Source organism: Kocuria sp. HSID16901 (assembly GCF_003989425.1).
GTDB classification, from domain to species: domain Bacteria; phylum Actinomycetota; class Actinomycetes; order Actinomycetales; family Micrococcaceae; genus Rothia; species Rothia massiliensis.
In genome coordinates this window covers 57,672-172,510 of the sequence record NZ_RBLM01000001.1, presented here as the reverse complement: position 1 = coordinate 172,510, position 114,839 = coordinate 57,672, and the positions used below count along the sequence as shown (strand labels likewise).

Sequence of the window (114,839 nt, the reverse complement as noted above, 5' to 3'; positions counted from 1 at the left end):
CCTTCGGCATTCGCAGAACGCGAGCGCAACGACACCACGTGAGGATGACGAGGCGCCAGCTCGGAGGTGTCTTCGAGGAGTAAGAGCCGTTCTGTCAAGGGACACAATTCGAGCATCGCGTTGAGAAGCGTGGTCTTTCCGCTCCCGGTGGCACCGCTGATCAGGAACGAGGCTTTGGACGCCACGATGTGCCTCAGGATCGTCTCGACGAAGGACGGGAACATGCCCTGATCAGCAAGCAGGTAGAGCGGAGGACGTTCTTCGGGCTGAATCCGGATGGACAGATGAGTGGTCGCCGCCGTAACTGGCGGGATGGCCGCGTGCAGTCGGTAGCCCATGGATGTTTGGGCACTCGCGCAAGGGTGACTTGCATCGAGCCGTCTCCCCTCGGCCGAGAGAATCCTAACGGCGAGGTTACGGACCTCTTCATCTGCGGAGAATCGGATGGAGGACCGTTCCAATCCACGAGGCCCGTCGGTCCACACTTCATCCGGGGCGTTGACGTATATATCAGTCAGGTCGGGGACCCACAATAAGGGTTCGAGGACTCCGAGACCTTGATATTGGGCCCGCTCCGACTCCCAGGACGCGAGTTTGGCGCCGGCGTGTTGAGTCATGACGACTCCCTGGAAAAGCGGCTTCCTCCTGGGGCAGCGATGCCCGTCAACCGTGGAGCGCCCGTAGACATACGACGTCCTGACGATAGTGGTTCCGCCACGGCGCTCCGGATGGCATCCACAAGGTCCGCTATAGGCCGCCTCAAGGGCCGCCGATAAGCCAATTCGAGGACCTGACCGGCCTCATATGCCTCGGCCGCCGAGGAAAGATGCGGGATGACCGCTGCCAGCGATTCGACACCCATAAATTGGGCCGCTTCTCGACCGGAGACATCACACCAGCGGGGACCGCTCGCCACCACCAGCACCGGTATTCTCTGCCGCCACCGACAAATCAGAACTTGGGCATTCGCCATGCCACGCAGTGTGAAAGGGGTGACGACGACGAGGCAGGAGCATTCTGTCATCACGAGATCTTCGTCGCGTGATGCAGGCAGACCGCTACCGGTTCCACAATCGATCACCAGCGGCGCTTGCGAAGCCAAGCTGTTCACTACCCTGTAGCGATGCCAGTCCTGCTGTTCAGAATGCGATGTCGTCTCGAGGCCTTCGGCCAGGACAGGTATTCCGTGAGGGCTGGGCAATGACGCGAGAATGCGCGCGCCGTCCGGCACGGAAGGAAGACGCTGAAGTTCGCCCCATCTCACACCGCTAACGGGATCGGCCGACATGCAAGCGTCGAGGGCGACGCTTCCCGGCGCGGCGTCAATCACGATGGGGGCCAGGCCGTCGTCCTTCATCCTGAGGGCCGTCCATATCGCTATGGAGGTGGTCCCGACGCCGCCGCAAGCCCCCACAAAGCCGATACGAGCGAAGGACGTCGCGTGGGAGGTTGCCGCGAAGATCCTGTCCGCCAGCCACGTTCTTCCCTGTGGCAACAGGACCACATCAGGGGTCCCCCAATCACCCGGAATGTCCTTCATCACGGACCACGGGTCCACGCCGCCAGGAACTCCCGCGATCACACATTGACGGGGACGTGGCATTTTCCGAGAAGTCTTGTCTACAAAACGCGCCAGTGAGGAAGCCGCTCCGGCCTCGATCACCACGACATCGCTACCGCACCACCGCGGTTCTTGCCCGGCGGGTATATGGCGAAATGGTCGGTCCGTGGCCTGAGCCGCGTCTTCGACGGCTCGGAGAAAACTCCGGCGTTCCCCGAAAGCGACGACGCTCCATCCGCTTTCTCCGGGGCTTGTCTGGAGGGCTTCTCGGCGAGAGATCTCGGCCAAGAAAGACTCCGGTCCGGACAACGATGAGGGTGAGGAATTGGTGTGCGCGACGGATTTCATGTCGGCAGAATGCTTCAATCACGCCCGAGTTCACCTGCTGGTCATCGTGTAATTCCACATCTTGGGGACGGATCCGTAGATTGGTTCCTCATTCGCCGGCTGTGGATGGCTAGTTGTCGCCAACCTCGAAATACAGGTCGTAATGCAGCGCGCATCGTTCATTGAATTCGGACAGGCAATCGGGGCATCGGGAACTCGCCATGTAGATGGCTATGGTGAGTTCACGCTTGCAGACACCGCAGAGAATTGCGGTCTCATCGCGTTGATGGAGCGACCATTGCCGCGCGGGATGGTCCGAGACTTCTTCATGACATCGGTAGCACGGGAAATACCTGCCGCAGCACACAAACTTGAGGGCGACGATGTCTTTCGAGGTTCGATAGTGGACGCAACGTGTTTGATCGTCGATGACAGGGCCGTAGACGTGGGGTCCGCGGGCTGAGTCGCTGAGGGCATCAAAGTTATCCACAGGCGTCATCGTATCGAGTGATCAAACGGCAATAATGGAGCCATGCTCATCGTGATCGGTCCCGATTCGCCGGACCACCCTTCGGACCCAGAAACCGCCACGTGGTCCGCTGTGTCCTTCAGCCAAGGACGCGAGGGAAATCGCAAGAGTTTTCCGTTCCATCGACTCGCCGCATTCGTCGCCTCGGTGGCCGAACATGCACCCGAGCCTCATCGGATCCGCTGGGTTTGGTCCTCAGCCCACGCCGCTTACCCGCGCATCTTGAAGGATGGCGCCACGATTGCTCGCTGCTGGGATCTGTCCCTCTGCCAGGCCATACTTGCCGACGCCGCCACCCTGCCCAGTAATGAGCTGACCTATTCTCCCACCATTAAGCTCACAAATTCCCAGGATTCCGCACCCCCAGGGTCTCTGCCTCCGCCTCGAATAAATCCAGATCAGACCTCTCTCTTCGAGGTGCCGACAAGTTCGTCGGCCCCACCTAGGCCCACTGTGGACGACCTTGTTACCGAGTGGAAAGCCCAACAATCAAGCCTTGACTCTTCGCCGAATCGGCGGCGTCTTCAATTGCTCCTTGCGGCCGAGTCTCAAGGTGGGCTCATCGCCGCGGAGATGCACCACGAGGGGTTACCGTGGGACACCAACCGGCACCGAGAGATCCTCATCGAGCGACTCGGCGTCGAGCCCCAAGAAGGTCATCGGCCCCCTCTGATGCAGGATTTGGCCGAATCCATCTCGGCAACCCTGGGCGCAGAGCACCTCAATCCGGATTCACCGCAAGATTTGCTCCGTGCGCTGAGGGCAGCTGGAGTCGGAGTCTCCTCGACGCGCAAATGGAGCCTCCTGGAATGGGCCGACCACGGGGGCCAACTCAGCCAAGCCCGGAGGGAATTGATCGCACCGATTCTCGAATATAAGCAGCTCTATCGTCTGTGGACCGCCAATGGTTGGCATTGGCTACGCGAATGGGTTTCCGACGGTCGGTTTCACCCCGCCTATGTTGTGGGCGGGGTCGTCACCGGCCGTTGGGCCGCGCACGGCGGAGGGGCAATGCAAATCCCTCAAATCGTCCGAGACGCCGTGCGTGCCGACAACGGCTACCGCCTGACCGTGGCCGATGCGTCGCAAGTCGAGCCACGAATTTTGGCGGCCATGTCGGGCGACCAAGCCCTTGCCGTCGCGGGACGCGGAAAAGATCTCTACCGGGGCATCGCAGAATTGGGGCAGCAAACCGGATCCGCGCTCAAAGACCGACCCGCCGCCAAAATTGCCCTCCTCGGAGCCATGTATGGTGCAACATCCGGCGAAGCTGGGGCCTTGGCACCCCATCTGAAACGCTTGTTCCCCGAAGCCATCAGCTTGGTCGAACGCGCTGCTGTTACAGGCCAACGCGGCGGCCAAGTCACCACGTGGCTAGGGAGAACCTCACCGGCCCCAGACGAATCGTGGCTCACTTCGGTTCGTGATGTGAGCACGTCCGCAGCGGAGTCACGATCCCACTCCATGTCCCGCTCTCAGGGGCGGTTTACCCGCAATTTCGTGGTCCAAGGAACCGCCGCCGAATGGGCGCTCTGCTGGATGGGCGAGATTCGACGTCGTCTTCGCCGCGATGGCGTGGAAGGCACCCCCTTAAAGACTTCACTGGTCTTTTTCGTCCACGATGAGGTCGTGCTCCACGGCCCCGAGTCGGAAGCCGCCGACGTTGCCCGCATCGTCAACGAATCCGCCGCGGCTGCCGGACGACTCCTCTTCGGCGACGCTCCCGTTGATTTCCCGCTCACGATCGCGACCGTCGAATCCTATGCTGACGCCAAATGACGACGCCGGCACACCTTCGAGGTGCTAGCAGCGGCAAGGCCTCAGATTGGCGCGGGTTTCCGACGCTTCCTATCCCATGGTTCGTCCCAGCCCAATTCGTGAAACACCCGGTCCAGCACGACCCCTGTAAAACCCCAAATGGTCACCGTTCCGTCCACCGAGGGCACCTCAAAAGCGGGCGATTTATAGGTGGAGCGGCCACGCGTCACGGTTGCGTAGTACCGGTGCTGCGGATTCGTCAGATCACGAACGGGCACCCTGAAGACCTGCGCAGACTCGGCCGTATCGACCACGTCAACCTCCGACGGTGAAGTCCACCACCCGAGTACCGGAGTCACCATAAAGTTGCTGACAGGAAGGGGGCACGGGCGCTAGTGTCCCCAGGACGGTCACTCCGGAGCGATCCAAACCGGTTTCTTCCACAGCCTCTCGGAGCGCCGCCTCCACCATGGGGTTTTCCGCTTCATGATCCACGGGATCGACCTTCCCACCGGGGAATGCCGGTTGTCCCGCGTGTTGTCGCAGCGTATCGGCCCGGACCACGATCAACACGTCGAGGTCTTCACCGACCTGCTGAGCGCCGCTATCACGGGATCGTGCGGGAACGTCGTCGAGCACCCCAAATAGAATTAGGACGGCCGCATCCCTGACGGAATCTGGGTCGATGCCACCGATCCGCCATGGTTCTCGGTCGTCCATGACGACGTCGGCTCCCCGTGCTGCTAAAGCGTGCAAGCCCGCTAGTGCCGCCTCATTTTTCTTCTCAGGCGCCAAGGCTGTACCCCTCCTGACGAAGTTCCCGGCGGGTCGCGCCTTCCAAAAACCTGCGGTGCAGCTCTTCCCGTCCAGGGGCAAATTCGTAGCGGAGTAATCGTGCCGCGGCCTCTTCATCGGTGACGCCGGCACCGTAGGAGGGGCAGAGATCGGCGATCGGGCAGACGCCGCAGGCCGGCGTTTTGGCATGACAGATGCGGCGGCCGTGGTAGATCAATCGGTGGGACAGCTGGGTCCAGTCGGAACGCTCGAAGAGGCCCTCGATGTCACGTTCCACTTTGACGGGATCTTCCTGGCGTGTAAATCCAAGCCGTCGGGAGAGTCGGCCGAAGTGCGTGTCGACCGTCAGCCCCGGTTGGCCAAACGCATTGCCGAGAACGACAAACGCCGTCTTGCGCCCCACACCGGCCAGGCTCGTGAGCTCCGTGAGGTTTTCAGGCACTTTTCCATCGAATTCGTCCACGAGCTGAGTAGACAGCTTGATAATCGACCGCGTCTTGGCCCGATAAAACCCGAGGGAGCGAACGATCTCTTCGACGACATCCGGGGAAGCCGCCGACAAATCCTCGGCGGTCGGATACGCCCCGAAAAGTTTCGGAGTCACGGAATTGACCTTGATGTCTGTGGTCTGGGCCGAAAGAACCGTTGCGACGAGCAGTTCAAACGGGTTATCAAAATCGAGTTCCGCGACCGCGTACGGATATGTTTCACCCAAAATTCGGTTGATCTTGCGTGCGCGCCTCACCAGTCCACGGTGGGTCTCTTCGGCTCCGGTACGACGACGCTTCGCGGCCCCGGCCCGAGCTTTGGCCTCCGGAACCTGACGAATCTCAAGGCTAGGGCGCTGGCTGTGCTCTTCGACGGTCATACCGCCCCACACTACTCACAGGACATGGCACGGACGATGTGGTCACGGTGTGTGAGCGGGTGACTCGGTGTTCCCTCCGTGCGAAACCTCTTGTCTCAGTGATTCGGATCACGAGATGTCTATTACAGTGGAGGCCAGACGTCCACGCGGATGAAAAAGGCCGCCGTCCATCACACGAAAGGAAGAACCGTGAGCGAGAATTCCCAGACTTTCCCTCCGTCCAAAGACTTCGCGGCTCAGGCCAACGCCACCGCCGATCTTTACGAGCAGGCAGAGAACCAAGGTACGGACTTTTGGGCGACTCAAGCCAAGAAGTTTCTCACCTGGGACAAGGAATTCACCCAGACCCTTGATTGGAGCAATCCGCCTTTCGCCAAGTGGTTCGAGGACGGTGAACTGAACGCCGCGTACAACGCCGTCGATCGCCACGTCGAATCTGGTCACGGTGACCGCGTCGCTATCCACTTCGAGGGAGAGCCCGGAGACTCCCGCACCTATACCTATCGGGACCTCAAGGATGAGGTCTCCCGAGCGGCTAACGCTTTCTCCGAATTGGGAGTCGGCAAAGGCGATCGCGTCGCCGTTTACCTCCCGATGATTCCCGAGGCCGTCATCACCATGTTGGCCTGCGCGCGTCTTGGAGCGATTCACTCGGTCATTTTCGGCGGATTCTCTGCCGATGCCATCCGCTCCCGCATCGAAGATGGCGAGGCCAAGCTCGTCGTCACGGCCGACGGTTCGTACCGGCGCGGACAGCCCACCACGCTCAAGCCCGCCGTGGATAACGCTCTCGCGAAGGGCGGAGACACGGTCGAGCACGTCGTCGTGGTCAAGCGCAATGGCGAAGATGTGGATTGGACCGAGGGACGCGACATCTGGTGGCACGACTCGGTGGAGTCGGCCTCGACCGAGCACACCCCGGTCCCGCACAACGCCGAAGATCCGCTTTTCATCCTGTACACCTCCGGCACTACGGGAAAACCGAAAGGCATCTTGCACACGACGGGTGGGTACCTGACGCACGCCGCCTACACCCACTACAACGTCTTCGACATCAAGCCCGAGACGGACGTCTTCTGGTGCACCGCAGACATCGGCTGGGTCACCGGCCACACATACGTGGCGTACGGTCCGCTCTTGAACGGAGCCACACAGGTTATCTATGAGGGCACCCCCAATCACCCGCACCAGGGCCGTTTCTGGGAGATCGTCGATAAGTACGGCGTGACCATCATGTACTCCTCCCCGACCGCCATTCGCACCATGATGAAGTGGGGCGAGGAGATTCCCAACCAGTATTCGCTCGAGTCCTTGCGGTTGCTGGGCACCGTGGGCGAAGCGATTAACCCTGAAGCCTGGCAGTGGTTCTATCGGGTGATCGGCAAGGAGAAATGCCCGATCGTCGACACTTGGTGGCAGACCGAGACGGGCGGCATCATGATCTCCCAGCTTCCGGGGATCACCTCGGCCAAGCCGGGGTCGGCTCAGCGTCCGTTGCCAGGCATCGGCGTCGACGTCGTGGACGACCTGGGCGAAAAGCTCGGCAATGGGGAATCCGGCCTGTTGGTTCTGACGAAACCGTGGCCTTCGATGCTGCGCACGATTTGGGGCGACGATCAGCGGTTCGTGGACACCTATTGGTCCCGTTTCAACGAGACGACGTACTTCGCCGGCGACGGCGCTAAACGCGACGACGACGGCGACATCTGGGTTCTCGGGCGCGTGGACGACGTCATGAACGTTTCCGGGCATCGCCTGTCGACGCCGGAGATTGAGTCCGCCCTCGTTTCGCACCATTCCGTGGCGGAAGCCGCCGTCGTTGGTGCATCCGATGAGACGACCGGCCAGGCTGTGATCGCGTTCGTGATTCTCTCGGATGAGGCTACGGCCGAGCATCGCGATCCGACGGAGCTCGCCGCGGAGATCCGTAACCACGTGGGCGAGGAAATCTCGCCGATCGCCAAACCGAAGAAGGTCCTGATCGTTCCCGAGCTGCCGAAGACCCGCTCAGGAAAGATCATGCGTCGGTTGCTCAAGGACGTCGCGGAAGACCGCCCGGTCGGCGACGTCTCGACCCTCGCGGATCAGACCGTGATGGATCAGATCACGGAGTCGCTCGGCAAATAGCCGGCCGATCCGCAGATGACGGGCGCCCCGGAGTTTTCTGGGGCGCCCGTCGCTTTACCCGCACGAAGCGTGCCAGAATGTGGCCATGACTAAACCGATCTTCGTTCTCAACGGCCCCAATCTGAATATGCTCGGTCGACGCAAACCGGAGATCTACGGAACGACGACTCTCGCCGACATCGAAGCGACGGTCCGCGAGCACGCAAGAGCATTGGGCCGAGGGATCGAGTTCATGCAGTCCAATCACGAGGGCGTTCTCATCGATGAAATTCAGCGTGCCCGGGACGAAGCCAGCGCGATCATCATTAACCCCGCTGCGTTCACTCACACATCCATTGCGATTCACGATGCTTTAGAAGCGGCCGAATTGCCGGTGATCGAGGTTCACCTCTCGAATGTGCATCGGCGCGAAGAATTTCGCCACCGGTCTTATGTCTCTTTGCAAGCCGAGACGGTCATTGCCGGGGCCGGAGCCTATGGGTACATCATGGCCCTCGATTACCTCGCGCAACGCTAACCGACGGTGCACTGCCCCGTTCCTACGGGATTCGTGAGCGACGTGGCTGCGTCGAGTGTTGAGTGCAGTTCCGTCATGGACAGCGCATAGCCGGTCTCGCCTTGGGTGGCCTTGGCGAAGATCACTCCGATCACCTGACCTTGCTCATTGAGCAATGGACCACCGGAATTGCCTTCTTGAACGTTGGCCGCCAATTGATACATTTCCCGCGGCTCGTTCGTGGTGCCATTTTGCGTTTTTGTCGTCGTATATTGCAGGCCCTGAATGGAAGCGGGGCGGGACATAAAGGGGCCGCCGAGGTCGTACCCCATGATGGTCGCCTTTTCTCCGGCCGTTCCGTTCTGTCCCAAGTCCAGCGGCTGGGCCTCAAGATCCGGTGCATACAGAACTGCGAGGTCCTTCTCCGGGTTATAGGCAACAACCGTGGCCTGTATCGTCTGTCCGTTCCGACTCTGAATCACGGGATGCACGACTCCGGCCACGACGTGCGCGTTCGTCACCACGTGGTCGCCAGAGGCGACAAAGCCAGATCCGGACTGATTTTGGGAGCAGGCATCGGCCGATCCGTTGATCTTGACGACCGAGGCCGACGCCGTTTTCAGCCCGTCGCTCTGTGGCCCGGTTTCGGTGGGCGCGGCTTGTTCGGGGAAGATTTGCTGCTCCAGCCGCGGGATGCCGGATTGTTGCAGCACCGCCGCCCTCGCCTGAGCAATCCCGCGCTGCACCGGTTGCGGTGTCAGACGTTGCAACGTCGAAATGATGGTGGAATCACCGACCGTGGTCGAGATCGATGGCACGCCGAATTGAGAGGCTGAAAAGCTGAGGGCGACGATGACGAACGCACACGTGACGAGGTTCAAGATGGCCCCGCCGATGCGGTCGAGAGGCCCCAGGCCGGTCCGTTCGGTCAATCGGCGCAAAGGCCGCCCAAACGCAATGCCGAGTGCCTGGCCGATACAAATCAGCACGAGGATGCTCGCGACGGCGACGGCGATCTTCCAGCCGCCACTCACCCTCTCGACCAGGAACGGCGTCACATAGAAGGCCGCGACGGCGCCGGCGGCGAATCCCACAACCGCCCCGAGGGTCATGAAAAATCCGCGGGCCAGTCCGCCCAGGAAGTATCCCAGGAGAACGAGAAGGAGAATCCAGTCGAGAACTGTGAAGTCAATCATGTCGAAGCACCAATCATCGCGAACGCATCGCAGTAAAGCCGTGGTCGGTGGAGACCTCGACGTTACCCTTCCCACCTGGCAAGAGCCTCATACTCCACTCGCTCCCAAGCTGTGCGCGAAGAGTGGCTCCGGTCTGTGGCGAATTCGATACGCAACTTATAGAGTGGCATCAAGGTACGTTGAATTTGTCACAGGTCGCCGCAATCTTGCCCAGGCTGCAGGATTGTTGTGATGCAGAGATCGCATTGGGCACCGAAAATGACGCTGATCACTGAGGAGAAAGATGGATATCGAGGTTCTGCGCAGGGCACCGCTTTTCGCAACTCTTGACGACGAGGCTTTTGCCGCACTAACCGACGATGTAACCGAGGTAGATCTGTCCCGCGGGGCGACCTTGTTCTACGAGGGCGACCCCGGAGATCAGCTGTACTTCGTCGTCTCCGGCAAGATCAAGCTGGGCCGCACGGCCTCCGACGGACGCGAAAACCTGGTGGCCATCATGGGTCCCGGGGAGATTTTCGGCGAAATGGCCCTGTTCGATCCGGGCCCCCGCTCGACGTCGGCGACCGCCGTTTCGGAAACCCGTCTCGCTGGCGTCAAGCACGCAAGCCTCAAGAAGGCCATGGACAAGAGCCCCTCGATTTCGGGCCAGGTGCTCCAGGCACTGGCACGTCGCCTGCGGCGCACCAATGAGAATCTTGCCGACTTGGTCTTCTCCGACGTTCCGGGCCGCGTCTCCAAGGCTCTGCTCGATCTCGCAGATCGCTTCGGTCGCCCGGCGACGGATGGCATCCTCGTGGCTCACGAGCTCACTCAGGAAGAGTTGGCCCAGCTCGTCGGAGCTTCTCGCGAGACCGTGAATAAGGCTCTCGCCGAATTCGTCCAGCGCGGATGGATTCGACTCGAGGCTCGCGCCGTCGTGATTCTCGACCTCCAGCGCCTCCGTCAGCGGAGCCGCTAACGCTTGATGGTTCGCCGTCACGGCGGATAGGCAAAGGGCCGGATGCTTCAAGCATCCGGCCCTTTGCCGTTGTCTTCAGTTAAGTCCTGGGTATCGGTTCAGGCTCCCTTGTCGCGTGTCCTCACGGCGTCGCGAGGCGGATCGAAGGCGAGCATCAGCTGCCCATCCTTTTCCACGAGTTCGGGCTTCTTCACGTGAACGCGGCGCTTTTTCGTGAGGAATGCGATGGTCGTGGGGCAGGCCGAAATGGCTTCCAGGAGGAAGAGGGTTCCCGGCGTTACCAGCTGGGAAATGGTCTTACCTACAGTATCTTCCAAACCGATTTCGTCTCCGAGAGCCGTCGAGTCCCGGTTCCCCACAAGACTTCCGGCGGATACCCAACGCCCCCACTGACCTTTCGAGGTCAAGAGTTTAGGCCGCTGCCCCACCGGAACGACGGATGCGAAGAAGTGCGTATCGAAACGACGGTGTGAGAAATCTGGCGTTTGCCACCGACCAATAGGCTTCAAGAGGTCAGTCCGCACTTTGAGCCCGGCCCTCTTGAGATAGTCGATGAAACCGAGCTCGTGTCCGGCGATGGCCTCCCGAGAATTCATCGTCTCGCTGGCCTCGGTGTATTCGACCGTGTCCTGGTCCGTGGGACCCGCGAACAACACACCGACCTCTTCAAAGCTCTCCCGAATCGCCGCGATCACAGCGCTTCGGGCGGCCACCACGTCGTCGTGGCCAAGTTTGACGGCCCACTGCGACGGCGTCGGCCCGTACCAACCGATCGGCTCGTGATCACCCGGTTCGGAGACCCCGCCGGGAAAGGAGACACGACCCAAGGGCGAACCAGGGGTGGTCCTATAGGTAAGGAAAGTCTCCAGCCCGTCGTGGCCTTCTCGGATAAAGATCACCGAGGCCGCCGTCTTCATCTGACAGCACGCGGACTGGTCATTCTCGTCGAGCCAGGCCCGCGCCGCCGTCTCTTGACGCTCGGAGAGCGGAAAATAGTACGGCGACGACGCAACGGTGCAGGTCGGGCGCCCAGATTGCGCGGCGACCCGGTGGCCCGGGAAGGCCAGAGGTTTAGGAATATTCAACGATGAGTTCCACTTCAACGGGGACGTCGAGGGGAAGCACGGCAACGCCGACGGCGGAGCGGGCGTGGATCCCGGCTTCCCCGAACGCTTTACCATACAACTCCGACGCACCGTTGAGAACCTGCGCCTGACCAGTAAATTCAGGATCCGAACTGACGAATCCCGTGACCTTAACCACGCGCTTGACGCGGTCGAGGTCTCCAATCACGGATTTAACCGCGGCCAATGTATTCAAGGCACACACACGAGCCTGATCGATGGCGTCATTCAAACTCACGGTGCCATCGGCTCCGGTTTCTGAAACCTTGCCCTTGAAAGCGAATTCACCGTTCTGCACGGGAATCTGCCCTGAGGTATAGACATACTGTCCCGAAATTACGGCCGGCACATACGAGGCCACGGGCGTCGCCACCTCGGGAACCGTGAGTCCCATGTCTTTCAACCGCGCTTCGACCTGTGAAGTCGTCATCGCTTAGGCCTCCTTAGGGCGCTTGAAATAGGCGATCGGGTTAGTCTGCGTCGGCGCGACCATATTGCCGGAGGGCGCATCGCCGGCCGGAGCGTTACCCGGCAGCACGGTGACGAGCTCCCATCCGTCGTGTCCCCAATTGTCGAGGATCTGCTTGGTCGCGTGGATCATCAGCGGCACGGTGGCGTATTCCCATTGAGTCATGGAACAAGACTATCCACGTCGGACACATGGCGCTATTCCAAGCGGCGGAGAGCGAACCTGAGAGAAAGGCCAGAGGCTCGCATCAACAGGCGGGATTTTCAGGGGTTTTCCAGCCGATTTCCGGACACGGTGTGATTTATCCACAGAGGGCTCGTTCGCCACACGTTTTCCCTGATCGACTTGTATGCTGTTGGAATGGCTTCACCCAAGAAATCAGCTCGGCGGCGCGAACGGCGCAATCCGAGCGACTTCATTCAGTTCATTGCCCTGAGTATCGTCGCGGGATTCGTGACGGCCGGATTGTTGATCCCGCCGGCCGCGACCGCCGGTCTCACGGCCAGCGCCTCGATCAACTGGTTCAAGGGCCTCCCTAGCGACCTCTCCGACGGCCCACTCTCAGGTCCGTCGACCTTTCTGACCAGTGACGGCAAGACCCTCGCGACGTTCTATTCCGAGAACCGTGAAGAAGTGTCGCTGGACCAGATCTCGCCGAACATGGTTAACGCTCAGTTGGCGATCGAGGACGACAGCTTCTATGAACACGGCGGTGTTGACGCGTTCGGCATCGGCCGCGCGGTGCTGAATAACCTCGTGCACCCCGGAACCCGACAGGGCGCCTCCACCATCACCCAGCAGTACGTCAATAACCTGCTGATTGATCAAGCGACCCAGAAGGGCGCGGACGCCACCTCCACCATGGGCGCCAACAAGGGCATGCTGGACAAGATCAAAGAGATGAAGCTCGCCATCTCGATGGAGCAGAACAAGTCGAAGGACGAGATCCTCAACGGCTACCTCAACATCGTGAACTACGGCGGCAGCAACTACGGCGTTCAGGCGGCCTCGCAGTATTACTGGGGCAAGGACGCCAAGGATCTCAATATCCAGCAGTCCGCACTCCTCGCGGGCATGGTTCAGTCGCCGACCTACTACGATCCCGAAGCCAATCCCAAGGCAGCGACGAACCGACGGAACACCGTTCTCCACTCGATGTTGATCCATAACAAGATCACCGAGGCCCAGTACGAGGAAGCCAAGGCAGCCCCGCTCGACCTCGACATCCACCACACAAATTCAGGCTGTACCGCAGCAACAGACGCTCCGTACTTCTGTGACTACGTTCGTAACGAATTCACTCAGGACGAGCGATTCGGTGCCAATTCCAAGGAGCGACTGGCCAAACTCACCCGCGGCGGCTTGACCATCAAGACGACGCTCAAGAGCAAGGACCAGCAGACCGCTCAAGACCAGGTCAACCAGACCCAGCCCACCGACAACAATCCCGATTCGGTGAGTACGTCCTTGGTCTCGGTCGAACCCGGTACTGGCAACATTCTTTCGATGGCCCAGAATTCGAATTACAACAATGGCAAGGGCGTCGGTAACACCGTTTACAACTACAATGTCGACTCCCAGATGGGAGGTACCCCAGGCTTCCAGCCAGGTTCGACCTTCAAGGCCTTCTCCTTGACCCAGTGGATCAAGGAAGGCAACGGGGTGGACGCCACGATCGATGCGTCACCGTTGAGCTACCCAGCTGGCACTAAATGGCGCGCGAGTTGTAAGCCTGGCGGTTCCGTCGTGAACCCCGGTGCCAACGGGGCATGGTCCTTCCAAAACGCGGAGACCGGCTATAACCATCCGATGACGGTCAACGAGGGAATTTACAACTCCATCAACTCGGCCTTGTACGCGATGGATAATTATCTCGATCTCTGCGGCGTCGGCCAGACTGCTGCCGACCTCGGCGTGGTCAAGGGCGATGAGTCCAGGGGTCGCATCAACACCGAGGATTCCTTGGCCTCGTTGATCGGTACGGAGAACGTAGCGCCGATGGCCATGGCCAATGCCTTCGCCACCTACGCTGCGGAAGGCAAGTACTGCGCTCCGCGTTCTATCACGGAAGTGACCGACCGCAGTGGCAAGAAGTTGGACGTTGCTCCGAGCAGCTGTCATCAGGCCGTTGATCCCGACGTCGCACGCGGTGTGAACTATGTGCTCAAGAACGTCCTGACCAAGGGTTCCGCTTACAACCGCGGCATTGGCCTGGAGAATGCATCTGCCGCCAAGACTGGTACGACGGATAATTCCACCCAGACCTGGACGGTCGGCTACACGCGTGGCGTTTCGACCGCCTCGTGGGTGGGCAACGTCGATCTCGGTTCGCGCTCCTTGAATGGCCTGCGCATCAACGGCCAAACCAAGGATTATGTGGATGGTTCCACGTACGCCGGTAAACAGTGGCAGAACTACATGCAGGCTGTGGCCCGGGACTACAACACGGACGCGTTCACCAATCCCTCTGACAAGGTCGTGAACGATCAGATCAAGTCCAAGAAGGCTGACTAGCCTGCGATGAGCGGACGCCTTCACACCACGGCCCCCGCCTCGATCACCTCCCTCCCTGCCCTCGTCGGTGGGATCGGGATGGCGACCGCGGCGGGGGCCGCGTCCGTCCTTGCTTACGGACATTTCATCGAGCTCAACCGCTTTCAGGTCCGCGAGGAACGTCTCGCGGTGCTCCCTCCGGGCTCGCCCGACATCGTCATTCTGCATATTTCCGATATGCATATGATCCCGGGCCAACGCCGCAAGACGGCCTTCATGCACGGGCTGGCCGAACTCCAACCGGATTTGGTCATCAACACCGGCGACAACCTCAGCCACATCGATGGCCTGGACCCGCTCCTCACCGCGCTGGATCCCCTCATGGACTTCCCTGGAGTCTTCGTCCCGGGGTCGAACTGTTATTTCGCTCCCCGATTGAAGAATCCAGCGCGTTACCTGTGGCGTCATACCGGCAACGAAGCCCGCGATCCTGACCATCAGCGGCTTCCCTTCGAAAAAATGCACGCCGCTTTCGAAAAACGCGGGTGGAAAGGGCTCATCAACCGGACCGATGCCCTGACCATCCGTGGGGTTCGTCTGGATTTCTCGGGTGTCGATGACCCGCATCTCGGTTACGACCGCCACCCGGGTTTCAACCCCGAATCGAATGACCCGCAGGATTCTTCCGTGCGCATCGGCGTCATGCACGCCCCGTATCTGCGCACCATCCGTCAGTTCGCCGAGGACGGAGCCGAAGTAATGTTCGCCGGGCACACCCACGGCGGGCAAATCTGCCTTCCCGGTGGACGGGCCGTCGTCTCCAATTGTGACCTCGCCCCGTCCCGAGCGAAGGGTGTGAGCTACGAAGGATCGGCGCCACTACAGGTTTCTGCAGGCCTTGGAACCTCTCGCTTCGCACCGGTTCGGCTCTTCTGCCCGCCGGAAGCCGTCGTCGTCCGGCTCACCGCGAGGTCCGGTTCCTGACACCGAGGAGTCATGAAAGAGGAGCCCTGCACGGTGGCTCCTCCCCGACTGCACGTGACTTGTGAGGTATGCCTGACCTGCCTAGGAGGACGCACGACAAATACCTAGGATGGGCCCATGAGCCAGACCACATCCTCCCCCGCTTCTCACCGCTTCACCGAAACCACCCCAGAATTTTCCGCCGTCGAGACGGAGTTGGCCGCCCACCAGATTCCTACGAGCCACCGAAATATTGACCGGCTCGCGATGGCACACGATGCCTCCCATTACCTGATGGTTCCGCAGGGCATCGTGAGGCCCTCATCGGCAGGTGAGGTGGCTCAGGTGATGGCCGCCGCTCACCGAGCGGGCCTGCCGATGTCCTTCCGGTCGGGCGGAACGAGCCTCTCAGGCCAAGCAGTTTCCGACGGCGTGATGGTCGATACCCGCCGCTCGTTCCGGGGCATCGAGATACTGGATGAGGGAGCGCGCGTTCGGGTGCAGCCCGGAGCCACAGTCGGCGCCGTCAACGGTGCGCTCAAACGGTACGGCCGGAAATTGGGACCTGACCCCGCCTCATCGTCGGCGTGCACGGTGGGCGGCGTCGTCGCCAATAACTCGTCCGGGATGTCCTGCGGAACCGACTTCAACACTTATAGAACCCTCGAGTCTATGGTGTTCATCCTCCCGTCCGGGACCATGATTGATACCTCTGATTCCGACGCCGACCAGCAGCTGAAGGAGCAAGAACCCGCCATCCATGAAGGGCTCCTGCGGCTTCGTCGGCGCGTGATGGACAATGCCGAGTCGCGGCGCATCATCGCGCACCAATTCTCCATGAAAAATACGATGGGATATGGGGTTAACTCTCTGGTGGACTTCGAGTCGCCCGTGAAAATCCTGGAGCACCTCCTCATCGGTTCGGAAGGCACGCTCGGCTTCGTTGCATCAGCAACCTTTCGCACGCTGAAAATCCTGGACGCCACCTCCACAGGACTTCTGGTCTTTCCGGATCTGCTTTCCGCTGCCTCCTCCGTTCCGGACCTGGTGGAGGCGGGCATGTCGACCGTCGAATTGCTGGACGCTACCTCGATTTCCGTGGCCCAACGATCCGGTCAAGTGGCCGATGCACTGGCGGAAATCGATGTTGATCAGCACGCCGCGTTGCTCGTTGAATTGAACGGTGAATCATCGAAAGAGATTACCGACCTCAAACAGCAGGCGTGGCCGGCTCTGAAGAATCTCAACCTGGCATCTCCGCTGTCTATGACGGAGGACGCCTCGCAACGAGAGCTTCTGTGGGCCGCCCGCAACAACCTGTACGCTGCGGTCGCTGGCAATCGACCTCAGGGAACCAATGCACTCTTGGAAGACGTCGTCGTTCCCGTGGAAACGCTGGGTGAGACCTGCCGCAGCTTGGGGGCCATGTTCACGGACCATGAGTACAAGGATTCGGTGATCTTTGGACACGCGAAAGACGGCAATATCCACTTCATGCTCAATGAAGAATTCGCCGTGGATTCCAAGGTGCAGCGGTACCAACGGTTTACGGAAGACATGGTCGATCTCATTTTGGGTCACAACGGATCCCTGAAGGCCGAACACGGCACGGGTCGCATCATGGCCCCCTACGTCCGGCGTCAATTCGGTGATGAGCTGTACGAGGTCATGCACGACATCAAACGGCTCGTCGACCCAGGTTCCATGTTGAATCCGGGGGTCATCATCAACGACGACCCGGATTCCTACGTCAAGAACCTCAAGGTCGAAGAGCCGGTCGAGGAAGAGGTCGATCGGTGCGTGGAATGCGGCTATTGCGAACCGGTATGTCCTTCTCGGGATCTCACCCTTACGCCGAGACAACGCATCGTGATGCGGCGCGAGATCAAGGCGGCCCATACCCGGGGAGATCATGAGTTAGCTCAGAGCCTCGAAGGAGACTGGGACTACGAAGGCGTCCAAACCTGCGCCGTGGACGGCATGTGCCAGACGCGCTGCCCGGTCGGCATCGACACAGGTGACCTGGTCCGTCGACTCCGATCGGAAAACCAGAATCCTCTCGAGGCCGCCGGATGGAAGGCAGCCGCTCGCGGGTGGGGCGCGGTGAATACCGCTGCGGGGTACGGCTTGCGGACCGCGAAGGCCCTCCCCTGGCCCGTTCCCACGACCGCAACCGACGTCGCGCGCAAACTCGTCGGCGACGACGTCGTTCCGCGTTACAACGCCCAGCTTCCCTCAGGTGGTCAACGCCGGGCACCCCGTCACGACGACGCCGCATCGTTCGTGTTCTTCCCGGCCTGCGTCAACGCCATGTTCGGCGCGGTCGACGAGCAAGGTTCCGCGACAGAGCAAGGGGCCACAGGCTCTCTCATGGCCGTTGCTCAGCGGGCCGGCCTCCGATGGTCGACCCCCGATGGCATCGGCTCGATGTGTTGTGGAACCCCATGGAAATCCAAGGGATTCAGTGGAGGCTATGACGTCATCTCGGAACGGGTGCTTCCGGCCCTCTGGGATGCGACTCAGGGCGGCGAATTACCGATTGTCTGCGATGCGTCGTCGTGCACCGAGGGCCTCCGGACGATGAAGGCCAAGGCCCTTGAAACGGCGGAACACGGTCCCACGGTCGGCCACGACGGAACCGTGCGCGACTACTCTGCCCTTCGGTTCGTGGATTCCGTGGAGTTTGTCGCCACCGAGGTGTTGCCGCGCCTCACGATTCGTCGAAAACTCGACGCTTTGGTCGTTCATCCCACCTGTTCCGTGACCCATCTGGGGCTTAAGGACCATCTCGTCGAGCTCGGTCAGGCCGTGGCCGAAACGTGTGATGTTCCGACACGTTGGGGGTGCTGCGGATACGCGGGCGACCGCGGGATGTTGCATCCCGAACTCACCGAGGCCGCCACTCGAGCCGAGGCCGCAGAGGTCAATCAACGAAGCTATGACGCGTATGCGTCGACCAACCGCACCTGCGAACAGGGCATGACCGAAGCCACCGGCCATGCCTATCAGAACATCGTCCAGCTCGTGGAGTGGGCCAGCCGCTAACCCGTGCCCACGGAATGGCTGAGAGCACATCCCGCTGGTTTGCCGCCTTTTCACCGATCGGCTATTCTAGAGAAGTTGCGTGACGCAATAGCGAGTATTCGCGCGGACACGTCAACATCGGGATGTGGCGCAGCTTGGTAGCGCGCGTCGTTCGGGACGACGAGGTCGCAGGTTCAAATCCTGTCATCCCGACATAATGAGCCCCGGAGCGTTTTCACGCTCCGGGGCTTCGTCGTTTCTCGTCCCTCTGACTCTGACGATCAGGCGTTGGGGGCGGCTCGTCGTCCTTGCATCATGTCCCGAACTCCCACACATCCCGCCAGAACCACCACGGCGGCGATCACGAGCAAGCCGGTCATCATGGCCGTAGGCCAATCTGACGAGGCGACCGTTGCAAAGACCACCCCGGTGATGGCGGCGATACCAATCGAGGTGCCGACGCGTTGCCCGGTTTGAAGCACGCCGCCGGCCGAACCCGCGTATCTCATCGGCACGTCCGCGAGCGTCAAAGTCTGGTTGGGGCTCACGACGAGCCCTTGTCCGCCACCCACAAAGGTCAAGCTGAGCAGCATCCACCATTCGCTGAGGCCGATGGTCCCGTGCAAATACACCAGAAAGGCTGTGCTGAGCAGGCCGAAGAGCACGGACATCATCCCTATCAAGACCAGGGGCCGACCGATGCGCACAATGTGGCGGCCCGCGATGGGGGCGCTGATCGCACTGGCCGCCGCCGCGGGGAGACCCATCATGCCCGAGGCCAACGCCGTGTGATGAAGACCCGACTGCATGTACAAAGCTACGAGCACCCAGACGCTCGTTACACCCACGAAGTACAGCCCGATCAGCATGGTCCCGTTAGCGAACGAGCGGGTCTTGAACAGGGCCATGTCGACCATGGGCTCACCACCGCGGCGTCGGTAGCGCGATTCCCACAACACCCACAGTCCGAGGAGTCCACAGCCGACTACCAACGAACTCCAGATCCAGGTGCCCGCTGCCGACTCAACAAACGGCAACATGATCAGCAATATCGCCAAACCGAACATGACCAGCCCCACGGGGTCAAGATCGACCTTGCGTTTGCGCATCGGCCGATCAGGATCGACCACCGGAAGGGACGACGTCGTGTGCTCAGCCGGAACGGGCTTCCAAGCCGAGTCCGGCAACCAGGCCTTGGCCAGCAGGAGCGCGACCACACAGATCGGCACATTGACGAGGAAAGACGCGCGCCAGCCGAGGGTCTCCCCGAAAACAGCCACGAGCACGCCACCGAGAACGGGTCCCACCGCTACCGATACTCCGACGACGCCGCCAAAGAGCCCGAATGCTTTACCGCGGGCGGTGCCCTTGAAGTATTGCTGCATGAGCCCAATCGTCTGCGGATTCAATAATCCCGACCCGAGCCCCATCGCAACGCGCGCGATATTCAGCACCAGGGCCGACGGCGCAAGTCCCGAGGCCAAAGCCCCGGCCCCAAAAAGCCCGACCCCGGCAAGGAAGAGAGGCCCGCGTCCGTAGACGTCCCCGGCACGCCCAGCCGCAACCAGGAGCACACCAAAGGCCAGCGCATAGCCGGATAGAACCCATTGCAATTCGGAACTACTCGCCCCGATGGAATCCTGGACCGAGGGGAGCACGACATTGACGATGGAAACGCTCAACAACGACATGAACAACGGGACCAGCGTCAGCGCCAGGATCTTCTTTTGCTCAGTGTCGAAGGAGTCAGATTGCGGTGGGGCCATGATGTCCAGTCCTACCCCTCACTTGGGCATCCGTCCACCTCACCCGAACTGAACCCCCGGCTGCGGGCGTGCCGATATGTCCTCACGAGCTGATGAGTTGAGTCAGGTAGTTGCGCCGTTCCGCACTTTCGCCAACCTGCCTTTACACAGAGGGCCACTCCCTGCACACCCCTACAAGGCTTGACCTTCAACACAGTATGCAGTAATTTACTACTCCAAATTTGAATGACTGTGTTTTTCTGACTTTGGAGTTGCAGTGAAAAAACTTATCTCATCCACCCTAACCACTTTACTCGCAATCTCTTTTTCACTGACAGGCGCCTCCCCAGCGCAGGCCCAGCGAGGCCCCCAAAATGGGTTGTCAACACAGAAAGTAAAAGATGCTTTGTCGACAATTCCACCCGACAAACTTCTAGAACCTAAAGAAAGTCAACCCAACCCGACCTTCTCCTTAATGCAAGATGAAATACCTAAACAAATAGAAATTAATGGCCCGTCCATTTCTATTGGGACGTTTGACATATCACTACCAAATTCGTCAGAGATGCAAATGGGTTCAACTGATAACAACCATCGCAAACTCTAGAGCTGATGAAGTTTATGAGTACGATAAACAAACAATGATAATTACTATCTTCTGACGCCCTGAGGTTCCATGGATAGCAAGCATGGAACTTCAGGATTGTCATTTTCATCGACCCGTTGCAACCGGATGTGAGAGGTTCCGAAGAAACATGGACAACAGACGAGACCATTAGCCTGCGTCAACGCCGACAAGGCACGGATAACGTGAGCTTTCTTAACACCTGCGGCATCTAACCGTCCCGACCTGCTGAGCTGCATGGTCAGACTCCCAGCGACCTGCTCTTCATGCGGAGGGCGAACGGCCCACGACATCAAGGAAACATAGTCGTACATTGATATGTGGATCCCATGACGACTATTTCAGGAGGCATCCTCATGCCCATCTCCGTAAAAGCACTTCAGAAGACCGGGCCCGACCAGCCGTACCGGGTCGCTCGCATCGAATTGCGCGATCCCCGCCCCGATGACGTCCTCATCGACATCAAGGCCGCCGGCATTTGCCACAGCGACATCCACACCATTCGCAACGAGTGGGGAGAAGCTCATTTCCCGTTGACCGTCGGTCACGAGATTGCGGGCGTCGTCGAAGCCGTGGGCTCGGACGTCACCGAATACAAAGTCGGTGACCGCGTCGGCGTTGGTTGTTTGGTCAATTCCTGCGGCGAATGCGAGGAATGCCAGGCCGGGCAACAGCAGAACTGCACCAATGGCTCCGTCGGCACGTACAACTCGAAAGACGTGGACGGAACCATCACTCAGGGCGGCTATGCCGAAAAGGTCGTCGTGAATAAGAACTTCGTGTTGAGCATCCCCGATGCCCTGGATTTCGACGTCGCAGCCCCGTTGCTGTGCGCGGGAATCACCACCTACTCGCCCCTGGCTACCTGGGATGTCCAGGAGGGTCAGAAGGTTGCCGTTCTCGGTCTAGGCGGACTGGGCCACATGGGCGTGCAGATCGCCGCGGCCAAGGGTGCAGAGGTCACCGTGCTGTCCAGGACCCTCAAGAAGGAAGCCGAGGCTCGTGAGCTCGGAGCCGCTCGTACGCTGGCGACCACCGATGAGAACTTCTTCTCGGAGCACCGTGGAGAGTTCGACATGATCCTCAACACCATTTCCGCGTCGATCCCGGTGGACCAGTACATGAGCCTGCTCAAGCCTCGTGGTGTCATGGCCGTTGTCGGTCTCCCGCCGGAGAAGCAGGAACTGAGCTTCGCTTCCGTGATCATGGGCCGCAAGGCCCTCGCTGGCTCGAATATCGGCGGTATTCCGGAGACTCAGGAAATGCTCGATTTCTGCGCGGAGCATGGGTTCGGCGCCAAGATCGAGAAGGTTTCCGTTCACGAGGTGGACGACGCCTACGACCGCGTCGTGGCCGGTGACGTCAAGTTCCGTTGCGTGATCGACACGGCGACCTTTGCAGACGCCGAGGTGACCGCCGAATAGCGCATTGCCTGTATTCGCGCCCTTGTGGCAGCGAATCAAGGTTGGCCCCGGTTTCCTTCGACTCCGCCGCCGGGCGATTCGGAAGGAAGCCGGGGCTTTTCGTTGCCCGCCCATCGGAAAGGTGGGTGGCCACACAACGGTCGGCCGCCACGAGATCGTGCGGCAGAATAGAGAAGCACGTCGTCGTCGTAGAGAGCATCCTGAGCTATGAAACCACTGGTTATCGGCATTGCCGGAGGCACCGGTTCCGGTAAGACCACGCTGACCCACGAGTTGATTTCGCGTTTCAACGAGCACGTGGCCGTGGTGTATCACGACAACTACTACAAGAGGCACGACGACCTCACCTACGACGAGCGGTGCCGACTCAACTACGACGCCCCCGAAGCCTTCGACAATGAACTGCTCGTCAAGCACTTGGATCAGCTGATCGCCGGTGGCAGCATCGAATGCCCCATCTACGACTACGCGGATCACAACAGATCCGAAGAAACCATGATCATCGATTCCCAACCCATCGTGATCATGGAGGGAATCCTGATCTTCGCCGAGGACGACATCTGCCAACGCTGCGACATCAAACTGTTCGTCGACACGGATGCCGACGTGCGCATTCTGCGGCGCATCAAGCGCGATGTGTTGGAGCGCGGACGGTCCGTCGAGTCCGTAGAAGAGCAGTATCTCTCCAGCGTTAAGCCGATGCACGAGCTGTACGTCGAGCCATCCAAGCGACGCGCAGATCTGATCGTGCCCGAAGGCGGAACGAACCTCGTGGCGTTGGACATGTTGGTTCACCGTATCAACCGCCAACTCAATCCCGGAGTCTGAGCCGGACGGTTCAAGCCGGCGAACGGCACGTCGCGAGCACGTTAAGCATCGCCGTGCGCTCCGGCGCGGTCACGGTCAAGTTATAGCGCGCCTTGACTCGGATCTGACGCACGACGTACGCACATCGATATTCTTCACGAGGCGGCAACCACGCGGATGCGTCGTTAGCCCCCTTGGCTTCGTTCGTGGGCCCGTCCACCGCAAGAAGATTCTCCGGATCATTGGCAAAAGCCCGACGGCGTCCGGACGTCCACCGGGACGCGCCTGAGGCCCATGCATCCGCTAGTGCCACCACATGGTCGATCTGAACCCTCCTCGATTCCTTCCCCGCCGAGAAATCGATGTCACGTCCCGTATAGGGATCGTGCAATGTCCCGCTTGCCACCAAACACCCTTCCCCTTTCATCGAAGATTCGACGAGGTCACGACGGAGAATGTCGTTGCGGGTGTCGCACCCATTGCGGTCTTCGTCGAACCACGCGGGACCGAACAGCTCACGCCGATATCCTGGCGGATTCTCTTTGACACCCACGCGAAGCCCAGCCATCTGGGTCGCGATCTCTTCCGGCACCACGGCACTCCGAGACGTCGAGGACCGCTGAGGCCTCATCCACGGGATGTGGGGCTCCCACACGACCACCAAGGTGCCCACCATGATCGCGGCGACCAAAGCTCCGACGACCCTGCGTAATACCGAAGGCCGAGAGCGCCTGAGTCTCCATGTCACTGTCATGGCGACATCATCCCCTCACGCCATCGACGCCCGGGCCGGGCGCGCCCCTAAAGGCTCCTTGCTGTGGATCCCGCCGAAAAAACGCGGTGGTATTTCGCGGTGTGGACGAGGCAAGACAAAGCCCCGCGTTGACGGCTTCGAGGAAACCGTCACCGCGGGGCTCGCGGAGGCCGCAGTTAGCGGTCGAGAATGATGACGTCCAAGGTCCGAGGACCGTGAACCCCTTCGACGCGCTGCAATTCGATGTCCGAGGTTGCCGACGGGCCCGAAATCATCGTGATCGGACGCTCCGGATCCACCCGCCTCATGGCTTCGGGGACCAACTCCACAATGGATTCGGCCGGAACGATGCAAATATGATGATCCGGAACCAACGTGATGGCGCGGCGGCCTTCCTCATTCGTTCCGTTGAGGAAAATGGTGCCTGTCTCCGCGCACGAGACGGTCGACGAGGTGACCACCGCGTTGACCGAATCCAATTCCCGATGGGTCAAGGAGCCGGCCTTCGGGGCATTCCCCGAATCGACGATATGACGACGCGCCGCGCTGTCTTCGGGAATCCACTCGAGATTCAGACCGTTGGGGATCACGTACATCGACGAACGCCCCAACAGCTCCTTGATCTTCTCCGCTACGGTCGACGTCGTCTCTTCGTAGACGTTCGCCTTGTAATCGATGAGACGATCCTTGAGCATATCCCGCACGGCTTCGGCCGATTTGGTCGACTCGGTGCGGTATTCCCGCGTGGGCGTCGGGGGCACGGGATGATCCGCGAGAGCGTCGCGGATCCGGCCCAGAATGTCAGCCTTGGCATCAGACATCGCTAGTCACGCCCTTCCTGGGTGGTGGTATCTCCCGACTCCTCGGACCGGCCTTGCTCAGCGGCCCTGTCCTTCGCGGCCTTCGCCTTGAGTGCTTGCTCCTCGTGCAATTTCTGCGCGAGCCCCTCGTTCTTGGCGAGCAGGGCCTGCACGTCTACCGGCGCTTGTCCCGTCCGCTTCTGCGAGGCGTTCTTACGATTCTTCTTCCACCAATGGCGGAAGGCCTGGCTCGGCGGTTCCGGGATGTCACGGTACTTCGTCCAGCCTCCGACCAATCCGGGAAGCCAGCTAATCTTGTGGCTTCGGCCAGCGGCGATGCGCCCCACCGGGAGCCCACGCACCGCGGTCGAGAGCAAGAACGGCCGGGAGAACATCTCCTTGGCACCGGCCATCATCGCGTCCATCTGGTCGGGCAGGTGGCGCTTTTCGCCGTCGTCGCCCTTGCCGTGTTTGGCGTCAATGTCCTTGCCGCGCAGGTGAACCAGCACGTCCGGGATGTTGATCTTAACCGGGCAAGCCTCGTAGCAGGCACCGCACAGCGAGGAAGCGTACGGCAATGAATTATTCGATTGTTCCTCGACGCCGGTCATCAGCGGCGAAAGAATCGCCCCGATGGGTCCTGGGTACACCGAACCGTACGCGTGCCCGCCTGCGCGCTCATACACCGGGCACACATTCATGCAGGCGGAGCACCGGATACAGTGCAGAGCCTGACGTCCGACCTCGTCGGCAAGGGCCGCCGTCCGGCCGTTATCCATCAGAATCACGTGAAGATTCTGCGGGCCATCGCCCGGGGTCACGCCGGACCACATCGAGGTATACGGGTTCATCCGCTCACCGGTCGAGGAGCGGGGCAGCAACTGAAGAAAGACTTCCAGATCCTGGAAGGTGGGAACGAGCTTTTCGATGCCCATGAACGAGATCAGAGTGTCCGGCAAGGTCAGGCACATACGCCCATTACCCTCGGACTCAACGATCGTCAGCGTTCCGGAGTCGGCGACGCCGAAATTCGCTCCCGAAATCGCCACCGTGTTCCGGAAGAACTTTTCGCGTAGGTGGTGACGGGAAGCCTCGGCGAGTTCCGACGGCTGATCCGTGATGTTGGGATCAATTCCGGGCATCTTCTTGAGGAAGATGTCACGAATCTCGGACCGATTGCGGTGAATCGCGGGAACGAGGATGTGTGACGGCTTATCGTCACCCATCTGAACGATTTCTTCGGCGAGGTCGGTTTCGATGGCCGAAACGCCTTGTTCCTCGAGAAATTCGTTGAGGCCCGTCTCTTGCGTGGCCATGGACTTGATCTTGATGACCTCTTCCACGCCCTGCTCGCGGATGATGTCCAAGGCGATCTGGTTCGCCTCGTTGGCATCACGCGCCCAGTGAACGTGGCCTCCCCGCTCGGTGAAGTTCTTTTCGAACTCCTCCAAGAGCTCCGGGAGACGAGCCATGACATCTTGCTTGATTTCGGATCCGGCCGTACGCAGGAGCTCCCAGTCCGGCAGCTCGCTGACAACCTTGAGGCGCTTATCGCGAATCGTGTGCGTCGCGAAGCCCAGGTTCTCCCGGAGCTGCTCGTTCTTCAGCTCGCGGCTCGCGAACTGCGTGAACGACTCCTTGGCCACGATATTGCCAGTTCCGTGATGAACCTTGGGCATGCCCAATGAGGTAACAGTCATGACTACTTGCCTCCTGAAGTAGTGGAGATCGCTACGGGCCCGGAAACCTCAAGGGGATTTTCCCGAGTGCTCGCGAGGATTTCGGCAAAGTGGACGGTCGAAACGTTGGAGCCCTTGCGGGACAGCGCGCCGTCGATGTTCATCAAGCAGGACACGTCACCGCCGGTACACAGTTCGGCGCCGGTGGATTCAATGTTCTTTACTTTGTCCGCGACCATGGCGCCGGAGGTATCCGCGTTTTTGAAGGAGAAGGTTCCGCCGAAGCCGCAGCACTGGTCAAGATCGGGAAGGTCCTCGAATTCGAGTCCTTCAACGGTCCGGACCAGGTCGGACTGGCGCGTGCCGAGCTTCATGAGCCGCATTCCGTGGCAGCTAGAGTGGAACGTGACCTTGTGCGGGAAGTACGAGCCCAGCTGTTCGGCCGCGTTGGTGATGCCCAGTACGTCGATCAGCAATTTCGACAGTTCAAAGGTTCGTCCGGCCACTTCCTCGGCCGCCAGAGCCGTCTTTTCGTCGCCGGCGTGCCGCGCGATCATAGGCTGTTGATGATCCAATGACACCACGCACGAGGCCGACGGCGCCACGGCGACGTCGTAGTCCCATTCGGAGAAGGCTTTGACGTGGTTCTTGACCACGGGATAGGCATCGTCGAAATAGCCGCTATTGACGTGCATCTGGGAACAACACGTCTGCCCGGGAGGGAAGATGACTTCGTGGCCCAAGCGTTCCAAGATATCCACGGTTGCCCGTGCGACCCTCGGGTACATCGCGTCCACGATGCACGTTGAAAAGAGTGCAATCCTCATGGCGTCTCCAAATTCTGTGGATGCAGGCGGAGCTTCTCCCGTGAAGGCATGAAAGGACCGCCGGAGTTGACTTCACCTTAGTGACATTTTGTTAACTGCCTCCAATAAGGCCGGCCTAACTCACTGCATCCGCCCTCTCCCACGCGCAAGTCACCACGTCATGTCGGGCAACACTTCGATCCGGAGTGTCGTTCAGAAAACGTCATCCGCCACCCGGACGCTTCCCCACCCCCGTGACGCACTGGATGTTTTGGATTCGGACCATGATCTGGGTATGGTCTGGTCTGACCACAGTGTAATGGGCGACACAATGACGTGCAGGCCGCATACACCGTGCATCGTCACAGATCGCATCAGAGGTGAAGCGGCCTTCGCGGCTTCCCCTCCATGACACAAGGAGACCGCGTGGACTCGTTCACAGCCACCACCACGGCCGTCGCAGGCTCGGTCGGCCTCACGGCCCTCGTCGCAGCACTGCCGCTGTTGACCTTTTTCATCATGCTTCTGGGCGTCAAAGCCCGAGCGCACGTCTCAGCGCTGACGGCACTTCTGGTTTCTCTATTGGTTGCCTGGATTGGCTTCCATATGCCTCTTGGTTTGGCTCTGCTCTCTGGAACCCAAGGTCTGGCCTACGGCGCCTTCCCCATCGTGTGGATCATCGTCACGGCCCTGTGGTTCTACCAAGTCACCGTGGAGTCCGGGCGATTCGAAGACCTGCGCTTGATCTTCGACCGCATCGGCGGCGGTGATCTGCGCGTCCAGGCCATCCTCATCGCCTTCTGCTTCGGCGGCCTCCTGGAAGCCCTTGCCGGATTCGGCGCTCCCGTGGCCATCACGGCCACGATGATCCTCGCCCTCGGGGTTGCCCCGTTGCGCACCGCCGTCGTGGTTTTGGTGGCCAACACCGCTCCCGTCGCCTTCGGCGCACTGGCTATCCCGATCACGACTGCTGGAACCCTGACGAATGAGGACCCGGCGCTGATCGGAGCCATCGTGGGCCACCAGGCACCGTTCGTCGCCGTGATTGTTCCGCTGATCCTGCTGTGGCTCCTCGATGGCTTCCGGGGCGTTAAGGACGCTTGGCCGGCCGCCATCGTCATCGGTCTGTCCTTCGGTGTAGCCCAGTGGTGGTCCTCCACGTACTTCTCCTACGAACTCACCGACATCGTCGCGTGCCTCGTTTCCATGGGTGTGGCCGTGCTCTTCCTCAAGGTTTGGAAGCCCCGAGGAGCGGAGGACTTCCGCACACGCAACAACATCGCGGCACCCCCTCAGGCGGAACAGTTGAAGCCCGGCCGAGTCTGGATGGCACTGGTTCCCTACGTCGTCGTCGTTGCCGTCTTCGCGATGGGCAAGTTGTGGAAGGCCGGCGTGAATTTGCCGGAATTGCTGGCCAAGACGGATGTCAAGATTCCCTGGCCCATCATTTCGGAGCACATCGTCAACGCCAGCGGCAAGCCGATTTCCGGAGCCGTTTACAAGTTCCAGTGGCTGTCTAACCCTGGAACCATGTTGTTGATCGCGGGCCTCATCGTCACCGTGGTGTACGCCGTTTTCAACGAGAAAGGCCGCTACCGCCTGGGCATCGGGCACGCCGTCGCCCAGCTGTGGACGTGCTTCTATCGCATGCGGTGGTCCGCACTGACCATCGTGTCGGTTCTCGCGTTGGCCTACGTCATGAATTTCTCGGGGCAGACGGTCGCGATCGGTACGTTCCTCGCCTCTCTCGGTGGAATTTTCGCGTTCCTCTCCCCGACCCTCGGCTGGTTGGGCACGGCAGTGACGGGATCGGACACCTCCGCGAACGCTCTGTTCTCGAACCTCCAGCACACCGCGGCCCAAAATGCCGGATTGGATCCCAACCTGATGCTCGCCGCCAACTCGAGCGGCGGCGTCGTGGGCAAGATGGTTTCGCCGCAGTCCCTCGCCATTGCCGCCACCTCGGTCGGTATGGAAGGTCGGGAATCGGACATCTTCAAGAAGGTTGTTCCCTGGTCCATCGCGATGCTCTTGATCATCTGCCTGTTGGTCTTCTTGCAGTCCAACGTGCTCGCATGGATGCTGCCCTAGTCAGAGCCGGGAATCTTACGTCTAGGCTATGCATGTGGAAAATAAGGCCTACAGCATCATCGTCCAGTCCCTCGAACGCAAATTGCGCAGCGGCGAGCTTACCGTCGGCGATCGGTTGCCGTCGGAACGCGCGCTGGCAGAGAGCTTCGGGATCTCGCGGGCATCAGTCCGCGAGGCCATCCGGGTTCTCGAGGCGATGGGTCTGGTTCGATCCGGCGTAGGTTCCGGCCCCAGCGCGGGTGCGGCCGTGGTATCCGAGCCATCGGCCGCCCTGGGCTGGGGCCTGCGCATGCATTTGGCATCGAAGTTTCTGCCGGTGAGCGACGTCGTTGCCACGCGCGAGCAACTCGAGTCGCGAGCCGCATCCGACGCCGCGAATCTCTGGCAAGGCACGTCCGACAAGGTCACGATGACCCGTGCCGCGCGTTGCCTCGATGAGCTGGACGACCCGAACCTACCTGACGCCCGCTTCCACGAGCTCGACGCCCAATTCCACTTGCTGATCTCCAGTCTCGGCGGGAACGTGGTGGTGACCACGATCCTCGATTCCCTCCGCCAGGCCACGGTCGGATACGTCCAAGAAGGCGTGCCGAGGATTACCGATTGGCCCGAGGTCAAACGTCACTTGCAAGAACAACACCGCGGGATACTCGCGGCGGTCAAAGATCGTGACGCGGAGCTGGCCGCCGAGCGAGTCAGCGCACACATCCGATGGTTCTTTGGGGTGGCCTACGCGGAGAATTCCAGCCCGGTGAGCTTCTCATAAGCTTCCACGTACCGTGCCCTCGTCTTCTCGACGACCTCCTGCGGAAGCTCCGGCGGAGTCGTCTTGCCGTCCCAGCCGGAAGCGTCCGACGTCAACCAGTCACGCACGAATTGCTTGTCAAAGCTCGATTGAGGGCGGCCGGGTTCCCACTGATCGCGATCCCAGAATCGTGAGGAATCCGGGGTGAGCACCTCATCGCCCAAGGTCACCTCGCCGAAATAGGAGTCAAGGCCGAATTCCACCTTGGTGTCCGCCAAAATGATGCCTCGTTCTCGGGCGATCTCCTCCGCGGTGGAATAGATGTATAACGTCAGCTCGCGAACCCGCTCCGCCATCGATGCGCCCACGGCATCAGAGACTTCCTCATAGGTGATCGCTTCATCGTGCTCCCCGACCTCGGCCTTGCCTGTCGGGGTAAAGATGGGCTCCTCCAAGCGCGAGCCGTCCACCAACCCGCCTGGCAACGGCACGCCACAGACCGTCCCCGAGGTTTGATATTCCTTGAGCCCGGTCCCCGTCAGATACCCCCTCGCGATGCATTCGACGGGAAACATCGACAGAGACTTACAGATCATGGCCCGTCCGGAGACCTCTTCGGGAACCGAGGTCGACAGGACGTGATTGGGCACCTGCTTCAACTGGTCGAACCACCACAGGCTCAGCTGGGTCAGGATCTTTCCCTTGTCGGGAATCGGCGTGGGCAGGATGTGGTCGAAGGCGCTAATCCGGTCGGTTGCCACCACCATGACGGAACCGGCCCGAGCCTCGGCATTATCCGCGAAGGAACATCCGACGACGTCGTTCCCCTCGGCGGGAACGTAGAGGTCTCGGACCTTACCGGAATAAATATGCTTCCAGCCGGGAATTTCGGTGGGTTCTTCGGACATGCGCTGTACTCCTGTGTGCGTGGTGTGCGGCCCGCGCCGCACGCGCGTGGCCCGATGCGTGATGAGCTTTAGGTGGTGGGGACGACGACGTCGCCTGCGGCGGCCAATTCCGCAATATCAGTGCGATATTGGGCGCCTTCCCACGTAATTTTGTGGACCCCGGCGTATGCCTTGGACCGGGCCTCGGAAAGATCGTCGCCGAGGGCAACGACCGCCAAGACGCGACCGCCATGAGTCACGATGGATGGGTTCCCGGAGGTGTCCGTGTCGATACGGGTTCCCGCGTGAAGCACAGAGACATCGTCGAGAGCCTCTGCGTCGTCGAGGCCGTGGATCGCGTCACCTTTACGCGGCGCATCGGGATAGTGTTCCGCAGCCATGACCACGTCGACGGCGGTGCGGAGGTCCCATTGCAGAGCCTCGCGCCCGCCGAGGTCCCCGTTGGCGGCCGCGAGCAGCAACTGGCCCAACGGCGTCTTGAGACGGGCCAGGACCGCCTGGGTCTCGGGATCACCGAAACGGGCGTTGAATTCAATCACCCGAAGTCCACGGCGGGTCACCGCGAGCCCGCAATACAGCACGCCAACGAATGGCGTGCCTCGCTGCGCCATAACGTCCACGGTGGGTTGCGCCACGCGGCGAATGACCTCGTCGGTAAAATTCTCCGGCAGCCACGGTAAGGGAGTGTAGGCCCCCATTCCGCCGGTATTGGGCCCTTCATCGCGGTCGAAGATGCGCTTGAAGTCTTGCGCCGGGCTCAAAGGAACCGTGCGCTGTCCGTCGCAGATCACGAAGAGCGAGACCTCGGGGCCGTCCAGGTACTCCTCGATGACCACGCTGGACCCGGCGGAGATGCAGGCCATGGCGTGTTCAAGGGCCTCGTCCCGACGTTCCGTAACCACCACGCCTTTGCCCGCGGCCAGGCCGTCGTCCTTGACGACATAAGGGGCGCCAAAGTCGTCCAGGGCTTCCTCGACCGTCGCGGCATCGTGCGCCACACGCGACATCGCGGTGGGGACATCGGCCTCGGCCATGATCTCCTTGGCGAATGCCTTGGACCCCTCCAGCTGGGCTGCGGCCGCGTCCGGGCCAAACACCGGGAAGCCCGCTTCTCGCAGGGCATCGGCCACGCCGGCCACCAACGGTGCCTCGGGTCCAATGACCACGAGATCTGCCTCGAGCCTCTCGGCGAGCGCCGTCGCTTCTTCGGGACTGTTCGCGTCGATCGAGTGCGTGGGGACGATGGCAGAGATGCCCGCGTTACCCGGCGCCGAGTGCACCTCCGTCACGGCGGGATCGCGCAGAAGCGCAGTGATGATCGCGTGCTCTCGCCCACCGGGGCCAAGGACCAAAACCTTCATAGAGCAACAATAACGAAAAGGTCACGATCTCGAGCCATCGGCCCGCTCCTCCCCTCCTAAGTTATTACCTCCTTGTGAGGCACACCATGCTGTAAAGCGGAATGTGCTTTGCCAACCACTCAACTACGACGTCCCGTGACGCGGTGGCCACAGGGCCTCGACGTGGAAGAATGTGCCCATGGAGACTTTCAGCGCAGACAGGGCGGCCGAGCTGGCCGTCGTCGAACGGAGCGGATTCGTAGAATCACGCCATCTTGGTGCGGCCGCCGTCGTGTCTCCCGAGGGTGAGCTGGTGCGCTCGCTGGGGGATTCGGCCGCCGCCATCTACCCGCGATCCGCTCTGAAACCCTTCCAGGCGATTGCGTCGCTCAAGGCTGGCGCCCCTTTGCGGGGTGCTCAAGTAGCGATTGCCGCCGGTTCGCACGAAGGGTCCTTCGAGCACATGAAGGTCGTTGCGGGCATGCTTCAGGCTGCCGGTCTCACCCCGGGGCATCTGCAGTGCCCAGCGGCCTATCCCAAGGACGACGCAGCGCGCGCGTATCTCGTCTCGCACGAGAAGGGTCGTCAGCGCATTGCCTTCAACTGCTCTGGAAAACACGCCGCGTTTCTCTGGGCCTGCGCCCACAACGATTGGGATACCGAGACCTATCTTGAGCCGGACCATCCGCTCCAGCGCCTGGTCCTGGAGATCGTGGAAGAGGCCACGGGTGAGCGCGTCCAACACGTCGGCGTGGACGGTTGCGGGGCTCCCGTCCCCACGATGAGCCTCAACGGACTCGCCAAGGCCTATTCCACGTTGGGTGCGGGCATCCGCAACATTTCGGCCGATGCGAGGATGGCAACCATGGCCACCGCCATGAACGATTATCCCGAAATGGTTCAAAACCACGGCCGCCCCAACACACTCGTGATGGAGGAACTGGACGTTGTCGCGAAGTTCGGTGCCGAAGGCATCCTCGCGATCGGTACTCGCGAGGGAGCCGGCGTCGCGGTCAAGGCCTTAGATGGTTCTCCCCGGGCGATCACGATGGTCGCGCTCTCCCTGTTGGCTCAGGAAGGCTATGTGGATCCGCAGATCGCGGACGATTTGATCTCACGTACGACTCCGCCCATCAACGGCGCGGACGTGAGGGTGGGCGAGATCCGGCTCGGCGGTGCCTTCAACCCAGAAGCCACCGTGGAAGACGATCCTGGCGTTGCGGACGCTTCGGAAGGCCTCGAGTAGCTCCATGGCCCGCCGCAAAATTTCCGACGACGTAGGCCTCGCCGCGATCCGCTCTTGGGAGAAGGATCCAGAGGCCACCGACCGGAAGACCCGTGCCACCGCCGTGCGCTACTCCCTCGAGGAACTGGCGCATCGGGCACCGGGTAATTCGGTGGAGGTACGCGTTCCCCCTTATGGAGTCACCCAAGCGATTGAGGGGCCGCGTCACACGCGAGGGACCCCGCCCAGCGTCGTCGAGACCTCCGCCGCCACCTGGCTCGGACTCGTGACGGGCCGCCTGACCTGGACGGAGGCTCGAACCCAAGGTTCCATTGACGCGTCCGGGAACCGAAGCGATATCTCGGCGTTACTCCCCCTTTTTGCGACCCGCGTCTCGATGAAGCGTGACGCGGAAAAAGGTACCCTGAATCAATGACCGAATCACCCTCCGCACCCACCGGTTCCAGTGCGTCCCGTGACAGTTCCAGGGACGATGCGCCCTCCCGCGGCCCAGAAGAGCGCGAGATCCTCGTCCGGCGGGCCCCGTCGGTCATCGCATTTCTTGTCACAGGCTTGATTCTTGGCCTGATCGTCGCGGCCGTTTCCACAGTATTGGGGCCGCCGGATCAGATGTACACGGCCGGAGCCATCTTCGGCATGATGGCCGTGATTTTCGGGACCGCGGGTGCGGTGCTGGGTGCCGTCATCGGACTCATCGCGGACCGTCGTTCCCGGAAGAAGGCTCAACGATTCCGCGCCGTACGCCTGGATGATGATGGCCGGGAGTAACTCCTCGGTCCGAACCCTCCGGCCCGGATACACTGAACCCTGTTCGCGGTATCCGCAACACCATCACACGATCACACGGCCCATTTCAGGAAGAAGCTCCTCGTGATTCGACCCGACGGAAAACTGTCGCATGATATCCACCCCGGCGAGAAGGCTCCCCAGGATGAGTGCGGGGTGTTCGGCGTTTGGGCCCCCGGAGAAGATGTCGCAACCCTCTCCTATTTCGGCCTCTATGCGTTGCAGCACCGAGGGCAAGAATCGGCCGGCATCGCCACGAGCAACGGCGAACGGATCTCCGTATATAAAGATCTAGGGTTGGTTTCCCAAGTCTTCGACGAAACCATCCTCGGAACCCTTCGCGGGCATATGGCTATTGGCCATTGCCGATACGCCACCACGGGCGCAACCACGTGGGCCAATGCGCAGCCGACGCTCGGGTCGACACCGCATGGCACCGTCTCGTTGGCTCACAATGGCAACCTGACGAACTCGGCGGATCTCTACGACCGGCTGATCGACAAGTCGGGTTTCCCGTCGGCGGGCGAGGTTGCCCAAGGCAACACCACGGATACCGCGCTGGTGACCTCGCTCCTGGCCGAGCACCCCCACGATTCCTTGGAGGAAGCCGCGATCGAGCTGCTTCCGACGCTGAAGGGCGCTTTCTGCCTCACGTTCATGGATGAAACCACCCTGTACGCGGCGCGGGATGCGTACGGAGTCAGGCCGCTCGTCCTGGGCCGGTTGGAACGAGGATGGGTCGTCGCCTCCGAGACGGCCGCTCTCGATATCGTCGGTGCCACATTCGTCCGCGACGTCGAACCCGGCGAATTCATCGCCATCGACGAAGACGGACTCCGGAGCCGTCGATTCGCCGAGGCCACACCGGCCGGCTGCGTGTTCGAGCACGTGTATCTCTCCAGGCCGGACGCCGTCATCAATGGACGTGCCGTCTACGAATCCCGCGTCGAGATGGGTCGTCAGCTGGCCCGAGAGCATCGGGTCGAGGCGGATCTCGTCATGCCGACACCGGAATCTGGCGTCCCCGCGGCCATCGGCTATGCGGAGGAATCCGGCATCCCCTACGGAAATGGCCTGGTCAAGAACGCCTATGTGGGCCGCACCTTCATCCAGCCGACCCAAACGATGCGCCAGATGGGCATCAAACTCAAGCTCAATCCCTTGCGCACCGTGGTGGAAGGTAAACGACTGGTCGTGGTCGACGATTCCATCGTTCGCGGCAACACCCAGCGGGCCCTGGTGCGTATGCTTCGCGAGGCGGGTGCCGCCGAAGTCCACGTTCGCATTTCGTCCCCCCCGGTCAAATGGCCCTGTTTCTATGGCATCGACTTCGCATCGAGGGCCGAGCTCATTGCCAACGGGATGACCGTCGAGGAAATTGGCGCATCCATGGGCGCCGATTCCCTGGGCTACATTTCCGAAGACGGCATGATCGCCGCCACGCAGCAACCTCGAGAGAAACTGTGCACGGCCTGTTTCACCGGTAACTACCCCATCGAGTTGCCCGACGCGGACCGCCTCGGAAAAAACCTCTTCGACGCCCACCGTTCGTCCCGTTCCGCCAAACGGCCCGTCGACCGTCGGCCTGGAACGTCGAGTACGGACGGGTCCACGTCCACGTCCGGCATGACCCGCACCGCAGAACGCCAGATGGTTCGTGGGTCGTCATGCGATCCGGGCCCGGATTCCGATCTCGAATCCCTGGTTCTCCCCGAGGACCGAACTGACACCGACCAATAACCTCTTCGACCGTTACACGATCACCGACCCTGAAGGACCAGCGATGGCTCAAACCCACCCGACCACTTCCGGACTAACCTACGCGAGCGCAGGTGTCGACGTCGACGCCGGCGACCGGGCCGTCGAACTCATGAAAGACGCCGTGAAAGCCACACATGGGCAAGGCGTCGTGGGCGGTGTCGGCGGGTTTGCGGGTCTCTTTGACGTGTCCGCTTTGGCCCAATACACGAAGCCGTACTTGGCCACGTCGACCGACGGCGTCGGAACCAAGGTCGCCATTGCTCAGGCCCTGGATATCCACGACACGATTGGGTATGACCTGGTGGGGATGGTCGTCGACGACATCGTGGTCGTCGGAGCCAAGCCTCTATTCATGACCGACTACATCGCGTGCGGGAAGGTCGTTCCCGAGCGCATCGCGGATATTGTGCGCGGCATCGCTTCGGCTTGTTCCGTCGCGGACACGGCGCTGGTCGGTGGCGAAACCGCCGAGCATCCGGGGCTCCTCGGTGACAGCGAATACGACGTCGCGGGCGCGGCGACCGGAATTGTCGAGGCCGACGAACTCTTGGGCCCGGACCGCGTCAGGGCGGGCGACGTCGTGATCGGCATGGCTTCCTCCGGGATCCACTCCAACGGATACTCCCTGGTGCGAAAGGTCATCAACGTGGCCGGTTGGTCGCTGGACCGCGAGGTCTCAGAGTTCGGCAGGACGCTCGGCGAGGAGCTCTTGGAACCCACCCGAGTCTACGCAGCGGACGTGCTGGATTTGGCTCGGACCTTCCCCGTCAACGGCGACGACGGGCAGCTGGGTCACGGGGTTCGTGGGTTCTCTCACGTCACGGGCGGCGGTCTGGCCGCGAATCTGGCCCGGGTCTTGCCGCGAGGTCTCGAGGCCCGCATCGACCGTTCGACGTGGGAGATTCCTGCGATCTTCCGCGTGGTTGCGGAGTTGGGCAAGGTCCCCCAGCCCGATATGGAGCGGACGTTGAACCTTGGCGTCGGGATGGTGGCCATCGTCGATCCTTCGGTTGCCGACGCCGCCGTCCGACACCTGAACGACCGGGGTGTCAGCTCATGGACCCTGGGTGAGATTTCCGAGGCCAATCCCCCGGAGGCCCCGAGCGTGGACTACGTTCAGGGCGCCAAGGGCGTTGACGGTGGCGCGGTGCGCCTCATCGGATCCTACGCGTAGATCCCGGGAACCCCAGACACAACATTAACGCCGCCGCGCGCGTCAACCAGCCCAATGGGCGGTTGACGCGCGCGGCGGCGTTTTCGGTAAGGACGAGCGCCCTAGACGCTATCGGTCCTCGCCAAGTTCCATATCGTATTCCTCGAAGCGCTCGGAACCTCGATCTTCGCTCGGCTGAGTCTCACCGCGCTGGGCGCGGCGCTCCTTGGCCGAACTGAGTTCGCGTTCGAGTGCCGAGTAATCGGTTTGCGGGCTGAAGTACTTGATCTCCCGCGCCTGCCTCGTTGCCTTAGCCTTTTGACGGCCGCGCCCCATGGCGTGACCCCCTCTTATCGCTCGCACCGGCGGCGCCGCAACGTGCACACGACGCACCACCGGAATGTCCGTTAATCTTCCGTGTGTTAAGGGTACATGGTTTATCGGTAGTATGCCCACCGAGGAACGTACGTGACACGGGCGTTCTCTTCCGCCCGCGGAGTGCCCGATCAAAGGTCCAATTCGTCCAACAAGCCGTCAAAGGCGCGGGCCACAGGCGTTCGCCACACGACGTCGGCACGGGTATCGGCCCTCCCCGGACCGCCGTTAATGATCGCCACGGGCTGATCACGGCGCATCGCGTCAAGGGCCAACCGCAGGCCGCTCATGACGGCCAAAGACGAGCCGACGACCAGCAACGATGTGCTCTCCGCCAACAGCGAGCGCGCGTGCCTCTTGCGCTCTGCGGGCACGGGCTCTCCGAAATACACCACGTCTGGTTTCACGAGCCTAGAGTCGCACACCAAACACCCGACCATCTGGAATCGGTTAACCCATTCGCCGGTCAATTCGACGTCGCCGTCGGGGTTCACCAAGCTTGGGTCCAATTCGATGGATTCCAGATATCCCGGATTCGCGGCGCGCAACCGAGCGTCCAGGCTGTGGCGCTCCTCCACCGCGCCGCACCTGAGGCAGACCACTCGGTCGAGATCTCCGTGGAGGGCGACGAGTCGCCGCGTTCCCGCCTGGGCATGAAGCCCATCCACGTTTTGTGTCACGACGCCGCTCACGTACCCCGCGTGTTCGAGTTCGGCGATCGCATAGTGCACACGGTTGGGCATCGCTCGGTTCATGAGCCTCCAGCCCACAAATGAACGCGCCCAGTACCGGTGAGAAGCCTCCGGGTCGTGGCGGAATTCCTGATACGTCATGGGACGATGGCGCCGCAACGATCCGCCGGGCCCTCGATAGTCGGGAATTCCCGAATCCGTTGAAACCCCAGCCCCGGTCATCACCAGAGCTGGGCCTCGTCGAAGCATGTCGGCAACGCGCGGTAGGGCTTCTTCGGGCGGGGTCGCGGTGGTCGTCTCTTCGACGACGCGCGCGATAGAACGCAATGCGGCTCGGTGGGCATTGCTCCACGGCGGGTCATCACCCAGGGAACCTGTCATCACGGGATCACCATACCGCCCTTCGCATCAGCCGGGGCCCGTCCCTGACAGCGAAACGGAGGGACACTCTTTTCGGTGCCCCTCCGTCGTTCCACGACCGGGTCTAACCCCTCACCTGATTCATCGCTCCCCGGCGTTACTACCCGGCCGTTCCGCCGTCACGACGAGGCCGTCGTCAGCGATGTCGGGGCTGACGTCCACGTGGACGACGTCCCCGTCGTGGATCTCTCCGGACAGGATGCCCTTGGCCAAACGGTCACCGATCTGACGTTGCACCAGACGACGCAGGGGGCGGGCCCCGTAGGCCGGGTCGTAGCCCGTCATGCCGAGCCACTCGGTGGCGGCCTGGCTGACGTCCAGGAACAGGCGCCGGTCTCCCAGGCGGTGCGCCAAGGCATCCACCTGCAGACGCACGATCTGCGCCAAGTCCGCGCCGGTCAGGGGGTCAAACATGATGATCTCGTCCAACCGGTTGAGGAATTCCGGCTTGAACGAGGCATTGACCACGTTCATGACCGCCTCATTCTTGGCGTCCTCATCCAGGTTCTGGTCCACGAGGAACTGGCTGCCCAGGTTCGAGGTCAGGATCAGGATAACGTTGCGGAAATCAACGGTGCGCCCCTGCCCATCGGTGAGACGGCCGTCGTCCAGAACCTGCAGGAGAATGTCGAAGACCTCCGGGTGCGCTTTCTCAACCTCGTCCAGCAACACCACGGAATACGGACGACGCCGCACCGCCTCGGTCAGCTGGCCGCCCTCCTCGTAACCGACATACCCGGGAGGGGCTCCCACCAGGCGAGACACCGAGTGCTTTTCGGCGTATTCGCTCATGTCGATACGCACCAGAGCGTGCTCGTCGTCGAATTGGAACTCGGCGAGGGATTTGGCCAACTCCGTTTTTCCGACGCCGGTTGGCCCGAGGAACAAGAAGGAGCCGATGGGTCGATCCGGATCGGCGACACCCGCACGAGAACGACGGACCGCGTCGGCCACGGCGCCCACGGCGGAGGACTGACCGATGAGCCGTTTCCCCAGCTCCGCCTCCATGTTCAGCAGTTTTTCCGACTCGCCTTGCAGCATCCGGCCCGCCGGAATTCCGGTCCAGTTGGAGATGACCTCGGCGATGTCGTCCGCGGTGACCTCTTCCGAGACCATGGTTTCCTTGTCCCGGTTCGCCTGCTGGTCTTCCTCGGCCTGTGCGGCGTCGAGCTCCTTTTGCTTGGCCGGGATCTCTCCGTACAACAGGCGCGAAGCCTCGGCGAGATTTCCTTCTCGCTGCGCCACCTCCGCCTTGGAGCGCATCTCGTCGATCTGCGACTTGATGTCGCCCACCTTGTTCAGGCCGGCTTTCTCCGCCTCCCAACGGGCGTTCAACGCGGTGAGCTCTTCCTGTTTGTCCGCGAGGTCGGCCCGAAGAGCTTCCAAACGCTCGATCGACGCCGGGTCAGATTCGCTGGCCAGCGCCAGCTCTTCCATGGTCATCCGATCAACCTGGCGACGGAGCTGGTCGATTTCCTCGGGCGCGGAGTCGATCTCCATGCGCAAACGCGACGCGGCTTCGTCCACGAGGTCGATCGCTTTATCCGGAAGCTGACGTCCCGTGATGTACCGATTCGACAACGTCGCGGCGGCAACAAGCGCGGAGTCGGCGATTTGTACCTTGTGGTGGGCCTCGTAGCGTTCCTTCAACCCACGGAGAATTCCGACGGTGTCTTCGACGCTGGGCTCCCCCACATAGACCTGCTGGAAACGGCGCTCCAACGCGGCGTCTTTTTCGATGTTCTCGCGATATTCGTCCAACGTGGTAGCGCCAATGAGCCGCAGCTCCCCACGGGCCAGCATCGGCTTGAGCATGTTTCCGGCGTCCATCGAGCCTTCCGACGCTCCGGCACCGACCAGGGTGTGCAGCTCATCGATGAAGGTCACGATCTGCCCCTCGGACTTCTTGATCTCGTCCAGGACCGCCTTGAGACGCTCCTCGAACTCGCCACGATACTTAGCACCGGCAATCATCGAACCGAGGTCCAGGGAGATGAGGGTCTTACCCTTCAATGACTCGGGCACGTCGCCGGACACCATGCGCTGGGCGAGGCCCTCTACCACGGAGGTCTTGCCGACGCCGGGTTCGCCAATGAGAACCGGGTTGTTCTTGGTTCGCCGGGAGAGCACTTGCACCACCCGGCGAATCTCGGAATCCCGACCGATCACGGGGTCGAGTTTGCCCGAGCGCGCGACGGCAGTCAGGTCCGTACCGTATTTCTCCAGGGACTTGAAGGTTCCCTCCGGATCGGCGGAGGTGACCTTTTGGTCTCCGCGAACCGACGGAATGGTCTTTTCGATGGCCTCGGGGGTGGCGCCAACGTCGCTCAACGCTGCGGCCGCGGGGTCGCCGTCGACCTGCGCGAGACCCCACAGCAGGACTTCGGTGGAGATGAAACTATCGCCGAGTGACGACGCCGCCTGCTGGGCGTTCTGAACGACCCGGAGCGATTGCCTCGAGAATTGCGCCTGCGCCACGGAGTTTCCGGAGGACGACGGGAGGTTATGAATGATCTCGCTGACCTGAGTGGACAGCGGATCCAGGGAAATGCCGAGGGCTTTGAGCACGGCGACGGCCACGCCTTCTCGTTGATCCAGAAGGGCCTTAAGAATGTGGGCCGGCTCAATCTGCGGGTTTCCCGCCGTTTGAGCATTCATGGTCGCGGCGTTCAGAGCCTCTTGGCTCTTGGTGGTGAATTGAGTATCCAAGGTGGGCTCCTCATCGTTAGTAGTGGTTCAGTTGCTACGTCTTTGTTCAGCTAACTTGAGTCTACTACGCTCAAGTTCTCACGTATAGAGGTTTCCGAAAAGTTTTCCACAGGTTTTGAGCTGCCATGCCGGCCTTCGATGGCCACAGCCGCTGGCGGTCGCGTCAGTACTCGCCGTCGTTGTAGTTGAGGGAATCGAGGAGTTCATCCTCCGTTGCGGGTCGTCCGTTGGACTTGTTGGCGCTGAAACGGTCCTGCGCGAAGGCGACGATCAGCGTCGCGAAGGCCGCCACGAAGGTCAGAATGCCGAAGGTGTTCCCGAAGCCGGCGGAAAGGCCCACGAGGTCGGCACCAAAGGTTTGCGAGAGTGCGGAAACGGTTCGGCCATCGAGCCGGTCGGGAATGAGGAACCCAAAGATCGCGGCGAGAACCCAGGTGATCACTTGGAGGCTTGCCACGGTCCCCGACGTCGCCCGCGCCTCATACCGCGACGCATCCCGGCGAATGCGCCACGTCGCAACGAGCATGACGACCAGAAACAGCGGACCGACGCTCACCAAAAAGGTCACCATGAGCGAGCCGCCGGCCCCAAAGAGCGCACGCCCCGCCGTGATCCAGGCGGCACCGAGCACGCTCATCGGAATGCCCAACCACGTCGATATACGCAACCAGGCCGAGGAACGACGACCGTCCACGAGGGGTCGAGGGGAATCCGAGGAATCGATGGTGTGCACGTCGCTGTCTGCTTTCACCCTTCCAGTTTAGGCAACGACGGAACGGCCCTCACCCGCCCAGTGGTCTTCCCAGAGACCAGTAGGCTATATCCATGACTTCACATCTTCCCGCGGCAATTTTCTTCGACCACGACGGCACTCTGGTGGACACCGAACCCTTATGGGCTCAAGCCAAGACCGAATTGGCCGAAGAATTTGGCAAGACGTGGACCGAAGAAGACACCCTCCTCTGCCTGGGTCGCCCCATGTCGGAAACCATTGACCGACTCCACGCGCTCGGCATTGATCTCTCCTACGACGAGCTCATGGAACGTTTGACGAGCGACGCCCGGGACGTCATCTCTCGCACGGAAATCCCCTTCCTCCCGGGCATCTCCGCACTCCTCCATGAAGTGGCCGAGGCGGGGATCCCCGCAGCCATTGTGACCAATGCGACCGCCGAAATCGCGACCATGACCGCTTCTCGAGGTCCGGAGGGCTTGTTCAGAGCCGTTATAGGAAACGAAAACGTCACCTCCCCGAAGCCGGACCCCCAGCCTTACCTCCTGGCGGCTCAGAAACTCGAGGTGGATCCGGTGCAGTGCGTCGCCGTCGAGGACTCCCCCTCCGGCGTCGCCAGTGCGATGGCCGCGGGCATGAAAACGGTCGTGGTCCCCGGGATGCAACCCGTCGGTCCCCGAGAAGGAACCGTCCACTGGGATCACGAGGAATTGACGCTCGCCAAGCTCCGTGGGCTTTTCGCCAACCCGGACGCCTGACGCGCCTCCCCACTCCGGGGCGTCCTCGACCTAACGACAAGGCCACGGCACGGTATAGGGTTGTCACCGGGTGGGTGACCGGCACACGTGCTCGGTGGCCCGAACCAGAAACCTCACGAAAGGAAACGACCATGGCCTTTTCACTCTCCAATGCAGCTCTTCGCGCCATCCCCGGCGCCTTCATCATTAACTCGGGGCTCGGCAAGCTGAACCTTGACGAGCAGACCGCGGGTTACCTCCAGTCCATGGCGGGCAAGGCATTCCCGGCCGTCAAGGACCTCGACGCCGCAACTTTCGGCAAGGCTTTGGCCTACTCGGAGCTGGCCGTCGGTGGCGCTCTTGTCGCTCCCTTTATTCCGACCCGTCTGGCTGGCCTCGCGCTCGGCGCCTTCTCCGGTGGCATGCTGACCATGTACTTCAAGACGGAGGAGTTCACCCAGGAAGATGGCATCCGCCCCACGCAGGACGGCACCGCGATTGCCAAGGATTCCTGGCTCGCAGCGATCGCCCTGGCTCTTCTGGTGCAGACCAAGGGCAAGAAGAAGTCCAAGAAGAAGTAGTTCTCTTCTCCCCACGACGCCGCCCGCGCACCCCGCGTGATTCATCACGCATGGCGCTCGGGCGGCGTTCTGGCGGTGAGTCCGCCTTTCCCTTCGTAACCGCAATATGCCCCGGAGTGCCTGTCCCGTGAGCGACGTTCCCGCTAAATTTCATCGCCAGCCCTATTCCTTTGTTCGACGCGGCGACCGGCTGACCGCCCGACGACAAAAGGCGTGGGACACGTACGCCCCGACCCACGTGCTCGAAGTCCCCCGGGAGGTCACCGATACGTCGGTGGCCGAGGGCGCGGACTTCGATCACCGCAAGATCTACGGACGCGAAGCCCCGCTCGTGGTGGAAATCGGCTCCGGTTTGGGCGAGGCGATCGTCCACGCTGCCTCGGAACACCCTGAATTCGATTACCTTGCGGTTGAGGTCTACAAGCCCGGCCTCGCCGACCTGTTGCTCAAGATGAGCCAGGCCGAGGTCACCAACATCCGATGCATCCAGGCCAACGCCCCGGAAGTTCTGGACCATTTGCTCCAACCCGGGTCCGTCGACGAGATCTGGGTCTTCTTCCCCGACCCCTGGCACAAATCACGGCATCACAAGCGCCGCCTCGTCTCCCCCGCCTTCGCGGAAAAGGTCGCCCGGGTTCTGAAGCCCGGCGGCGTGTGGCGCCTCGCGACCGACTGGGAAGAATACGCCCTCGTGATGCGTGATGTCATGGAAGCCGCGCCAGACTTCGAAAACCTCTATCCCGGTGAAGGCGCCACCGAGGAAGACCCGCAGGGAGGATGGGCGCCCCGGTGGGAAGGACGCACCCTCACGAGCTTCGAACGCAAAGCAGGCGAGGCCGGGCGCCGCGCGCACGACCTCGCCTACCGTCGCATTGAGTCCAACAACTCAGACTCGGAGCAGTAGCCTCCGAGTATCTAAGGCATAGGCCAGGGCGGCTTCCGCATGACCAGGGCCTTCGTCTTCGGCTGCGATACGGGGCGTTGTCCGCGCCCCAACCGAACGACGTCGCCCCCTATAGTCGCCGCGAATACCCGGCTGGATTCCGCCAGCTTATCTTGGGTGTCCTGAAGCTCTTGAGTGAGCTCACGGACCCGCGATTGCAAGGCGTCAACCTGGTTTTCGAGTTGCAGAATTCTCTTGATGCCTTCCAGGGATACGCCCTGTTGGGAAAGATCCTGAATCTGACGTAGCCGCTCGACATCCCGCTGGGAGTACCGGCGTGCGCGACCAGGCAGTCGTGACGGTGTGACCAAGCCGAGACGGTCGTACTGCCGCAGGGTTTGCGGGTGCATTTCCGCAAGCTCCGCGGCCACGGAAATCACGAAGAGTGGCTGATTCACGTCACTGAACTGCATGGACTATCCCACCTTTGCTTGCTCCGCGAGGTCGGCCCGCGGGTCGCTCTGGCCAGAAAGCTCTGTGAATTTCTTCAGGGCTTCCTCGGCCTCCGGGGACAGATTCTCCGGCACCTGGATCTCCGGGATGACGTACAGATCCCCCGAATGTTTTGTGGTTTTCACGCCGCGACCGCGCACCCGCATTCGAGTGCCTGCCTCTTGGCCCGGCTTGAGCCGCAATCGCACGTTCGAACCGTCGGTCGTCGGGACCGAGAGGATTGTTCCCAAAGCCGCCTCCTCGAATGTCACGGGGACGCGCACGGTCAAGTTGTCGCCATCGCGCTCAAAGAACGGGTGCGGGCGCACATGGACCGTCACGATGAGGTCCGATTTTCCGCCCGGCCCAACGTTGCCTTTGCCGCGAAGGCGAACTTTTTGGCCATCCCGAACGCCTTCCGGCAATCGAATGGTCGTGCTTCGCCCGTCCGGCCGATTGACCTTGACCTTAGCTCCCTCGAGGGACTGATGGAAGTCCACCGTAATGGAGGCTTCGACGTCGGGGTTTCGAGGTGGCTGCTGGGCACCAAAGGGATTCTGCCCTCCGGAACTGAAGCCGCCGCCCCCGAAGAGGTCGGCAAAGGGGTCTCCGCCGCCTCCGTACTGAACGCGGGGCCCACCGGCACCGCCGAAGGGATTTCCGCCATACGAGCCACGGGACCGCCCGCCGCCGAACATGTCGCCGAACAAATCCTCGAAGCCGCCCGCTCCGGGCTGACCACCGGCACCGCCCGGACCGCCGGCTCCCGCGCTGAATCGCGCGCCGGAACCCATCGCGCGAATGGCGTCGTATTGTTTCCGTTCCTCAGGATCCGATAGCACGGTATGCGCCTCGGATATTTCTTTGAACTTCTTTTCGGCAGCGGCATCACCGGGATTTTGATCGGGGTGATATTTGCGCGCCAGTTTGCGATAAGCCTTCTTGATATCGGCGTCGCTAGCGTCTTTGGAGACGCCCAGAACCTTGTAGAAGTCTTTTTCTAGCCAATTCTCGCTGGCCATTGACGCCTCCTTTCAAAGCGTTTCGTCGTGATGTCCTGTTCTTGTGAAGGTAATAGATGCGAACGACGCCGAGGCCGAACCTCCGCCGTTGCGGCGAAAGTTCATGGCCTCGGCGTCGACGATTCGCGAGAGCTCACTCGCGAGGACGCTTCCGTCTCTGGGGGATTAGCCCTCTGCGACGGCCACCGCGACCTGCGCGGCCCGCAAGACGCGGTCCTTAACCTTGTAGCCGCTCCGCAGCACCATCGCGATGTGGTCCGGCTGGACCTCGCTCGTCGGTTGCTGGAGGACGGCCTCGTGAACCTTGGGATCGAATTCTTCGCCCACCTGACCGTATCGCTCGAGCCCCTGCTTATTCAGGGCTTCCTCGAACTTGGTCGCGATGGAAGCAAACGGTCCCTCGTTGAGGTCGCCAGCGTTCCGCGCGGCGTCGATGTCGTCGATCACGGGCAACAGGGCACCCACGACGTCGGCGACGACGAATTCGCGAAGCTGCTCGCGTTCCTTCTGCGACCGGTTCTTAAAGTTCATGAACTCGGCCTGCAGACGGCGTAGGTCCTCGAGACGTTCGTTGGCGAGCTGCTCGGCCTCAGTGGTGGGGTCCGCGATGGGCTCCGCCTCGGCGGGATCCGCGGCGTCGTCCGCCGCGGATCCTTCTGGTTCGCCGGCCTCGGCACCTACACCCTCGGCGTCTTCCGCCGCGGGAGCTCCCTCCGCGTCAGGAGCGTTGAAGGCATCCTCGAGCGGGTCGTTTCCCTCAGGGTTAGTGGTGTCATTCGGCTCAGTCATTACTTCTTCTTCTCATCCTCATCGTCGATGACCTCGGCGTCGACGACGTCCTCATCGGCCGACGCGGAATCGCTCTCGGAGGAGCCCTCCGAAGCGGCACCTTCCTGGGCCTGTGAGTAGATCGCCTCACCGAGCTTGGTCTGGGAAGCCTGCAACTTCTCGAACGCAGACTTGACGGCGTCGTCGTCTTCGCCTTCCAGCGCCTTCTTGACCTCGTCGATGTCGCCCTGGACCTCGGACTTGATGTCCTCGGGGAGCTTGTCCTCGTTGTCCTTGAGCAACTTCTCGATCTGGTAAGCCTGGGTCTCCGCGTTGTTGCGGGTGTCCTGGGCCTCACGGCGCTTCTTGTCGGCCTCGGCGTTCGCCTCAGCGTCCTTGACCATGCGATCGATGTCTTCCTTCGACAGCGAGGTGCCGCCGGTAATCGTCATCGACTGCTCGGTACCGGTGCCCTTGTCCTTAGCGGACACGTGCACGATGCCGTTGGCGTCGATGTCGAAGGTCACCTCGACCTGCGGCATGCCGCGGGGAGCCGGGGCGATACCGGTGAGCTCGAAGGTTCCGAGCGACTTGTTGTCCCGGGTGAACTCACGTTCGCCCTGGAAGACCTGGATCGACACGGAGGGCTGGTTGTCCTCTGCGGTCGTGAAGGTCTCCGAACGACGGGTCGGGATCGCGGTGTTGCGCTCAATGAGCTTGGTCATCACGCCGCCCTTGGTCTCGATGCCGAGGGAAAGCGGGGTGACGTCGATGAGCAGAACGTCCTTGCGGTCGCCCTTCAACACGCCGGCCTGGAGGGCGGCGCCGTCGGCAACAACCTCATCCGGGTTGACGCCCTTGTTGGGCTCCTTGCCCGAGAGGTCCTTCACGAGGTCCACAACGGCGGGCATACGGGTCGAACCGCCGACCAGCACCACGTGAGCGATGTCGGAAACCTTGACGTTGGCTTCGTCGATCACGTCGTGGAACGGCTTCTTCGTGCGGTCCAGCAGGTCCTGGGTCATGTCCTGGAACTTCGCGCGGGAGAGCTTCTCGTCCAGGTGGATCGGGCCATCGGCGGTGACCGACAGGTACTGCAACGAGATGTTGGTCGAGCTGGCCGAGGAGAGCTCCTTCTTGGCCTGCTCGGCGGCTTCCTTCAAGCGCTGCAGAGCGATCTTGTCGTTGGAGAGGTCTGCGCCGGTCTTCGACTTGACCTGCTCGAGCAGCCAATCCACGATGCGCTGATCCCAGTCGTCGCCACCGAGGCGGTTGTCACCGGCAGTCGCGCGAACCTGAATGGTCGAGAAGCCGTCGTCATCCTTGCCCACTTCCAGCAGGGAGACGTCGAAGGTGCCGCCACCCAAGTCGTAGACCAGGATGAGCTCGTCTTCATTGCCCTTGTCCAGGCCGTAAGCGAGGGCCGCGGCGGTGGGCTCGTTGACGATGCGCAGAACGTTCAAACCAGCGATCTCGCCGGCTTCCTTGGTCGCCTGACGCTCGGCGTCATTGAAGTACGCCGGAACCGTGATCACGGCATCCGAAACGGTGTCGTTCAGGAAGGCCTCGGCATCTGCCTTGAGCTTCTGGAGAATACGAGCCGAAATCTCCTGAGCGGAGTACTTCTTCTCGTCAATGTTTTCGGTCCAGGTGGTGCCCATGTGGCGCTTCACGGAAGCAATGGTGCGATCCACGTTGGTGACGGCCTGGCGCTTGGCGATGTCGCCGACCAGAGTTTCGCCGTCCTTGCCGAAGGCAACAACAGACGGGGTGGTGCGAGCGCCCTCGGCGTTCGCGATGACCACGGGCTCGCCGCCTTCGAGGGCTGCTACACAGGAGTTGGTCGTTCCGAGGTCAATGCCTAGTGCACGTGACATATGGTTTTCTCCTTTTCTTAATCCGAAACCGGGTCCGGGGAGGATCCGCACGAAATGATCATGTGCGAGTCGCCCCACTTTGAGCACCCGGAGGTCTCACTTCTTGAGTTGTCCTGACTCAAGTCTGCCACACATCCGACTCCTGTCAAGAGAGTTGAGCTAACTAGACTCAACTTTATTATGCGTACCGGTGGCCACCTCTGAACATTGGCTTCGCTCCGCCCTCGTTCAGCCACCAGCCGCGGGTAGGGTGGTGTTCATGTATCGCATCGTGACTGTTTGCACCGGCAATATTTGCCGTTCCCCCATGGCGGAGTACCTCCTCCGTCGGGCCGCCGAAGAATCGGGTCTGGACGGCGTGGTGGTCGATTCGGCCGGGGTGAGCGACGAAGAACAGGGCAATCCCATCGATCCGCGAGCGCGGAAAGTTCTCGCGCGCTTGGGCATCGATACGCAGGATCATTCGGCTCGCCAGGTCACGCGCCGAGACCTGGCGGATTGCGACCTCGTGTTGGCCCTCGACCTTCCGCACGAAAAGGCCCTGCGCCGCATGGCGTCGGACGAGGAACAGGCCAGCAAGATTCATTTGCTTCGGGAATTCGATCCGGCCGTCAGCGACCAAGCACACGAAGACTTGGGAATTTACGACCCCTGGTACGGCGACGCATCGGATTTCGAGGCCACCTTCGCCATGATCCGCGACGCCGTGGATGGCGTGATCGAAGAGGCCTCAGGTGATCCGCGGGCGCGCTCCGCGAGCGATCATTCCGACGGCGCATGAGCCTCCGCCGGCGGCATCGGCCCCTATGGGTGGTGCCGTCCTACACCATCACGTCCGAGGATGAGTCCGCCATTTGGAAAGCCATCCGGCGCGAGTACGAGGCATTTACGGGCCCGGGTCCGTTCATCGTGACCATCGACGGCCGCTCCGGCTCCGGAAAATCACGGCTTGCCGAGCGGCTTTTAGACCGCGCCCGCGCCGACGTCTCGCCGAAATCGGAGCTATTCCACTTGGAAGATCTGTACCCGGGCTGGGAAGGCCTGGCCGCAGGCGTGGACCACTATGCCGCCATGCTGAATCAACTCCTCACCGGCCACGACGCCGCCTGGAACGCCTGGGACTGGACCCGCGGCCAGGCTGAAGAAGCCCAACGCACGGTCTCAGCGAGCGTGCCTTTCCTCATCGCCGAAGGAGTGGGAGCCTCAGCCCCGGGGCACCCCGAGGTGAGCGGCCATTTCGGTCTGTGGTTACACGTGGAGACTCCCGTGCGCCGGTTTCGCGCGCTTCGTCGCGACGGCGACCTCTACCGGCCATATTGGGCGCTCTGGGCGGACCAAGAGGCCAAGCTCTTCGACTCCTGACCGTTGTTTGAGCCGCCCTCAGGAGAAAAATTTGCCATGGCGGACCGAATGAGGAGTTTAATGAGAGCCATGACACCCACCGTTGTTCGCATTGATGCACACTCACCTCAGGGTCGGCTCCTCGACGCGTCGCAACCGATCATCGACGTCGAAGACGAGGGCTACACCCGAGGCGACGGCGTCTTCGAGACCATGCTGTGCGTGGATGGAGCCGTTCGTAAGTTGCCGCGGCACCTCGCTCGCCTCGACCACTCGGCACAGCTCCTCCAGGTCTGGAATCCGGGAGAAGATTCGTGGCGTGCGGCCCTCGACCTGGCCTTGCAGTCGGCAGCCGAAGGAACCACGACGTCGCTCGGCCGTGAGCACACGGTCAAATTGCTCGTGAGCCGAGGCGTTCCCTCCGAGCAACCGTATGGTTTGGTCATCGTGAGCCCTGTCCCCGCGTCCACCATCACGCAACGCACCGACGGGGTGACCGCGCTTCTTCTTCCTCGAGGTCATGACCCGGCTGAAGACACCTCCTTGCCGTGGTTGCTCTCGGGGGCTAAGACCCTGTCATACGCCATCAACATGGCAGTCCTGCGCTACGTCAGAACACTGGGTGCCCAAGAGGCCGTTTTCATCGGTACCGATCGCCGGATTCTTGAAGGAGCGACGAGCTCTGTGATCGTGGCGCACCGCACCGAATCGGGAGTGCGAATCTCTACGCCCGAACCCAACCACGGAATCCTTCCCGGCACCACGCAGGGAGCGATCTTTGCTGGTGCCCGCGATGAAGGTTGGGAGGTCGGCTTCGGCCCGCTGTATCCCGCAGATCTCATGGAGGCCGACGCCGTCTGGCTCGCTTCTTCGGTCCGGTTGCTCGCCCCGGTGACTCAACTCAACGGACAGGCCTTGGCCACGGATGACCAGTTGACGCTGACGCTCACCGAATTCTTGAGAACCCGATGAGCAACGTCGCGCCGTCGGGCCGATAGCTTCCCTTAAGCGAGACCATCCGGATGCCCGCCGCAAGGGGTCGGGGCATCCGGATGCCCGTGCCGGGAGGCCAGATTTAGACCGCGGCCAGGGCCCGCACCGGAGATTCCTGTGCCCTCTTCCGGGCCGGAATGGCGGTCGCAACGCCGGTGATGAGGGCGCACCCTGCTACCACCGCAATCAATACTCCCCACGGCGGAGTCGGGCCAAAGAATTGCACGCCGTCAACCGAACCGAACATGCAGTAGGTTCCGACCCAGCCGTAAAACACGCCCAGCGGTATGCCGAGGCAGGCCGCCGAGATTGTCAGTTGGCTGGTCTCGCCGAGAATCATGCGCCACATTTGCCCGATCGACAGTCCGACCGTGCGAAGCATGCCCAACTCAACACGACGCTGCATAATGGCCGCCCGCATGTTATTCGCGACGCCGATCACCGCGATGATCACCGCGAACGCGACCATGCCATAGACGAACAGGAGGACGTTATCGATCATCTGCGACATCAACATGACCTCACCTTCGTCGTAGACGCCGCTGTCAGCCATGGAACCCATCACCGATTTCACGGTCGAGCCCACGGTCCCGAACATCACTACCAGGGTGATGCCGATGACCAGACTCATCGAGATTCGGGCCGAGCGCAGCGGGTAACGTCGAGCGTTGCCGACCGCCATCCGACCTGACGTTCCGTGACCGACCAGGAGACCGGACAGGCCAAAGAACGGGGGCATGACCCAGGCGGACCCCAGCGCTATTCCTGCAAAGGAAAGCAACCCTCCGAAAACGGCGGAGAGAATGGAAATGGGCGATTCGGACGCGGACACGATGCCGGCTCCGAGGAAAAACGCTCCCAAGACCACCAGCGCGATCGACATCCCGAGCATGGGCTTACGACGGCGAAGTTCGCGCCCCGAAGGTTCGACGCTACGACGTGTGCCTTCCAGCGGCGAGACCGACAGCACCGGACGGGCGCCGTTCCATGCGGCAACCCAGCTGGTCAGCACCACAAGCAGTGCGGGAGCCAAGCACCACGGGTTGAACGCTGTGGATTCCAAGTCCGTACCTGCATTTTTGGCCTCCGCCCATAGAGCAAGAAGCCACGTCACGATGCCGCCGAGCACGAGTCCCACGGCCGAACCCAGGGCACCGATGAGCAATCCTTCGGCCGCAATGCCCCGTCGTAATGCCGACGCTTTGGCACCGATCAGCCGCATCAAAGCCAGCTGATGGGTGCGACCCGCGACAACGATGGAGAAAGTATTGGCCACCACGATTGACGAGACAAACAGGGCGATGGCGAAAAAGGTCATGGTGGTCATCAACAGCATGACCAAGAGGGTTCCGCCTGCTTCTCCGGTAGGATCGAGGATCTTCCGGAGTAACCCCACAGAACCGATGAGTCCGGAACCGAACATCGCTCCCACGATGACGACCAGGAATGTTGAGATGTGCTGTTGGGGATGACGAGTGAGTTCTCTCAAGGCATCCTTCACGTCAGTTCACCTCCAAGGAGAGCATCCGCTGCGCGATCTCCTCGGCACGGGACGGGCCATTGCTCTGATAGACGATCTGCCCGTCCGCGAGGTAAACCACGCGGTTGGCGTGCGAGGCTGCTTTGGGGTCGTGGGTGACCATCACGATGGACTGTCCGAGCTCTTGGGAGGCCATGCGCAACAGCTGAAGAACCTCCAGGGCCGAGCGGGAATCGAGATTGCCCGTCGGCTCATCGGCGAGGATCAAAGCGGGACGGGTGGCCAGCGCGCGGGCGATCGCCACTCGTTGCTGCTGACCTCCAGACAATTCGCTGGGACGGTGCCTCAACCTCTCCGAGAGTCCGAGCCGCTGGAGCAATTCGTCGATCCACCGTTTTTCCATGGCATCGGGGGTGCGACCGTCCAACTCAAACGGCAAGAGGATGTTTTCACGGACATCCATGGTGGGCATGAGGTTGAAGGCCTGGAACACGAACCCCACGCGGCGTCGGCGCACCTCGGTGAGGGCGGCGTCATCGAGATGGGTAATTTCCTGGTCCCCCACCCACACGCGGCCCTTCGTCGGAGATTCCAACCCAGCCATGAGATGCATCAGTGTTGATTTCCCAGACCCGGAGGGGCCCATAACCGCGACGAATTCGCCGGCATGTACTTCAAGGTCGACGTCCTTGACCGCGGCCACGGCCTGGTCGCTCGTCCCGTAGATCTTGCTCACGGTTTCGGCCCGGGCAATGGGCATGGCGCTCGCGGCCCCCTGCCCGTGCGTCGTTGGCTCGTGAGTTTGCTGACTCATCTGGTCTCCCTCGAATCTCGCTGGTGATGTCACCCTCTACTGTTCCGCGTACGGAGCGAGCGCACAGTGGAGCGGAGAGGATAGCGAGGTAGAGGCAGTTCTACTCTTGCCGGTCGGGTTTCCTACAGCATGTCGAGGGGAGGACGGCGCATCCTGGGGTCATATCAGTGGAAAAACCGGTACACGCCCAAGGCCCATGAGGTGCCGATGGCGACTGTGGGGATGGCAATGCCCACGCACAGGGCGACGACGTCGCGCCAGGAATACGTCGGTCGATTGACCCAAGTCCGCGGTCCGGCACCGAACCCGCGGGCCTCCATCGTGACGGCCAAGCGGCTCGCCCGTCGCAGAGATTGGACGATCAAGGCGAAGGCTTGGGATCCGAACCCGGTGATCCGCCCGACCAGGCCGCGGTCCGATCCCAGTCCTCGCGCTCGCCGGGCTGCCGCTAGGGTTTCCCATTCCGCGATCACGATCCCCACCAGGCGGAACGCCGCCACGGCGGAGAGGACAAAACGCGCCGGCAATTTGAAGGTCTGAGCCAGAGCATCACCGATCTCGCGGGCATCGGTAGTCAAGAGCAATAACACCGAGATCATCGCGAGGACTCCCCCGCGCAAGGCGATCGCAACGCCAGCGTTGAGGGAATCGGAGGTGAGCAGCAAGGGGCCCAGTTCGAGGAGGTGCTGGCCCGTTTTCGGTGCCAAAATCGCCGTCGCCCAACCGCTGAAGAGTGCCGCGAGAAATACGGGCCACAAACGAACAACGATGTTCCAGGGGTTGATTCTGCTCGAGGCCATGACGGCCACGAGGGAGGCCCCTCCAATGGTCGCGGTCAGCCAGTCGGCGCTGACGAGGAAGGAGGCCGTCAGCAGGAGACCGAGAGCGAGTTTGATCGCGGGGTTGACCTTGCCCAGGCCGGAATGCGCCGCGACCGCTGGATTCATGACGTCCATGCCGAACTCCTCTCTCCCCTGACGACCTGGGGCTCGGGGGCGGATGCGGCTCCCACCCGAAATTCGCGGCCTCCGAGGGCTGCCACGAAATCGGCGTCGTGGGTCACCGAAACCACGGCGACTCCGGCCTTCAAGGTCTGACGGAGAAGGTCGACGAGGCTGGCCCACGTGGTTGCGTCCTGCCCAAAGGTCGGCTCGTCGAGAATCAGGATTCTCGGCTGGGTCGATAACGCGGTGCCCACGGAAAGACGACGTTTTTCCCCGCCAGAAAGGGTAAAGGGGTTGGCGTCGGCCACGTGGGCCAGGCCCAACCGCTCCAGGAGTTCGGTTGCCCTCTCTTCAGGGTCGACCGTTCCGCGTGCGGATTCGCCCGGATCATGGCTCGTGAGCTCGGCACCCAGGCGAAGTTCGTCGCGGACGGTGGATCGCACGAATTGGTGCTCGGGTTCTTGGAAGACCATGCCAATTCGGGCGATGAGCTGCGTCGATGACCAACGACCGGGATCCCACGAGGGCCGTCGCCGTGAATTGATGGGTATCCCCTGGTCGAGGTCCCGTAACGGGTCGCACGCGCCGACCCAGCCCTCGGCCGGTTCCAACAGCCCCGCGAGCGTCAGAGCCAACGTGGATTTTCCGGCACCGTTCGGCCCGGTGATGGCCAGGTGTTCCCCCGCACGGACCTCGAGGTCTATTCCTCGGGCGGCTATGGGAACATCGCGGAGCGCAGGAACCGGATCATTCGGAGAGCCCAGCACGGCACGACGTCGGGCGCGAATCCACCGACGGTCCGCCGGATGCCTCGAGACCCCCAGGCCTTCCGCGCGAAGCAGGGGCACGGCGGGGTCGGGGACGACGTCGTGCGCTGGGGTGCGCGGCGTGTACCCGGGAACCCACACCCCCGCGTGAATCAGCTCGTCGCGCGCTTCGCCCACGACTTTTCGCGGCGGCCCGTCATGTCGAATTCCGCCACCTGCGTCCAGAACCACGATGCGGTCCACGTGGTCGGCCCAGACCTCGACCCGATGTTCGACGACGATCAGGGTCGAACCGTAGGACTCGACCGCCTTCAGGACCGAATCGCGCACCTCGAGGACGCCGTCTGGATCGAGATTGGCCGTGGGCTCATCGAGAAGCAGAAGCGCGGGCTCCATCGCCAAGATTCCGGCGAGGCCGAGTCGTTGCTTTTGACCGCCCGATAACGCGGAGGTCGGGTGGTCCCACGGGAGGTCCAACCCGACGGCGTCGAGGGCCTTCCGGCAGCGAGGCACGATCAGTTCCGGATCCACGCCAAGATTTTCGGGTCCGAACGCGAGATCGTCTCCAACCCGGGAGAGGACGATCGATGATTCCGGGTCTTGTTGCATGAGGCCGATACGGCCCCGCGCGTCTCGGGGCTCCACGCCATCGATCAGGAGCGTTCCACTGGAGGCGTCGTCGTCCTCCAGCACCCCCGCCATCGCGTGCAGCAAGGTGGATTTTCCCGCACCAGAGGGTCCGAGGAGAAGGACCTTTTGCCCTTCGGAAATCTGGAGGTCCACCCCCGAGAAGGCGGGAGATTCGCGGTCCGCATGCCACCAAGAAAAGTCGCTGGCCTGAACCGTCGCCCCCACCGCCGTCACGCCCGAGCTCTCCGGCTCCGGGCGTCCCGACCGGCCGCGACCGACGAAAGCACCCCCGTCGATACGAGCGCCCGGGTCAGGGCCCACGCCAGGAACCCGGCGATGACCAGACCCGAGATGACGCCGAAGATCGCGTAGGTGATCTTGAACTGTGTTTGCCAGAAGGCGTAATACATCGCGATCTCGCTGACGGTCATGAACAGGCCCGAAACGGCTCCGGCCAGCAGCGCGATGGGAAGCTCAAAGCGGCGGTATCGGAAGGCCGCGAAAACGACTTCCGCGCCCAAGCCCTGCACGAGCCCGGAGATGAGGACGGCGAAGCTGTAATGAGTTCCCAACAGCGCCTCAACGAGGGCCCCGAGAATTTCGCAGTAAAGAGCTGCGCCCGGTTTGCGGATGACGAGTCCTCCGAGGACCCCAGCGATGAGCCATCCCCCTCCGATGAGTCCGGACAAGGGCGGGAATCCGACCGTCACGGTGCCGATCAACGGGGCGACGCCGTTCGACCAGATCCAAAAGATGACGCCGCACACCACGGCGAGAACCGAGGCAATGACGATGTCGATAACGCGCCACGAGCCTCGTGGGAAGGTTTTGGATGGCGCCTTGGGCGATGATGCGTTCACGGTATATCCTCCTGGAATTGCGGTCAGGAGGGGAGGCCTTGCCCGAATTCTCTTTCGGGAACACCCGAGATCTCGACTCCCTACGCCGGTGCTAACCGGATCAGGTCGAGGGTCTGCTTGCGCACTCTCAGCCTCGCTTGAGGCTCCCCTGTCGTGTGGTGAACTCGGACCATCCTAACGGATCACGAGAGGGACGGAGAATCTGCGGTCGTTTGAGACAAAGCCATTGGCCTGCGATTAGGCTAGAGGAAGCTGCACATGACCGGCCGAAATATCGTCCGACAATTACAGGAGATTCGTATGAGCAATCCCGTCATCAAGATCGGTTCCACCGTGGCTTCCCTGGGTGGAGTTTTCGCCGCCAATAAGATCATGACCCTCGGTTGGAAGAAGATCACCGGCAACGAGCCGCCCGCCAACAACCCGGACCCCGAAGAAAGCCTTCGTGACGTCATCATCTGGACCGCCATCAGCGGCGTCGTCGCCACGCTGATCAAGATTGGCGTCACCCGGGTTGCCGCCCGGATGGAAAAGAATGAAGACATCGAGACCGGCGGCCAGGCCGAGGTCTAACCGTCCCCTTCTCAAGCTAACGCCGATGGGCGCGTGACGTTGTCACGCGCCCATCGGCGTTGTTGTCAGGATTGCCGAGGCTCTTGTTCGTCCGGCTTGTCTAATCCCGCGGTATCCGCGTCAACCTCTCGAGGCTCGGGCGCGGCCTCGGCCGGAGCCTGCTCTTGTTCCTCTTCGCGGTTCATCTGCTCGACGAGGTCGGCCAATTCGTTGACGGTCAACGACGACGCCGCGAAGTGCCGGTTCCGGAATCCGGACCGACCGACCATGTGCGAGGAAACCGGCGTCGCGAGCATCTGCAAGGTCCAGGCCAAAATGAGCGCGGGGACGAGGCTCCAACTGCGGGCGGCGATTCCCATGCCGAGGAGTAAGAGAAACAAGCCGAAGACCTGGGGCTTTGCACCGGGGTGCAGGCGCGACAGCACATCGCTGAACCTCATGATGCCGAGTGCGGCCCCCAAGGACATGAGGCAACCGACGATCAGACATGCTCCCGTGAGAATGTTCAGAACGGTGTCCAACATCTATCGCTCACCCCCTGAAGGCTTCTGATCCGAAGGGTTCTGACTCTGGCCGAGGGACGACGCCGATTCTTGGCGTGTCGAGGCACTGGCGTTATATCCGCCGACGGCGTCTCGGGCGAGGTCTTCACGTTCCCGCTTGTTATTCGCGAATCGAGAGACCGTCACGGACCCCAAGAAGCCGACGAGGGAAATGACGATGAGCAAGGTGACATTCTCGTAGCTGTCCCGATTGACCATGTCGATGACCAAACCGGCACCAACGATGGCGAGCAGAACGTCCGAAGCGATCACTCGGTCCAAGAGCGAAGGCCCCTTGGCCAGACGGTAGATGGTTCCGATGGCTGCCAACACCAGAATGATGCCGCAGATCACCATGACGACTTTCATGGCTTCTCCTCACCGAGGGTGCCGGATTTGAGGGCTGCATAGCTCTCCCGGGTACCCATCACCCGAATCACATAGGCCTCGATCTTGCGAACGCTGTTCTGGAATTTCGTGACGTCCTCCGCGGACTCGATGTTGATCACGTGGAAATAGATCGTTGCATGACGCCGGTCCACCTCCACGACGAGCGAGCCCGGGATCAGGGAGACGATATGACCCACCACCGTGATGAGGAGGTCGCTATTGATGTCCAATTGGGCCGAGACGACCGCGGATCTGGGTGCTCCCCGTGGCCTCACAGCGAACCACAGAATCTCGAAGCTTGCGACCGCGATCCACCAGATGAACTTCATGGCCAATACGAAGGCCCACAGTGGATTGAACCGCCCGGACAATTGCACCGGCGGTAGGTAGAAGACGCGGACCAAGATGAAGGCCAGAATCAGGCCGAAGAGCAAGTTGCCGGGAGAGAAATCCCGCCAGAGGGCGCCCCACACCAGAACGAGCCACACCAACAGCGGAAGTTCCGTACGGAAGGTATTTTTGGGCCTGATGCGAGGGGCCCGGTGGGCGGACGGACTCATGTCAGTGGCCCCCTTCCGAGGCGGCGTCGTGGCCCAATACGGCTTCGATGTACGCGTGCGGATCACTCAAGTTATCGGCTGCTTGGTAGGAGAGGTTGAATAACGGCCCGGCCAAGAAGGTGATCGCGACTCCCACGGCGACCAATCCGATGGTCGAGCCGATCATCGGCCGCGGCAACAGGGTGACGTCGCGGCCCTTGTAACGCCTCGATTCGATGTCAATTTCTCCCGAGGTCCGGACGCCGTAATGACCATCGGCGTCCTTTGCCAAGAGGATCGGATCGGGGAATTCGGCATCCTCTGGCTTACGCCAGAACACACGGTTCCAAATACGGGCCAAGGTCAGCAGAGTCAGGAGTGACACGAAGACGCCGATGCCGGCCAGGGCGTATCCCTGCCAGGTTCCGGCTCGCACGCTCGCGTCGATGAGGCCAACTTTCCCGATGAATCCGGAGAACGGCGGTATACCGCCCAAGTTCATGGCCGGGATGAAGTACAGGATGCCCAAGATGGGCGCAATCTTCGCGAGCCCTGCGAGACGATCCGTATTCGCGGAACCACCGCGTCGCTCGATCAGGCCCACGACCATAAACAGGCTCGTCTGGATCACGATGTGGTGGGCAACGTAAAAGACCACGGCCACCAAGCCCTCCGGCGTCGACAACGAGATGCCCCAGATCATGTAGCCGATGTGACTGATCAGAATGAACGAGAGGGTTCTCTTGATATCGCTTTGAGTCAACGCTCCCAGGATGCCCACCACTAAGGTTGCAGCCGCGACGAAGGCGAGGAGGTTGTCCACCATTCCACCGGGGAACAGGAGGGTCTCCGTCCTGATGATCGCGTACACGCCGACCTTGGTCAGCAAGCCCGCGAACACGGCCGTGACCGGCGCGGGCGCGGTCGGATACGAGTCCGGGAGCCAGAGGGACAACGGGAAAACGGCGGCCTTAATCCCGAAGGCCACCAGTAGCATCAGGTGCAGTTGCATCTGGGTGCCCACGGGTAGGTCCGGCACTTTGGCGGCGATATCCGCCATGTTCACGGTGCCCAGGGCCGCATAGATCATGCCGATGGAAATCAGGAACAGCATCGAGGAAATGACCGAGACCACGGTATAGGTCACGCCGGCCCGGATGCGCGGAGCCGTCCCGGACATGGTGAGAAGTACGTAACTGGCAGTCAGCAGAATCTCGAACCCGACGTACAGGTTGAAGAGGTCCCCCGCCAAGAAGGCATTGGACACTCCGGCCAACAGCACCAAGAAGGTCGGGTAGAACACCGAGATCGGCGCGTCGCCGTCACCATCCGCGAGACCCTGACCGGTCGCATAGATGAGCACCGCGAAAGAGACGAGCGTGGAGACGACCAGCATCAAGGACGACAACTGATCCACGACCATGACGATGCCGAAAGGCGCCGCCCAGCCGCCCAGCGTCACGGATTGCGGGCCCGTTCCCCAGGTCGAAATCAAGAGCACGATTTCGAGGGCCAGGATCAGCGACATCGCGAGAAGTGACACCAACCGCTGGGCGTTCGGGAACTTGTACAGCGTGAAGTTCAGGCCTGCGGCGAGCAGGGGCAGAATCACGGCCACGGGGGCTAACTCAACGATGTTCATGGACGCCACTCCCCCTGATCGCGATTTCCCTGACCCAAGTGCGAGTGGTGTTCCTTGGCGAGACCAGGCGCCTCGTCGTCGGCAACAGTCCGCGCATTCTCACGCTGAGACCGCTCTTTCTGCTTCCGCTGGCGATAGGCTTCCTCTCGTTGTTCCTCGGAACCTTCGAATTCGGAGGGCTCGATGGGGGCGGCGTCGTCGTCCTCCGGATCGTAGTCCGGCTGGGCGGCAACGCGGCGGTCCTCGGCGTCGTCCATGATGTCGTCTCGACGGGACAAGACCCAGCTGCGGTAAATCATGCCCAGCATCAGCGCCGTCACCGAAAAGGAAATCACGATGGCCGTCAGGACCAAGGCCTGTGGCAGCGGGTCGAAGTATTCGTCGGCGCTCCTCGTCGGGTCGAAGAACGCCGGGATTCCTGAGGAGCCTGCGGTGTGCAAAATCAGGATATTGGTCGCATTGGTGATCAGCATCAGGCCCAATAGAACCTTGGTGAGCGACTTCTCGAGCACCAGATACACGCCCACGGCGTAGAGAACCCCCATGACCAGGAGCATTGAGGCATCGATCATGAGTGGTCGTCCTCTCGGGTGCGTTCGGCGTGACCTGTATCGGCCGCGGCGGTTGGTCGCTCGCCGTCCAAGTGTTCTTCTTCGCTGGTCGCGGTGACCGGCCCCGAAGGAATCGCTACGGTCTGAGGACCACCCGAACGGCGCACCTTGATCCGGCGACGCTTGCGTCCGGTCTGACGCGACCGTTCGCGCTCCTGGCGGCGCTCTTCCTCTAGGACAGAATCGATCTTTCCGCCCAAGCTGCGCAGCACGTCAAGCACCAAGCCGACGACGATCAAATACACACCAATATCGAAGATGGTGGCCGTCACGAAGTGGATCTCACCGAAAACCGGCCAGTGCACCTCGAAAGCGTAGGAGGCGAAGACCGAGCCTCCCCACGCCAGAGGAAGAAGCGCGTAAACCGCCGAGAGGATCATGCCGGAGCCCAAGAGGACACCCGCATTGACCGGAGTGGCTTCCTCGAGCTCGTAGCGGCCACCCGCCAGGTACCTCAGCCCCAGGGCGAGTCCCGCCAAGAGGCCACCGGCGAACCCGCCTCCGGGAAGATTGTGACCGGCCAAAAGCAAGTAGACCGACACCAGGACGACCGTGTGGAACAGCAACCGCGTGATGACCTCAAGCATCAACGAACGGTTTTCCGGTGCAAGGGTGCGCCCAGCCACGAGGAAGGGATCCCGCTTGACGTTCATGAAGTGTCCGACGACGCGCGTTCCGGTGCTCAGCCCAGTGCGGCCCGCATATCTCTTACTGACTGCCCGGATGCGTCCCGTATCCAAGGCCGGACCGTTCCGTCCGGCGTCTTGCCGTCCAGCAATGAATATCAGGCTAGCGACACCCGTCGCGGCCAGAGCCAAGACCGAGATTTCGCCGTAGGTGTCCCAGGCACGCATGTCGACGAGGGTCACGTTCACGACGTTCTTTCCGTGACCGATCTCGTATGCCAACCGCGGCATATCCAATGAAATGGGGCTAGCGGTACGCGACGAGATCGAGAATGCGGCCAGAGCCATCATGAAGAGTCCGAAGCCCACGGCGATCACGACCCGGGCGGGCCGCCGGGTGGTCTTGCGCTTGCCGATTCCCGAGGGAAGCATGCGCAAGGCCAAGACGAATGCGATCAAGGAGATGGTCTCGACCAGCATCTGTGTGAGCGCCAAGTCCGGGGCACCCCGGAGCGCGAAGATCAAGGCCAACCCGTAACCCGTGACCGAAACCATCAGGATCGCCAGGAATCGCTTATTCGCTCGAACCGCGATCAGAGCGGCCCCCACCATGACGGCGGCAATGGCCCATTGAGCGGGGGAATCCGTCCAGTTAATGGATCGCAACGGCGGGGTCTCGACGATAAACAGGCCGATCGTCGGAACGATCACGGCCGTCGCAAGAATCACCGCGAGGTAAAAGCTCAGGGAACCACGCTGAGTGAAGCCGGTGATGCGAACCGCGGCCCAGTCAATGAAACCAATAATTCCGCGGTACACGGAATCGGCCGTCGGCAGCGAAGGCACCGCGGATTGCGCCTTGAGGACGGGCACTCGAGCCAGGTAGAGAACCACACCCGTCGCGATAATCATCGCGGAAATTCCCAGAGGCGGAGTCAGACCGTGCCACAAGGCGAGGTGCTGGTGTATCTCGCCGCCCTGCTGAGCGACCGTCCCGACCATCTGATGGATCGGCTCCGGGAAGAGGCCCAGCGCGAGGGTCAGTACCGTGATCACGCTCGGGGCCAACGCAAAGGTCAAGGGAATCGCGTGAAAGTCGGTCGAGTGAACGGAGCCGCCCTGAATCAGATCGGGGTGCGCGTCACGAGGCTTTTTGGTCGCGAAGGCGCCCCAGACGAATCGTGCACTGTAGGCAAAGGTCAAGACCGATCCCACAGCGATGCACAGGAGGACGAGCCCTGATTGTCCCGGGCCGAGGGCACCCATGCCGTGGGCCCAGCCTTCGACGCCCAGTTCAAGGATCGACTCCTTGGTGACGAACCCAGCGAGGGGCGGAATTCCCGCCATCGACGCCGCCGACAGCACGGCCAAGACGAAGAGGACCGGTGCCTTCCGCCAAATTCCGGAGAGTCGAGTGATCTCACGGGTACCCGCCTGATGGTCGATGATGCCCGTACACAGGAACAAGACCGACTTGAACAGGGAATGCGCAATCATCATGGCCAGCCCCGCATAGATGGCGTCGGGGCTTCCGATCCCCACGACCGTCAGGATGAATCCGAGCTGGCTCACGGTTCCGTACGCGAGGATGAGCTTGAGGTCATACTGCTTCAGGGCTACGTATCCGCCGAAGAGCATCGTGAAGAGCCCCACGATGACGACGATGCCCGTCCACGGTGCAACGCCCGAGAATTCCGGGGCGAATCGGGCCACAAGGTAGATGCCCGCCTTGACCATCGCGGCGGCGTGGAGGAACGCCGAGACCGGGGTGGGAGCGGCCATCGCCCCGGGGAGCCAAAAGTGCAGGGGGAAAAGTGCCGACTTCGACATCGCCCCCACCAACAACAACACCAGTGCGGCACCCATGACGACGCCACCGCCTGGCGACGCAATGGTTTCTGGGGCCCGAGCGATCACGTCCGAGAGCAGATAAGAACGGCTCGCCACGGCCAACATGATGATGCCGATGAACATCGCCAAACCGCCGGCCGTCGTCACGATCAACGCTTGCAGGGCGGCCCGCCGGGCGAAGAAACGCACGTGGGCGTATCCGATCAACAGATACGACAGAATGCTCGTGAGCTCCCAAAAGACAAACATGACCATCATGTCGTCCGCGGTCACGAGGCCGAACATGACTCCGGCGAAGAGCAGTAGTTGAGAGGCAAAGGAGCCAGAATACTGGTTCGTGTGCTTAAAGTACGCGGCGCAATAGAAGATGATGGGTGCGCCGATCCCCAAAATCATGGCGGAGAGGATCCATGCGAGGGCATCCAGACGGAACGACAACGAAATGCCGAGCTGGGGTATCCACGGATAGCTCTCGGTTATGACCTGACCGCCGAAGACGGCCGGAGCCGTGGTGCAGAGCCAAATGAAGCTCACGGCGGGAACGAGGGCGAAAACGTAGAAGCATGTGCGACCCCACCGTCGGAAACACATCGGCGCCACGAGAGCGGCCACGACGTGGGCCAGAATCACGATGCCCAAATGGTGCCCCCTCTACCTCATCACGGTTCTCGTCCTGGCCAAGCTTATCAGCGGCGATTTTTCCAGGTGGGCGGCCAAGCTCTGAGCTAACTCCTGTGGCAAGAAGGTGTCATGTCTCTGGAGGAATGTATCGACAATTTCCCTACTGGCTACCTCCTACCGCTATGGCGTGGCATAGGCCACTTGTATCCTGTGGATTATGCAATCTGCCGCTTCCCACAAGAAGCCGGTGATTCCGTGGGCCCTGTGGGATGCCGGATCGTCGAGCTTCAACGCCGTGATGACCACCTTCGTCTTTACGGTCTACTTGACCAGCGATGCTTTCGGGTCCAAGGAGCACACCACCCAGGTGCTCTCGGCCGGGCTCACGATTGCGGGCGTCGTCGTGGCCCTGACGGCTCCCGTGACCGGCCAGAGAGCGGATCGCAATGGATCACGACGGCGAGCGCTCGCCTGGACGACCACCGCTGTGGCGCTGTGCGTGGCCCTCTGCTTCTTTGCCCGCCCAGAACCGTCCTATCTCTATCTGGGCGTTGGCCTGATTGCCCTAGCCAACGTCATGAGTGAAATCGCCACCGTTCACTACAACTCCCTCCTCCCCTCGATCTCGACGCCGGAAACCGTTGGCCGCGTTTCTGGGCTCGGTTGGTCCTTCGGGTATTTCGGAGGAATTGTGGCCTTGGGGATCGTCCTCGTGGGGTTTGTCTCGCCGGGTCTGCTGGGCATCCCGGAAGATGATTCCCTCAATCTGCGGGCGATCGCCGTCTTTTCGGCCGTGTGGCTCATGCTGTTCTCGTTGCCATTGCTGCTCCGGTTCCCGGGAGCCACCGCGCCATCGAGCGACTACGGCTTGGCCACCGGCGAGCAAAGTCCCGGCCCCCGCGATTCGATCCTCGACTCCTACAAGCGTCTTGGTCGGACCATACGTCGGTTATACCGAGAGGAACCGCTCGCGCTTCGGTTCCTGATTACCTCCGCGATCTTTCGTGATGGATTGGCGGGAATCTTCACCTACGGTGGAGTCCTGGCAGCGGGAACGTTTGGTTTTAGCTCGAGCCAGGTGATCGTCTTCGCGATCGCCGGCAACGTGGTCGCCGGTCTCGGAGCCGTGTTGGGTGGGCGGCTCGACGACGCGTGGGGGCCACGCCGCGTCATCCTGGTTTCCCTCGCCGCACTCTTAATCGCGGCCACGCCCTTGTTGTTCCTTCAAGAACAGTGGTTATTTTGGGTGTGCGGACTCGCTCTGTGCGCCTTCGTCGGACCGGCTCAGTCCGCGGCACGGAGCTACCTTTCGAGGATTACGACGCCCGGTGACGAGGGCGAATATTTCGGTTTGTACTCCACGACGGGCCGCGCCCTCAGTTTCTTGGCTCCGGCCCTGTTCACGGTGTTCGTCAGCGTGTTCGGCGCTCAAATCTGGGGTGTGCTGGGCATCATGATCATTCTGGCGATCGGTCTTGGTTTGGCTGTGCGGCTTCCAGCTCGGCCCGAACGTCCCGCACAAAATCCATAACCTCACGACCGAGGACCGGCCCTCCAGCGAGCAGACCGTCCGCCCCTAAGAGGACGGCCGCGGGCGTGCCCGCCAGGTCCATGACGTCGGTGACCACGTGACCGACGTCGTACAGAGTCGAGTCCCACAAGCTACGATCGGCTACCGTCTCGAGGGCCTGGCGGCTGGACGGGGTCATGAGGTGAACGCCGACCGCCGGTGCCAGTTCCTGCCGCCATTGCGCCGCCTGGCGCATGACCTCGGAACACGATCCGCAACCTGCCGACACCCAGAGCACGAGCCGCGCCTGAGTCGACGCCATCCTGCGGAGCGACACCAGTTCCCCGTGAGCGTCTTGTACCACGACGCCGGGAATCGGCAATCGAACATAGTCCAATTCATCCGATGGCTCGCCGGCATCGTTCTGATGCGGGCCGTCTGCTCGCCTCGGTTCTTCGAGGCGCCCACGGCCCTGATCCAACGCCTCGGACGAGTACCCAGCCCCGTTGTCTTTCATGATGGTGAAGACCGTCGTGCCGACCGCCACCAGGCCGAGCGCCCAGAGCGCGTCCGAAGCCGAAGCGGAACGGACCAACTCGGGGACGCTCGTCTCGCAGGACACCACCATCCACCACACGGCTAAAAGCAGGAATACCGTGTTGCGCCAGAGAGTCCGACGCGTCACCCGTCCACTCGACGTCGAGCCGAAACAGTGGCAACTGACCGATTCGCCAAATCCCAGGGCGCGGTAGATCAGCACCCAATATGCGGCAAAGAGAAGGAGTGCAAGAGCAGCTATCACCGTCGCGAGCACTCCGGGGGACCCAACGATCAGAAGGCCGAGCACGATCTCCGCCCAAGGGAATACCGAGGCCATCAGTCGCCCTCGCGACATCAGAGGTACCCGAAGATTCTCCAAAGCGGCCCGGACCGAACCCGGTTCGCGGCATTTCGCCACCCCAGAGAACACCAGAATCACGGCAAGAATGACCGCGGGCGCCAAGTGCGCGGTCATGACGACAGGTCCCGCGATCCTGCCGCCGCCTCATCGGCAGGTGATGGCAGAGCCGAGGGTTCCTCCGCTGAGGCCGGCGAACTGGAGACGATCAACGCACCGTCTTCAAGAACCGCGTCCAAGGCCAGCTCGAAGGCACCTTCCGGAGGCGGACCATAGATCTGCTCCAATCTGGACCGGAGCTCGCCGACCGTCGCACCGCCCTCAGTCAAGAGCCACAGGTCCGCCCCCAGCGGGGTGTACAAAACCGTCCGATCGGCGTGCATGATCAGGAGGCCTTCGTTCGTCAGCAATCCACTCGCTTGGGGGCTCCGACTGATGCGGCAATAATCGGCCAGGGCTTGAGTAGATGCGGGGCGTACATCCTGCGACAGGACGTGAGTCTCAGCGTCTCGGGAGCCCTGCGAGGCAAGATACTCCCATGTCTCGTCGTGAGGTTCAGGGATCGCATCCGACACGGAAGCCAAGATGTCCGGCAGCTCGCTGGAATCCCGATATCGCACCTTGCTGATTCCGCCCACTCGGTCCACGAGCCGGGCTAATTCCCGCAATGCGTGAGGCGTTTGTGCGAGGCCGGACGATTGTTCGGCCAGACATTGCAGGCCTTGCAGCAAAGTCACCGGGAAGAGTCCGACCGGCTCATCGCCCTCCCCCTCCAACCGGTCCAAAATGATGAGCCGTGACAGTGTCGGCACCGGAGAGTCTGCGTCGGTGGGCGTTCGCAGCCCGAGGGAGGAGGCAGCGAGTTGGGCCTTGGGCGATCCTTGATGTTCTATGACGGACAAAGGCTTGGGATACGGCTTGACCATCAGGGTTTCGGGGTCGATGGCGCAGGTCTCGTCGCTCAAGTAGGTCCAGCCAGAGCTCGCGAGAGCGCGTGACGCCGTCGTCTTTCCACGTCCAGAAGGCCCGATGAGGGCCAGGGTTTCTCCGGTCTCCGGTCGCATCAATGCGGCGGCGTGGAAAAGATGTAATTTCACAATGAATTTCTTGATGAGTTCGATCGTCACCAACGATGTGAAGTCCTGAGCGGCGAAGGGCCACTCCGATTCAGGGCCAACACGCAAGAAGGCGCCGTCTTCTGGTTCCTCCTGGATCGAAGCATCCTGAGGAACCACATAAATTCGTACGTCGGCCGAGGACTCGGCGGAATCAGTACTGGCTGCAGGGCTGGGAATGCAGTCTGCCCAAGAATCTTCTAATGCGGCAAGAAACCGCGGCGAGATCCCCTCTCGAGCGACAATGTCGACGACCGCCCCCATAGCCCTCATGGAAAACACGAGGGTCTCGGTCATTGCGTGATCTAACTTTCCGAAATATCCGTGACGTGAAAATTCTGATAGCTCCGCGACGCCGTAGGCCCGCGTTGCCCCTGATATCGGTTGTGATAAAAGCCCGAACCGTAGGAGTGGTCCGCCGGCGAGGTCAGCCGGAAGAAGCAGAGCTGGCCAACCTTGGAGCCGGGCCACAACATGATCGGCAAGGTCGCCATATTCGACAATTCCAGAGTCACGTGCCCGGAGAATCCCGGATCGATGAAGCCCGCGGTGGAATGGGTCAGCAACCCGAGACGCCCGAGCGACGACTTCCCCTCCAAACGAGCCGCAACGTCGTCGGGAAGCGTGACCTGTTCGTAGGTCGATCCCAAGACGAATTCCCCAGGATGAAGGATGAAGGGCTCCCCCGGAGCAGTTTCGATGAGTCGAGTCAGCTCGGGTTGGTCCTGGGACGGGTCGATATGCGGGTACTTATGGTTATCGAACAGCCGGAAGAACCGATCCAAGCGAACGTCAACGCTCGCGGGTTGCACCATGTCCGGATCGAAAGGATCCAGGCGGATGCGACCGCGGTCAATGTCTTGGCGAATATCGTGATCTGAAATCAGCACGATTACAGAATAGGCCATGTTCCCGAGGTGCAGCCGCCCGGTTCGCCCCAACTCCGGCGATGCGATAGAATAACCGTCGTGTCTTTTTGACGCCGCGCGGCTGTAGCTCAATGGTAGAGCGCACGCTTCCCAAGCCTGATACGCGGGTTCGATTCCCGTCAGCCGCTCCACAAATAACGACGGGCCATGCGAGGAACTTCTCGCATGGCCCGTCGTTTCTTTTCCCGTGGTCTCCACGTCCGCACCGGGGTTCACCCGAGAAGGCTGACCCTCTCCCCGAGTTCCCGCGCGGGATTTTCCGGCTTTTTGAGGATGGATACCAAAAACGTTGACCCGTCTTCGAACGGTTGAAGATCCCACGTTGCCAAAGTCAGGTTTCGGCCGAGACCAGCCGCCTCGGCGTCGGCGAAAAATTCCTCAAAGTCGTACCCACGGCCAGCGCCAAACCCAATCGCGGCACGCCCACCTGGAGCCAGAGCTTCCGCGAAACCGGCCAAAACCGCTCGTCGCGAGGACGGCGCCAAGAATGTCATCACGTTTCCGGCACAGACGACGGCATCGAACGACCCCCGGTATCCCTCGGGGAGCGCGGAATCGAGGTCCGACAGATCCCCGACATGCCAGTTGCCGGCGGGATGGTCCAACTGTGCCTGATGAACCAGGTCGGCGTCGATGTCCACGCCGACGACGTGGTGCCCCAACCGCGCCAGTTCTCCACCAACCCTGCCCGGGCCGGCGCCCGCGTCCAAGATGGAGGCGCCGCGAGGAACCATCGCATCAATCAACCGCGCCTCACCATTCAGGTCCGCCCCTTGCGCACGCATGGTTTCAAATCGTTCGATGTACCACTGCGAATGTCCAGGGTTTCGCTGTTTTTGTAATTCCCACAAAGAAGGCTCACGCATGGTCATATTCTATTCCCCGAGCTGCGCGATACCTTCCCGAGCACCGAAGACCTCGGGCCACACACCGAGCACCACGATGAGGGCAAGAAACGCTAGCCCGAGCAAGACGACCGCCGTCGAACGGAACGTCGGATGAAGTTCCGACCAGCTGACCAGACCCTTCTGGCGTTCGGCCAATTCCGTCACATTGATCGTGGAATATCGCGTAGTCTCCGGGGTGACCAACGTGGACAGTTCCCGCAAGGTCTTTGCGTCCCACACGCGTCCGTCGAATCGAAGCACCCGTTTGCCAGACTCGTCGGTGAACCACAACCCCGGCATTCCTCGGTAGCGCAATTTGGCCAGCGGTCCGTCTCCTGCCGTCAACGCCGCTTTGGGCTGAAGTCTCTCGACGAAAACCGTGTGATGGATCTTATCCCGACGTACCGCTTTCCACCCGATGAGACGGCCGCGAAGCACGTGAGTATCGGTGAGCACCGCAACCGCCGGCTTCAACAGGGAGTAGACCATCAGGGCTGCAATGACCTCCGCCGCAAGAACCACCACCACAAAGGCGGCGGCCGGACGTTTGAAATACAGAATGGCCAAGAGCGCCAGTGCTAACGCGATCGTCGGAAGGACCGCCATGATGCGGCGACCGTACGAATTGATGCGCGGGTAAAAGCCCCGCTGCTGATGGCCGAACTTGGCGGGAACGTCACGGAGGTTTTCTGCCATGGCCTCAACCCTATGCGATGACGATGGAACGGGCAGCGGACGGATATCCTGGATGACATGTCTCCTCAGTCTCCGGTAACCCGCGCACTCGCTACCTTTTGCGCCGGAGTTCTGGTGGCCGCCGCCCTGGGAGTCGCCATCATGGCCTTGATTTCCATCTACGCGTTCGGTCCGACGTCGCCGGTCCGTGACTACATCCAGGCCATCCGCAACGGTGACGGCGGTCGAGCGATGACTCTCTTGGATGCCAAGGTCCCCGAGTCCAACGCCGCAATGCTCGACGGGCACGCCCTCTCGGAGTCCACCAAGACGCTGGGACACTTCCGGTACAACGTCAAGCAGAGTTCCGAGGATCGGGCCGTCGTCACGGTGACCTACCGGCTCAACGACAAGGACTCGTCCACCGATTTCCCGGTTCACCGCACGGGAATTCACGCGGGAGTTCTCGAGGACTGGGCGATCGACTCGCAGACTCTTCCGACGATCAACGTCAAAACCCCCGGGGTCGAGACCGCAACTCTCAACCGTCAAAAGGTCGGGGTGCCCCAGGGAGAGGAACGATTCGCCGTCTTCTTCCCGGGGGTTTACACCGCCCAGTACAGCTCATCTCTCTTGGACGCCCGAGAATCCACGACCACGATCTGGAGCCCTCATCCCCAGGGAGCCTCCGACCAGAACCCGTCGCTCTCCTTGGATCTTGCCCCGAGTCCGGCTGCCCAGGAGTCCATTAGGCGTCAGGTGGACGATGCGCTCGAACATTGCGCTTCGCAGGACACGCTCTACCCTCAGGGATGCCCCTTCGAGTACGACTTTGACGGGCGCGTGCAGGGCGACGTTTCCTGGTCCATCGTGGAAAAGCCGGACTCCTCAGCCACAATCGACCCGCAAGGCCATTGGAAGCTCACCAATCCTCAGGGGAAAGCCCGCATCGAATTCCAGGCCCTCGACCTGTACACCGGCAAGGTCAGCACCGTCAGCAAAACGATTCCGTTCCAGATCAATGCCGACCTTGTCGTCAACGGCGATCGGATCGAGGTCCAGCGCAAGTGATCAGTTGACGCCCCGGAGATCGAGCACCATCGAGCGTTCGTCCGTCTCCTCACCCGTGACTTTCACCGGAATCCCCCAGTCCTGCTGGTAGAGATGGCATGCGGCATGATCGGGAATTTCGCCGCCTGGCTCGCCATCGCAGGCCGCGGCCCTGGCGGTGACGTGGAGTACGGCGTCGGTCACCTCCGGGTTCAGTTTCAGAGTCCGGGTCAGCCCCTGCGCTGCACCTTCCCCGTCCAGGATGAAATCCGGCGGGGTCGACGAGACCTTGAGCTGGGTCGGGTCTCCCCATCGATCGTCGAGCTTCTGCCCGGTGGGCGCCGAGAATCGGGACACGATCTCCAAGGTGCCCCCGGCCAGCAGAGACGGCGGACGCTGGGTCTGGGAGGCTCCTTCGTCCACACGCTGCGCCTCACGCGGAATTGGCAGCCGCACCACCTGATGAGCATTGGTCTCGACGACCAGCAACAACGGCTCGGCCTCGGGCCCGCGGTCTTCAACCAGGACATCGGAGGGCTCGGCCAGGTCCCGCGCCAGGGTGGTGAGTTCTCCCGACGCCGGATCCCAACGGCGCACCGCACCGTTATACGTATCAGCAAGAGCTATGGACCCGTCGGGTAGTACCGCAACGCCGAGGCAGTGCTGCAATCGAGCGTCCTCCGAACCGCCGTCTCGGAAGCCGAAGTCGAAGAGCCCCTGGCCGACTGCCGTTTCTACGGAGACCGCATCCCCCTGGAAGGTCACGCGTCGCAGAGCGGAAGTTTCCGAATCGGCAACCCACAAGGTTCCGTCGGATGCTTGTGCGAGGCCCGACGACTGGGCGAACCAGGCTTCGTCGGCCACGCCGTCCTGGAGCCCCTCGGCCCCCGTTCCTGCGAAAACCTGGACCGCGCCAGAGGCGGGGTCGAAACTAAAGAGCTGGTGGGTGCCCGCCATCGCCACCACGAAGGCCTCGGCCGTTTCCGACCACACCAGGTCCCACGGCGACGAGAGGGAGACGGTACGGGGGTCGGCGTCGGGATCGATGACATTGGGGTCACCCGTCCTCGCACCCTCGGCGTCGAGGAGCCGCTGCACGCCATTTCCGGCGAGCGTGCTGACCGCGCCATCCGCCAGGCGAATTCCACGCAGGCGGTGATTGACCGTGTCCGCGACGACGACGTCGTAATCGAGGCGTTCACGAAGGTGATCTGGGAGCACCGCTAAGCCTTGTGGTTCATTGAATCGAGCGGATTCGGCGGGGCCATCCACGTAGCCCTTAGACGTGCCGCCCCAGACCCGCAGGACTCGTTCGAGTCCGGAGTCCAATTCGACGATTCGGTGGCGGCCGGTATCCGTGACCAGGTATGTGGGGCCCTCCGCCCCATCCGCACGGAGAGTCTCCGGTACGGCGATGATCTTGCCAGGGAACGATAAGATTCCCTCGGCCTTGGGACGAGGAACGTACGGACCGGAACCCCGATGCAAGGTCCCCTTGGCCTCGTGCTCTTCGGCCAATTCACGCACCAATGAGACGAGCCCCTGAACGTGCCCCTCCCCCGACAGATGGGCCACGATGTAGCCCTCGGGATCGACGACGACGAGCGTCGGCCAAGCACGGGCGGTGTAGTCCTGCCACGTCTTCAGCTCGGGATCGTCCAACACGGGATGAGCGATGTCGTATCGGTCGACGGCCGCGGCCAATGCGTCGGGGTCGGCCTCGTGCTCGAACTTCGGTGAATGCACACCGACCGTCACGAGAATGTCGGAGAATTCCTCCTCGAGGGGACGCAACTCGTCCAAAACGTGGAGACAGTTGATGCAGCAGAACGACCAAAAATCCAGAATGACGATCTTTCCGCGCAGGTCAGACCAGGACAGGCTCTGACCACCGGTATTGAGCCAGGCCCGGCCTGTGAGCTCAGAGGCACGTACACGGGGAGCGCGGTCAACCATCGAATCCTCTTTCCTTAAAAATCCTCACGGGGAATACCATTCCACCGGTGTGCTTGCGTTAGAGTAACAAGCCTTCTCCCCCGGTTGTTCCGTATTGCGCTCCGACGTCACCCGCTGGTGGATAACTGTCATATTTCGTCGTGTTCAACGCACCGTGGGGATGATCAATCCTTCGCCCGGGGCTCCGATTCGCCGCCCTCGTTAAGGCGCGCAAACATATCGTTATACGCTTCCAATTCGGCGTCGCCGTCCCGATCCGCCTGGCGGTCGATCCGTTTGGCCAAACGGCCATCTGCGATGGACCACTGGATGCCGACCACGACGGCGATGAGCATCGTCGGAATCTCTCCCATGCCCCACATGATCGAACCGCCGAGCTTTTGATCCGCGATCGCGGACAGACCCCACGGACGGCCAACGTTGCCGAACCACGACGCTTGCAGAAGGGCGTTGGAACTCATCAATGCGATACCCACAAAGGCGTGGTATCCGAGAGTCGCGATGAGGAGAATGAGCCGAATCGCGAATTGCGGCCGCCTCGGAATCGGGTCGATGCCAATCAAGACAAGCAAGAAGATGTACCCAGTCATGAGGAAGTGCACCATCATGAACTCGTGGCCCACGTGGTATTTCAGGGCGATCCCGAAGATCGGGGTGAAGTAAAACAACACGATGGACCCGGCGAAGTTCACCGCGGCAAAAATCGGGTTGGTGACCACCTTGGCCCACGTCGAGTGGATAAATCGAAGAATCCACTCACGTGCTCCTCGCGTGCCGTCCGCCCGAGGCTGGAGCGCCCGCAACAGGAGCGTCACGGGTGCGCCCAGGACCAGGAAGATCGGGATGATCATGGTCAACAGCATGTGTTCGACCATGTGGGCCGAGAACAGGACCCGGGAATAGACGGTGAGGGACCCCGACGTCGCGAACGTCAGGAGGGCCAGTCCGATCGCCCAGGAGCACAACCGCAAGGGGTTCCAGGAGACACCCCGCGAGCGCACCTTGGTGAAAGCCCACACGTAAGCGACGAGTGCGAAGATCGCGATGGCCACCCACATCCAGTCCCAACGCCACGTGGTGAACCACGAAGCCGTCGTCGGTTCCGGAGGCATCTCGTACCACGTGATGATGCGGGCCGGCGAAGCATCCGGTTTCAATTGTTCCGGAACTGGCGGAGCCGAGCGGGACAACGTCACGGCGATGCCCGAGGCCGCCCCCATGATGATCAATTCGGCGAGAATGACTTGCCAGATTCCGCGGAAGGCCTTGATCGCGCCCGATTCGACGCGAGGTATGAGGTACAGGCGATGCGCGGCGCCGGCGATCCCGAGCAGGAGGGTCAGTGCCGCTTTGGCGACAATCATGGATCCGTAAGGGGTGCCCAAGTCGGCCCAGCCGTAGATCCTGATCTCCGAATTAATGATGCCGGAGAGGAACACCATGATGAATCCGGCCAACGCCAACTGCGAGTACCGGTGCAAGACGACCACCGCCATGGGCGCGCGACGTTCCGAGGTCGGTCGGCTCCCACGGGTTCGCTCAGGCATGGTTCCCGTGCCCGCGTCTTTCCCGGTGAGTTGACGAGACAAATAGGTGAGCACGATGAGTCCGCCGAACCAGATGCTGACGCCCAGCAAATGCAGTCCTAGCGAATTCACGGCGCCCATATGATCATCGCCGCCCGAGGAGTGACCGCTCAGGGCGAGGGCCGTCACGGCGACCATCGTGACGCCCAAGGTGATCAGCAATCCGAGCAGTTGGCGTACGGCAAATATCAGGGTGGTCACGACGGCGGCAACCACGACGATGGTCGCTTGTTCCTGTCCCCCGGAAATCGACTGCATGTAGGTGATGAGCTGCGAGGTGAAGGCCTTGTCGGTGCCCACCTTGGTTCCGGAGACGTCCGCATAAGCGAGAATCAACACCGCGACGGCAGAGATGGTCCAGGTCAGCGCGGCGATGGCGCCAAAATTCAAGGTCGCGGTGAATGGAGGATATTCGGCTTTGCCCGTGTCCTCTGCCTCGAGGAGCTCCTGGGCTTCATCCGCAGAAGCGGAAGCCATATCTTCGACGCTGATGACGTCCGCGTCCACGGTCTGGGCGCGCCGCTGTCGGCGTTTGCGCTGGCCGGCGGCGTCGGCAGCGTACCGGGGAATCAAGAAGACGGCGAACACCAGCGCCCCGATGGTCGCAGACATCGACAGGTTGTGAATCGCGGTGGCCACCGGCAGCGCCCACCGCACGAATGCGCCGGGATCATTGAGATCGGTGGCGTTAGAGATCCCCGTCGCGACGAGGGAAATGATGAGAAAGACCAGCGTCGCCGCCGGGGCCACGAGTAGCCAGGGCCGGTAGAGTCCCCGAGCCAAACCCTGCGGGGCCTCGCGCATCAGCGTTCCGGCCTTGCTGGGGGTGTTCGCCTTGGTACGCGTCATCAGTTCCTCGGATCGGCGGTCAACGGTGGTGGGGTCCTCCCGCCCAGGCCACGGGTGCGGCCAGGGAGGGAGGACGGCCTGGATCATTCCTTGAACAGGAAATCTCCGACGAACCCATCGTCCTCGCATCCCGGAGGAATTGCGAAAACGGCGGACCCAATCGGAACGGTCCAGGTATTGAGCATGTCCAGTTCGGCCAGTCGCTGCTGGATCGGCACGAACTGTTTGATGGGATCGGCTTGATACGAGGCGAAGATGAGGCCCGTTTGGCTAACTCCACCGGTGCTCGATCCGGCCTTCGCTAGGCCAGATGCTTGAGAAACCGGCAAATCATAATTGTACGGTCGTCTCAATATTTTCTCGTGCGGAGCCTGAGCGGTGGCCCGCCGAATGTGGGCGTAATCCGCGATCACCGGAAACCCGATGGGGGTTGTGGCTGAAAGATCGGCAGGATCGGTTTCTTTCTGACCCGTCAACGGTGCCCCATTCGACAGTTTCCTCCCGATGGCGTCCTCACGCCCCGGAACATCGACTTCGTCCCAGGTGTCAACATTCATGTGAATCCGGCGAAGGACGAGCGAGGTACCGCCGTCGACCCACGGCTTGAGCCCGTCCATATTCCCGTACACGACGTCGTCCATGCTGGAGTCCTCGGTGGTCGGGTTGATGGTTCCATCCACCTGCCCGAACAAATTCCGCATCGTGGTTCCCTTTTTCAGAGATCCCGCCGAATTGCGAAAGCCATCCTGCACCCAATGGACGGTCCCGAAGCTGCGGGTTTCCTTCAACAACATGCGCTGAGCATGGGCCAACGTGACCTTGTCATCGCAACACAGTTGCAGGAGAAGATCGGCGGCTCCCCACTCGTCGGAGAGTTTGTCGATCTTCTCGAAGGCCGGCAACGGCTTAAGCCACGACGGCTTGGCACCCGGATTGACGACGTCGAAGATCCGTTCCCCGAAACCAAGCGTGATCGTCAGGTTGGCACTGATCGCGGCCAGCTCCGGTTCTTGGTCGTTGATCGGGGCACGTCCCGACATCAATTCCCGTGCGTCTTCGCTGAGGATTCGAAGCAGACGCTTGATATCCGATGCACCCACGGAGGGTCGGAGGCGCAACCCGATGAAGTTCCCAAAAGCCGGGGCCGGCGTCGCAATACCGGCCTGTCGTTTTCCACCGAAGGTCACTCGGGACGAGGCCAGGGGCGCGTCGCCGGACGCGACGGCCTGAGGGTTACCCTCATGACCGTCGCTCCCAGCGTTGTTTCCGGAGGTGCCGCCGCGATGGGCGAGCTCAATGCCCACCCCGGCGACGGCACCCGCGGACGCGGTGGCGCCCCCGATCAGCAGATTTCTTCGACTAAACAGCGAACGCCGTCGAGCCGTCTCATTCTGATCGTTGGACATGTGACCTGCCCCTACGACGAGCAGCTCGGCAGTTCGCTCTCCCCCGAGCTCATGGAGGACATGTCGTCTCCGGATCCATGGTCCATGCTGTGCGACGAACCGTGATCCATGCTGTGCTCGGACGAGTCGGAGCCCTGAGAGGGGTCGTAGTTTTCCTTGGCCCCCGTGTAGTCACGAATCGGCGCGTCCATGACCACTGACTGCCCGTCCTTCACGTTGAGCGTGACCTTAAGGCTGTCTCCGGCGAGCAGGGAACACTTGAGCTTCATCAACATGATGTGGTCACCGCCCGGCTTGAGTTCTTTCGTCTCCCCTGGCTTGAGCGTGAAACCGTCCTTCTTCTCCTGCATCGACGACCCACCCGTCTTCGGGTCGATCACGGTCTCGTGGAGCTGAACCTCGTCCGATGCGTTCGTGGTCGCCGAAGAGATGACGATGTCGTGGTCGGTCGTGTTGGTCAACTTGCCGAACACGGCCGTCATACCGGTCTTTGCAGCTTTGGCCCACGGCTGCTCGACCTTCAGCCCCGTGTCCGAGGAGGAGGCCGAAGCCGAGCTTGAGCTCGATGAGTTCTGAGAGGCTTCCTGCGCCCCACCACATGCCGTGAGGGTCAGGGTTGCGGCCGCCAAAACGACGACGGGCGCCAAGAGGTGTCGTGAATTCTTCATGATGGGTTACTTCCGTCCGTTCTGTTCGTCGTTTTTCCGTGCTCGGTTCCGCGCTAGAAGAAGCGCGACAATGGCCACAATGCCGAGGGCGATGATGGCGCCAATGACACCGCTCACCCACAGCGGGACTCCCGAGTTGGAAGCTTCGGAATCCGAGGAACCGGAAGAAGCGTTCGGGCTGGCCTCATTGGAGGCACCGGCGCTGGACGACGACGCATCGCCGGATCCGCCCTTGCCCACCGTGAAGTTGAAGGCCCCCTCGATGGGGTGGCCATCCTGCGAAACGACGCGCCACGCAACCTTGTAGGTTTCATCCGTGGCGTCGGACTTGATCTTCTGAGTGACCTCACGGCCATTGACCGTGGGGTCGCCCGTGCTCACGGTTTTTCCGTGCGAATCGGTCACGATGACCTTGTTACCGTTTTGGACTTGGGTAATTTCACCGGAATAGGTGAGGGTCACGTGATCCGGTGCGGTTTCGACCGTTGCATCCTGCTGCGGGTCGGTGCCGACCAATTGGTCGTGGGCTTGGGCGGCCGTTCCACCCATGAACAGGACGGCGCATGCCATAAACACGGTCGCTATGACGGCGGCAATACTGCGCGGCTTCTTATGGTGTGTTCTCAGTTTCGTCTGAGTCGATATAGCCATGACTGGCTCTCTCTTTCATCGCTGGATTCTCCGGTCCGCGGGCAGGTGTCCCAGAGCGGATTCCGGAGTATTGAATGTTTAAGCGAAAGCGGAGAGAGCGGGCGGTCCCCGTGGCGAGGTGGGGCCAGGGAAGAAACTCTGGATTCGCACGCGCAACGGCGCGCCACACAGCAGTGGCCGGGGCGCACGAGCGATCTCCACGCGGCGCGGCGGCAGAGGCGCGAGCCATTGCAGGCCAAGGTGCACGGCCCGCCGAAGAATGACGACGGCCTCATCCCCACGCCGAATCGCCACGTACGTCAGGACAGCCGCGAGCGAGTGCGTCAGAATCATGGCCGGCGACATCACGTCGCCGTGGGCCATGCCCGTGACCGACATCGAGCCGGATCCGTGGGACATGTGCTGGTGCATCATCATGGCCGACCCTCCACCGGAGGGAGCCATCACCACGCCTTGGCCCGCCTGGGCGAAGAGGAAATGCAGGACGCCTTGGGTGACCAGGACTCCGAGCGCCGTCGACAGTGCCGAGCCCCGCAAAGCGGCGGCAAGAACCGACAACATGCCCGACAGAGCCCAACACACGAGAATCAAGACGATTCCCGGCGCGTGCCCCATCGCGAGGACGTGGGACGCCACACCGGTGAAGGTTGCAATCGTGGCCACCAGCCAGCCTCGTCTCAGAAGTGACAGCCGGGATCTCGGAGCACGTTGATGTGTCACGATGATCCACCCCCTGCGATTCTTCTGTGATGACGAGCGATTGGGAGGGGCCACGACGTCGCGGTCACTCCGGCGTCAGTCTACCAACGGATTCAGCACGTCGTCGGGCGTTGGCAGTGACCTATGCTTCGCGAGGGCACCCCGTGAGTGGAGACGCGTCGTTCGGCTCACGGCATGGCAAAGGCCCCGCATCCCATGAGGGATACGGGGCCTTTGAAGCTCAGCAGTCTCGGAGGACTACTTCTTGGCGACAGCTGCCTTCAGCTTGGAACCGGCGCTCAGCTTCACGCCGTGACCGGCGGGAATCTTGATGGCTTCGCCGGTCTGCGGGTTACGACCGGTGCGAGCGGCACGGTCGGTGCGCTCGACCGAGAGCCAACCGGGGATAGTGATCTTCTCGCCCTTGGAAACCGAGGATTCAAACACCTGGAAGACGGCATCCAAAACGCCATTCACGGCGGCCTGGCTCATGCCGGACTTCTCGGCAACCTCTGCAACGAGTTCGCTACGGTTCTTAGCCATATCTGTGTCCCTCCTGAGACTTGAATTTTCTTGGCTCAAGCCGACTATACCGGCCTACACCCGAAAAATTACCAGCTGGACTTGGTAATTCCCGGCAATTCGCCACGGTGCGCCATCTGGCGGAAGCGAACACGGGAAATACCGAACTTCTGGAACGTGCCGCGGGGACGACCATCGATCTGGTCGCGGTTGCGGACACGGATGGGCGACGCGTTGCGGGGAAGCTTCTGGAGACCCAAACGGGCCTCTTCGCGCTCCTCCGGAGTAGCGTTCTCATCAACAAGGGTCTTCTTGAGGGCGGCACGCTTTTCCGCGTAGCGCTCAACGATGACCTTGCGCTGCTCGTTGCGAGCGATCTTGGACTTCTTGGCCATTGCTCTTAGCGCTCCTCTCGGAAATCGACGTGCTTGCGGACGACCGGGTCGTACTTCTTCATGACCAGGCGATCCGGGTTATTGCGACGGTTCTTGCGGGTCACGTAGGTGTAACCGGTGCCGGCAGTTGACTTCAGCTTGATGATCGGACGAACGTCCTTGGTATTCGATGCCATGCTTAAATCTTCTCCCCGCGTGCAAGGATGTCCGCTACGACCGCGTCGATGCCACGAGCGTCGATGACCTTGATGCCCTTAGCGGACACGTTCAAGGTGACGTTGCGGCGAAGGGACGGGACCCAGTAGCGCTTCTTTTGAATGTTCGGGTCGAACCGGCGCTTGGTGCGGCGGTGCGAGTGCGAAATGCTGTGTCCAAAGCCGGGAACAGCTCCGGTCACCTGGCAGACGGCTGCCATAGTTTCTCCTCCAATGTTGACAAAATGACGGTGCGCAGTTGTTGCCCGTACGAAGGCGGGCATTCCGAGCGCTCCGTCACCTACTTAGAGCACCGGGTTATTCGCCGGGCCTGAGTGTGGAGCAGACGCCTGCGTGAGATTTTCAGGTGTCGCCCCCGCCGCGGGATAACGGTGAAGCTTTCTTCGGTGCCGAGAGGTGGACTCACCACTACGACAGCGTTAAATACTATGGAATTACGGGCCCTTAAGCAACCTGTCAGCCGGTGAACATGGCCTTAATCACCGGAATCGACGGTCGTGGATTCGCGCGATTCGGTCACTTCGAGCGTTTGCAATTCCGGATATCGAGGCTGCATTCCATCGCCCGACGACGTCCCCCGCAGGCGTCGGCCCACCCACGGGAGGGCGAACTCGCGAACCCAATCCACGTTGGCCCGGGTGGTCTCGACCCGAGAGACGTGACGCAACTGCGGTAACGTCTCCAAGCCCAGATCCACGACGGGGGTCACGTCCAGCGTCTCGAGGACCTTCCCCGCGAGCTTGCGGTGCCCCAAAGAATTCATGTGCAAACGATCTACCGACCACAAACGCGGATCGGAGAATTCTTTGCTCATGCGCCAGTAGTCCACCAAGATCACCCCGTGACGATCAGCAATCTCCCGCAACAGCTCGTTGTATATGGCAGCGCGCCCACGAGTGCTTCTAAAGACGCCGTAAAAGTTCTTCGCATCAAATCCCGTGAAGGAAAAGACGTGGGCGCCACTGGAACGCAATCGAGTAATCGCGTCCTCGTAATGGACCATCATCTCGTCGATGTCGAGGCTGGGGCGCAGGATGTCGTTACCCCCGGCGTAAATGCTGACCAGGGTGGGTTCCAAGGCGAGCGCGGGTTCAATCTGCTCGTCCAGAATCGGTTCCATGGTGCGGCCACGAATCGCCAGATTGGCATACGTCGTGTTGGGAAATCGCAAGGTGAGCTGCTCCGCCACACGGTCCGCCCAGCCACGAACACCATTGGGGCGCGTCGGGTCGGGGTCCCCTACCCCTTCCGTGAAGGAGTCCCCCAACGCGACGAACCTGATGGGGCCACGCTCCGGACTCTGACTCGTTTCAGGAACCGACTCTGCCGACATCACTCACCACATTCGCGTTCTTCAGGGGAACGGCACTCCGCAGACGGCGGAGGCCTACCTTGAGGCTAATATCGCACGTCAGGACGGGGCAATAACGTTAAACTCTCGAGACGCGCGGATGTGTCAGGATTCCGCGTGGCCAGCTTTCCAATACCCCATGAAGGAAATGCTCGACTTATCGACGCCCGCTTCGTTGACGCAGACGCGCCGCGAGGCTCGAACCACCGAGGCCTCCCCCGCGAGATAGACATACGTTTCGCCCGGCTGCTCGCTGGTGCCCCACACGAACTCGTCGGCAGGCAACCGTACGCCCAAGGGGCTGTCGGCGTCTTCTTCCTTGGGGTCCAAGCCAAAAGCCTCCCTCAACGCCTGGAGGGTGAGCTTACCGCGTTGGACGCCGTCGTTACGCTGGAGCCAGTGCACTTCAACCTCGGAATGCTTCGAGGCGGCCTCAATCAACGGCTTCGCGGATTCAATCAGGCTCTCGTTGCCGCTCGGAAGCTCCATCAGGAAAATCGAATGTGACCCCTCGGGTAGGAACCGCAGCACTGACAATGCAGCGGGGATCGCGGTTTCATCGGCGCAGGCCACAACGTTGCTCGCCTTTGACGGGTTCCACATGGTCCACAGTTGCCCCTCCCGGGACGGACCAATAAACGTCAGAGGGTCGCCGACCTGGGCGTTGTCCGCCCACGACGCTCCCGGTCCCATCGTCTCGTCCTCACAGGAGCCCTCGGGTTCGTGCAGGACGAAGTCGATATCGATTTCGACCCCTTCACGGCCCTCCGGCGAGGTCCACGGGCGGGCATCGCGCAGGGTATACGTCCGGATCCACCCTCCACGTTCGTGCGGTTCGGCGGCGAACCACTTTTGGCGCCAGGTCTCGTTGAGCTCGACCCGCACCGGCCCCTCCAAATCGGGATGGGGAATGAAGAGTTTAAGGTACGCGTCCAGGACCTGGGGTTCGCCATTGCCTGCGGGCGAAGCCAGCCGCGTCAATTGCTCCGAGGCTAGACGCACCCGGACGAAGTCGCGGCTCAGGCGCTCCTTCCCGGTCACACGCGCCTCAAAGAGTTCCATCGGGATCGCGCTCATACGAATTCCTTTCGTGGTACCGGCACCACCACGGGTGATCCGGCGTCGTCGGTGCTGACCAGCGCGTCCAAGCCGAAAACATCCGCCAGATGGTCGCGGGTGATGACGTCCCGGGGATCCCCCGCCAAGGCGATGGCGCCGTCCTTCATGGCCACCAGATGGTCTGCACACCGAGCCGCGAGATTGAGCTCGTGCAACACCAGGACCATCGTCGTTCCACGCGTGCGGTTAAGTTCAACGACGAGATCCAGGAGCTCGACCTGATGCGCTAGGTCGAGGTAGGTGGTCGGCTCGTCGAGGAGCAAGACGTCGGTCTCTTGAGCAAGAGCCATGGCGATCCAGACGCGCTGACGCTGGCCCCCAGAAAGCTCTGCCACCTGGCAGGACGCCAGGTGATCGGTGTGCGTGGCTTCCAGCGCCCAGGCGACGGCGTCGTCGTCTTCGCGAGAAGCCTTGGAGAACATTCCTTGGTAGGGGTAGCGACCACGCGACACCAGATCGACCACCGTGATGCCTTCCGGCGCCACCGGGTCCTGCGGCAGGAGGCCCACCCGTCGGGCAAATTCCCGTGAGCCATACCGGGCGAGGTCTTTGCCGTCCAGGTGTACGCGACCAGAAGCGGGCTTCAATAAACGTGAAAACCCTCGAAGCACCGTGGACTTACCGCAACCGTTGGGACCGATGATCGATGTCACGCGCCCCTGCGGCACCTCAAAGTCGAGGTTTTCCACGATATTGCGGCCGCCATAGTTCAGGGTGAGGGATTCCGCGCACAGCCGGAGACCTTCCCCGGCGGCGACAGTGGATTGAGCCATGGAAATCAAGACCTTTCCTTATTGGCCGAAGCGACGAGCCACAGCAGAATGGGTGCACCGACGACGCCTGTCACGACGCCGACCGGTAAACGCCCGCCGGGGATCAATTCGGCGGCGGCAAAGTCGGCCAGTACGACGATGATCGCGCCGATCAGTGCGGAGGCCACGAGCGAATGCCGGCCGCCGATGAGCTTGCGGGCGATCGGCCCTGACACGAACGCAACGAACGTGATGGGCCCGGTCACGGCCACGGCAAAGGCAACCATGACCACGGCGAGCCCGATGTACACCCATCGCGTGGCGGCTACGGGAACACCGAGCCCCCTGGCCAAATCGTCACCGACCTCCATCGCATGGAGATTCCGGGTCAAGATGGCGCTCAGGGGAAGGAGAATCAGGAGTACGACGGCGAGCATCGTGATCCTCGACCAGTTGGCGGAACCGAGCGATCCGGTCAGCCAGATCGCGGCGTCGGCAGCCTGATAAATATTGATTCTGGACAGGAGATAATTCGCCAAGGCGATCGCGAGCACAGCGACCCCCAAACCGATCAACACAAAGCGGTTGCCGACGAGCCCGTCCCGGCCAACCGAGAGCCCGAAGATGACAACCGCGCATGCCACGGCCCCGAGCAATCCACCGACGGCCATTCCGGTGCTCGACGCGCCAAAGAAGGCGAGGGCCGCGACCGCCCCGAGGCTCGAGGACGCGTTGATGCCGATGATGTCCGGGCTGGCTAGAGGGTTACGCAAGAGCAATTGAAAGATCGCACCGGCGCAACCAAAGGCCAGGCCCGCGAGGGCGCCCAAAACCGCATGCGGCAGTTTTTCCTGGAGAACGATGAAACGGGCACCTCCGGCCCCGGGGATCGTGTGGCCCATCAGGATCGAGAAGAAATCTGGGATCGTCACGCTATAGCTACCCAAGAGCACGCGGATTCCGATGGCGAGCACCAACGCCACAGCCAAGGCTGGAATCACGAGACGAGAGCGAAGTTTCCTCTGGTGTCGAAGCGCTCGGACGTCGACCGCTGGGTTTTTCGACCGAGCGGGAGTCGTGGTTCGTTCTGCAATCGCGGTGCTCATAGATTGACCGCCTTCCGGGAGCGAATCAGGTAGATGAAGGTCGGCACGCCCACGATGGCCATCGTGACGCCCACCTCGACTTCGGTCGGCGGCAGGAGAACACGGCCCACGACGTCGGCCACGAGGAGAATCGTCGGACCGGCCACGACGCTCAGTGGCAGGATCCACCGGTAATCCGGGCCAGTCAGAGACCGCACCGCGTGAGGAATCATGAGCCCGAGGAAGGCGATGGGGCCCGCGAGCGCCACGCTCGCGGCGCACAGGGCGGCGATCCCCACGAAGATCACGAAGCGCTTGAGGGCCACCTTTTCCCCGAGCGATTTAGCCATGTCGTCCCCGAGGGCGAAGTTATTCATGGATGAGGCAAATCCGACGGTCAAAAGGAGTCCGACGACGATCACGGGCGACAGGCTCAGCAGATCCTCGAAGGAGGAGCGAGACAAGGAGCCGATCTGCCAGCGACGGAATTCGTCGAGGGTCTTCTGCCCCTGCAAGATCAAAGCGTTCGTAATCGACATGGCCCCGGCGCTGAATGCCGCACCGACCAAGGCGAGCTTGATGGGAGTTGCCCCTCCTCGGCCCATGCTGGCAATGGAATACACCGCGACGGCTGCCACAGCTGCGCCGATCAAAGCCCAAGCGGCATAGGCCGGGGCACCCGAGGCCCCAACCCACGCGATGCCGATCACCACGAAACACGAACACCCGGCGTTAATCCCGAGGATGGCCGGGTCGCCCAGAGGGTTACGGGTGACGCCCTGCATCGCCGCACCGGCCGCTGCAAGGCTTGCGCCGATGACCACACCGATGACCGTCCGAAGAATACGGCCCGACATAATCACAGATTCCGGAGACCCGGAACCGGGGTGGACCAGCCCGCGAAGGGCAGCAGCAGGCGAGATCATGTTCGAGCCCAAGAACGACGAGCCCAGAACAGTCAGGATGAGGAGTGCCAAGACGCCGACCAAGACAGTGCCCTGGCGGGATCCTGCCTTGACCGGCGCTTGATGTCGACGGGTATCGACGGCTGTGGACATGAAGAGCCTGTGCCTACTTCTTACCGTTGGTGACGGCGTCGGCGATCTTCTTCACGAACTCGGTGTTATCCAGGAGCCACTCGATGCCGATGGGCGAATTACCCATGCCGAGGGCTTCCTTCTGGTCCGCGTCGAGGACGGCGGCGTCCTTGGCAATCGCGGGGATCTGCTTGAGGACGGCGTTGGACTTGATCTTGTTGATGCTCTCTTCGGAGTCGACCCAGGAGTAGAGCATGTCCGAGGTCAGCTCGGAGGCGCGCTCATTGGACCAGGTGCCGTAGAAGGTATCGGTCTTGAGGGACTTGACGGAGTCGGCGAGCTTCATACCCAACGACTCGAGGAAGTTCACGCGTCCATCGCCTTGGGCATACACGCTGATGGAGGGCTGCGCCTCAGCGACGGAAAGGTTGGAGGCCACGAACGTCGCGTCCTTGAGCTGGCTGTACTTCGATGCCGCGTCCTTGAGCTTGCCCTCGACCTTCTGGACGAGGTCGTCGGCGGCCTTGCTGCGGCCGAGCGCCTTACCGATGGTGCGCGTCGAGTCCTGCCACGGCACGGTCCAGCCGTCTTGGTGGTCCTTGCCGTAAACGACGACCGGGGCGATGTCCTTGAGCTTATTGAAGGTCTCTTGATCCATGGTTCCAACCGCGGAGACGATCAGGTCCGGGGACAGTTTGGCGATTTCTTCAAAGTTAATGCCATCGGTCTCAGGGAAGCGCTTCGGCAATTCTCCACCGAGGTCCTTGACCTTCGCATCAAACCAGTCGGTCGAGTGGTTCTTGTTTTCGCCCCAGTTCACATAGCCCGAGCCGATAGGGACGACGCCCAGGGACAGAATGATTTCGGCGTTGATCCAACCGACGCCCACGACCTTCTTGGGCTCAGACTCGATCTTGGTCTCGCCGAACGGGGACTGAAGAGTCACGGGGAATGCACCAGACTCGGCGGAGGCACCATTGCCACCCGATGAAGAGTCGTCCTTCGAGCCGGTCGAGCAGCTGACGAGCGCAAGCGCTGCGGCTGAGGCCGCGGCGGCCTTCAGGAAGGTGCCACGTGAAAGGGAAACCATGGTGTCGTTACTCCTCTTGGTCGGGGACAAGACCGCTGAATACGAGTCCAGAGCCCGCGCGAATGATGTTTGGCCTACTCATCCCGCACATGCAGAGTTTGTAAGGCAAGCCTCAACATACCACGCCCGTGAGGTAATGAGGTAATTAGGACAAGAAAAAATGACCTAAATGATTCCGGATGCCGCTTCCCCTGCACACCCCCGCCGCGTCGTGACATGTCATGAATGCGGCACTTCGCGCGACGTTCTGCGGCCTGCCATGATGGGATTCATGACGTTTCTTTCCTGGTCAGCACCGCTGAGCCCGTCCACCTTTTCCCCCGATTGGACCCCAACAGCGGTGGTCTTTGACTGTGATGGAGTTCTCATGGATACCGAGCGGTCATGGGGCGAAACAGTCGCCCGAGTGAGTCACGACTTGGGCATAGGCGACCCTCATCTCATGGCCGACAAGATGACCGCCATGCCGGCCACCGTCATCGCCGAGGGCCTGGCGCGAGAAGAACTACCGAGCGGCACGTCCGAGGAGGAACTCGCCGGACGCAGCCGTGAAATTTTGGATCGTCTGAGCGAGCTCGACCGCGAACGCATTGCTCGCGGCGTCGACCTCATCCCGGGCGCCATGGACCTCGTCCGTGCCTTCGCGGAGGTCATCCCCGTGGCTGTGGCCTCAAATTCTTCGCGGGAGATCCTCGACATCAAGCTGGACGTGGCCGGCTACAAGCCGTATCTCACAACGTGGGTGTCGTCGGACGACGTCGCGCATGGCAAGCCGGCTCCAGATATGTACCTGGCCGCTATCAACACCCTCAAGGCAACCCCCGAGCACGCTCTCACCTTCGAAGATTCGGGGCCGGGAGCCGCGGCGGCGGTAGCGGCGGGAACACGCGTGATCGCCCTGAGTGACCCCGCCGACGAAGCGCCAGCCGCTCACTTTGCGACGTCGAGCTTCACGGATCCCGATTTCCTCCGACACATGAACGCGTGGATCGGCTAAGACGAGTCGTCAGATTCCGCCCCGGGCAACACAATGCCCGGGGGATCTGCGGCTCGCACTTCCTCAAATCCCCCGGGCTTTGCATAGCAACAGTAACTAATTGATCTGAGTATTTCGTGCACCAGATCTGAAATTTGTCTGGGAAATGGGCCTGTGACGATCGGTATCGTCAGTGACTCGGGCCGACGGCGCGGCCTACCATAGAGGCACGGCACCACACGTCGCCGTCCCCACGGTGCGCCGAAATTCCCCGCACCTCACAAACCTCGGAGGGAGGCCCGGCTTGAGCAACGTCGACCCGACGCGACCCCACGACCCTTCGGAGGACCACCCCGCGTACGGCATACGCGCCTCGGACCATGACGGCTCAGGCTCATTCCGCGATTCGTCCCCCGAGAAAGCCTCCGGCTTTTCCCGAAACCCGGGAGACCGCCCCTCCGCGTACCGGCGCATGGCCGCCGGCCTCTCCCTGGCCGCCGGGCTATTGGGGATCCTCCTCTTCTTTGGGCTCGCCGCCTCGGGACATTCGAGGTGGGCGCTCATTGGGATCGCGCCGGTCCTCGTGGGCGCGGCAGGACTCGTCTCCGTTTGGTGGCGCTTGTTGCCGGCCTTCCGTGAGCCCGGTGGGCGGCCCCACCGACGCCCCGGGGCCCGGTGGTTTTGGATCCCGATCGGAATGTTGCTGATCAGCGTCGTCTTTTTCGTCATCAGTTACCTGATCCCCGGGTGGCTTAGCGGCGAAGACAGCGTCCACATCCGCACCCATGTGCTGATTTGGTCCGAGCTCGGCTTTCTCCTCCTGCTCATGGCGAGCCTTTCCGCTGGACTCGTCGCCCTGAGGCTATGGACGACTCCCGATGAGGACGACGCCATTCTCCGCAAAACCGACTATGCGGAACGCCGCAGGAACCAGGACCGCGGTCAAGACCCCGACCATTACGATTCGGACTGGATTCGGGGACACGGACCTTTCGATTAGCGTGCCGACCTAGCCCGACGTGAAGGTCGTGCGCCACTATGGAATATATGACAGATCACGCTTTTTTCGGTCTCGACGTCGGAACCTCCAGCACCAAGGCGGTGCTCGTCAGGCCCGACGGATCCGTCGCGGCAACTCGAAGCCTCACGCACGAGGTCGAGCGCCTTCCCCACGGCGTCGTGCAGATGGATATGACCACGTGGTGGCGTGAATTCCGTGAACTCTACGCTGAGCTCGTGGGCGGCGCGGGAGTACGAATAACGGGCATCGGGGTTTCTGGGATGGGCCCCTGCGTCGGAGTGACCACTCTTTCCGATGAACCGCTGGCGCCGGCGGCCCTCTACGGCGTGGACTACAGGGCTCGTGCCGAAATCGACGAGCTCACCGAAGAGCTCGGGTCGTCGTCGATCCTGCGGACCTACGATTCTCCACTAACCTCGCAAGCGGCCGGACCCAAACTCCTGTGGTTCGCCAAGAGGCATCCGGAGGCCTTCGGCGAGGGGGTGCGATTTTACATGCCCTCCAGCTGGATTATTCGGCATCTCACGGGGGAATACGTCCTGGACCGGCACTCGGCCAGTCAATGCACCCCGTTCTACGACCCGGAGAACTGCCAGTGGGCCCACGAGACGACGCGTCGGTTCACCGACGGGCTGGAGCTGCCGCGACTGGGCTGGAGCAACGAGATCTGCGGACAGACGCGGCCCACCGACGAGTTGCCCGAGCTTGAGGCCGGAATCCCCGTGATCTTCGGAAGTATCGACGCGTGGTCCGAGCAGGAATCCGTGGGGGCGACCTCCGCCAACGAACTGTTCCTGATGTACGGGACCACGCTCTTCCTGATCGCGAATTCGCCCGAGCGGCTCCGCCACGCCTCAATGTGGGGCACCACCGGAACGCGCGAAGGAACTCGCAACTTGGCCGGCGGTTTGGCCACGTCCGGCGCGCTCACGCAATGGTTTAAGAACTTGACCGGCGCGAACGATTTCGCGGAGCTTATCGCCGAGGCCGAGCAGATATCGCCCGGTTCCGAAGGGCTGCTGACGCTCCCCTATTTCGCGGGCGAGCGGACACCGATTCAAGACCCGGACGCCAGGGGTGTGATGGCCGGGCTGACCTTGGATCATACGCGCGGACACATCTACCGTTCCCTGCTCGAGGCAACGGCCTTCGCCGTTCGGCACAATATCGACGTCATGGAGCAGGCAGGGGCCCAGATCGACACCATCACCTGCGCGGGAGGCGGAGTGGGCTCGGATCTCTGGCCCCAGATCGTTTCCGATGTTACGGGTCGGCCACAGCGCATCCACCGCCACTCGGTCGGTGCCTCGTATGGAAACGCCTTCATGGTCGCTCAGGCCCTGGACGCGGCCTCCGAATTGGACACATGGAATCCCGTCGCCAAAGTCATCGAACCCCGCGATATTCCGCTGTACGACGCGTTGTACGAGGACTACCGAAGCCTGTACGAGGCCACGGCAACCATCACCCACCACCTCGCTGGTATCGGTGCTTCATCCACGGCTACTCCCCACGAGTAGCCCGATCCTGAGGAGAAATATCATGGAACAGACTCACCAAGGGCGCATCGCCATCGTCACCGGTGCGGCCAGCGGCATCGGCGCCGCCATTGCCCACCACCTCGCCGAGCGCGGGGCACGCATCGCGGGTGTGGATATCGCGGCGGGGCTGGACGACGCCGTCGCGGCGTGGCCCGGCGAAGGCCATACAGCCCATCGCGCGGATCTGACCGACCCGAAGGCCGCCCGTTCCGTGGTGGACGACGTCGTCCGCTCGCTGGGAACGCCGGACATCCTGGTCAATTCCGCCGGCGTGGTCTTCCTCGGCCCCGCCAGTGACCTTTCCGCGGAAGACTGGCAGCGAACCATCGACATCAACCTCAGCGGTTCGTTCTACATGGCTCAGGCCGCGGGTTCCGTGATGGTCGAGGCCGGTTGGGGGCGCATCGTCAACTTGGCCTCCCAGGGTGCCGTTGTCGGTTTGGACCAGCACGTGGCCTACTCGGCGTCGAAAGCCGGAATCCTGGGAATGACCAAAGTGATGTCCCTGGAATGGGCCCCGCGCGGCGTGACGGTCAACGCCGTGTCGCCGACCATCGTCGAAACGCCGCTCGGCAAAAAGGCTTGGGCCGGCGAGAAGGGCGAACGCGCGAAAGAGCAGATTCCCGCCGGTCGCTTCGCCCTCCCGGAAGAGGTCGCCGCCATGGTGGGCTACCTTGTGTCCGACGACGCCGCGATGGTCACCGGCGCGAACATGGTCATCGACGGCGGATATACCACCGTATGACTCTGTCCCGGAGCTAGCCCTTCGGGGCAAGCTCCGGGTAGGTCGCGTTGCGGAAGTCGAGGTAGGCCTGGAAAACCTCCGTGGTTTCCTCCGGTTCGACCGTTTGAGTCGTTGCCACGGCCGAATCCCAGGTGGGCGGTTCGCTTCCGCCGTCGAGCGCCCACGCCGCCTGCCGCGCGGCGCCCAAGGCCACAAATTCCTCCGCAGCTGGGACCTCGACGGGACGCCGCAAGATACCGGCGAGGACGCGACGGAAAGCCTCCGACTTTGCCCCGCCACCGATGAGCAACACGCGCCTCGGCTGCCGTCCGACCTGGTCCGTCACGTATCCCATCGCTTCCACGACGGAACACGCCAGCCCCTCGACCATAGCCCGGGCCATCTGCGGTCGGCTCAGATCCCCGCGTAGCCTGCCGAATTGCGCCCGAGCCTCGGGCAGATTCGGGGTGCGTTCGCCATTGAGATACGGCAGGAAAATCGCCCCCTCAGGGTCCGGATCCGCCGAAAGCGCCAGACGGGAAAATTCATCGTGGTCCACCCCCAGAAGGCGACATCCCAGGTCAAAGACCGGAGCACCATTGAGCGTGCACGCCAGCGGCAGATAGCGACCCGTGGCATCGCAAAAGCCCGAAACCAGCCCGGAAGCGTCGTGAGTCGAGGTTTCGCTGACCATCATGGCCACCGCGCTGGTCCCCATGGACAACACGGCGTCTCCCGGCTCCAGATTTAGCCCCAAGGCCGCGCCCATGTTGTCGCCGGTTCCGGCGCCCAAGACGGCTCCCCCTCTGGTGCGCCCCACCGACTGCCCGGGTTCTGCGAGTTGGGGTAAAGACACGGGGTGGCCGATGGCCTGTTCGGCGATGTCGGGAAGCCATCGACGTTCGGCCGTCGAGTAGTACGCGGTCCCCGATGCATCACCGTGATCGGTCCACAGTTCGCCGTTCTCGTGGAGCACCGACGTCAAATAGTCATGCGGAAGTACGACGGCGGAGGCCTTCGCGGCGTTCTCCGGCTCGTGGTCGCGTACCCACTCGAGTTTGGTCGCCGTGTATGACGCGACCGGAACACTCCCCAGACGCCGGGCCGCAGCCTCGGGGCCGCCGAGACGTTCCGTCAGTCTGGTGGCGGCACCGGCCGAACGGGTGTCGTTCCAGAGCAACGCCGGCCGAACCACCTCACCCGCAGAATCCAGCAACACCATGCCGTGCTGTTGTGCGGCGATCGACACGGCGTCGGCTCGCGGCAGGAGATCCTCGGTGGCCTCATGTAAAGCACGCGCCCACTCGCGAGGATCGACCTCGGTGCCTTCGGGATGGGAGGCACGCCGAGAATCGACCACCTCGCCGGTCTCCGCGTTGACCAACAGGGCCTTACAGGACTGGGTGGACGAGTCCACCCCCAGTACGAATGTGCTCACGGAACCTTCCTCGTCGAGCCGGCGGGATCACGTGTTCATGCTACTCGGCGAGCAGTTTCTCCAATGTCTTGAGGCTCCCGACGTCGTGGAGGGAACGCAGGGTTTCCCGGTACGGCGTCGTGAATTCTTCATGCTCCACCAAGTCCCCGAAGAAGTCGCGGTTGCGCAGGAACGCGAGGTCGTCCTCGTGCTGGTCCTGGGCCGCGGCGCGCACAGACTCTTCCGCGTTGTCGACGATCGTGATGCCTTGACCCTTCTCGTCGATGCCTTCCGCGTACCGAGCCCAACTCGCGACGATCGCGGCGGAGTACCGAACGCTGCCCCCGTCGCGCAGGTTGTCCTGGATGACCGGAACAAGCCACTTGGGAATGCGGTCCGACGACTCGGCGCAGAGCCGGGGCACGGTGTCTTTGACGTAACGGTTGGTGAACCGGCGGATGAGGGTTTCTGCGTAGGCCTCGACATCGATGCCTTCCACAGGATCCAGGGTCGGCTCGGCCTCGTTTTTCATGTAGGCGCGCAGGAAATCCGCAATCAGAGGATTCGAGACGGCCTCATCGACCTTGTGATACCCCGCGAGGTGGGCGAAATAGCAGAGCCCCTGGTGGGACGAGTTGAGCATGCGGAGCTTCAACTTTTCGTAGGGCTCGACGTCGTCCACCATCTGAACCTCGACGTCCTCATAGGGCGGGCGGCCATTGACGAAGTTGTCCTCCATGACCCACTGGATGAAGTCTTCAGTGACCACGGGCCAGCCATCCTCATAGCCCAGTTCCTCACGGATGTACCGGCGGTCATCATCCGTCGTCGCGGGGGTGATGCGGTCCACCATGGAATTCGGGAAGCTGACGTGCTGCTCGATCCACGAGGCCAAGTCGGAATCCACGGCGCGGGCATGAGCGGTGAAGACACGGCGCGCCATATCGCCGTTGGCCTGGATGTTGTCACAACTTCGGACTGTGAACGGCGCGATGCCACGTTCCCGTCGCACCTTGAGCGCCTGCGTCACCAGTCCGAAGACCGTGCGAGGGTGTTCCGGATCCGCGAGGTCCGCGGCGACCTGGGGGTTCTCGAGGTCGTACTCGTGTGTGACTTGGTTGAAGTTGTAGCCGCCTTCGGTCACGGTCAACGACACAATCTTGATGTTCTCCCCCGCCAGATACTCGACCGCACCGGCCGGGTCTTCTGGGGCCCACACGTAGTCGACGATCGAACCGATCACCCGAACGTCTTCGTGCCCGTCCGGGAAGCGGGCGACGAGCGTGTACAGGTAATCCTGTTCCGCCAGTGTGTCTCGCATGTGCTTGTCCTGGGGAAGAACCCCCATCCCGCAGATCGCGTAGTCCTTCGCTTCACCACGAGTGAGGAGCTCATCGAGGTATCGCGCCTGGTGAGCCCGGTGGAAACCGCCGACGCCGAAGTGCACAATGCCCGCAGTCAGCTCCCCACGGTCATAGCTCGGCACCCGAAATGTGCTGCCCTCGGCGGTGCGTTCCGAGGCGATGCGTTCAACCTCGTCCAGAGTGGAGTTTTTCAATGTGACCATGGTGGCCGCCTTTCGTGCTCAGTCGACGCTCACGGCCCGCTGGCGAAGCAAAGCTCGGTGGCGCGGGCGCCGGAGGTCTCCTGCCTACAGGTTTTCTCCGAGGAGATCGAGAATCATCGCCATCGAGATGGCCCCGGGATCGGGGTGACCCAGCGACTTTTCCGCCAGGGGCCGCGCGCGACCCTTTTGGGGGCGAAGTTCTGAAGTCTCCTCGGCACTCTTTTGCGCCGCCTGAGTTGCTTCGGCCCATGCCTCGGACAGCGAACCGTCCGCTGCCTCCAGGGCATCTGCGAAGGGAAGCAAGGCATCCAGCAGGGTCTTGTCTCCGAGCTTGGCACCACCCAGAGTCACCATGGAATCGGCGAAGGTACGCACCGCCTGCACCAGGTCTTCCGGGGCAAAGTCTTCGGCGGCGTCGTCAATCTTTTGGGCCGCGGCTTCCAGGGACGCTCCCCAAAGAACCCCCGAAGTCCCTCCGGCCTGCATGGCCCAGGCTCGGCCCCCGATGCGAAGCAACGCGGCGGGGCCGGCTTTCTCGGGTGCGCCGTCGATCGCGGTTTGGGCCGCTTCGCTGCCTCGCACCATGCCTCGGCCGTGATCGCCGTCGCCCGCGAAGGAATCGATCTCGCCCAGGTAGGTCTCCTGCTCACGCATGAGATCGGCGACCCGCGCCGAGGCCTGACGGACTCGTTTCGCGAGGTCCAGCGCCGCGGGGCTCGCCTCGACGAGAGACTCCTCGTCGATCGCCGCGGCAGACACCTCGTAGTTTTTGTCGATACTCTCCAGCGGGGCTTTCTGCTTGCGATAGGCGGCGGCATACGCGTCGGCCGTCCACAGGGGTTCGAGCTCGTCATCGAGCCACAGCACCGTCAAGGAGACGCCGCCCATATCCAAACTCGTGACCAGCTCGCCCACCTCGGGGTCGACAATCTCGTAACCCGCCTCCCGGAGCATGGGAGCGACCGTGCGGTACAGCAGGAACAGCTCTTCGTATTTGGTGGTGCCCAGACCGTTGACAATCACGCCGATCCGGCCGCCGGGATTCTCCGGCGCATCCTTTAAGACCGTCTTGACCAGGAGCTTTCCGAGTTCCTGAGCCGAGGGACGGGCCTCGTCACGGATCCCGGGCTCCCCGTGGATTCCGAGGCCGACGCCCATCTGCCCATGCTTGACCTCGAAGAGCGGGGTATCGGCGCCGGGCATCGTGCATCCGGCGAATGCCACGCCCAAGGTACGGGTCCGTTGATTCGTGAGATTGCCGAGTCGCTCCACCTCGTCGAGGTCCTTGCCGGCAGCGGCGGCTGCACCCATAGCCTTGAAAACCGTGAAGTCACCCGCGATGCCGCGGCGCTGATCGAATTCCGGGGCCGAGGCGATGTCGTCCGTGACCACAACGATGCGGGTATCGATTCCTTCGGCTTGAAGCATTTTTGCCGCGATGCCGAAGTTCATGTTGTCGCCCGCGTAATTACCGAAGGTCAGGACGACGCCCTTCCCCTGGTCCGCGGCCTTGGCCACGGAGTACACGTGAGCGGCCGACGGGGAGGTGAAAATGTTTCCTACCACTGCACCGGAGGCGAAGCCCGGACCGACCAATCCGGCAAATGCGGGGTAGTGCCCCGAGCCGCCACCGACGATGACCGCGACCTGCGGCGTCTTGGGCGGCAAGGAGATCACCCCACCCGGAACCTGCGCGAGACGGTCCGAATAGAGGTCGACGAATCCTTCCAACTGGTCGTCGCAAAAATCGGCGGGGTCGTTGTACAGCTTGGTCATGGGGCGGTCTCCTCGGGAGTCGTCCGGGTGTTGCGATGGCCCGGTGTGCCTGTGGGGCGGACGACCCGTGCGTTGGGCGGGTCAAGGAGCGTGGGCCGGGTCAGGGCCCGGCCCACGCAACGCAGATTAGGACTGCGGCATGATCGAGACCTTGATCGACGAGCCAGCCGAATCGGCGACGCTGTCGAGGGCCTCCTGGAACTTCTCCAACGGGAATTGGTGCGTGCAGACCTCATCCAACGGGAGCTTGCCGGACTCGATCATGCTGATCGCCTTGGGCCAGGTGTAAGGCCCCAGGTGGGCGCCCAGCACGCTGAGCTCCTTGTCGTCGGAGATGATGGACCAATCCACGCTCACGTCCTGGCCGAACACGGAGTATTCAACGTACGTGCCGAGCTTGCGGAGGATGTTCAGGCCCTGGCCGACCGCGGAGGGGTGACCCGTGCACTCGATGTACACGTCTGCGCCGTATCCGTCGGTCATCTCCTTGACCAGCGTGATCGCATCTTCATTCTTGATGTTGATGGTCACGTCCGCGCCACACTTCTTGGCGAGGGCCAACTTGTCGTCGTCCATGTCGAGGGCGACAATCTTCAGCGGATTCTTCTCTCGCACGCCCATGATCGCGCCGAGGCCGATCGGGCCCGCTCCTGCGATCACGACGACGTCCTCAAACTTGATATTGCCCCGCTCCACCGCGTGCAAGGAACAGGCCAGCGGCTCGGCGAAGGCCGCGTGCTGCGGCTTGACGTCCCGGGAAATCTGGTGGACGCGCGCACGCTGGGGAACCAACATGTACTCGGCCATGCCGCCGTCGAAATGGCGGAAGCCAAACATGTCATGCGGTCCGCACATCCAGTACTCGCCCCGACCACAGAAGCGGCACTCACCACACGGCACGATCTGCTCGACGACAATCCGGTCGCCTTCGTGCACGCCGTGATAATTGAAGGCCTTGTCGGTGCCGGAGACGACGGTTCCGGTGATTTCGTGTCCGGGAATCGTGTTTTCGAGGGCCCACTGCGGGCGGTTCTCGTCGCCCCAGAACTTGGCGGCTCCGTGGTAGCACTTCAGGTCCGAAGCGCAGACACCGACGGCCTCCACCTTGATGATGAGGTCGTCTGGGCCGAGTTCGGGAACCGGGCGGGTTTCTAGGGTGTAGTCCTCCGGCTTGTTACAGACGACGGCTCGCATCTGTGTAGGCAGGGCGGTGCTCATGGTCACTCCTTTGTGTCGTGCGCGTTTGTCACGTACACCACATTCTTCGAGCACCCAGCACATATGTCAAGCACATATGTTCATCGAGAAGAATCCGAGATACGATAAGCAGGCCCTATTCGCCTATGATCGAGCACACCATGGACCAACGCCATACCTCTTCCCCGGACCTCTACGACGTCGACCGCCTCTACGCCGTCGCACGGATGTACTACGAGGAGAGAAACGGCCAGTCCGCCATCGCGGAGGCGCTCAAAGTCTCCCGACCCACGGTCAGCCGCATGTTGTCGCACGCTCGATCCATCGGAATGGTCCAAATCCGCGTGATTCACCCCGATGCCGAAGGCCGCTCCGACTTGGCCGAGCAACTCCGCGCCGCCCTTCAGCTCGAAGAGGTGTACCTCGCCAAGGGCATGCAGCCCGCGACCATGGGCCAAGGAATGCTTCCTCCCGTCCAGCGCGCCCTGGACGACATGCATCTCGCCTCAGGGGATGCCCTCGTCGTCTCGTCCGGCATGGCCCTCTACGGCATTGCGCACATGAACCTCTCCCGCATGAACGGGGTAACCCTGGTCCCCTCGGTCGGCGGCGTCTCCGAACCTGAGGCCTGGCACCAGACCAATGAGATCGTGCGCATGCTGGCCCAGAACACCGACAGCCGATACTCCCCACTCTTTGCGAGCGCCGTGCCTTCGCAAAGCATCTACCGCGCGCTTCAAAAGGACGAGTCCTTCACCGAGGTTCAGCGCTTCTGGAGCACGGCCAAGGGGGCCTTGGTAGGCGTCGGGTCCCCCACGACCGGTCGGACCTCGCTCGCCTCGTCGATTCCGAAGGACAGCCTCACGGATTCGATCGGCGATGTGTGCCTGCACTTCTTCAACCGCGGGGGCCAGGAACTCAGTTTTCCAGGCTCCGATCGAACGGTGCGCATTCCCACGGAAGACCTCTCGGCCATCCCGTTCTCCACGGCGGTCGCCGTGGGCGAGGAAAAGAGCTGGTCCATCATTGGCGCCGCGTCCATGCGGTATTTCCGGCGCTTGGTCACGGATGAAGCCACCGCCACCCATATCTTGCAAGCTCTTCAGGCCTGATCGAACCCACGGTTCGTGAGCAAAGACGACGGTCCCCGCACCTCTGAAGGAGATGCGGGGACCGTCGCTCGTTAACTTCAGCTACCCGTTAGTGGCGCTCGCCTTGGGTTTCGGCGTCGGGCTGATGAATAGTCACCCGATTTTCATTGGCCGCCTGAACTGCCAAGGCCTGCGTATCCGCTTCCTTGATCTTGCGGCGGTGTTCGGGGTCGTCCTGCTCGGTGCGCAGATTACCAACCATCACGAAGGCACAAGCGTACAGAGCCACGAACGTCCAAATCACCGCGGAATTCTGGGCAAAGGTGCTCAGCCCCATGGCCCCGGTGATATTCAGAACCACCGTGACCACGGCGGTTCCGAGGAAGGTCGCTCCACCGGCCGCCGTCGTATACATGGCCATGGCCGCTCCTCGGTGAAGCGGGGCGTTGGCCGGCATAATCGCGCCCATCGGCACGAAGCCCGCCAGGAAGATGCCGTAGCACACGCCGGCGCACACCGAGAGGATGTACCCCCAACCGGATCCGGCGGGAACCATGTGGGGGACGTACCACCACGCGAGCAGTGACACCGCGGAGCAGAAGACGCCGAACCACCGCACCGTGGTGACCCAGCCGAGCCGGTCGCCCAGGTTTCCGAAGAAGGCGTTGAAGAGGATATTGCCGGCATAGACGGCCACCGTCATGGCCAACCAGCGCGACTGACCCCACCCGAGGCTCGTGCTGATCACGGCGGGCATCACGATGAACATCCCGAACTCAGGTGCGGTGTTGATCAAGCGAACCAAGAATCCCTGGAGCACCTTGGTATTGGTGAACGTCAGACGCAGGCCGGAGAAGATGACCTGCGAGGCGCTTTCATCGGCAGGGGCAATGCGGCGCTTACCCTTCTCGTCGTGACATCCGAACCACACGAACAGGAAGCCCGCGACGTTCAAGACGCACGAGAAGATGATTGCTCCGGTCTCACCGCCGACTCCGCCGCCAAAGGTCGGGATGGCACCGATCGCCACGAGAGAGCCGAGGGTCGGCAGGCCACCCGTGAACATCACATAGAACCAACCAATGGCGGTACCGGCCTTCGACTTCAGCGCCGTGATGTTGACCCATACGAGGAAGGAGAACGTGAACAGCGGCATGCCGAATCCACGGAAGAAATAGGTCACTGCCACGAGCCAGAACACGCCGCTGGCCATGGCCAGGATAAAGCCGACCTGGAAGACGGCCCACACGAGGAAGCCGATCAGCATGACCTTCTTGGGGCCGATGAGGTCGGACAGCGCACCCGAAAGATAACTGCCGACGGCGACGGCCAAGGAGTACGACGCAATGATGGCTGCGACCGCACTCTCCTTGCTGTGGAGCACCTCAACCAAGTGGGGAGTCAAGATATTCGACTCGACTCCCAAGCCGGTCATGAAGAGGAGTACCCCCAAGAACCCCCATTTAAGGACCTGAGGAATTCCGATGCGATCGAGGAAATGCCCCTCGATCTGTGGAGGAGCCGAAGTGCCGGCGGTGGAAGACATAAGGTGCTCCTTTACGTGGGGCGCGACGTTGGTCCCCATTGACGAACACTGTGTGGCACTCACGGGTCGACCCTCCGAGCTTCAACGTGAGGCGCCCCACAGACTTGCGGATAGCATAGGCGGGAAATGTTGTTTCGCACAAGCGTTCTGAACAAAAGTTCACGCCTCGCTCTCACATGGACCGTGTTCCCACGGCATCGAGCAAGAAACCGAGACCCACCATCGGCCGTCCGCCGCGTCGCTCAGCCTGAAATATGTCGAATTATGAAGCTGAATGAAGACCGTGACTACACATATCCGAGACTTCTATCCGCCGGATCTCCTCATGATGTAATTGGCTGGCGATGAGCCTCGGTGGAGGCCCATCTTTTTATCGTTCACCGCACCGAGTAGAGAGATTCATAGCCGTGAAGAAAAAACTTGGCGCCCTTTTGGCAATCCTGCCGATCGCCGTGGCCTTGTCCGCGTGTGGCAACGGTGGGACCCCCAGCGGCCCCGAAACCAAAGATGGCAAGACCATCGTCAAAATCGCCATCACCAAAGAACAAGACGTCAACAAGGTTCTGAAGGAAGAAGCGGCGAAACAGGACATCGATGTTGAGTACAAAGAGCTCAACAACTACACCGAGGCCAATCCGCAGCTGACCCAGGGTGCGGTGGACCTGAACTGGTTCCAGCACATTTCCTACTTGGCTAATTACAACGTGGATAACGACGACGACCTCCAGATCGTCGGCCCCACCGCGATCTTCCCGATGGGTCTGTACTCCAAGAACCACAAGTCCGTGGATGAGATCCCCCAGGGCGGCAAGATCGCCATTCCGAACGATGCCGTCAACGAGGCACGCGCAATCAACCTGTTGAAGGCCGCTCATCTCCTCAAGCTCAAGGATGACAGCGTCATCCAGCCCAGCGAAAAGGACATCGACAAGGACAACTCCAAGGTTGAGGTCACCGCGGTTGAGGCCAACCAGACCGTCACCTCGATGGCTTCCGTCGACGGTTCCGTGGTCAATAACGACTTCCTGGACGACGCCGGTTTGGATCCGAAGAACGCCCTCTACCAGGATGACCCCAGCCAGGAGTCGGCCCTTCCGTACGTGAACGTCTTTGTGGCCCAAAAGGGCCAGGAAGATAACGAGACGTACAAGAAGCTCATCGATATCTACCGCAGCAAGCCCGTTCAGGAGGCCCAGCAGAGGTCGTCCAAGAACACCGCCGTCGTGGTGGATACCGACGTCCAGAAGCTTCGCGACACGCAGAAGAAGCTCGAGGACGAAGACAAGAAGAACGAAGACAAGTAGTCGCGCAGCGTTCGCGAGGATTCCTGATCCCGCGGTCGCACGACGCCGGCCGGCCACCGCCTGCCGGCGTCGTGCGCGCTCAGGGGCTTGACCGGCCCCGCTACGATTCGCCTACCAGCAAGGGAAAACACATGACCGAGCACACGAGCTCTGTGTCCGAGGAACGCTCCTCGGACATGGTGGTCCTCGATCGCGTCTCCAAGGTCTTCACCGTCGGCAAGACCACCGTGAAGGCCGTCGACGACGTCTCGCTGACCATCCGCCGCGGACACATCTTCGCGATCATCGGCTATTCCGGTGCAGGCAAGTCAACGTTGGTTCGCCTGATCAACGGCCTCGAATCCACGACGTCGGGAACCCTCACCGTTGGGGAAACGACGATCTCGGGAGCCAATGACGCCCAACTGCGCCAGGCTCGGACCAATATCGGGATGATCTTCCAGCAGTTCAACTTGATGAACTCCAAGACCGTCGCCGCCAACGTCGAATTTCCGCTGAAGGTCGCCGGTTGGTCGGCGGCCCGGCGTCGCGAGCGTGTGGCCGAATTGTTGGAGTTTGTGGGCCTTCGCGACAAGGCGAAGAATTATCCGGATCAGCTCTCGGGCGGGCAGAAGCAGCGCGTCGGCATTGCCCGCTCTTTGGCCACCGAACCGAGCCTGCTCTTGGCCGATGAGTCGACCTCGGCCCTCGACCCGGAGACCACCGAGGAAGTCCTGGGCCTCCTCAAGAAGGTCAACCGGGACCTCGGGATTACCGTGGTCGTGATTACGCACGAAATGGACGTTGTGGCGTCCATTGCGGATCGGGTCGCCGTCATGGAAAACGGCAAGGTTGTGGAAGAGGGCAACGTTTACGATGTCTTCTCGAATCCGCAGACCGCACCGGCGCAGCGTTTCGTCTCGACCACGGTCAAGCCCACCCCCACGGGTGCCAGGGCCAGCGAGCTCAAGGAACGTCACGAGGGGCGCCTGATCAGCGTCGAGGTGACCGACCAGACCAAGCTGGGCGATGTGCTGTCCCGCTTGGGAGAACGCGACGTTCGGTTCAACATCGTCGACGGCGGATTGGAGACCCTCCAAGGCCGCACCTACGGCAAACTCACGCTCGAGTTGTTGGGTGACACCGCGAATATCGAGACCGTCATCGAACAGCTCACATCCGTCACTCTCGTTCAGGAGGTGCGCGCCTGATGACTCTCTCGGCTCAAACCCTGTTGTCTTCCTCGATCGAGGCGAAGCCCAAGACCGACTGGTCAGAGGTCCGCCCCGACCTCTTACAGGCCACGTGGGAGACCATTCAGATGGTCGCGATCACCATGGTGATCGCGGGTGTTCTCGGTTTCATCGTGGGGCTACTCCTGTACACGACCCGTCGCGGAAATATTCTGCAAAATCGGCCGCTGAACTGGATCCTGAACCTCGTGGTGAACTTCGTTCGCCCCATTCCGTTCATCATCCTGTTGGTGGCCCTGGGGCCGGTCATGCTCGCGACCATCGGCACCACGATCGAGATGAAGGCGGCCGTCTTCGGCATGGTCGTGGCCGCCGTCTTCGCGGTGGCCCGCATCGTGGAGCAGAACCTCGTGTCGATCGATCCCGGAGTGATCGAGGCGGCCCGCGCTATGGGCGCGACCCGTACGCGCATCATGTTTTCGGTGATTCTCCCCGAGGCCCTCGGCCCGCTCGTGCTCGGGTACACATTCCTGCTGATCGGCGTCGTGGACATGTCCGCCATGGCGGGTTACATCGGCGCCGGCGGCTTGGGTGATTACGCCCTGTCGAAGGGCTACCAGCGCTTCAACTGGGACATCACCATGGCGGCCGTACTCGTGATCATCGTGATGGTTCAGTTCGTCCAGCTCTTTGGCAACTGGCTGGCACGGAAGATCATGCGCCGCTAGCGTTCGTCGCTACGGAACCGAAAGGCCCGCCGTCTCTCCCAAGAGAGACTGCGGGCCTTTGCGTCGGTGGCTCGGCTGAGGCCGGTCAGTCGATCCGTTCTTCCACGAGCTTCTTGACCTCACGGCGCAGGGTTTTGCCGAGCATCGAACGGGGAAAATCCTCGAGCTCGACGATCCGACGCGGGACTTTGTAACGCGTGACCTTGCTGTAACAGTGCTGGCGCAGAGCCTCAACGTCCAACGCGTGCCCCGGCTCCATGATGACGGCCGCGACGACTTCCTCTCCGCCACTTGGAGACGGAAGGCCCACCACTGCGGCGTCCTTGACGAGGTCGCTGGTTTTGAGCGCCGTCTCGACCTCCGAGGGCGACACATTGAACCCTCCGGTGATGATCACTTCTTTGAGTCGGTCGACGACGAACAGAAAGCCGTCGTCGTCCATCGTGACGATGTCGCCGGTCCGTAACCAGCCGTCCTCGGTCACCGACTCATGAGTGGCCTCTTCGTTCTTCCAGTACCCACGGAACACCTGCGGGCCTGAGACCCACAGTTCTCCTGGTTCTCCGTCCTCGACGTCTTGCAGTGTTTCCGGGTCCACGATGCGAATTTCCGTGGAGGGGAACGGGACGCCAATGGAGCCTGCGCGGCGTGAGCCGTTGAGAGGGTTGCAGCACACGAGAGGGGCGCATTCGGTGAGGCCGTAGCCTTCGACGAGGTATCCGCCGGTTTTCGCTTCCCATTCGCTGACCAGCTGTGGCGGCAGATTCATGGCTCCCGAGACCGAGTACCGAATCCCGGAAAGATCCGTGCCACGCTCACGCGCCATGTCCATCATGCGCTGGTACACGGGAGGCACCGCGGGCAAGATGGTCGGCTTGGTCTTTTTCATGGCAGAAAAGACGAGGTCCAGGTCCACCGTCGGGAAAAGCACGAGTTTGGCGCGAACAGCCATGGCGATGCCCAGTCCGAGGGTCATGCCATAGGCGTGGAAAAGGGGTAGCAACGAGTAAATGACCTCGTCGTTACCGAGTCCGATCCATTCCTCGCCCATCTTGGCGTTGGATTCGAGGTTTCGGTGGGTCAGCATGACCCCCTTCGGCGTGCCCGAGGTACCTGAGGTATACAGCAAGAGGGCCGTGTCATGAGCCGTTGGGCGGTGATGCCCGACGTCGATCGCCGGGTACTTGAGCATCTTGCGCCACGGGGTGGTCTTCGGCGCGGGGCCTTCGAGCTTTTGCCGCGAGGCCTTGGATCGAGATATCGGGAGTTTGAGGCCTAACCGCAGATGCGTCGGCATCGCCTCGATGAGGTTCACCGCAACCACCCGACGCGGTCGAATGTCGGAAGGCTGGTCGGTGATCTTGTCCGCGATCTTGTCCCACACGAAGGCCACCTTGGCACCGTGGTTCTCAAACTGGTGCCGGAGCTCGCCTTCGGTGTAGAGCGGATTGTGTTCGACGACGACGCCGCCCACCCGAAGAATCGCGTAGAACGCAACGATGTGTTGCGGGCAGTTCGGCAGAATGATAGCCACGCGGTCGCCAGGCTGAACCCCCATGAGTCGCAGGCCTTCGGCCACGCGGGAGATCTGGTCGCCCAGTTGGGTGTAGCTGGTCTTCGCACCGAAGAATTCCAATGCCGTTTTGGATCCTGCCTCGCGGACGGACCGCTCCATGACGTGGACGAGGGATGTTTCGGGAAGATCCAGGATTTCCGAGGTGTTGGGATTGTACGTCTTGAGCCAGGGGCGCCGTTGGGTGGTGGGTGCTGAGCCATCGTGAGGAGCTTCATCCATGTAGGCGATTCTGCCATGCTGGCGCGACACCTGGAATACTGACCACCATGACTCAACGCCGCAAATCTTCTTGGACCGACGAAGAGGTTCACGCCGTCATGCGCCAGATCCAGCGACGCCTGCTGATCGCTACGGGAATCGCGATCCTGGTCGGACTGGTGGTGATCGGGCTAGTTGCCGTTCTGCACTAGTTCCCTCGCCCCCTCCCTACCGAAAGGTTCGACCCCATGAGCGCACCGCACCCCACCCCTGATTCCATGACCATGCGCGAACGCATGCACGCCGGCCTCCCCTATCGCGGAGACGGCACTCCGTCCGAGTCTGCCTACCGGACGTCGTCCGAGGCCGCCCGTATGACGGACAACTACCAGCGCCACGACGTCGAAGGCCGTACGGAGGAGGCCCAAGAGCTCCTCCGCGAACTGCTCGGAAGTATGGGCGACGACGTCCGCATCCGGGCTCCCTTCCGCGTGGACTACGGGTACAACATCCACATCGGCGATCGACTCTTCGCCAATTTCGGCTTAACGATCCTCGACGTGTGCGAGGTCCGGATTGGCGACGACGTCCAGATTGGCCCCAACGTGCAGTTGTTGGGCGCGACCCACCCCTTAAACCCCTTGGACCGGAAACGGATGTGGGAAGGCGGGCTGCCCATCACCATCGAAGACAACGTCTGGCTCGGTGGCGGAGCCATCATCATGCCGGGCGTCCGAGTGGGCCACGATTCCGTGATTGGGGCTGGAGCCGTCGTCACGAAGGATGTTCCGGCGCTCTCGGTAGCCGTGGGCTCCCCCGCCCGAGTCATTCGCACTATTAATCCGGAGGAACGTTCCGGACAGTTCGCCCTGGATAACTTTCCCCCTGCTTATCGGGAACAGGTGACCCGAGAAGCCCAGGGCCAGAACCCCGATCAGGAGAAGACCGCATGAGCTCATCACGAAATAGCCCCTTGCACGATCCGCGGGACGATGATTTCGATCCGAACCGCACCATCCCTCTGGACGACGACCGGACGGAGGTATTCTCCCGGGATTCCACCGGATGGATCGATCACGATCGCACGGAAGTTCTGGACGACGACCGAACCGAGGTTCTCGATCACGATCGGACCGAGGTGCTCTCCGACGATGATCAGGCCACTCAAGTCTTGGATAACGGTTCGTGGACGTCTGGGCCGGACCGCGCGAATGAAACCCTCCCGTTGCCCGCCTATGGTGAGGGTCCGAATTCCCCAGGGGCGGAGAAGGTGTCTGGTCTCGAATATGACGAGAATTCCGGATCAAACGCAGCATCCCGCTACGACGCAGACCAGCGCACGCAGGTCTTGAGTCAGGCCGACGCACCAAATCGCGACTACTCAGGGGCCAACGCTCCCGGTGCGGCGCCAGGGGCTCAGGGTTCGTACCCCACCGGCCCGACGCCGTCGGGATACCCCGGAAACGCAGGATCTTCTGCGGGGGGTTACGCACCGGCGCCGACTCAGGGGCCGTCCGGCGCCGAGCTACGGGCGCTGATCCTCCGTCGGCAAAAAGCGGAATACGGGCGCATCCAGCTATTACCGGGGTTGATCGGCTGGCTCGTGGCCACCGGCACGGCGGGGTTCCTCCTGTGGCTCGTCGCCGCCCTCATTCCTGCGGTGGGGGCGACGGAGATGCCGACCACCGTGGGCGCCTCGCTCCACGAGATCGCCCAAGGTTCGGCCGGAGGCGGCGTGTGGGTCCTCGTCTTTGCTGCGGTGTACTTCCTCTCCTACCTCATCGGAGGTTTCGCGGCGGGGCGAGCCGGACGCTTTGCGGGTGCCAAGCAGGGCATCGCCGTCTGGCTGTGGCAGCTCATGGGCGTCGCGGTCACCACGGTGCTCTCGCTCTTTCTGCCTGATCGCGTGGGGACGAGTGTTCCGTTGGGATCCATCCAGTCCCTGGGCGGCGACGACTTCCTGTGGGGCCTTGCCGCCGCCGTCTGTGCCCTGGTGATAGGGCTGGTTGCGGCCATTCTCGGTGGCTTGTGGGGCACGCGCTTCCACCGCTCGGTTGACCGCTGGGGCTTCGAAGGCCGCTGACCTCGTTGAAGACCAAGAACCCGCTCGGGCCGAAGTCCGAGCGGGTTCTTGTTGTCTGAGCCTTTGCCGCGCGTCTACATGTCGAGCAGAAGCGCCGGCTCCTCGAGGACCGCCGCGACGTCGGCCATGAAACGAGCCGAAAGGTCGCCGTCGACGATGCGGTGATCGAAGGATCCACCCAAGGTGGTCACCCAGCGGGGAATGACCTCGCCGTCGACGACCCACGGCTTCTGCTTGATCGTTCCAAAGGCCACGATGGCCGCCTCGCCCGGGTTGATGATCGGCGTACCAGTATCGATCCCCAGGGCGCCGATATTGGTAATCGTCATGGTTCCCGAGGCCATGTCTCCGGGCTGCGTTTTGCCTTCGCGAGCCTTCTTGGTCAGGGCGTTGAGGGCCACGGCGAGCTCCCGCAAGGAGAGATCCTGGGCATCCTTGATGTTTGGAACCATCAGGCCGCGTGGCGTTGCCGCGGCGATTCCGAGGTTCAGATACCTCTTGATGAGGATCTCGGAATCGGTCCACTGCGAGTTGACCTGCGGGTTACGAGCGGTCGCCCAAATGACTGCCTTCGCCAAGATCAGCAGGGGTGTCACTTTGACGCCTTCGAAGGTCGGCGAGGCCTTCAGCCTCTTGACGAACTCCATGGTCCGCGATGCATCCACGTCCACGAAGATCGAAACGTGCGGTGCCTCGAAAGCCGACTTGACCATGGCCTTCGCCGTTGCTTTGCGGACGCCCTTGACGGGTACGCGCTCCACCCGGTCCTCGCTGGCTCCCCGCTCCGCCCAGAAATTGGCGGGCCGGCGGCTTTCGACGTCCTGCGAGTTGGCCGCAAAGTTCACGAGGTCCCGCTGGGTGACCTGACCTTGTGAACCGGTCGCGGGAACGTCGGCAAGGTCGATCCCGAGGTCCTTGGCCGCCTTGCGTACCGGCGGCTTGGCGAGCGCGGGCCGACGCGGAGGTTCGCTACCCACCGTCCGATGCCCAGAGACCTCGCCGGCCGGTTCCTCAGGGGCACGGCCCGGCAACCACTTCAGGGCTTCTCGACCTTCCTCGGCGAGCCTCTTCGCGCGTTCCGCGATTCCGATGCCGCCCGAGCGCTGCGTCCGGTTGAGCAATTGCGTCAGGAGCGTCTCGGGCTGTTCCGCCGCGGGGCCAGCGGCCACGGAATCCTGCGACGTCGCGCCCGCGTTCGAGGTCGCGCCAATCGGTCGCTTGCGGGTACGGCGTCGGACCGGGTCTGCTTTGGGCCCTGATCCGACCAGTGCCTCGGTTTCCTCGGATCCGCGCGTCGAAGGGGTCGGTTCCGCCGACGGCGTCGATCGATCTGTGGCGGATGGCTCGGGCACGACGTCGTCGCGCGGCGTTTCGACCGATGCGGCTTCCTCCGGCGGGGCCTTCTCGACCTGGCTGGCCTCGGAGGTGTCAGATTCGGCAGCGCCGGCTTCGCCCTCGGCCCGCACCGAAATCAATGGCGCACCAACCTCAACGGTTTCGCCTTCTGCGGCGATGATCGACTCGACCGTTCCCGCGTAGGGGGATGGCAATTCGACGACGGACTTGGCCGTTTCGATTTCCAGGACGACCTGGTTGACCTCCACCGTGCTGCCGGGCTGTACCTTCCACGACAGGATCTCGGCCTCAGTCAGGCCTTCCCCAACGTCTGGGAGATGAAAAATCGACGACAATGCGAGCTCCTGAGTGTTAGGGCTGGTCAGTAATTCAGCGACTGGTCTATGGCGTCTAGCAACCGATCGATATTCGGAAGATAATCTTCCTCCACCGCGGCCACGGGATACGGCATGTGGAATGCGCCGACCCTCAAGACGGGCGCTTCCAGGCCGTAGAAACAGCGTTCCCCGATGACGGCGGCCAATTCGCCGCCCATGCCACCAAAGGTGGGCGCCTCATGGGTCACGATCAGACGGCCCGTTTTCTTAACCGAGGCCTCAACGGTATCCACGTCCAACGGCGAGATGGAGCGCAAGTCGATGACCTCAATGGACAGCCCGTCGTCTCGGGCGGCGTCGGCAGCCGCGAGGGCGACCGGCACGAGCGGGCCATAGGCCGCAAGGGTCAGGTCCCGGCCTTCGCGCACGATCTGGGCCCGTTGTGATTCCGCGGTGGTCGCGGAGCGATCTACCTCGCCTTTGAGCCAGTACCGACGCTTGGGTTCAAGGAAAATGACGGGGTCATCTGAAGCGATCGCTTCCCGCATCATCGAATATGCGTCTTGGGGATTCGAGGGGGACATGACCCGCAGGCCGGCCGTATGAGCGAAAAGGGCTTCCGGGGATTCCGAGTGATGCTCAATCGAACCTATGTTTCCGCCATAGGGGATGCGGATCACGACCGGCAATTTCACCGACCCCATGGACCGGGCATGAATCTTGGCCAATTGCGAGGTGATCTGGTTGAACGAGGGAAACACAAAGCCGTCGAACTGAATTTCGCACACCGGCCGGTAGCCTCGCATGGCCAGCCCGATCGCGGTACCTACGATTCCGGCTTCACCCAACGGCGAGTCCATCACGCGTTCGGCGCCAAACTGTTGCTTGAGCCCTTGCGTCACACGGAAAACCCCACCGAGTGTGCCGATGTCTTCCCCCATCAAAAGAACGGAGGTGTCTTCGGTCAGCGCATCCTCCATGGCGGCGTTGAGGGCCTTGGCCATCGGCATGGTTTCCACGGTTGCCCCCTGCTTCTCGTTGTCGCTCACGTTCAGCGCCCACCTTCCGCGGTTCCGGCCTCTTCAAATCCCGATTCGTAATCACGGAACCACGCCCGCTCCTGCGCCACCAGAGAGTTTTCCTCGGCATAGACGTGCTCAAAGACGGAGTCGAATTCCGGGGGCTCCATGGCCAGTACGGCATCCCTGATGGTGGCGCCGTACTGCTTGGCTTCGGCGTTCACGGTGTCAAAGAAATCCTCGGATGTTCCTTGGTCACGAAGGTACTTTTCGAGCCGAACCAACGGGTCTTTGGCGGTCCACTCCGCTTCTTCGTCGGCCGTTCGATACTTTGTGGGGTCGTCCGCCGTGGTGTGCGCACCAATGCGATACGTTTCGGCCTCGATCAGCACCGGCCCCTCGCCCCGATGAATTTTATCCATCGCGTAAGCCGTGGCCGCCTGGACTCCCAACAGGTCGTTGCCATCCACGCGAATGCCTTCGAAACCGTACCCCGCCGCACGTTCCGCGAGGGGCACCCGGGATTGCGTCGAGAACGGCACCGAAATGGCCCACTGATTGTTTTGAATGAAGAACAGCACCGGTGCGTCGTAGGAGGCAGCAAAGACCATGGACTCGTGGGCTTCACCCTCGGTCGAGGCTCCGTCGCCGAAGTAGACCACGGTGGCTTCATCGGAAGGCCCGCCACGCAATGCCGCGTCGAGCTTCTGTCCCATCGCGTATCCCACGGCGTGAGGGATCTGGGACGCCAGCACAAAGGAATACAGGTGGAATCTATACTCCTGGGGGTCCCACCCTCCCGGGGCGAAACCGCGGAACACCTTGAGAAGATCGCCCAAGTCCACTCCGCGCGCATAGGCCAGGGCATGCTCTCGGTACGACGGGAAAATGTAGTCACGCTCAGGAATGGCGTTCGCCGAGCCGATCTGGGCTGCTTCTTGACCCTTCGAAGGCACCCACAAGGCCAATTTGCCTTGACGCTGAAGGGACGTCGCTTCGTCGTCGAACCGACGCACCATCAGCATTTGCCGGTAGGAGCGTTGCAGGTCCTCGAGTGTGACGTCCTTGATATACGGATCGAACGTGGGGTTCGTCCCGCGGTGACCGTTCTCGTCGAGAATGGTCACCCTGCTCAAACGACCTTCGGTAGCCCCAGGGTGGTGGGTTTCCGCGGTTTCCATGAGTCCTCCATGCGGCTTAGTTGTCCGACGCCCGGTGTGACCGGGACACCCGGGTGCGGGCGATCCTTCGGACACAAAATACACTCATTAGCCTACCGCTCCACCCGTTCCCGGAATTGCTCCGCGATCTGCAAGAATCGCGTGTTGGCTTCGTCTTCACCAATGCTCACACGCACGCCTTCGTTACCGAAAGCACGCACGGACAGAGCGTGGGCATCCGCCACTTCCGCGAATTCCTGGGTCCGTTCGCCGAGCGGGAGCCAGACGAAGTTCGCCCGGGTTACCGGAATCCGCCAGCCCTGCTCCGCCAAGCCCTCGACGACGCGTGTTCGCTCTGAGACGAGACGTCGAACCTGTTCGAGGACTTCCTCATGGTGCTCGATCGAGGTGATAGCGGCCTCCTCGGCCACGGCGGTCACGGCAAAGGTCGTCGCGGCGACTCGAAGATACTGGGTTACCTCGGGATGAGACACGGAATACCCCACGCGCAACCCGGCGAGTCCGGCAGCCTTCGAGAAAGTCCGCAACAGCACCATATTGTCGTAGTCGGGGTAGAGGTCCATGCCTTCGGCGAGGCCGCCCTCGGCGATCTCCGTCTCGTTCAATTCGGAAGCCTGGCAGAACTCCAGGTAGGCCTCGTCGAGGATGACGACGATGCGCGAGGGAACCTTCGCCATGAAGTCCCGGACCTTCCGCTGGGTCAAGGCCGGGCCCGTGGGATTATTCGGCGTGCAGAGAATGATGACTCGAGTACGGTCCGTAATAGCGGCCAGCATCGCATCGAGGTCATGCTCACCGTTCGGAAGGTTTGGAACCCGAACTTCTTTCGCGCCGGCTAGACCCGTCACGATGGGGTAGGCCTCAAAGGAACGCCACGGATAAATGACTTCGTCCTGGCTACCATCCGTGTTCCCGCCAGCAAATGCCGCAAGGATCTGCCCGAGTGCACCCAAACTCCCGGCGCCCGTGACGATGTCTGCGGGGTCCACCCCGAGATGTTCGCCAAGGGCTCCTCGCAGGCGCGTGCACAACGGATCGGGATACCGGTTCGCCGTCTCAAAGGTACGGATCACGTCCCGGACTGCCGGTACCGGACCATAGGGGTTTTCGTTCGACGACAGCTTGTACTGTGTCAAACCTTCGACCGCACGAGGGGGTTTACCGGCGGCGTACTTGGGGAGTTTGCTGAAGACTTCGCGGGGTTGGATGCGGTCCGAGGATAGGTTTTCGTGCTGACTCATGAATTCCACTGTAACGGGCGTTTGCGCTAGAAGTGTCATCGCTCACGTTTCTTCGGTTCACCTGTGAATGCATCATAGGTTTCCGATCCCGATTCGAAGGTTGTGGTTCGCAGGGACGATCCCTTCGGCATCATGTCGGCGAGCAATTGTGCGTGGACTCTCCCCTCATGAGTGGTCGCCAACGCGTCATCGGCGGACCGCCCCGCTCTGACATACTCGCGGGAGCCGTGGGTGAATTGCATCAATCCGCCGGAACCCACATTGGTGTGGACGACGACGGCGTGATCGTTTCCTGGGTCCCCGCCACCTCCGGTGGCCACCGGGATGGGGTCGTTCACATCACGAACGTGAAGTAACCGAATATCCGACGAGATCCCGGTGTACGGTGCGGTGGGCGCTCCCGTCGTGACGACGCCTCGCACCGAATACTTGCTCGTGAATTCCCGGTTGGAGGCAAGCGCCATGGCCGCCATTCCCCCTTGTGAAAAGCCGGACAGAAGCACGGGATCGTTCCGGCCCACGCCTGCGTGAACGAGGGAACGTTCCACGAGTTGGAGGAGAGCCGGAGACTGAGCCAACGGCGTTCCTGGGGTGGTCGTCGCGACGTCGGCGATGCTGAAGGCCCCATCAGGATCGGTGCGACTTGTGAGGTGGTCAAAATCCGTTCCCGGAATCGAGACGAGAAATGAGCGAGTTCCGTCGGGCCGCGTCACCTCCGTGACGTCCACATGAGCCAACGACACCTCGTCTTGCGGGCCCGCCGCGGCGTCGAACTCGTCGTCATGACGGCCGGCTTGCTCTAGGGCCTGTGCAACGAACTCGAGAGAACCGCCGTGGCGAGCTTGAGAAATCGCCTTCTCCCCGACCTTCCGAAACCCGCTGAGGCGAACGAGCCCCAAACCCGCGGAGCGTCGTCGTGCTTTGACAGCAGCGACCTCCGAACGCAGGTTCTCCAGCGGAAGCCCGCTTCCGGCCAATGAGGAGCGAACAGCCGCGGCAGTCCCTCGACTCGCCGAGTCCACCGCCAGGAGGGTTCCCTCCGCGACGACGAATCCCGCGGCTCCGGTCAACAGCCCCAACGGGTTGCCTCCGACGGCGAAGGCGGATCCATACAAGGTGCGGTACGGCACGGAATGCACCGCATCAAAGCCCTGGACCAAGATCTCGGCGAGCTCCTCCGCGTGTTCGTAGGAGGCCCGCGCAATGCGAAGTTTTGCCGAATACTCGCCGGCACCTAAAGCCACCCCGTGGGATCCGCGCCGTGCTTCTCCAAGGGCTTCCGCCGCGGCCCCAACGTGCTCGGACACGAAGGTCCAGACGGCGGCCGCTTCGGCAACCATCAGGACCAATCGGCCCTCGAGCGCCAGCATCCGGCTCGCGGCGCCGGCGAGCGAAGCACTCAAACGCCCCAGTTCCTCCGTATCCACGCGAATGCGGGCAGATGAGGAGCGCAGATGTGCACCGCCTTGAGGCACCAGGCCCAACGCGGTCTGAAAACTTCCCGTCTCCTTCGCCGGTTGCGTAGCGAATTCGCCCCACTCGCGCACCTGCTCGGCCATCGATGCCATGACCCTCACCGCCCCTGCGAACCCGAGAGCGCACGCTGCAGACCCACGAGCATTTCAGGTTGTGATACCTGCTCATAGACCTCCCGCAGATGACCCAGTTCCTCGAGCGCCGTCCGCGCCCGCGGGTCCTCGAGCATGTCGTGGAGGTGCGTGAAGATTGAACCCACCGTCACGCCGAGGTGCCCCGCGTGCCGCACGGCCGAGTCGACTAGGCGGCGCTCGACCCCTTCCATGGCTAAGGCGATGCCGTCCACCCATTGTCGTATCTCCTCGGCCGCCCGGAGGAAGAGATCGACGGCACGGCGCAGGTGATCAGCGGCATCGTCGGCCTGCCCGAGGTGCCGTTGGATTCCCTCACGAAAGGTTCCGGCGGCCGGGGAATCCCAGGTGGTCCCGGCGGATTCCGCGATCTGGGCTCTGGCTTCCAGCAAGTCCTCGGCCAGGCCCGCCGCCTCCTGGGCGAAGCCGTCGAGTCGTTCCGCTGCCAACCGCCCCATGGATCGGACGGCTTCCGGCATCTGAAGCCCCCATGCACCGGCGATCTCCATGATGTTTTCCTCCCTCGAAGTTCACGACGGTGGCCCTCCCGCCCCGTCCCCCTCAGGATCCCGGCTCCGCCCCACATCCATCTCTTCCACGGTGGTTACCTCATCCCTTCCGTGGAGAAGTACCCGCAGCAACCGTCAAGACGCATGCCTGTGGACGACGCCGAAGCGAAGCCGGAGCGTGCCACAATAAGGCCATGGCCAATTCCTCAGAGAAAACCTCCCTGTCCACAACGACCCTGCCGAATGGTCGCCGGAGTCTCACCGACGTCTCGCCCGCGATCGCTTTGGGGCCCCTTGACGGTCGCTATCAGCCGCAAACGGCGCCCCTCGTGGATTACCTCTCGGAGTCCGCGCTCAACCGCGACCGCGTTCACGTCGAAGTCGAGTGGTTCATCTACTTGAGTAAAAATTCCGTTCTCCCTGGCCTGGAGCCCCTCACGGCGGAGCAGGAATCTGGGTTGCGGAGCTTGGTTACCGAGTTCGACGGCGAGTCCATCCGCGAATTGGCCGACATCGAGGCGGTCACGGTTCACGACGTTAAGGCAGTCGAGTACTTCATCGGGCGACGGTTGGAAAGCCTGGGATTGGGCCACTTGACCTCGCTCGTCCATTTCGGATGCACTTCCGAGGACATCAACAACCTCTCCTACGCCGTCGGCATTCGCGACGCTGTTCGAGACGCGTGGCTGCCCGCAGCCCGGGAGCTCACCGACATGGTGGCCTCCCTCGCCGAATCCACCCGGGATATCCCCATGATGTCGCGCACCCACGGTCAGCCCGCGACGCCCACCACGCTGGGCAAGGAAATGGCCGTGCTGGCCTACCGACTTCAACGCCAGCTTCGCCACATCGAGAACCAGGAATTCCTCGGCAAGATCAATGGGGCCACGGGAACCTACGCGGCCCACATGGCGTCGGCACCCGAGGTTGATTGGGAGGCCGTCTCCCGCGGATTCGTTGAGTATCTGGGCCTCACGTGGAACCCCTTGACCACGCAGATCGAGTCCCACGACTGGCAGGCCGAGCTGTACTCGACCATGGCGCACTTCAACCGGATTCTGCACAACCTGTGCACCGACGTGTGGTCATATATTTCCATCGGCTACTTCCGCCAGATCCCTGTAGAGGGCGCGACCGGCTCGTCCACAATGCCTCACAAGATCAACCCGATCCGTTTCGAGAATGCCGAAGCCAACCTCGAAATCTCCTGCTCGCTCCTGAACACGCTCTCCGAAACCCTCGTGACCTCGCGGTGGCAGCGCGACCTGACGGATTCGTCCTCGCAGCGGAACATCGGCGTCGCATTTGGGCACTCGATGTTGGCGATCTCGAACGTCGTGAAGGGCCTGGCCAAGCTCGACGTCGCGGAGGAA

General features: G+C 62.0%; 107 protein-coding genes, 2 tRNA genes and 1 riboswitch (2 of these 110 cut by a window edge). Of the genes, 41 read left to right on the top strand and 68 right to left on the bottom strand.

The features are described from left to right. From D8M21_RS00820 to D8M21_RS00810, 3 genes are all read right to left on the bottom strand, one after another. Positions 1-617 carry the 5' portion of a TadA family conjugal transfer-associated ATPase gene (locus D8M21_RS00820; protein WP_053090041.1) on the bottom strand. Its footprint begins 505 nt before the window's first position, so only the first 617 of its 1,122 coding nucleotides appear in the window; its start codon is at positions 615-617; its stop codon lies off the left edge, out of view. Then, on the bottom strand, positions 614-1,909 hold the full coding sequence (locus D8M21_RS00815; RefSeq protein ID WP_048683669.1) for a hypothetical protein: 1,296 nt from the start codon (positions 1,907-1,909) through the stop codon (positions 614-616). The genes D8M21_RS00820 and D8M21_RS00815 overlap by 4 nt, the downstream gene beginning before the upstream one ends. A gap of 109 nt (positions 1,910-2,018) precedes the next feature. Then, positions 2,019-2,378 (bottom strand): CHY zinc finger protein, encoded by a 360-nt coding sequence (locus D8M21_RS00810; protein ID WP_238650898.1) that lies wholly within the window; start codon positions 2,376-2,378, stop codon positions 2,019-2,021. A 42-nt stretch (positions 2,379-2,420) separates the two neighbouring features. Between D8M21_RS00810 and D8M21_RS00805 the strand changes: the two genes are divergently transcribed. Next, positions 2,421-4,196 (top strand): bifunctional 3'-5' exonuclease/DNA polymerase, encoded by a 1,776-nt coding sequence (locus D8M21_RS00805; RefSeq protein ID WP_053090042.1) that lies wholly within the window; start codon positions 2,421-2,423, stop codon positions 4,194-4,196. Between the two features lie 294 nt (positions 4,197-4,490). On the opposite strand, the gene D8M21_RS11605 is transcribed toward D8M21_RS00805, so the two are convergent. Together D8M21_RS11605 and nth are read right to left on the bottom strand one after the other, a co-directional pair. Continuing rightward, the gene (locus D8M21_RS11605; protein ID WP_446720487.1) at positions 4,491-4,970 is read right to left on the bottom strand and encodes an NUDIX hydrolase; all 480 of its coding nucleotides are present in this window, start codon (positions 4,968-4,970) and stop codon (positions 4,491-4,493) included. Next, the gene (gene nth / locus D8M21_RS00795; RefSeq protein ID WP_048683679.1) at positions 4,960-5,838 is read right to left on the bottom strand and encodes an endonuclease III; all 879 of its coding nucleotides are present in this window, start codon (positions 5,836-5,838) and stop codon (positions 4,960-4,962) included. The genes D8M21_RS11605 and nth overlap by 11 nt, the downstream gene beginning before the upstream one ends. A gap of 150 nt (positions 5,839-5,988) precedes the next feature. Here nth and acs point away from each other — a divergent pair, with 150 nt between their 5' ends. Next, positions 5,989-7,965 carry an acetate--CoA ligase gene (gene acs, locus D8M21_RS00790; RefSeq protein ID WP_048683682.1) on the top strand — a complete coding sequence of 659 codons (1,977 nt, stop codon included), beginning with the start codon at positions 5,989-5,991 and terminating at the stop codon, positions 7,963-7,965. 85 nt (positions 7,966-8,050) lie between these two features. After that, positions 8,051-8,482 carry a type II 3-dehydroquinate dehydratase gene (gene aroQ, locus D8M21_RS00785; protein ID WP_048684056.1) on the top strand — a complete coding sequence of 144 codons (432 nt, stop codon included), beginning with the start codon at positions 8,051-8,053 and terminating at the stop codon, positions 8,480-8,482. Here the strand turns inward: aroQ and D8M21_RS00780 are convergent. Continuing rightward, positions 8,479-9,657, bottom strand: a complete 1,179-nt coding sequence (locus D8M21_RS00780) for a MarP family serine protease (RefSeq protein WP_048683685.1) — start codon at positions 9,655-9,657, stop codon at positions 8,479-8,481. The two genes, aroQ and D8M21_RS00780, sit on opposite strands and share 4 nt — an antisense overlap. A gap of 283 nt (positions 9,658-9,940) precedes the next feature. On the opposite strand from D8M21_RS00780, the gene D8M21_RS00775 reads away from it, so the two are divergent. Next, complete coding sequence (locus D8M21_RS00775; protein ID WP_048683688.1) at positions 9,941-10,618, top strand: Crp/Fnr family transcriptional regulator; 678 nt, start codon at positions 9,941-9,943, stop codon at positions 10,616-10,618. 98 nt (positions 10,619-10,716) lie between these two features. On the opposite strand, the gene D8M21_RS00770 is transcribed toward D8M21_RS00775, so the two are convergent. The 3 genes from D8M21_RS00770 to D8M21_RS00760 are packed head-to-tail and all read right to left on the bottom strand — an operon-like array spanning position 10,717 to position 12,376. Beyond that, entirely contained in the window at positions 10,717-11,703 is a 987-nt protein-coding gene (locus tag D8M21_RS00770) for an NUDIX hydrolase (RefSeq protein ID WP_238650878.1), read from the bottom strand. Then, positions 11,690-12,172, bottom strand: coding sequence for a RidA family protein (locus D8M21_RS00765; protein WP_048683693.1), 483 nt, complete (start codon positions 12,170-12,172; stop codon positions 11,690-11,692). Before D8M21_RS00765 ends, D8M21_RS00770 begins: the two co-directional genes overlap by 14 nt. A gap of 3 nt (positions 12,173-12,175) precedes the next feature. Beyond that, the gene (locus D8M21_RS00760) at positions 12,176-12,376 is read right to left on the bottom strand and encodes a DUF4177 domain-containing protein (RefSeq protein WP_048683695.1); all 201 of its coding nucleotides are present in this window, start codon (positions 12,374-12,376) and stop codon (positions 12,176-12,178) included. 195 nt (positions 12,377-12,571) lie between these two features. Here D8M21_RS00760 and D8M21_RS00755 point away from each other — a divergent pair, with 195 nt between their 5' ends. The 4 genes from D8M21_RS00755 (at position 12,572) to D8M21_RS00740 (ending at position 18,904) form a co-directional block, all read left to right on the top strand. Then, positions 12,572-14,725, top strand: coding sequence for a transglycosylase domain-containing protein (locus D8M21_RS00755; RefSeq protein ID WP_048683698.1), 2,154 nt, complete (start codon positions 12,572-12,574; stop codon positions 14,723-14,725). A gap of 6 nt (positions 14,726-14,731) precedes the next feature. Continuing rightward, positions 14,732-15,688 (top strand): metallophosphoesterase, encoded by a 957-nt coding sequence (locus D8M21_RS00750; protein ID WP_126855572.1) that lies wholly within the window; start codon positions 14,732-14,734, stop codon positions 15,686-15,688. Between the two features lie 117 nt (positions 15,689-15,805). After that, on the top strand, positions 15,806-18,712 hold the full coding sequence (locus D8M21_RS00745) for an FAD-binding and (Fe-S)-binding domain-containing protein (protein WP_048683706.1): 2,907 nt from the start codon (positions 15,806-15,808) through the stop codon (positions 18,710-18,712). Positions 18,713-18,830: 118 nt separating this feature from the next. Next, positions 18,831-18,904, top strand: a tRNA-Pro gene (locus D8M21_RS00740). A gap of 68 nt (positions 18,905-18,972) precedes the next feature. Here the strand turns inward: D8M21_RS00740 and D8M21_RS00735 are convergent. After that, the gene (locus D8M21_RS00735) at positions 18,973-20,457 is read right to left on the bottom strand and encodes an MFS transporter (protein WP_048683708.1); all 1,485 of its coding nucleotides are present in this window, start codon (positions 20,455-20,457) and stop codon (positions 18,973-18,975) included. 256 nt (positions 20,458-20,713) lie between these two features. Between D8M21_RS00735 and D8M21_RS00730 the strand changes: the two genes are divergently transcribed. The 3 genes from D8M21_RS00730 to udk all read left to right on the top strand — a co-directional run bounded on the left by D8M21_RS00730 (position 20,714) and on the right by udk (position 23,313). Continuing rightward, entirely contained in the window at positions 20,714-21,043 is a 330-nt protein-coding gene (locus tag D8M21_RS00730; protein ID WP_126855570.1) for a hypothetical protein, read from the top strand. A 374-nt stretch (positions 21,044-21,417) separates the two neighbouring features. After that, on the top strand, positions 21,418-22,485 hold the full coding sequence (locus D8M21_RS00725; RefSeq protein ID WP_048684061.1) for an NAD(P)-dependent alcohol dehydrogenase: 1,068 nt from the start codon (positions 21,418-21,420) through the stop codon (positions 22,483-22,485). A 207-nt stretch (positions 22,486-22,692) separates the two neighbouring features. Next, on the top strand, positions 22,693-23,313 hold the full coding sequence (gene udk / locus D8M21_RS00720; protein WP_048683711.1) for a uridine kinase: 621 nt from the start codon (positions 22,693-22,695) through the stop codon (positions 23,311-23,313). Between the two features lie 10 nt (positions 23,314-23,323). On the opposite strand, the gene D8M21_RS00715 is transcribed toward udk, so the two are convergent. Beyond that, positions 23,324-23,968 carry an HNH endonuclease family protein gene (locus D8M21_RS00715; protein WP_053090043.1) on the bottom strand — a complete coding sequence of 215 codons (645 nt, stop codon included), beginning with the start codon at positions 23,966-23,968 and terminating at the stop codon, positions 23,324-23,326. Here D8M21_RS00715 and D8M21_RS00710 point away from each other — a divergent pair. Beyond that, positions 23,967-24,239 carry a hypothetical protein gene (locus D8M21_RS00710; RefSeq protein ID WP_048683714.1) on the top strand — a complete coding sequence of 91 codons (273 nt, stop codon included), beginning with the start codon at positions 23,967-23,969 and terminating at the stop codon, positions 24,237-24,239. The genes D8M21_RS00715 and D8M21_RS00710 overlap by 2 nt on opposite strands. Here D8M21_RS00710 and D8M21_RS00705 read toward each other — a convergent pair. The 3 genes from D8M21_RS00705 to D8M21_RS00695 are packed head-to-tail and all read right to left on the bottom strand — an operon-like array spanning position 24,223 to position 27,352. Continuing rightward, positions 24,223-24,867, bottom strand: a complete 645-nt coding sequence (locus D8M21_RS00705; protein WP_048683717.1) for a LutC/YkgG family protein — start codon at positions 24,865-24,867, stop codon at positions 24,223-24,225. The genes D8M21_RS00710 and D8M21_RS00705 overlap by 17 nt on opposite strands. A gap of 2 nt (positions 24,868-24,869) precedes the next feature. Continuing rightward, positions 24,870-26,546 carry a lactate utilization protein B gene (locus D8M21_RS00700; RefSeq protein ID WP_048683718.1) on the bottom strand — a complete coding sequence of 559 codons (1,677 nt, stop codon included), beginning with the start codon at positions 26,544-26,546 and terminating at the stop codon, positions 24,870-24,872. A 2-nt stretch (positions 26,547-26,548) separates the two neighbouring features. Beyond that, positions 26,549-27,352, bottom strand: coding sequence for a (Fe-S)-binding protein (locus tag D8M21_RS00695; protein ID WP_048683721.1), 804 nt, complete (start codon positions 27,350-27,352; stop codon positions 26,549-26,551). A 405-nt stretch (positions 27,353-27,757) separates the two neighbouring features. On the opposite strand from D8M21_RS00695, the gene D8M21_RS00690 reads away from it, so the two are divergent. Together D8M21_RS00690 and D8M21_RS00685 are read left to right on the top strand one after the other, a co-directional pair. Then, a complete protein-coding gene (locus D8M21_RS00690) occupies positions 27,758-29,422 on the top strand; it encodes an L-lactate permease (RefSeq protein ID WP_126855566.1) in 1,665 nt (554 codons plus the stop codon). A 34-nt stretch (positions 29,423-29,456) separates the two neighbouring features. Then, entirely contained in the window at positions 29,457-30,188 is a 732-nt protein-coding gene (locus D8M21_RS00685) for a FadR/GntR family transcriptional regulator (protein WP_238650876.1), read from the top strand. Here D8M21_RS00685 and D8M21_RS00680 read toward each other — a convergent pair. Further along, positions 30,152-31,075, bottom strand: coding sequence for a phosphoribosylaminoimidazolesuccinocarboxamide synthase (locus D8M21_RS00680; RefSeq protein WP_048683731.1), 924 nt, complete (start codon positions 31,073-31,075; stop codon positions 30,152-30,154). The two genes, D8M21_RS00685 and D8M21_RS00680, sit on opposite strands and share 37 nt — an antisense overlap. Positions 31,076-31,143: 68 nt before the next feature. Continuing rightward, on the bottom strand, positions 31,144-32,436 hold the full coding sequence (gene purD / locus D8M21_RS00675) for a phosphoribosylamine--glycine ligase (protein WP_048683732.1): 1,293 nt from the start codon (positions 32,434-32,436) through the stop codon (positions 31,144-31,146). A gap of 178 nt (positions 32,437-32,614) precedes the next feature. Here purD and D8M21_RS00670 point away from each other — a divergent pair, with 178 nt between their 5' ends. The 5 genes from D8M21_RS00670 (at position 32,615) to purM (ending at position 37,382) form a co-directional block, all read left to right on the top strand. Beyond that, positions 32,615-33,661: an asparaginase gene (locus tag D8M21_RS00670; RefSeq protein WP_048683734.1), complete on the top strand. Its 1,047-nt coding sequence runs from the start codon at positions 32,615-32,617 to the stop codon at positions 33,659-33,661. 4 nt (positions 33,662-33,665) lie between these two features. Continuing rightward, positions 33,666-34,076, top strand: coding sequence for a sterol carrier family protein (locus tag D8M21_RS00665; RefSeq protein WP_048683740.1), 411 nt, complete (start codon positions 33,666-33,668; stop codon positions 34,074-34,076). Continuing rightward, positions 34,073-34,429: a hypothetical protein gene (locus D8M21_RS00660; protein WP_053090044.1), complete on the top strand. Its 357-nt coding sequence runs from the start codon at positions 34,073-34,075 to the stop codon at positions 34,427-34,429. Before D8M21_RS00665 ends, D8M21_RS00660 begins: the two co-directional genes overlap by 4 nt. 102 nt (positions 34,430-34,531) lie before the next feature. Further along, complete coding sequence (gene purF, locus D8M21_RS00655; RefSeq protein WP_048683743.1) at positions 34,532-36,187, top strand: amidophosphoribosyltransferase; 1,656 nt, start codon at positions 34,532-34,534, stop codon at positions 36,185-36,187. Positions 36,188-36,230: 43 nt separating this feature from the next. Beyond that, a complete protein-coding gene (gene purM, locus D8M21_RS00650; protein ID WP_048683744.1) occupies positions 36,231-37,382 on the top strand; it encodes a phosphoribosylformylglycinamidine cyclo-ligase in 1,152 nt (383 codons plus the stop codon). Positions 37,383-37,490: 108 nt separating this feature from the next. Here the strand turns inward: purM and D8M21_RS00645 are convergent, their stop codons facing one another. From D8M21_RS00645 to D8M21_RS00630, 4 genes are all read right to left on the bottom strand, one after another. Beyond that, positions 37,491-37,697: a DUF3073 domain-containing protein gene (locus D8M21_RS00645; RefSeq protein ID WP_048683747.1), complete on the bottom strand. Its 207-nt coding sequence runs from the start codon at positions 37,695-37,697 to the stop codon at positions 37,491-37,493. 170 nt (positions 37,698-37,867) lie between these two features. Continuing rightward, positions 37,868-38,809 (bottom strand): Sir2 family NAD-dependent protein deacetylase, encoded by a 942-nt coding sequence (locus tag D8M21_RS00640; RefSeq protein WP_048683749.1) that lies wholly within the window; start codon positions 38,807-38,809, stop codon positions 37,868-37,870. 120 nt (positions 38,810-38,929) lie between these two features. Continuing rightward, positions 38,930-41,557, bottom strand: a complete 2,628-nt coding sequence (clpB, locus tag D8M21_RS00635) for an ATP-dependent chaperone ClpB (protein ID WP_048683751.1) — start codon at positions 41,555-41,557, stop codon at positions 38,930-38,932. Between the two features lie 163 nt (positions 41,558-41,720). After that, entirely contained in the window at positions 41,721-42,308 is a 588-nt protein-coding gene (locus tag D8M21_RS00630) for a hypothetical protein (protein WP_048683754.1), read from the bottom strand. A 74-nt stretch (positions 42,309-42,382) separates the two neighbouring features. On the opposite strand from D8M21_RS00630, the gene D8M21_RS00625 reads away from it, so the two are divergent. The 3 genes from D8M21_RS00625 (at position 42,383) to trmB (ending at position 44,512) form a co-directional block, all read left to right on the top strand. Beyond that, complete coding sequence (locus tag D8M21_RS00625) at positions 42,383-43,048, top strand: HAD family hydrolase (protein ID WP_321174132.1); 666 nt, start codon at positions 42,383-42,385, stop codon at positions 43,046-43,048. 131 nt (positions 43,049-43,179) lie between these two features. Further along, complete coding sequence (locus tag D8M21_RS00620) at positions 43,180-43,608, top strand: hypothetical protein (protein WP_048683758.1); 429 nt, start codon at positions 43,180-43,182, stop codon at positions 43,606-43,608. Positions 43,609-43,714: 106 nt separating this feature from the next. Beyond that, complete coding sequence (gene trmB, locus D8M21_RS00615; RefSeq protein WP_048683761.1) at positions 43,715-44,512, top strand: tRNA (guanosine(46)-N7)-methyltransferase TrmB; 798 nt, start codon at positions 43,715-43,717, stop codon at positions 44,510-44,512. Positions 44,513-44,523: 11 nt separating this feature from the next. On the opposite strand, the gene D8M21_RS00610 is transcribed toward trmB, so the two are convergent. The 4 genes from D8M21_RS00610 to dnaK form a co-directional block, all read right to left on the bottom strand. Then, entirely contained in the window at positions 44,524-44,964 is a 441-nt protein-coding gene (locus D8M21_RS00610; RefSeq protein ID WP_048683765.1) for a heat shock protein transcriptional repressor HspR, read from the bottom strand. A 3-nt stretch (positions 44,965-44,967) separates the two neighbouring features. Beyond that, positions 44,968-46,005, bottom strand: coding sequence for a DnaJ C-terminal domain-containing protein (locus tag D8M21_RS00605; RefSeq protein ID WP_048683766.1), 1,038 nt, complete (start codon positions 46,003-46,005; stop codon positions 44,968-44,970). Between the two features lie 165 nt (positions 46,006-46,170). Then, on the bottom strand, positions 46,171-46,794 hold the full coding sequence (locus D8M21_RS00600; protein WP_048683768.1) for a nucleotide exchange factor GrpE: 624 nt from the start codon (positions 46,792-46,794) through the stop codon (positions 46,171-46,173). Beyond that, positions 46,794-48,650 (bottom strand): molecular chaperone DnaK, encoded by a 1,857-nt coding sequence (gene dnaK / locus D8M21_RS00595; protein ID WP_126855564.1) that lies wholly within the window; start codon positions 48,648-48,650, stop codon positions 46,794-46,796. The genes D8M21_RS00600 and dnaK overlap by 1 nt, the downstream gene beginning before the upstream one ends. 190 nt (positions 48,651-48,840) lie before the next feature. Here dnaK and D8M21_RS00590 point away from each other — a divergent pair, with 190 nt between their 5' ends. From D8M21_RS00590 to D8M21_RS00580, 3 genes are all read left to right on the top strand, one after another. Then, the gene (locus tag D8M21_RS00590) at positions 48,841-49,431 is read left to right on the top strand and encodes a low molecular weight protein-tyrosine-phosphatase (protein ID WP_342342965.1); all 591 of its coding nucleotides are present in this window, start codon (positions 48,841-48,843) and stop codon (positions 49,429-49,431) included. After that, on the top strand, positions 49,428-50,012 hold the full coding sequence (locus D8M21_RS00585) for a hypothetical protein (protein ID WP_126855563.1): 585 nt from the start codon (positions 49,428-49,430) through the stop codon (positions 50,010-50,012). The genes D8M21_RS00590 and D8M21_RS00585 overlap by 4 nt, the downstream gene beginning before the upstream one ends. A 69-nt stretch (positions 50,013-50,081) precedes the next feature. After that, positions 50,082-50,963, top strand: a complete 882-nt coding sequence (locus D8M21_RS00580; protein WP_048683778.1) for an aminotransferase class IV — start codon at positions 50,082-50,084, stop codon at positions 50,961-50,963. A gap of 103 nt (positions 50,964-51,066) precedes the next feature. On the opposite strand, the gene D8M21_RS00575 is transcribed toward D8M21_RS00580, so the two are convergent. The 5 genes from D8M21_RS00575 to D8M21_RS00555 all read right to left on the bottom strand — a co-directional run bounded on the left by D8M21_RS00575 (position 51,067) and on the right by D8M21_RS00555 (position 56,479). Further along, the gene (locus tag D8M21_RS00575) at positions 51,067-52,485 is read right to left on the bottom strand and encodes an FtsX-like permease family protein (RefSeq protein ID WP_048683779.1); all 1,419 of its coding nucleotides are present in this window, start codon (positions 52,483-52,485) and stop codon (positions 51,067-51,069) included. Position 52,486: 1 nt separating this feature from the next. Continuing rightward, on the bottom strand, positions 52,487-53,224 hold the full coding sequence (locus tag D8M21_RS00570) for an ABC transporter ATP-binding protein (RefSeq protein WP_048684071.1): 738 nt from the start codon (positions 53,222-53,224) through the stop codon (positions 52,487-52,489). Between the two features lie 218 nt (positions 53,225-53,442). After that, positions 53,443-54,234, bottom strand: a complete 792-nt coding sequence (locus D8M21_RS00565) for an energy-coupling factor transporter transmembrane component T family protein (protein ID WP_126855561.1) — start codon at positions 54,232-54,234, stop codon at positions 53,443-53,445. Further along, positions 54,222-55,853 (bottom strand): ABC transporter ATP-binding protein, encoded by a 1,632-nt coding sequence (locus tag D8M21_RS00560; RefSeq protein ID WP_048683780.1) that lies wholly within the window; start codon positions 55,851-55,853, stop codon positions 54,222-54,224. Before D8M21_RS00560 ends, D8M21_RS00565 begins: the two co-directional genes overlap by 13 nt. Continuing rightward, positions 55,850-56,479 (bottom strand): ECF transporter S component, encoded by a 630-nt coding sequence (locus D8M21_RS00555; RefSeq protein ID WP_048683783.1) that lies wholly within the window; start codon positions 56,477-56,479, stop codon positions 55,850-55,852. Before D8M21_RS00555 ends, D8M21_RS00560 begins: the two co-directional genes overlap by 4 nt. 60 nt (positions 56,480-56,539) lie before the next feature. Continuing rightward, positions 56,540-56,639: riboswitch (TPP riboswitch) on the bottom strand. A gap of 140 nt (positions 56,640-56,779) precedes the next feature. Here D8M21_RS00555 and D8M21_RS00550 point away from each other — a divergent pair. Continuing rightward, positions 56,780-57,052: a DUF4235 domain-containing protein gene (locus D8M21_RS00550; RefSeq protein WP_048684078.1), complete on the top strand. Its 273-nt coding sequence runs from the start codon at positions 56,780-56,782 to the stop codon at positions 57,050-57,052. Between the two features lie 65 nt (positions 57,053-57,117). Here D8M21_RS00550 and mnhG read toward each other — a convergent pair whose 3' ends face one another. The 6 genes from mnhG to D8M21_RS00520 are packed head-to-tail and all read right to left on the bottom strand — an operon-like array spanning position 57,118 to position 63,883. Continuing rightward, complete coding sequence (gene mnhG, locus D8M21_RS00545; RefSeq protein WP_065424335.1) at positions 57,118-57,576, bottom strand: monovalent cation/H(+) antiporter subunit G; 459 nt, start codon at positions 57,574-57,576, stop codon at positions 57,118-57,120. Continuing rightward, positions 57,577-57,963 (bottom strand): monovalent cation/H+ antiporter complex subunit F, encoded by a 387-nt coding sequence (locus D8M21_RS00540; RefSeq protein ID WP_065424336.1) that lies wholly within the window; start codon positions 57,961-57,963, stop codon positions 57,577-57,579. Continuing rightward, complete coding sequence (locus D8M21_RS00535) at positions 57,960-58,544, bottom strand: Na+/H+ antiporter subunit E (RefSeq protein WP_085529154.1); 585 nt, start codon at positions 58,542-58,544, stop codon at positions 57,960-57,962. Before D8M21_RS00535 ends, D8M21_RS00540 begins: the two co-directional genes overlap by 4 nt. A 1-nt stretch (position 58,545) precedes the next feature. After that, the gene (locus D8M21_RS00530; RefSeq protein ID WP_048683789.1) at positions 58,546-60,165 is read right to left on the bottom strand and encodes a Na+/H+ antiporter subunit D; all 1,620 of its coding nucleotides are present in this window, start codon (positions 60,163-60,165) and stop codon (positions 58,546-58,548) included. Further along, entirely contained in the window at positions 60,162-60,737 is a 576-nt protein-coding gene (locus D8M21_RS00525) for a Na(+)/H(+) antiporter subunit C (RefSeq protein WP_065424337.1), read from the bottom strand. Before D8M21_RS00525 ends, D8M21_RS00530 begins: the two co-directional genes overlap by 4 nt. Beyond that, the gene (locus tag D8M21_RS00520; RefSeq protein ID WP_238650932.1) at positions 60,734-63,883 is read right to left on the bottom strand and encodes a Na+/H+ antiporter subunit A; all 3,150 of its coding nucleotides are present in this window, start codon (positions 63,881-63,883) and stop codon (positions 60,734-60,736) included. The genes D8M21_RS00525 and D8M21_RS00520 overlap by 4 nt, the downstream gene beginning before the upstream one ends. 208 nt (positions 63,884-64,091) lie before the next feature. Between D8M21_RS00520 and D8M21_RS00515 the strand changes: the two genes are divergently transcribed. Then, positions 64,092-65,405 carry an MFS transporter gene (locus D8M21_RS00515; protein WP_048683790.1) on the top strand — a complete coding sequence of 438 codons (1,314 nt, stop codon included), beginning with the start codon at positions 64,092-64,094 and terminating at the stop codon, positions 65,403-65,405. Here the strand turns inward: D8M21_RS00515 and D8M21_RS00510 are convergent. The 3 genes from D8M21_RS00510 to dcd are packed head-to-tail and all read right to left on the bottom strand — an operon-like array spanning position 65,332 to position 68,287. After that, entirely contained in the window at positions 65,332-66,399 is a 1,068-nt protein-coding gene (locus D8M21_RS00510; RefSeq protein WP_048683793.1) for a TlpA family protein disulfide reductase, read from the bottom strand. The genes D8M21_RS00515 and D8M21_RS00510 overlap by 74 nt on opposite strands. Next, the gene (locus tag D8M21_RS00505) at positions 66,396-67,694 is read right to left on the bottom strand and encodes a hypothetical protein (RefSeq protein ID WP_048683795.1); all 1,299 of its coding nucleotides are present in this window, start codon (positions 67,692-67,694) and stop codon (positions 66,396-66,398) included. Before D8M21_RS00505 ends, D8M21_RS00510 begins: the two co-directional genes overlap by 4 nt. Before the next feature lie 8 nt (positions 67,695-67,702). Further along, complete coding sequence (gene dcd / locus D8M21_RS00500) at positions 67,703-68,287, bottom strand: dCTP deaminase (protein ID WP_048684094.1); 585 nt, start codon at positions 68,285-68,287, stop codon at positions 67,703-67,705. A gap of 96 nt (positions 68,288-68,383) precedes the next feature. On the opposite strand from dcd, the gene D8M21_RS00495 reads away from it, so the two are divergent. Beyond that, positions 68,384-68,457, top strand: a tRNA-Gly gene (locus D8M21_RS00495). 81 nt (positions 68,458-68,538) lie between these two features. On the opposite strand, the gene D8M21_RS00490 is transcribed toward D8M21_RS00495, so the two are convergent. Beyond that, a complete protein-coding gene (locus tag D8M21_RS00490; protein WP_048684096.1) occupies positions 68,539-69,192 on the bottom strand; it encodes a class I SAM-dependent methyltransferase in 654 nt (217 codons plus the stop codon). A 9-nt stretch (positions 69,193-69,201) separates the two neighbouring features. Continuing rightward, entirely contained in the window at positions 69,202-69,909 is a 708-nt protein-coding gene (locus D8M21_RS00485; protein WP_048683797.1) for a hypothetical protein, read from the bottom strand. Between the two features lie 57 nt (positions 69,910-69,966). On the opposite strand from D8M21_RS00485, the gene D8M21_RS00480 reads away from it, so the two are divergent. Further along, positions 69,967-70,959, top strand: coding sequence for a hypothetical protein (locus D8M21_RS00480; protein ID WP_065424338.1), 993 nt, complete (start codon positions 69,967-69,969; stop codon positions 70,957-70,959). On the opposite strand, the gene D8M21_RS00475 is transcribed toward D8M21_RS00480, so the two are convergent. From D8M21_RS00475 to D8M21_RS00400, 16 genes are all read right to left on the bottom strand, one after another. After that, a complete protein-coding gene (locus tag D8M21_RS00475; protein ID WP_048683804.1) occupies positions 70,960-72,894 on the bottom strand; it encodes an NHL domain-containing thioredoxin family protein in 1,935 nt (644 codons plus the stop codon). Between the two features lie 164 nt (positions 72,895-73,058). Then, the gene (locus D8M21_RS00470) at positions 73,059-75,329 is read right to left on the bottom strand and encodes a cytochrome c oxidase assembly protein (protein WP_238650868.1); all 2,271 of its coding nucleotides are present in this window, start codon (positions 75,327-75,329) and stop codon (positions 73,059-73,061) included. 83 nt (positions 75,330-75,412) lie between these two features. Further along, the gene (locus D8M21_RS00465) at positions 75,413-76,735 is read right to left on the bottom strand and encodes a Dyp-type peroxidase (RefSeq protein WP_048683807.1); all 1,323 of its coding nucleotides are present in this window, start codon (positions 76,733-76,735) and stop codon (positions 75,413-75,415) included. Between the two features lie 11 nt (positions 76,736-76,746). Beyond that, positions 76,747-77,403, bottom strand: coding sequence for a copper chaperone PCu(A)C (locus D8M21_RS00460; RefSeq protein WP_053090047.1), 657 nt, complete (start codon positions 77,401-77,403; stop codon positions 76,747-76,749). 6 nt (positions 77,404-77,409) lie between these two features. Then, positions 77,410-78,054 (bottom strand): copper resistance CopC family protein, encoded by a 645-nt coding sequence (locus D8M21_RS00455; protein WP_048683809.1) that lies wholly within the window; start codon positions 78,052-78,054, stop codon positions 77,410-77,412. 78 nt (positions 78,055-78,132) lie between these two features. Continuing rightward, entirely contained in the window at positions 78,133-78,717 is a 585-nt protein-coding gene (locus D8M21_RS00450) for a hypothetical protein (RefSeq protein ID WP_048683813.1), read from the bottom strand. Positions 78,718-79,011: 294 nt separating this feature from the next. Then, positions 79,012-79,296, bottom strand: a complete 285-nt coding sequence (locus D8M21_RS00445; RefSeq protein WP_030015324.1) for an HU family DNA-binding protein — start codon at positions 79,294-79,296, stop codon at positions 79,012-79,014. 68 nt (positions 79,297-79,364) lie between these two features. After that, the gene (gene rpsN / locus D8M21_RS00440; RefSeq protein WP_048683817.1) at positions 79,365-79,670 is read right to left on the bottom strand and encodes a 30S ribosomal protein S14; all 306 of its coding nucleotides are present in this window, start codon (positions 79,668-79,670) and stop codon (positions 79,365-79,367) included. Positions 79,671-79,675: 5 nt separating this feature from the next. Further along, complete coding sequence (gene rpmG, locus D8M21_RS00435; protein ID WP_030015328.1) at positions 79,676-79,846, bottom strand: 50S ribosomal protein L33; 171 nt, start codon at positions 79,844-79,846, stop codon at positions 79,676-79,678. Positions 79,847-79,848: 2 nt separating this feature from the next. Beyond that, a complete protein-coding gene (gene rpmB, locus D8M21_RS00430; RefSeq protein WP_030015329.1) occupies positions 79,849-80,085 on the bottom strand; it encodes a 50S ribosomal protein L28 in 237 nt (78 codons plus the stop codon). Positions 80,086-80,360: 275 nt separating this feature from the next. Beyond that, complete coding sequence (locus D8M21_RS00425; RefSeq protein WP_048683819.1) at positions 80,361-81,218, bottom strand: SGNH/GDSL hydrolase family protein; 858 nt, start codon at positions 81,216-81,218, stop codon at positions 80,361-80,363. 123 nt (positions 81,219-81,341) lie between these two features. Continuing rightward, positions 81,342-82,313: a siderophore-interacting protein gene (locus D8M21_RS00420; protein ID WP_048683821.1), complete on the bottom strand. Its 972-nt coding sequence runs from the start codon at positions 82,311-82,313 to the stop codon at positions 81,342-81,344. After that, complete coding sequence (locus D8M21_RS00415) at positions 82,310-83,128, bottom strand: ABC transporter ATP-binding protein (protein WP_048684104.1); 819 nt, start codon at positions 83,126-83,128, stop codon at positions 82,310-82,312. Before D8M21_RS00415 ends, D8M21_RS00420 begins: the two co-directional genes overlap by 4 nt. 5 nt (positions 83,129-83,133) lie before the next feature. Continuing rightward, a complete protein-coding gene (locus D8M21_RS00410) occupies positions 83,134-84,213 on the bottom strand; it encodes a FecCD family ABC transporter permease (protein WP_126855559.1) in 1,080 nt (359 codons plus the stop codon). Beyond that, positions 84,210-85,250 (bottom strand): FecCD family ABC transporter permease, encoded by a 1,041-nt coding sequence (locus D8M21_RS00405; RefSeq protein WP_053090049.1) that lies wholly within the window; start codon positions 85,248-85,250, stop codon positions 84,210-84,212. The genes D8M21_RS00410 and D8M21_RS00405 overlap by 4 nt, the downstream gene beginning before the upstream one ends. A gap of 13 nt (positions 85,251-85,263) precedes the next feature. After that, complete coding sequence (locus D8M21_RS00400) at positions 85,264-86,319, bottom strand: ABC transporter substrate-binding protein (RefSeq protein ID WP_048683824.1); 1,056 nt, start codon at positions 86,317-86,319, stop codon at positions 85,264-85,266. Between the two features lie 169 nt (positions 86,320-86,488). On the opposite strand from D8M21_RS00400, the gene D8M21_RS00395 reads away from it, so the two are divergent. The 4 genes from D8M21_RS00395 to D8M21_RS00380 all read left to right on the top strand — a co-directional run bounded on the left by D8M21_RS00395 (position 86,489) and on the right by D8M21_RS00380 (position 90,602). Continuing rightward, positions 86,489-87,316 carry an HAD family hydrolase gene (locus tag D8M21_RS00395; protein WP_082156918.1) on the top strand — a complete coding sequence of 276 codons (828 nt, stop codon included), beginning with the start codon at positions 86,489-86,491 and terminating at the stop codon, positions 87,314-87,316. A gap of 283 nt (positions 87,317-87,599) precedes the next feature. Continuing rightward, positions 87,600-88,295, top strand: coding sequence for a DUF2905 domain-containing protein (locus D8M21_RS00390; RefSeq protein ID WP_126855558.1), 696 nt, complete (start codon positions 87,600-87,602; stop codon positions 88,293-88,295). Positions 88,296-88,342: 47 nt separating this feature from the next. Further along, positions 88,343-89,836 (top strand): FGGY-family carbohydrate kinase, encoded by a 1,494-nt coding sequence (locus tag D8M21_RS00385; RefSeq protein WP_048683830.1) that lies wholly within the window; start codon positions 88,343-88,345, stop codon positions 89,834-89,836. A gap of 22 nt (positions 89,837-89,858) precedes the next feature. Beyond that, entirely contained in the window at positions 89,859-90,602 is a 744-nt protein-coding gene (locus D8M21_RS00380; protein WP_048683833.1) for a GolD/DthD family dehydrogenase, read from the top strand. 13 nt (positions 90,603-90,615) lie between these two features. Here D8M21_RS00380 and xylB read toward each other — a convergent pair whose 3' ends face one another. From xylB to D8M21_RS00360, 4 genes are all read right to left on the bottom strand, one after another. Continuing rightward, positions 90,616-92,019: a xylulokinase gene (xylB, locus tag D8M21_RS00375; protein ID WP_048683836.1), complete on the bottom strand. Its 1,404-nt coding sequence runs from the start codon at positions 92,017-92,019 to the stop codon at positions 90,616-90,618. Between the two features lie 40 nt (positions 92,020-92,059). Further along, complete coding sequence (locus D8M21_RS00370) at positions 92,060-93,565, bottom strand: mannitol dehydrogenase family protein (protein ID WP_053090050.1); 1,506 nt, start codon at positions 93,563-93,565, stop codon at positions 92,060-92,062. A gap of 84 nt (positions 93,566-93,649) precedes the next feature. After that, entirely contained in the window at positions 93,650-95,341 is a 1,692-nt protein-coding gene (locus tag D8M21_RS00365; RefSeq protein WP_048683840.1) for a dihydroxyacetone kinase family protein, read from the bottom strand. Positions 95,342-95,467: 126 nt separating this feature from the next. Beyond that, on the bottom strand, positions 95,468-96,559 hold the full coding sequence (locus tag D8M21_RS00360; RefSeq protein WP_048683843.1) for a zinc-binding dehydrogenase: 1,092 nt from the start codon (positions 96,557-96,559) through the stop codon (positions 95,468-95,470). A gap of 125 nt (positions 96,560-96,684) precedes the next feature. Between D8M21_RS00360 and D8M21_RS00355 the strand changes: the two genes are divergently transcribed. Next, positions 96,685-97,650, top strand: a complete 966-nt coding sequence (locus D8M21_RS00355; protein ID WP_048683848.1) for a sugar-binding transcriptional regulator — start codon at positions 96,685-96,687, stop codon at positions 97,648-97,650. An 88-nt stretch (positions 97,651-97,738) separates the two neighbouring features. On the opposite strand, the gene D8M21_RS00350 is transcribed toward D8M21_RS00355, so the two are convergent. Next, positions 97,739-99,175 (bottom strand): RbtT/DalT/CsbX family MFS transporter, encoded by a 1,437-nt coding sequence (locus D8M21_RS00350; RefSeq protein WP_048683851.1) that lies wholly within the window; start codon positions 99,173-99,175, stop codon positions 97,739-97,741. A 407-nt stretch (positions 99,176-99,582) separates the two neighbouring features. Between D8M21_RS00350 and D8M21_RS00345 the strand changes: the two genes are divergently transcribed. The 3 genes from D8M21_RS00345 to D8M21_RS00335 all read left to right on the top strand — a co-directional run bounded on the left by D8M21_RS00345 (position 99,583) and on the right by D8M21_RS00335 (position 102,379). Then, positions 99,583-100,479 (top strand): MetQ/NlpA family ABC transporter substrate-binding protein, encoded by an 897-nt coding sequence (locus D8M21_RS00345; RefSeq protein ID WP_048683854.1) that lies wholly within the window; start codon positions 99,583-99,585, stop codon positions 100,477-100,479. Positions 100,480-100,610: 131 nt separating this feature from the next. Beyond that, positions 100,611-101,669: a methionine ABC transporter ATP-binding protein gene (locus tag D8M21_RS00340; protein ID WP_082156920.1), complete on the top strand. Its 1,059-nt coding sequence runs from the start codon at positions 100,611-100,613 to the stop codon at positions 101,667-101,669. Next, on the top strand, positions 101,669-102,379 hold the full coding sequence (locus D8M21_RS00335) for a methionine ABC transporter permease (RefSeq protein ID WP_048683858.1): 711 nt from the start codon (positions 101,669-101,671) through the stop codon (positions 102,377-102,379). Before D8M21_RS00340 ends, D8M21_RS00335 begins: the two co-directional genes overlap by 1 nt. 85 nt (positions 102,380-102,464) lie before the next feature. On the opposite strand, the gene D8M21_RS00330 is transcribed toward D8M21_RS00335, so the two are convergent. Further along, positions 102,465-104,174, bottom strand: a complete 1,710-nt coding sequence (locus tag D8M21_RS00330) for a long-chain-fatty-acid--CoA ligase (RefSeq protein WP_048683859.1) — start codon at positions 104,172-104,174, stop codon at positions 102,465-102,467. Between the two features lie 47 nt (positions 104,175-104,221). Here D8M21_RS00330 and D8M21_RS11235 point away from each other — a divergent pair, with 47 nt between their 5' ends. From D8M21_RS11235 to D8M21_RS11340, 3 genes are read left to right on the top strand one after another with little or no spacing between them, the layout of a single operon-like run. Next, a complete protein-coding gene (locus tag D8M21_RS11235) occupies positions 104,222-104,365 on the top strand; it encodes a hypothetical protein (protein ID WP_153245879.1) in 144 nt (47 codons plus the stop codon). A 36-nt stretch (positions 104,366-104,401) separates the two neighbouring features. Continuing rightward, positions 104,402-105,106 (top strand): DapH/DapD/GlmU-related protein, encoded by a 705-nt coding sequence (locus D8M21_RS00325; protein WP_065424339.1) that lies wholly within the window; start codon positions 104,402-104,404, stop codon positions 105,104-105,106. Then, positions 105,103-106,236, top strand: a complete 1,134-nt coding sequence (locus D8M21_RS11340) for a YrzE family protein (protein WP_048683862.1) — start codon at positions 105,103-105,105, stop codon at positions 106,234-106,236. The genes D8M21_RS00325 and D8M21_RS11340 overlap by 4 nt, the downstream gene beginning before the upstream one ends. A 74-nt stretch (positions 106,237-106,310) precedes the next feature. Here the strand turns inward: D8M21_RS11340 and D8M21_RS00315 are convergent, their stop codons facing one another. From D8M21_RS00315 to D8M21_RS00290, 6 genes are all read right to left on the bottom strand, one after another. Further along, entirely contained in the window at positions 106,311-107,927 is a 1,617-nt protein-coding gene (locus D8M21_RS00315) for a 2-oxo acid dehydrogenase subunit E2 (RefSeq protein ID WP_048683865.1), read from the bottom strand. Positions 107,928-107,953: 26 nt separating this feature from the next. Beyond that, entirely contained in the window at positions 107,954-108,928 is a 975-nt protein-coding gene (locus tag D8M21_RS00310) for an alpha-ketoacid dehydrogenase subunit beta (protein WP_048684120.1), read from the bottom strand. A 32-nt stretch (positions 108,929-108,960) separates the two neighbouring features. Further along, positions 108,961-110,109, bottom strand: coding sequence for a thiamine pyrophosphate-dependent dehydrogenase E1 component subunit alpha (locus D8M21_RS00305; RefSeq protein ID WP_048683867.1), 1,149 nt, complete (start codon positions 110,107-110,109; stop codon positions 108,961-108,963). A gap of 92 nt (positions 110,110-110,201) precedes the next feature. Continuing rightward, on the bottom strand, positions 110,202-111,350 hold the full coding sequence (locus D8M21_RS00300; protein WP_048683870.1) for a histidinol-phosphate transaminase: 1,149 nt from the start codon (positions 111,348-111,350) through the stop codon (positions 110,202-110,204). Positions 111,351-111,385: 35 nt separating this feature from the next. Further along, positions 111,386-112,918 carry a hypothetical protein gene (locus D8M21_RS00295; protein ID WP_048683872.1) on the bottom strand — a complete coding sequence of 511 codons (1,533 nt, stop codon included), beginning with the start codon at positions 112,916-112,918 and terminating at the stop codon, positions 111,386-111,388. A gap of 5 nt (positions 112,919-112,923) precedes the next feature. Continuing rightward, complete coding sequence (locus D8M21_RS00290) at positions 112,924-113,466, bottom strand: hypothetical protein (protein WP_048683875.1); 543 nt, start codon at positions 113,464-113,466, stop codon at positions 112,924-112,926. A gap of 194 nt (positions 113,467-113,660) precedes the next feature. Here D8M21_RS00290 and purB point away from each other — a divergent pair, with 194 nt between their 5' ends. Then, on the top strand, positions 113,661-114,839 hold the 5' portion of the coding sequence (purB, locus tag D8M21_RS00285) for an adenylosuccinate lyase (protein ID WP_048683877.1). The gene runs 273 nt beyond the window's last position; 1,179 of the gene's 1,452 nt are visible here — the first part of the coding sequence; the start codon lies at positions 113,661-113,663; its stop codon lies off the right edge, out of view.

What these genes read in the sequence shown, in the direction of transcription:
- D8M21_RS00815 (WP_048683669.1), bottom strand. Translation starts at nt 1,909, where the DNA reads ATGAAATCCGTCGCGCACACCAATTCCTCACCCTCATCGTTGTCCGGA.
- D8M21_RS00805 (WP_053090042.1), top strand. Translation starts at nt 2,421, where the DNA reads ATGCTCATCGTGATCGGTCCCGATTCGCCGGACCACCCTTCGGACCCA.
- nth (WP_048683679.1), bottom strand. Translation starts at nt 5,838, where the DNA reads ATGACCGTCGAAGAGCACAGCCAGCGCCCTAGCCTTGAGATTCGTCAG.
- acs (WP_048683682.1), top strand. Translation starts at nt 5,989, where the DNA reads ATGAAAAAGGCCGCCGTCCATCACACGAAAGGAAGAACCGTGAGCGAG.
- aroQ (WP_048684056.1), top strand. Translation starts at nt 8,051, where the DNA reads ATGACTAAACCGATCTTCGTTCTCAACGGCCCCAATCTGAATATGCTC.
- D8M21_RS00780 (WP_048683685.1), bottom strand. Translation starts at nt 9,657, where the DNA reads ATGATTGACTTCACAGTTCTCGACTGGATTCTCCTTCTCGTTCTCCTG.
- D8M21_RS00775 (WP_048683688.1), top strand. Translation starts at nt 9,941, where the DNA reads ATGGATATCGAGGTTCTGCGCAGGGCACCGCTTTTCGCAACTCTTGAC.
- D8M21_RS00765 (WP_048683693.1), bottom strand. Translation starts at nt 12,172, where the DNA reads ATGACGACTTCACAGGTCGAAGCGCGGTTGAAAGACATGGGACTCACG.
- D8M21_RS00760 (WP_048683695.1), bottom strand. Translation starts at nt 12,376, where the DNA reads ATGACTCAATGGGAATACGCCACCGTGCCGCTGATGATCCACGCGACC.
- D8M21_RS00755 (WP_048683698.1), top strand. Translation starts at nt 12,572, where the DNA reads ATGGCTTCACCCAAGAAATCAGCTCGGCGGCGCGAACGGCGCAATCCG.
- D8M21_RS00750 (WP_126855572.1), top strand. Translation starts at nt 14,732, where the DNA reads ATGAGCGGACGCCTTCACACCACGGCCCCCGCCTCGATCACCTCCCTC.
- D8M21_RS00745 (WP_048683706.1), top strand. Translation starts at nt 15,806, where the DNA reads ATGAGCCAGACCACATCCTCCCCCGCTTCTCACCGCTTCACCGAAACC.
- D8M21_RS00735 (WP_048683708.1), bottom strand. Translation starts at nt 20,457, where the DNA reads ATGGCCCCACCGCAATCTGACTCCTTCGACACTGAGCAAAAGAAGATC.
- D8M21_RS00725 (WP_048684061.1), top strand. Translation starts at nt 21,418, where the DNA reads ATGCCCATCTCCGTAAAAGCACTTCAGAAGACCGGGCCCGACCAGCCG.
- udk (WP_048683711.1), top strand. Translation starts at nt 22,693, where the DNA reads ATGAAACCACTGGTTATCGGCATTGCCGGAGGCACCGGTTCCGGTAAG.
- D8M21_RS00710 (WP_048683714.1), top strand. Translation starts at nt 23,967, where the DNA reads ATGATCGCGGCGACCAAAGCTCCGACGACCCTGCGTAATACCGAAGGC.
- D8M21_RS00715 (WP_053090043.1), bottom strand. Translation starts at nt 23,968, where the DNA reads ATGGTGGGCACCTTGGTGGTCGTGTGGGAGCCCCACATCCCGTGGATG.
- D8M21_RS00705 (WP_048683717.1), bottom strand. Translation starts at nt 24,867, where the DNA reads ATGTCTGATGCCAAGGCTGACATTCTGGGCCGGATCCGCGACGCTCTC.
- D8M21_RS00700 (WP_048683718.1), bottom strand. Translation starts at nt 26,546, where the DNA reads ATGACTGTTACCTCATTGGGCATGCCCAAGGTTCATCACGGAACTGGC.
- D8M21_RS00695 (WP_048683721.1), bottom strand. Translation starts at nt 27,352, where the DNA reads ATGAGGATTGCACTCTTTTCAACGTGCATCGTGGACGCGATGTACCCG.
- D8M21_RS00680 (WP_048683731.1), bottom strand. Translation starts at nt 31,075, where the DNA reads ATGTCCGAAGAACCCACCGAAATTCCCGGCTGGAAGCATATTTATTCC.
- purD (WP_048683732.1), bottom strand. Translation starts at nt 32,436, where the DNA reads ATGAAGGTTTTGGTCCTTGGCCCCGGTGGGCGAGAGCACGCGATCATC.
- D8M21_RS00670 (WP_048683734.1), top strand. Translation starts at nt 32,615, where the DNA reads ATGGAGACTTTCAGCGCAGACAGGGCGGCCGAGCTGGCCGTCGTCGAA.
- D8M21_RS00665 (WP_048683740.1), top strand. Translation starts at nt 33,666, where the DNA reads ATGGCCCGCCGCAAAATTTCCGACGACGTAGGCCTCGCCGCGATCCGC.
- D8M21_RS00660 (WP_053090044.1), top strand. Translation starts at nt 34,073, where the DNA reads ATGACCGAATCACCCTCCGCACCCACCGGTTCCAGTGCGTCCCGTGAC.
- purM (WP_048683744.1), top strand. Translation starts at nt 36,231, where the DNA reads ATGGCTCAAACCCACCCGACCACTTCCGGACTAACCTACGCGAGCGCA.
- D8M21_RS00645 (WP_048683747.1), bottom strand. Translation starts at nt 37,697, where the DNA reads ATGGGGCGCGGCCGTCAAAAGGCTAAGGCAACGAGGCAGGCGCGGGAG.
- D8M21_RS00640 (WP_048683749.1), bottom strand. Translation starts at nt 38,809, where the DNA reads ATGACAGGTTCCCTGGGTGATGACCCGCCGTGGAGCAATGCCCACCGA.
- D8M21_RS00625 (WP_321174132.1), top strand. Translation starts at nt 42,383, where the DNA reads ATGACTTCACATCTTCCCGCGGCAATTTTCTTCGACCACGACGGCACT.
- D8M21_RS00620 (WP_048683758.1), top strand. Translation starts at nt 43,180, where the DNA reads ATGGCCTTTTCACTCTCCAATGCAGCTCTTCGCGCCATCCCCGGCGCC.
- trmB (WP_048683761.1), top strand. Translation starts at nt 43,715, where the DNA reads ATGCCCCGGAGTGCCTGTCCCGTGAGCGACGTTCCCGCTAAATTTCAT.
- D8M21_RS00610 (WP_048683765.1), bottom strand. Translation starts at nt 44,964, where the DNA reads ATGCAGTTCAGTGACGTGAATCAGCCACTCTTCGTGATTTCCGTGGCC.
- D8M21_RS00605 (WP_048683766.1), bottom strand. Translation starts at nt 46,005, where the DNA reads ATGGCCAGCGAGAATTGGCTAGAAAAAGACTTCTACAAGGTTCTGGGC.
- D8M21_RS00600 (WP_048683768.1), bottom strand. Translation starts at nt 46,794, where the DNA reads ATGACTGAGCCGAATGACACCACTAACCCTGAGGGAAACGACCCGCTC.
- dnaK (WP_126855564.1), bottom strand. Translation starts at nt 48,650, where the DNA reads ATGTCACGTGCACTAGGCATTGACCTCGGAACGACCAACTCCTGTGTA.
- D8M21_RS00585 (WP_126855563.1), top strand. Translation starts at nt 49,428, where the DNA reads ATGAGCCTCCGCCGGCGGCATCGGCCCCTATGGGTGGTGCCGTCCTAC.
- D8M21_RS00580 (WP_048683778.1), top strand. Translation starts at nt 50,082, where the DNA reads ATGACACCCACCGTTGTTCGCATTGATGCACACTCACCTCAGGGTCGG.
- D8M21_RS00570 (WP_048684071.1), bottom strand. Translation starts at nt 53,224, where the DNA reads ATGCCCATTGCCCGGGCCGAAACCGTGAGCAAGATCTACGGGACGAGC.
- D8M21_RS00565 (WP_126855561.1), bottom strand. Translation starts at nt 54,234, where the DNA reads ATGGACGTCATGAATCCAGCGGTCGCGGCGCATTCCGGCCTGGGCAAG.
- D8M21_RS00550 (WP_048684078.1), top strand. Translation starts at nt 56,780, where the DNA reads ATGAGCAATCCCGTCATCAAGATCGGTTCCACCGTGGCTTCCCTGGGT.
- mnhG (WP_065424335.1), bottom strand. Translation starts at nt 57,576, where the DNA reads ATGTTGGACACCGTTCTGAACATTCTCACGGGAGCATGTCTGATCGTC.
- D8M21_RS00540 (WP_065424336.1), bottom strand. Translation starts at nt 57,963, where the DNA reads ATGAAAGTCGTCATGGTGATCTGCGGCATCATTCTGGTGTTGGCAGCC.
- D8M21_RS00535 (WP_085529154.1), bottom strand. Translation starts at nt 58,544, where the DNA reads ATGAGTCCGTCCGCCCACCGGGCCCCTCGCATCAGGCCCAAAAATACC.
- D8M21_RS00530 (WP_048683789.1), bottom strand. Translation starts at nt 60,165, where the DNA reads ATGAACATCGTTGAGTTAGCCCCCGTGGCCGTGATTCTGCCCCTGCTC.
- D8M21_RS00525 (WP_065424337.1), bottom strand. Translation starts at nt 60,737, where the DNA reads ATGATCGATGCCTCAATGCTCCTGGTCATGGGGGTTCTCTACGCCGTG.
- D8M21_RS00515 (WP_048683790.1), top strand. Translation starts at nt 64,092, where the DNA reads ATGCAATCTGCCGCTTCCCACAAGAAGCCGGTGATTCCGTGGGCCCTG.
- D8M21_RS00510 (WP_048683793.1), bottom strand. Translation starts at nt 66,399, where the DNA reads ATGACCGCGCACTTGGCGCCCGCGGTCATTCTTGCCGTGATTCTGGTG.
- D8M21_RS00505 (WP_048683795.1), bottom strand. Translation starts at nt 67,694, where the DNA reads ATGACCGAGACCCTCGTGTTTTCCATGAGGGCTATGGGGGCGGTCGTC.
- D8M21_RS00490 (WP_048684096.1), bottom strand. Translation starts at nt 69,192, where the DNA reads ATGCGTGAGCCTTCTTTGTGGGAATTACAAAAACAGCGAAACCCTGGA.
- D8M21_RS00485 (WP_048683797.1), bottom strand. Translation starts at nt 69,909, where the DNA reads ATGGCAGAAAACCTCCGTGACGTTCCCGCCAAGTTCGGCCATCAGCAG.
- D8M21_RS00480 (WP_065424338.1), top strand. Translation starts at nt 69,967, where the DNA reads ATGTCTCCTCAGTCTCCGGTAACCCGCGCACTCGCTACCTTTTGCGCC.
- D8M21_RS00475 (WP_048683804.1), bottom strand. Translation starts at nt 72,894, where the DNA reads ATGGTTGACCGCGCTCCCCGTGTACGTGCCTCTGAGCTCACAGGCCGG.
- D8M21_RS00470 (WP_238650868.1), bottom strand. Translation starts at nt 75,329, where the DNA reads ATGACGCGTACCAAGGCGAACACCCCCAGCAAGGCCGGAACGCTGATG.
- D8M21_RS00465 (WP_048683807.1), bottom strand. Translation starts at nt 76,735, where the DNA reads ATGTCCAACGATCAGAATGAGACGGCTCGACGGCGTTCGCTGTTTAGT.
- D8M21_RS00460 (WP_053090047.1), bottom strand. Translation starts at nt 77,403, where the DNA reads ATGAAGAATTCACGACACCTCTTGGCGCCCGTCGTCGTTTTGGCGGCC.
- D8M21_RS00455 (WP_048683809.1), bottom strand. Translation starts at nt 78,054, where the DNA reads ATGGCTATATCGACTCAGACGAAACTGAGAACACACCATAAGAAGCCG.
- D8M21_RS00445 (WP_030015324.1), bottom strand. Translation starts at nt 79,296, where the DNA reads ATGGCTAAGAACCGTAGCGAACTCGTTGCAGAGGTTGCCGAGAAGTCC.
- rpsN (WP_048683817.1), bottom strand. Translation starts at nt 79,670, where the DNA reads ATGGCCAAGAAGTCCAAGATCGCTCGCAACGAGCAGCGCAAGGTCATC.
- rpmG (WP_030015328.1), bottom strand. Translation starts at nt 79,846, where the DNA reads ATGGCATCGAATACCAAGGACGTTCGTCCGATCATCAAGCTGAAGTCA.
- rpmB (WP_030015329.1), bottom strand. Translation starts at nt 80,085, where the DNA reads ATGGCAGCCGTCTGCCAGGTGACCGGAGCTGTTCCCGGCTTTGGACAC.
- D8M21_RS00425 (WP_048683819.1), bottom strand. Translation starts at nt 81,218, where the DNA reads ATGTCGGCAGAGTCGGTTCCTGAAACGAGTCAGAGTCCGGAGCGTGGC.
- D8M21_RS00420 (WP_048683821.1), bottom strand. Translation starts at nt 82,313, where the DNA reads ATGAGCGCGATCCCGATGGAACTCTTTGAGGCGCGTGTGACCGGGAAG.
- D8M21_RS00415 (WP_048684104.1), bottom strand. Translation starts at nt 83,128, where the DNA reads ATGGCTCAATCCACTGTCGCCGCCGGGGAAGGTCTCCGGCTGTGCGCG.
- D8M21_RS00410 (WP_126855559.1), bottom strand. Translation starts at nt 84,213, where the DNA reads ATGAGCACCGCGATTGCAGAACGAACCACGACTCCCGCTCGGTCGAAA.
- D8M21_RS00405 (WP_053090049.1), bottom strand. Translation starts at nt 85,250, where the DNA reads ATGTCCACAGCCGTCGATACCCGTCGACATCAAGCGCCGGTCAAGGCA.
- D8M21_RS00400 (WP_048683824.1), bottom strand. Translation starts at nt 86,319, where the DNA reads ATGGTTTCCCTTTCACGTGGCACCTTCCTGAAGGCCGCCGCGGCCTCA.
- D8M21_RS00395 (WP_082156918.1), top strand. Translation starts at nt 86,489, where the DNA reads ATGATTCCGGATGCCGCTTCCCCTGCACACCCCCGCCGCGTCGTGACA.
- D8M21_RS00385 (WP_048683830.1), top strand. Translation starts at nt 88,343, where the DNA reads ATGACAGATCACGCTTTTTTCGGTCTCGACGTCGGAACCTCCAGCACC.
- D8M21_RS00380 (WP_048683833.1), top strand. Translation starts at nt 89,859, where the DNA reads ATGGAACAGACTCACCAAGGGCGCATCGCCATCGTCACCGGTGCGGCC.
- D8M21_RS00370 (WP_053090050.1), bottom strand. Translation starts at nt 93,565, where the DNA reads ATGGTCACATTGAAAAACTCCACTCTGGACGAGGTTGAACGCATCGCC.
- D8M21_RS00365 (WP_048683840.1), bottom strand. Translation starts at nt 95,341, where the DNA reads ATGACCAAGCTGTACAACGACCCCGCCGATTTTTGCGACGACCAGTTG.
- D8M21_RS00360 (WP_048683843.1), bottom strand. Translation starts at nt 96,559, where the DNA reads ATGAGCACCGCCCTGCCTACACAGATGCGAGCCGTCGTCTGTAACAAG.
- D8M21_RS00355 (WP_048683848.1), top strand. Translation starts at nt 96,685, where the DNA reads ATGATCGAGCACACCATGGACCAACGCCATACCTCTTCCCCGGACCTC.
- D8M21_RS00350 (WP_048683851.1), bottom strand. Translation starts at nt 99,175, where the DNA reads ATGTCTTCCACCGCCGGCACTTCGGCTCCTCCACAGATCGAGGGGCAT.
- D8M21_RS00340 (WP_082156920.1), top strand. Translation starts at nt 100,611, where the DNA reads ATGACCGAGCACACGAGCTCTGTGTCCGAGGAACGCTCCTCGGACATG.
- D8M21_RS00335 (WP_048683858.1), top strand. Translation starts at nt 101,669, where the DNA reads ATGACTCTCTCGGCTCAAACCCTGTTGTCTTCCTCGATCGAGGCGAAG.
- D8M21_RS00330 (WP_048683859.1), bottom strand. Translation starts at nt 104,174, where the DNA reads ATGGATGAAGCTCCTCACGATGGCTCAGCACCCACCACCCAACGGCGC.
- D8M21_RS11235 (WP_153245879.1), top strand. Translation starts at nt 104,222, where the DNA reads ATGACTCAACGCCGCAAATCTTCTTGGACCGACGAAGAGGTTCACGCC.
- D8M21_RS00325 (WP_065424339.1), top strand. Translation starts at nt 104,402, where the DNA reads ATGAGCGCACCGCACCCCACCCCTGATTCCATGACCATGCGCGAACGC.
- D8M21_RS11340 (WP_048683862.1), top strand. Translation starts at nt 105,103, where the DNA reads ATGAGCTCATCACGAAATAGCCCCTTGCACGATCCGCGGGACGATGAT.
- D8M21_RS00305 (WP_048683867.1), bottom strand. Translation starts at nt 110,109, where the DNA reads ATGGAAACCGCGGAAACCCACCACCCTGGGGCTACCGAAGGTCGTTTG.
- D8M21_RS00300 (WP_048683870.1), bottom strand. Translation starts at nt 111,350, where the DNA reads ATGAGTCAGCACGAAAACCTATCCTCGGACCGCATCCAACCCCGCGAA.
- D8M21_RS00295 (WP_048683872.1), bottom strand. Translation starts at nt 112,918, where the DNA reads ATGGCATCGATGGCCGAGCAGGTGCGCGAGTGGGGCGAATTCGCTACG.
- D8M21_RS00290 (WP_048683875.1), bottom strand. Translation starts at nt 113,466, where the DNA reads ATGGAGATCGCCGGTGCATGGGGGCTTCAGATGCCGGAAGCCGTCCGA.